Origin of the sequence: Treponema sp. OMZ 790 (assembly GCF_024181285.1) — a bacterium.
Taxonomy (GTDB): Bacteria; Spirochaetota; Spirochaetia; order Treponematales; family Treponemataceae; genus Treponema_B.
The window spans coordinates 2,247,817-2,363,159 of the sequence record NZ_CP051201.1; the positions used below are offsets into that span (position 1 = coordinate 2,247,817).

The following is a 115,343-nucleotide window of genomic DNA, read 5'->3' on the forward strand; positions in this document are numbered from 1 at the left end:
ACGATCCTGTTAAACCGCTTAAGACTGTTTTTATTAAGTGTATTTCCTATAAAACCTACGGTTATCCCCGTAAAAACTATGATAAGTACGGAAAAAATTAAGATCATCTTAAACCTTATAGGAATCATTTTATCTGCTTTTTTATGCTGCGAACTGCTGCCTGCCATATGAGTCTCCTTCGAAATATAATGTATAATAATTTATCTATAATAATATACCCCTACCAAACAAAGAAGGGATAAAGTCGTTACAGAGAATGCGGATTATATATTATTTTTTAAAATTGTTCTACTTGACTTTATGGGCTTTTTTTGCTTTACTATAATACGCATGAAAAAAAATATAATTACTATTTTATTTGTTTTTATAGGTTCGCTTTGTTTTTCGCAAAATATAATTACTGCAGGCGACTTGTTCTCTTCCGTCTCCGATAGGTATGCTCAAATACAGGATTATATAGTAGATATGAGCATAAGCTCCGGAAATTCGACACAGCAGGCTACGGCTATGTTTAAACGCCCTGACAAGCTGCGTTTAGACTTTAGATACCCTGAAGAGCAGTGCATAGTATTTAACGGAAGCACCCTATCAATTTATCTTCCTCAATACAGAACAATTTTGACACAGGATGTCGAACAAAGCAATGCCGGGGGCTCGTCACTGGCGACGCCTCAAGGCTTGTCTCTTATAAAACGGGGCTACACAATTCAATATGATACAACATCGGCTCCTCAGCCGCTTGAAGAAGGCTCTTCTGAAAATGTCATCATATTGTTGATGAATCGAAAATCTGCAACAGAAGCGTTTAAAACCTTGCGTGTTATGATTTATCCTGACGGTAAACTAATACGCCGAATTGAAGCGATACCTGTTTCCGGCGGGAAGATCAGATTTGACTTTCATAACTACAGAATAAATGTCGGAATCGGAGGCAAGAACTTCGCATTTGATGCACCTTCTACTGCAAAATCCTTCAATGATTTTCTTTTTGTCGATTAATTTCAGCATAGGAGATAAATAATGAACGAAATCGGGAAATTGCTCACAGAAACAAGAACAAATCGTGAGCTCGAACTTGATCAGGTTGCAAGAGAAACCAATATAGCCAAACGATACTTGGAAGCCTTGGAAAATGACGATTACAGCGTTTTCCCCGCAGAACCCTATGTTTTAGGTTTTTTGAGAAATTATTGTGAATATTTGGATCTTAATCCCGAAGAAATAATAAATCTTTATAAACAGATTAAAATACAGGAAACCTCCCTGCCTCCGGATGCTTTATTGGAAAAAAGGAGCTTTTCAATCTCAAAGCCTCTCGTAATAGGCCTCGGCGCATTGGCTGCCATTGCCGTAATAATTACCCTCATATTTTTTGCCGTCAAAAGCTGGATACCGGCCATGCAACAAAGACGGGAACAGGAAAATTCCCAAGCCGAAATTCGCACAGTACGGGAAGCAAAGATACATGAAATAAATCAACAAAAGTATGAACAACGAATATTTGAAGGTGACAGCCTAAAACTCAATATAGACGGAAAAGAATTCAATATTGAAGTAGAAAAAATAAGTCCTAAATTAAACCTAAAAACCGGCACGGGAACTCAAATAATAAGTTTAGGTCAAACGGTAAAAATGGACCTTAATAACGACTTAACTGCCGATTTGGAAATCACGGTAGAAGATATTGACAAAAATAATTCCGAAGCAGGGGCTTTAGTCTCAATATTAACGGGAAGCAATGTTGCACAAGGAACTTCATCTGCCGGAACGGATTTGGTCGTTTCCGAAACAGGAACACCGGTCTCATCGGCATCTAAAGTGCTCTTTGAAAGCGGTTCGGCCTACCCCGTAACCCTAAATGCCACCTTCAGAGGATATTGTCTTTTTAGACATGAAGCCGACAGAACTAATAGAGAAGAAAAATACTATCAAAAGGCCGAACAACTTACAGTTCAAGCCAATAACGGTTTAAGAATTTGGGCATCAAACGGTAATGCGGTAAAACTTCAAGTTGTTGCCGGCGGAAAAACCGTCGATTTGGAAGTCAGCCGCCCCGGAGAAGTCATCGTAAAAGACCTTAAATGGATAAGAGATGACGAAACCAAACGTTTTAAATTCATAGTGGTAGATGTCGATTAAAATTTAAATGACCGGAAAAAACTTTTTTATAGACTTGCATGGCTGTGCAAAAAATCAAGTAGATGCCGAGCTTATAATCGGAATAATGGAAAATTTGTCATGGAACAACACCTCCGATCCGGATGAAGCTGACTTGATTATAGTCAATTCGTGCGGCTTCATTAATTCTGCAAAAGAAGAATCGATAAATGCCGTTTTGCAAGCCAAAGCTGCTCATCCCAAAGCTAAAATTTTACTGGCCGGATGTCTTGCAGAACGTTATGCCGAGGTGCTTAAAACGGATTTACCTGAAGCAGACGGAATATTCGGAAACGGAAACCTTTCTCTTTTGCCGGAAATAATCGATGCAATGTACCCTAAAAAAACTTCATCCAAAAAAATAGTTAAAAAGACGCTTATTCCTCCGCAAATAGGGGTCTGCGGAGGAGAAAGACCTAAAATCCTTAACTTTCCCCATTCTGCCTATATTAAAATAACCGAAGGTTGTGATAACTTTTGCAGTTTTTGCGCCATACCTATAATCCGGGGAAGATTAAGAAGCCGCCCCGTCAAAGATATCTGTAACGAAATAAAAGACTTTATAAAAAAAGATTTTTACGAATTTAACCTGATAGGACAAGACCTTGCCGCCTATCAAACAGGAAAGGATGATATAAAAGAACATAAAAAAGAAAGTAACCTTTCCGGCTTGGCCTTTCTTTTAAAAACTATCTCGCAAATAAAAGGCGATTTTAAAATTCGCCTGCTTTATATCCACCCGGATCATTTTCCGCAGGATATTCTCCCGATAATGACCGCAGATAACAGATTTTTACCCTACTTCGATATTCCTTTTCAATCGGGCGCACAAAACATCATACAAGCGATGAACCGTAAAGGCTCGGCGGAAAGCTATCTCGAAATTGTACAAAAAATACGAAATGCTTTTAAAGATGCAAAAAGCCCTTACGGAGAACCGCAAATACGCACAACCTTTTTGACGGGTTTCCCTGGAGAAACGGATGAAGACTTTAATGAAACCATCAACTTTTTAAAAGAACTAAAACCTCTTTGGTCAGGAGGCTTCACATATTCCCGTGAAGAAGACACAGCCTCTTATTCTTTTAAAAACAGAGTAAACAAAAAAACGGCTCAAAACCGCCTCGCCGAAATACAGGACATACAAACCGGAATAACCGAAAAAATACTGGATTCCTTTATCGGAAAAGAAATAGAAGTATTTGTCGAAGAGCTCATTCCTGAAGATGATACAGGCACTCTGGCACTCGGAAGAGCTTGGTTTCAAGCCCCTGAAGTTGACGGAGCCGTAGTTTTGAACTTCACCTCAAACAAAAAAGATATAGCCGGAAAAACCATATCTCCCGGCTCTATAGTAAAAGCTAAAATTACAGGCCGAAGCGGCTTTGACATAGAAGCCGTTGCAGTATAAAAAGCACCAAAATTTATAAAGTCTTAAAAAAATCTACCGATACTGTAATGAGCTATAATTGATTTTACCTGACATTGATATTTAGAGAGGGTTTACTAATTCTTTATAAATATGATAAAATAGGTATTGGAGATTTAAATTGCGTACGGGTTTAAAAGTTCTTATAAGTTTAGTTATCTCTTTGGCCGTGTTTTCCGGTCTGCTGTTCTTAACGGCCTCAGGTTATGAATCCTTCACAGAAACAAAAATATATAAACCTTCAATCGTGCGGTATATTAATGAAAATTTATCCGAAATTGAGAGAACTTTTAAGATATGGAATGAAACAAACACTGAAATGTTTAAAAACTTCCTCCATGAAGAAGCTTTAATGTCTACAGTAAAACAGGAGCAGAGTAAAACCGACATAGAAGAAAGAAACAATCTTATTTCAAAAATCATGTCTACAGTACCCGGATTTGCAGGACTTAGGATAATTGATTCTGAGTATCAAAAAATACATTTCAGTACTTTCCCGGAAGATATTCTTACCAAAACCGATTCAATGCTTTCATATAAAAAATATAATGATTCAGGGGCTTTAATTCCTTATCAACATATAGAGGTTCCGGATAACTTAAAAATCAAAATAACGGCTTCAACCGAACTGGATTTGCTTTTATATTGTTTACCATTCTATGATTCTTATGACGTATATAGAGGAACTGCAGTCTTTTATATTTCGGGGAACAGCTTTTTATACCATCTGGTTTCCGAAAATATACTTTCAATAAGTGACGAGTTAGCCTTACTTTCGGATCAAACCCATTCTATGCTGGGAATTTTGACCGGAACACATAACGTCGTTTCGCCTGATTTAAAAGAAATGGTTCTAAATGATTGGGAGCGGTTGCCTCAGAATCTGCGTGTCATAAGCCTTGAAGGCAAAGACAGCTGGGTTCTTATCACAAAAAAATCGGACTTCGGTTATATAGGCCGCATAACCGAAAAAAAAGTCTTTACATTCCCAATTACCGTCAAATACTTTTTAATATTTACGGTCTTTGTGACAATATTTTTAACGTTCTTTTTGCTGTTAAACATAAAAAGAAACAGATTATTCGTTGCACAAAATAAAATTCAACAGCTGCATTTATCCATTTTAAAAAACTATCTCAAAAGTTCGCAAAGAGAAAACTGGGCTGAATTGCAAAAAGAACTGGAATATCACCGTCACGAAGTTAATGCAGAAATAAAGAAGGGATTGGGTAAAAAACTTCTGCAGACTAAGGGAAAAGAAATAGACGACTTCCTGCAAAAAAGCTGGCAAGAAATATTCGATATTATCAACAAAACAGCCGCAGGAAAAAAATTGGAACAAGGGCTTAAAGATATCGAAGCGGAAGATCTTATCAATCTTTTGATGGAAGCCCTAAAAAATCAAAAAAATGCTTCCGAAAAGCCGGAAAGCATATCCGCCTCGCCGGAATCAGCCGAGCCCCTCTCCGAAGTTGAAGAATTAGATACAGATGTCGAAGAACTTGACGAAATAGAAGAAATTGCCGAAGCCGAAGAGCTTGATGAAGTTGAAGAAGCCGAAACTGTTGAAGCTCTCGAAGAAACAGAAGAAATTGCCGAAGCCGAAGAACTTGATGAAGTTGAAGAAGCAGAAACTGTTGAAGCTCTCGAAGAAACAGAAGAAATTGCCGAAGCCGAAGAGCTTGATGAAGTTGAAGAAGCCGAAACTGTTGAAGCTCTCGAAGAAACAGAAGAAATTGCCGAAGCCGAAGAACTTGATGAAGTTGAAGAAGCCGAAACTGTTGAAGCCCTCGGCAAAATAGAAGAGCCCGGTTCCATCGATTATTTGGATGACCTTGAAGAAATTTCCGAAGATGAAGATAATGATGATCCCATGCTCCGCTTAAATGATTTCGGCTACACTATCTCGGGCTTGGATTTTTCCGAACTCGATGTTCCCATTTCGGAACTGGAAGGAATCGAAGCTAAAAAGGTTGAATACATTGATGACAATTACAGCCCCATACGATCAATGTGGGGAAAATATGACATAGGCCCCACTTTAGGCGATTTGGATGTAGTAGGCGACTGTGAACCTATTCCTCTATTGGAACTAAGTGAAGAACAAACAATAGTAAACGAAGATGGGGTTTTTATTATCCGCAAAACAGAGCCGGTCAAACCTGAAAACGAGGATTTTAAGGCGCTTGTAGATTCCGTACTTAGATAGTATCTAAAATGCAAATAATTTTAAAAAATGAAAAAAAGCTGCTCATTGTCTTATTCTTTTTTTGTTTTATAAATTTAAATATTACCATAGGCCAAAATAAAGACAAGCTTGATGACTTTAATTTTAACCTCGATAACCCATGGTTAAGCCTCAGAGCCATTCAAATGTCATATCCCGATCTTGTAAAAAATATTTCCTTTGATTCGGAAGTAAACGATTGGTTTATCACCATAAGAAATCAAAATTTATATTGGGCTCATGGAAGACTTTTACCGAAAAAGGATATTGAAAAATGGCGGAATTGGTCTCCGGTAATTTCTTATTTCTACTCCGATGAAGTCCAAAACCCCAAAGAATTTTCCAAAGACCTCATAGCCTCATTAAGACCGGAAAGCCTAATAAAGCACAGAAAGAAATCCCCTCCTCCAAATTACATTTTTGCAAAACTTATATTTAACGGAAAAAACAGAAAAGAAATTATCAAACAGCTGCGCCGTTTAAAGTTTCTAGGCTATGATGTGTGGGTACACCACCGCGTAGTCGAACCTCTAAAAAGAGTTCAAAAAAAGATATATGCGGCTCAAAAAAAAGATTTAGAAGTAAAGAAATTTTTAAAGGAACTGAATCAGTGCTGGAGTTTTAACTGGAGAGTTATAGCAGATTCGGGAAAGTTAAGCAATCATAGTTGGGGATCGGCTATTGATCTTTTGCCCAAAGACTATAGAAACAAAAAAATGTATTGGTTTTGGGAAGCAGTGCGTGATGATCATTGGATGAAAATTATGCCTTATAGAAGATGGTTCCCCCCAAAAGCAGTAATAGAAGCCTTTGAAAGTGAGGGCTTTATCTGGGGCGGCAAATGGACACTCTGGGATAATATGCACTTTGAATACCGGCCTGAACTCTTGTACATCAGAAATTTTGTTCTACACTCGGAATTTAACGAATTTATAGCAAAAGATTCCAAAAACACTTATAGTCAATCAGAACCTACGATTGAACAAACCGGTAAAAAACTTCCCAAAAACCTTGAAGATATTTTCCGAATTGCGGATTTGGTAAAATTTGCCCTATCTTTCTCTGAAAAGCTCGATCCTTTTTACGGGTTCAAAGATGAAAATGATCCGGATAACGGTGAAATTATCGAAGATGAGACAAATATCGAAGAACCCAAATATTTGGAGGAAATGATTGAGTAAAACGATTTTAGGAATATTGATCGCAATAATATTCTTTTTGGCCGGATTGATTATCGGAAAATACAAAGAAAGAAGTTTAAATCAAAAAAACGTAAAGGAAGCACGAAAAGATGCCGTAAAACGCTCCAGAGCAGTATTAAACGGGCAGCTCTCTGAACAGTTGGCGCCTTTTTTCCCAGATTTTCCTGCAAACCCCACAGAAATACAGTTTATAGGAAAACCCATAGACTACATTGCCTTTAACGGCTCATCTCAAGGCCGTATAGAGGACATAAGTTTTATAGAAATAAAAACGGGGTCTTCCTCTTTAAGTCCCGTTGAACGCTCATTAAAAGATGCAGTCAAAAAAAATAAGATAAAATACATAGAATATCATGTAGATTTCAAGAATGAATAGAGATTTTTGATTAAACCGTAAAGAACAGTAAAAAAATGAAAAAAAATACATTTTTTTCTTAAAAACACTTGACAGTTTTTGCTTAATTTGGTAGATTACATATACACACAGAAAAGATACACATACTACTTCAAAAAGAACCCCCGTCTCCTCCTTTCGGGGGTTCTTTTCTTTTAAGCACGGTATTTAATTGTTGGATTAAATAAATTAATTATTTGATAAAAAAATCAGGATCTATAATTTCGATATTTTTATTTCCTAAGATGGAAATGGAATTATCTTTGTAAAATAAAAAACAGGCCGGTATTTCGCTGCTTCCTGTCAGCTGAAGTAATTCGGGCTCTAATCTTTGCAAAAGCAATTTTGTCTTTTCTTCTCCCAGAGCATAGCTCGATGTAGAAAGGACATCGGCAACTGCAGAACTTTTACTCATAATCGAAGAAGCATTCAAGTTGTTTTGTACCGGATAACCCGTTTTTGAATCAAAAATATGATGATAAATTATTCCGTCTTTTTTTATAAATCTTTCGTAGTTTCCCGATGTTACAATCGAAGCATCTTGAAGGTCCATACTTACAACGGAATTATTTTTTCCGATTAGGGGATTCCTTAAGGCAATCTTCCAAGTTTTGTCTGAAGGATTTTTTCCTGAGGCCAGAATATTTCCGCCCAAGTCTATCAAAAAATCTTTGATACCGTGGTTTAAAATTATTTTTGCAATTTTGTCGGCAGCATAACCTTTTGCAATTCCTCCAAGGTCAAGTCTCATACCTTTTTTCTTTAAAAAAACCAGATTTCCGGTTTTTAATTCTATATTTTTATAGTCTAAAAGCGGTAATACCCTGTTTATTTCTTCTTGCGATGGAACGGATTGATTTTCAAAGCCTATATTCCACAGTTTTACCAATGGCCCGACAGCAGGATTAAAGGCTCCATCTGTAAGCTCTGCAAATAAAAGAGAAGTTTTTAAAAGTTCATATAATTCGGGTGAAACTTCTAAGGAAAAAATACCTGCGGCTTTGTTCAGTCTCTCAAGTTCCGATTCCTGTATACCGGTCAAACCTTTAAGATTATTATTTTCTGCAGAAAGACTGTCGGTGTTGGCATTAAAGATGTTGTCGAGCTTTGTCAGTTCGGCATAAACTTTTTCCAAAACCTTGTCGGCATGTTTTTTAGACTCGAAAGTCAAAATTCTTACCCTGCAAACAGTTCCCAATGAAACCCATGTTTTAGAGTATTCGGTTCTTACAGGTTTACATGAAAATAAAAAAAGAACCAAAAAAAAAGATAAAAATATAAAATATTTACGCATAGTCCGGTTTTAGCTATCTTGTATTTTCTTTTGTTTTATGCCCTGCATAATCAAGTTGATACCCAGGCCTATTCCGCAGCATACAATAAAAGAATCGGCAGCATTAAAGGTAGGCCAGCGGCCCATACCCAAAATACCGAAAAATTTTATATCTATAAAATCTACAACGCCCTCGGGTCTAAAAAAGCGGTCTATGAGGTTCCCAAAACCTCCGCCTACTATGCCGCAAATAAACCATCTTTGAGCCTTTGTTAATTCTACAGATTTAAAATAGGCTGCAATAAGGGCTAAAAGAAGCAAAAATGGTAAAATAACCAGCACGACTTTTCTGGTCATTTCTCCAAAACCGGCTCCAAGGCTGAAAGCCGCTCCCGTATTGTATACAAACCTTAAATTTATAAGGTCGCCAACTATGGGAATAACCTCATAAACCGACATATACTTTACAACCAATATCTTGGTAAATTGATCGACAATAATTACTATTGCAGTAAGCAAAAAGGGAAGATAATAATCTTTATTCTTCACAAGGAACCTGCCTTATAATACGTATAGATTTTGCTCTTTTGAGCGGCGTGTATTAACATAACGCGTTAAATCGGTCATGTTTTGTACTATGATTCTATCATCATAGACGGAAATTCTGCCTTGATCTATGAATTTGCGCATATTGTCTTCGGTTTCTTCTTTTGAAAGACCTGCCCAACGGGCAACTTCTTCAATTGTCGTATCGAATGAGCGCATTTCGGTGGTACGGTCAAGGCTTGGCTGGGTTTCATCCAGCATTAAAAAGACGTCTGCAATTCTTGCAGGCCTGTCTTCAATGGTCAAAATCATAAACCGGCGTCTTTGGGCATAGATACGTCTTACAAAGGTCTTTAAAAGACGCATAGCAATGGCCGGATTTCCCTTCATTAATATTTCAAAGTTTTCTTTATTGAATTCGAGGGCCATTACATCATCATAAGCAATGGCGGAAGCCGAACGCGGGGAATTATCCAAAATAGCCATCTCCCCGAAAATTTCTCCCGGCTGCAAGATGTCAAGGTTTTTTTCAAAACCGTTTATAATCTTTATAAGCTGAACACGGCCTGACTGTATCAAATAAAATGACGAGCCGGGTTCGAATTCTGCAAATATAACAGACCCCTTAGGGAATTTTTTTGCAAATCTTGAAAAAGAAGAAAAAAGATCCGACATAGTTTATGCTCCTTGCAGCATGGTACTGCATTCTTTTTGTAATTCCCGAATCTTACCGATTATGCCGGGGCCCGACAAGATGGCAGCCTTATCAAAAAAGGCAATTGCCTTATCGGGTCTTTCCATATCCATATAACACATTCCGAGATACATAAGGGCATCTCCTATTTTTAAAGATTTGGGATGTTGTGAAATAAAACCCGTTAAAAGCTGTAAACAGCGTACATATTCTTTTTGGGCATGGAGAGTTTTTCCGGCTCCTATATATGCGTTATCGGTAATTTCGTCACCTGCTCCGGCTTCAATTACGGCATGATATTGATCATAGGCAGCTTCAAATTCTCCTTTTTCAAAAAGGTCTTCTGCCTTGTTATACGTAAGATGAATGGTACCGTCTGCAGCTTGAGCCGGTTTTTCAGGTTGAACAAAAGCGGCCTCATTATGCCCTTCAGCATTTCCAAAAGAACGGCCGGCAACTTCTGCAGTACTTCTAACAATCTGGTCTACCTGCGAAATATATTTTCCGTTGGGATAAATGGCCTTGTACCTTGCCCCGACATGTCCGGCAGCCCCGTAATGTTGAGAAGAATAAAAGGCATTCATAACATTGAAAAGGCCCTCTTCAGGATTGGTTTCCTCTTCGCTGTCTAAAAGAGAGGCTAGTTGTTTATGAATGGATCTAAGTTGACGGGAAAAAACCTTTATCATCTGTAAAATAATACGGGTATTGGTCTGCGCAAAAGCTTCAAATTCCCTGCTTGTAAAAGAGTAAACTATGGAATCGGTTAAAACCATTGCGCTTTCTTCTCTCGGATAATTGCCCAATGCCGATTTTACTCCGAAAAATTCCCCGGTTTTTATGTAATCCGTAACCTGCTCTCCCGTTTCAATATCTATAGATGTAAGAGCTATGCTGCCTGTGTTTAAAAGGAAAACACGTTCATCAAAGTCTCCGGAGAAATAAACTACCGAATTTGCCTTGTAATTAATAGCCTTAGGCATTACAGCCTCCCAATATTAAACTTGCGTTCTTATATTTTAACATATTTTTTAAGAAAAACCTAGTCCTTCTTTGTTTTTTTTGATATAATCTTTTTTTATGGTGGACTTACACACTCACTCAACAGCATCGGATGGAACATTTACCCCTGCAGAACTTGCGGCTGCCGTAAAAAAAGCCGGAATTTCGGCCTTTGCCTTAACCGACCACGATATTTTAAGCGGACTTGAAGAAGCCGCTGCAGAAGCAGCAAAACAGGGCATAATTTTTATACGCGGTGTAGAAATAAGCGTTAAGTGGAGCCCCGGAGAGCTTCACTTGTTGGGGCTTGATTTACGCAAAAATTCTCATGAGCTTAATATGCTCTTACAGGATCTGCAGGATGAAAGGATAAACAGAAATCAGAGGATGGCTGAAAAATTAAAAAAAGCCGGCTTCGATATTTCATATGAAAAGGTCAGAGACTTTGCAGGCGGGGACAAGGGTTTGGGAAGACCTCATTTTGCAGCCTACATGGCAGCCCATAAAATGGTCAAAAAAAATCAAGAAGCCTTTGATAAGTATTTTGCCAAAGGGCGGCCCTTTTTTGAAGAAAAAGAAAATGCCGGCCTTGATGAGGCAATTTCTGCCGTAAAATCGGCAGGAGGAATTCCTGTTTTAGCCCATCCCATGTCCCTATATTTATCTTGGTCTTCCCTCCCCGACGTTATAGCCGATTTTAAAAGGCAGGGTCTTGTAGGGCTTGAAGCGTGGAATTCTTCGACAAAGTACAATGATTGCAAGCGGTTAGAAAAACTGGCGGCCTCCCTCGATATGCCTGTAACTGCAGGAAGCGATTTTCACGGCTCAATCCGAAAGGACAGAAAACTCGGAGAAACTTCAAAGAACAGTATAAAGATTGAAGACCGCTTTTATGAAAATTTAAGAGCCCTTCATCCTGACCTTCCTCCTCTGCCTACAACGGAATAAGCCGCTTATGAAATAAGAGGCTTACTTGAAAGATTAAAATTATGCAAAAAGAAATCGTAAAAACAAAAAAGATGGTTTTCGGAGCCTCATGTATAGCGGACTTAAAGGACGGCAAGACCGTTTTTGTTCCTTATTCACTCCCCGATGAGGTTTTGGAAATCTCAATAGTAAAAGAACATAAAAATTATACTGAGGGAAAAATCGAAAAAATTTTAGAAAGCTCTCCGCACAGGGTAGAACCGAAATGCCCTCACTTTTATGCTTGCGGGGGCTGCAATCTTCAAACAGCCGATGACGGGTATCAGCACCTTTTACGCAAGTCAATGGCGCTTGAAGCCCTTGATAGGGCCTTGAGTTCTAATTTTAATTCTACTATCGGAAAATCTAAAACGGAAAACCCCTTTTTTGAAAAATCTATCCTTGAAAATAGCATTTTTGTAAGCGGCCCGGATTGGGAATATCGATCCCGCTTTCAGTTTTATGTTGACAAGGACGGCTCTCTTTCTTTAAAAGAAAATAAAAACTCCGATTCGGTAAAGATAAAGGATTGTCCTGTTGCAGTACCTGCAATAAGAAACCTTTTAAAATCCGATTTAAAAGAATATGCGCCGAATTCGAGAATTCACATTTTTTCGGACGGGGAAAAAATTTTTACCGAGAAAAATGCAAAAGACTGCGAGGTAGGACTTGCAGGGAAGAGAATAAAATTTAATCCCTTGGGCTTTTTTCAATCGAATTTAAAGATGACCGAAAAACTGATAAACACGATTTTTGAACACTCAAGAATCTCAGGCCGAGTTTTGGATTTTTATTCGGGTGTAGGAACCTTTTCGCTCTTTGCTTACGATAAGGCAAAAGAGATTCATCTTGTCGAGCATAATAAACACGCCCTTTCCTATGCTAAGGAAAATTTTAAGATAAATAAAGAATCTAAAATCTTTTATCATAACTTGGATGGAAAAAACTGGGCAAAAACTAAGGAATCAAAACTGAAATTCGATACGGTTTTTATAGATCCCCCGAGAAGCGGCATAGATAAGGAAGCCCTGTCTTGGCTTTGCTCAAGCGGAACCTGCCAAATTTTTTACATCTCCTGCGACCCCGTAACCTTCGCCCGCGATACTGCGAAACTTCTTTTATCCGGCTACAAGTTGGAACAACATTTTCTATTCGATTTTTACCCTCAAACCCACCATATTGAAACTCTGGGGATTTTTAGGAAGCTGGGGATGATTTAAAGAAAAGATGGAGAAGTGATTTGCAAAGATCTTTCTATAAAATATACAGTCTGCAATAATATTATGTACAACCGATTCAAAAAGGGCAATACTCTTACAATTTATACCTATAAGGATAATTCCATAGTAACAGCAGCTTCCCACCTATTGGCCTTTCGTTCAAAAATCGTGATGTTATCAACCGGAAAGTCTTCAACAATATTCAGTTCATTCATAACCTGAAGAGCCTTTGCCGTTATCCCCGGTGGAATATCTCGATTTGAAACGGTGGCATGAGGCTGGAAAGATCTCCGGTCTTTTTTGGTACAGCCCGGACAGGCGTTCAAAATTGCTTTTACGGTCTCATCACGAAGCTTTGTCCAATTTTCATCTGCAACTACTTTTGCAAAAAGAGTTCTATCGCCAAACGCATCAAAATTATCTATATGAGCCATAAAACCTAAGCCCTTAGGCAAAACTTCGTTTTCAATTACTCTTATTAAATCATCCGTTGAATAATCTTTCTGCAATCTGAACGGAGGTACAAGAGTAACATGGATTGGAGTACCATGCCCTGACTTACACCCGTAAGCCCTGTTCATATATTGCCGGCAATCTTCAAGCCTAAGACTTATATCCTCCGGTAACAAGACACCGATAAAATGCGTCTGCTGCGGAATATTGTTTTGTTTCATGCTTGCAATTATAACATAGAATTGCAAATCGTTCTATCTATTTCTTCTATAGTTTCAGTATTCATTGAATTCCTCCCCTATGACCGACTATAGACAAATCTCATAAAACAAGTTACAATCAACATGGTCATTAAAATATATATTTTAGTAGCCTAAGAATCAAATTAGGAGGTCGCTCTGATGATAGCTTTATATGTTGCTCTGGTTGTGGCGGTTATTATTTTATTTTCGATAGCCGTTGTCGTTCCGGAACAGGAAAGTTATGTTATTGAAAGGCTTGGAAAATATTCGCGGACTCTTACTGCGGGTTTCCATATCTTAACCCCATTTATAGATAGGATTGCTTATAAACAAAACCTAAAGGAAGAGGCCTTGGACGTAGATCCGCAAGTTTGTATCACAGCCGACAACGTTCAGGTACAGGTAGACGGAATTCTCTACCTCAAGATTTTTGATCCGGTTAAGGCCAGCTACGGAATAGACAATTACCGCTATGCCGTTGCTCAGCTTGCAAAGACAACTATGCGAAGCGAAATAGGAAAGCTGGAACTTGATAGAACCTTTTGCGGAAGAGAAGGCCTAAACGACAATATTGTAAAGGCTTTAGACGAGGCTTCCGACAACTGGGGCATAAAGGTTACCCGTTACGAAATACGGGATATCACTCCTACCCGTACAATCCTCGAAGCCATGGAAAGGCAAATGAGGGCCGAACGCGAAAAGCGGGCTAATATTCTTTCGAGTGAAGGGAAACAGCAATCCCGAATAAATATTTCTTTGGGTAAAAAGCAGGAAGCTATTAACAAGGCTATGGGCGAAAAACAACGAAGGATCAATCTCGCTGAAGGACGCTCAAAGGCTATCGAGATAACGAGTAATGCAACAGCCGAAGGTTTGCGTTTAATTGCAGATGCCCTTTCTCAGCCGGGAGGAAGAACGGCTATGGGTATCCGCCTTGCCGAAAACTATATTCAAAGATTTGAACACATTATCAAAAAATCCAATGTTTCGGTTTACCCCGAAAACATTGCAGGTCTTGCAGCCTTTACCGACATTATTAAAAATGCCGGTAAAGAAATGAAGACGGTAGAGGGAGGTAGAAATGCTTAATTTTATAATCCCGATTGTTATTGCAGCAATCATAGCCATAGTTTTTATTGTTGCCCTTTTTAGAAGCATCCGCATTGTTCCTCATAAGGTAGCTTTAATTGTAGAGCGCTTAGGAAAATACCACACAACCTTGGATGCCGGTTTCCACATCCTGTTTCCGTTTTTGGATAGGGTAAAATATAAGCAGAATTTAAAGGAGCAAGCGATAGATGTTCCGGCTCAAGACTGCTTTACAAAGGATAACGTTCAAGTACGCATTGACGGTATCCTCTACCTTCAAGTATTCGATCCGATTAAGGCAAGCTACGGTATACGGGATTACCGCTATGCAACCATCTTGCTTGCACAGACAACCATGCGTTCGGTGGTAGGACAGCTTGATTTGGATGACACCTTCGAGGCCAGAGAACAGATAAACGCTCAGGTCGTAAAGGCTGTAGATGAGGCCTCGGATCCTTGGGGCGTAAAGGTTACACGCTACGAAATTCAAAACATAAGAGTTTCCGATTCTATCATGGATGCAATGGAAAACCAGATGAAGGCCGAACGCGAAAAGCGAGCCGAAATAGCCCATTCAGTCGGAGAAATGGAAACGGTAATTAACCTTTCAAGAGCCGCTTATGAAGAAGCTGTAAACATAAGCGAGGGTGAAAAAGAAAGAATGATAAACGAAGCGGAAGGTCAGGCACGCGAAATTGTTGCGGTTGCCGAAGCAACTGCCGAGGGTATTAAGAAGATTGCCGCTTCTACCCAAATCCAAGGCGGTATGGAAGCTGCAAAGCTCACCGTTTCTCAGGAATGGATAAGCGCTCTAAGCTCTATAGATGAAAAAACAAAGATTATTATGTCTGCAGATCTCACCGATATAAAGAAGATGACCATAGACATGGCTGAAGAAATAATCCAATAATTTTTATGCACTGCAGGACTTCTGCAGTGCATTTTCTTTTTACCTGCAAAAAATTTTATAATAGTTTTATGGGAGGAAATATGTTTAAAATAAAAAAAATCAGTTTTGTTTTTTTTACTTTAATTTTTATACTATCATGTTCAAAGAAACAGCCTGAATTTAGCGGAAAATATTTAACATACACAAATACACAAGAAGGATATGAGATTGACTATCCTTCAGAAATTTTAAAACCGTTAGAAAGTTCTCCTTCAGAACAAGTATTTGCAAGCAATGACGGAGATGTGAGTTTATCGGTTTCCGTTTCGGATATAGAAGAAACCGGTCCTGACTTTATTTTTAAAACCGCCGACCTTTACGAAAAAAAGGAATCTGAAAAGTTTACTGTAAGCGATAAAAACATGGGGCGCGACGGCTTTATTTTAAAAGGTTATTCGAAGGATAAAATGTTTTTTTGTCAGGCCCTTGCTATAAATGAAAAGTTTTATAAAATCAGATTTGAATATAATAAAAAAGATTACGATACATATAGGGATATTTTAACTCATATAATTGATTCATTTGAGTTGACTTCTGCAGTAGCCTCTCATAATAATTCTTATGATGAGGGAAAACTCATTTCTTTTGCTTTTTCATTTTTATCGAATGTGTATTGGGAAAACAATTTTAATCTTCTTTTAAAAAATTCAAGCTCCAAATTAGCCGATTTTGTACATCCGGAATACGGAGTCAGACGTTTTTATAATCCCGGAACGACGGTCCGGCTTTTTTCGGCAGAGGAAAACTTCGGCTTTGATGAAAGCACCGATTTTTCTACAATACCCTCAGCCAATAAGTTCGGAGGTTCAATTCCTTTTTATGACAAAATGCCTGACGGAGGCCTTTGTGAAGAGTCAAATGATAAAGACGGTGTATATTGTGTCATTGTACAAGAGCTCCCTACAGCAGTTGATCCTGCAAGTTTTGAAAGCGATGAAATAAAGAACTTAAAAATAGAACTCCCCAATGACTATAAGGCAATTTTAAAAATCCTTATTTTAAATGAAGGCTTTATCAAAAAGACCTTTTACTTTTTCGATATTGAAGATAAGTGGTTCTTGTTCTTTGTAGATGATTGTGACTGCTCGGCGTAGTTTAAGCCAAAAATATTTCAAAATTTTCTTGACTTTTACGATAAAAATTCTTATTTTAAGCCTGTAAGAGCCTGAACAATTCACACCGTATTGATAAGGCGGATTGCAATTATTTTTTGGAGGCCCAACATGAATATTAGAGTTGAAGATTCTGCAAGAGATAAGATCAAAGCAAAAAATACAGACTCGGTTTATTGTGCACTTCAAATGTGCGCATCTTGAGGGGGCACAAGGTTAGAACCGACCGTGTATGTCGGAGTGCCCAATAATCTCGGTAATTTCGATAAATTAGAGGACAACGGAATTATCGTTTACGTTAAAAAGGGAACACCCTCTGTTAACGGAACCTTAACGATTACAGTCGGATCATTTTTATGGTTTGAAAAGTTAATGGTTGAAGGAATGATTTAAACAAAAAAACCGATAAGATAAAAATCTTATCGGTTTTTTTTATTGCTGGGTAAATTCTATTCTGCTTTGAGACCTTCCTAATTTTGAAAAGTAAGTTCCTATCGTAAAATAAAGAAGAAGAAACAAAAACAGCATTCCGATGCTTTTCCAGTCAATCGATAAATTAACTTGAGTAAATTCGTTTGCGCTTATGTAATAATATGTCGGGAAAAGCCGGGAGATATTTACAATAAAATCGGGAAGCAATTCCTGCTCCACAAAGACTCCGGAAATAAAAGCCAGGGAGAGAGGAAGAACTGAACCAACTATCCCCATAACCGAACCCTTCTTTAAAAAAGAATTAAACATAAAGGTGAGGCTCAAAATAACAGCCGTATAAATTAAAGCATTAAATATATAGAATAGAAGAGGAATGTTATCAAGTCTTGTTATATTTGTAATAACGGCAAAGCCTATTAAAATTGAAAGAATTGCAATCACTACAGTTAATTGAGCTAAAAAGTTTTCACAAACAAAGCGCAATGTAGAAAGGGGCGAGATATTATTCCTCATCTTTAAGCGCTCATTATTAAGCTCGAACATTGCCCAGCCTACCGAATTAAGAATAACCGAAAAAACTATCCAGCCCAAAAAGTTAAAAAAGACTTTAAACCAAATATTTGCTGAAGCGTTTTTTTGAAAATTAACCTTATTCACCTTTGTGTGTACTTTCAAAGCATCTTCTATTTTTTGAAAATCAAAATTTCCTTGAGCTTTTTTTACGCTTGCGGCAAAAGCCAAATACATGTTCACCTGAAGATCTATATAAAAGCCGGATTTTTTTCTGTCATCTTTAAAACTTATTACGGACTGTTTACCTTTCATCACATTTTCTTCCATGTTTTCATTTATTATGAGCCCCGCATGTATTCTCTGCAAGGAAATGCCTTTTTTAAGTTCCCGCAAAATTTCTTCATTAGTCTTGTTTTTTTCGCCTATGATAGAAACATTATGTTTTGACTGTAAATAAGAGATTAAATGCTTTGATAGTTCAGAGCCGTCCCGGTCAATTATGTTTACGGTTAGAGGAGTTTCTGCAAATTCGCTTACCTGAGAGTTTTGAGATTTTAACGTCATAAAACTTATAAACAAAAAAATAATAACATAAATAATAGCACTTATTACCTTTGTCCCAATTAATCTTAAAAAGTTTTTATAAACTGTCATATTGCACCTTCCTTGAATTAATAAATGAAAGCAATAAAAGAATAACAATACCTATTGTGTAGACGATAAAAAATTCGGATATTGCATTATATTCTCCCAAAATATTTATATTGTAAAGATTGGTTGTAAAAATCGCTATAGGATTTACCGTTCCTAAAATAGGTATTGCATTTTCAAGCGATATTTTTATTTCGGGGTTCATCATTCCTGATAGAAAGGCTAAAAATAGACTTGCAAAAACACAGATCATAGTTTTCGATCGGATATCTCCTATAGGAGTAGAACCTATAAATAAGCCGGCTGCTGATCCAAAAATATTTGCATAAACCAAGAGTAAAAGCGTAAGTCTAAAATCGGTAATAAAAGGTATTTTTAAAACAAAGAGCACAAAGGAAATATATATGAGATTAGCCGTAAGATTAAAAATAAGATAAAATACAATTCCTGCAAGATAAGAATAAAAGCGCTTAATAGGCGTTGTACAGATTCTTGACCCAAGCTTTGAAATATTACCTTGGATTTTTACGGCAATATCCAGTGAGCCGAACATTGTATAAAGCGAAACCATTGCTAAAAGAGAATAGAACAAGATAATCATCAAACTCATTTTTTCATTTTTGCTTTCTATATAATTGTTACCGTGTTCAAAAGAATTGATTGGGATCTCTAAAGCTTCAATTTGTTTTATTTGATCTATAACCGTTTTTGTTATTGTCTGAGATAATCCGTCTTCGCTTAGCCTTAAAGATTGATCGGCTTCAACAAAGGCCCTTATTTTTTTTGTACGGAGCATCTCGTTTGCATCACTTTCGTCTATTATGCTTGTATTGAACATTCCTGTAAATTGAAGAGTATGGTAAATGGGATTATTTTTTTCGATACCTATTGCTATCTTATCCGTATCATAATTACCCACGGCGGAAAATACTGCAAAAAAAAGTGAGGACAGGAGAATAGGATATATAAGAGTCCAAAACATTCCGTCTAAAGAATGAAGCATATCTATGCCATAATATTTTATTTCGCGTAAAAAGAATTTCATCAGTCTCTTAACTCCTTTCCCGTAAGCTCCAAGAAAATGTCGTTTAAACTGGGTAACTCCGAATATAATTTGGTATAAGCCAAGTTGTTATTGTTTATAAATAAGATAAGTTCATTTAAGTTGTTAATCGAATTTTCAAAACTGATTAAAAATTCGTTTCCGTTTTTGCTAACTTCCAAAACGTGAGGGATTTTTTTTAGATCTTCCTGGAGGTTATCCTTAGTTTCGACAAATTCGACAACCATTTTTTCGCTTGTGCGGATCAGCTTGTGCAATTCTTCCAAAGTTCCGTTCGCAATATCTCGTCCTTCATCCATTATGATGATTCTATCGCAAAGCTCTTCTACCTCTTCAAGATAATGGGTAGTGTACACAATGGTACTTCCTTTTTTTGCCAGTTCCTTTATTCCTGAAAGAATGAAGTTGCGGCTTTGAGCATCGACGGCAACTGTGGGTTCATCCAAAAAAATCAGCTCAGGCCTATGAGCTATGCCGCAGGCAATGTTAAGGCGGCGCAAAAGCCCCCCTGAAAGTTTTTTTGCACGGAAAGAAGCATAATTATTTAAGCCTACAAAATCGATCGCCTCATCGACCAGCTTTTTTCTCTCCGCAGCATTGCTTACATAAAGGCCGCAAAAATAATCTATATTTTGTCTTACGGTAAAATTATAGAAAACCGAAACTTCTTGAGGAACAAGGCCTATCCTTTTTTTGATATGGAGAGCATTGGGCTTCATCTCTTCGCCGAAAATATTGATTTCGCCCTTCCCGTGTTTTAAAAGAGAAAGCATACAGTTTATGGCTGTAGTTTTTCCGCATCCGTTCGGCCCCAAAAGACCGAGAATTTCACCTTCTTTAACTTCCATGTTAAAATGATCAAGTGCCGTTTTTTCGTTGTACCTTTTTACAAGATTTTTTACCGTTAAAATCATAATTACCCCCTATAAATATAGATTATACCTTATTTTTAGAATTTTAAAAGTAAAAATTGTCATTTTTTTTGAGGTTTAAATATGACATTTGTCATATTAAATTGATGATTGATGTCTTTATTGAAGATAAATTTAAAAAGCCGTTTTCTAAGTTATCTTAAAAAACGGCTCATTATAGTTCTTAATAATTAATTAAAGCTCTTTCGCCATGCGGCAGGGTTACCGGGACCGACCCATTTATTAAGTTGGAATCCGTTTTGGAGACTTAAAGTTATAAACTTCTTTGCTCTTCTTACGGCTTCATACGGTTCAAGGCCGATACCTAAACCGGCTGCGATGGCCGCGGCTGTTGTACAGCCTGCTCCATGTGTCCATTTTGTGTCGATAAGGCCGCCTTCCACTTTTAGGAATTGTTCTCCGTCATAAAAAATATCTACAGCCGACTGCTCGCCTTCCAGCTTAGACCCGCCCTTTATGAAAACATAGGGAACTCCCATTCCGTGAATAATTTTACAGGCTTCTTTTATTTCTTCGATTGTAGAAGGAGTCGGCATTTTGGCAATCTGTCCGGCTTCAAAAAGGTTAGGAGTAATCAGTTTTGCTAAAGGCAAAAGTTTTTCGATGATAAGGTTGTTAAGCTCAGGATTTAAGGCAAGATCTCCGCCCTTACAAACCATTACGGGGTCGAGAACATAGTTTTTTACATCATATTTTTTGAGGTACTCGGCAGAAAGTTCAACTGCGTAGTTTGTTGCAAGCATTCCCGTTTTAGCGGCATTAACTCCTATGCCCTTAAAAATAGTTTCAAGCTGGGCTCTTATTGTATTCTCATCAAGGGGGAAAACCTCATGCCCCCATTCCTTGTCGGGATTCATTGTTGCAATTACCGTAACGGCAGCCATTCCGTATACACCGTATTCCTGAAAAGTTTTTAAATCGGCCTCTAAACCGGCTCCTCCGGAAGCATCCGATCCGGCAATCGTTGCAAGTTTTATCATAAGTAAATCTCCTAATAGTTTATCTTCTATATGTTGGGATTATATCATTTTTTTTAAACTTTGTCTTGTAGTAAAATTAAAGAGCAAGTCTCTCAACCGATTCTATTACGCCGCCGCCGATAATATAATCCTCGTCATAAAAAACTGCGGCTTGTCCTTCTGCGACGGCTTTTTCAGGTTCTATAAATTCTACCTTAAATTTTCCTGTAGGTTTAAGCTCCTCAGTTTTTAGCGGAATTAATTTTGCTTTTTTCTTTTGTTGGCGGTAGCGTGTTTTTACCTCAATGTCTATTTCTTTATCTATTATTCTTTTTGAGATTATATTTACATTTGAAGCGATGAGGCTTTCGGCAAAGAGTTCTTCATCCTTGCCTACAGTAACGGTGTTTGTCTTTGCCTCTTTTTTAACGACGTAGACGGGATAGCCCATCGCGATTGCAAGCCCGCGCCTTTGGCCTATCGTGTAATATTGAAGACCCTTGTGTCTGCCTATTTCTTTTCCCTGCGTGTCTATAAATTTGCCTTCTTTAAAAGAATCCTTTGCGAGGGCATTTATCACCCTTGTGTAATCGTCATCGGGAACAAAGCAGATGTCTTGGCTGTCGGGACGGTGAGCATTTATGAGCCCCGCCTCTTCGGCTATACATCTCACTTTTTCTTTTGTAAAATCTCCTAATGGAAAAATAGAATGGGAAAGCTTCTTTTGATTAAGAAGAGCTAAAAAGTAGCTTTGATCTTTTTGGCTGTCTTTAGCCTGTCTTAGTAAAAATCTTTCCTCTCCGCCAATTTCGGTTTTTTCTATTTTTGCATAATGGCCTGTTGCGATTTTATCAAAGCCGTCCTTTAAGGCTTGTTCCAAAAAAAGACCGAATTTAATTTTACTGTTGCATATAAAGCAGGGATTCGGCGTTCTTCCCAGTTTGTACTCTTCAACAAAGTAGTCGATGATTGCAGTTTTAAAAGTTTCCCGCATATCGTACACAAGGTGTTTTATACCGAGTTTTGCTGCAACTTTTTTTGCGTCTTCAATATCATCAGTCTGCTCTTTATAAATGCCGGATAATTTCGGCAGAAGCTGCATTGTAACACCTGTAACCTCATACCCCTGATCGATTAATAGTTTTGCCGCAATGGCGGAATCAACGCCTCCGCTTAAACCAACAAGCACCTTCATCAAGCTTAAAGACCTCGTAAAATTTCTTCGGGGTTTAAAATCATGGCACATCCCAGTTCGGCTAATTCTCTTTCGAGGAGAACTCTGTTTTCGATTTTTTTTATGCTTGTAATTTCAGGCGTTTTTGCAGAACCGATTATCCGCCTGTTTAATTCGGTACCGCAAAAAGAAACAGCATCTATCTTTATCTTCTCGATATAATTATCAATAAAAATTTCGTTTTTATAAATCGGATCTTTGATATTCTTAATAAGAAATTCTTTTGCAAAGGCCGAGAAAGATTTAAACAAGTTGTCTTTTGCATTTTCAATCCAAATTAAAAAATCCGGTTTTTGCTCATCCGCAAAGAAAGTCGAATACTTTGCATAACCTTGCGCAAAAAGAAGATGAGCCAGAACGTTTCCAAGGTCATAAGCTATCGGACCGTAAAATGCAAATTCGGGATCGATTATTTTTATTCTTGTTTCTTTATTTTCATTTTTTACAAAGATAGAACCTGAATGTAAATCCCCGTGAATAAGCCCTTGCGGATAATTATTGAATTTCTCTTTTAAAGCAGCAACTCTTGAAATGAGATTCGTATCTTCATAAAAAGTTTTTTTAAGCCACTCGGCATTTTCGGGCAGTAAAATATTTCTTCCTCTGACATCCTTATAAGGGTGAGTAAAAACTAACTCTTCCGTAATTTTACAAAGTTCAGGATTATAAAATTTAAAGGCTGCTTGAGATTTTTTTTGATAACCCAAACATAAATCGGTTGAAGCTAAGGAAGTATCTACGATAAAATGGGCAATCAGTTTTTCAATACCGTAAAAAAATTTTCCGTTCATTAATTCAGTTCTTAAATTGGAATAAGAACCTATGTCTTCCATTATGATTGCAGCCATCACCGGATCGGTATAAATTATTTTTGGAGAAAAATCCGGCGCACATTCATTATACAGTTTTAAAACTTCGGCTTCACGCGCACTTCTATTGGGATTTAAATATCCGTCAGGGCGAACCCTTGTTTGAATGTCGGCTTGTTTTAAAATAAGAGATTTTTTTGTCTCCTCATCGAAAATACGGTAGACGTAATTGATGTTACCGTCTCCTATTTCTTCGCAAACCAAATTTTCATTTGAATCAAAAAAATTACTGTGCTCAAAAACATAGTCGATTATATCGTCGCCTTCCATTTTATAATGAGAACTAAACCGCATTCTGACTCCATATTTAATAGTGAAGCCCTATCCCGATAAAAATTTCGGAAACAGGCCTACCGTCACGCTTTGCGCGGCCTGTTTTATTTTTTATTTCACGCAAATCATGACCATAACTTATACGTGCATAAATACTTCGCATTTTGATCGGATACAGTATTATTTCAAACCCGCCGGAATACCAACCGTATTTTGGATTGTAATAGGTATTTGTTGCTTTGTCATGAACCAAAGCTATATCCACAAACGGAGATATGTGCATCTCAAACCCGAAAAAACGAGTCCATGAAACGCCCGTAATTTCTTCCCATTTAAAAACTCCGATTTTTATCGGTAAATCAAAATTAAAATTTATGGCAGTATCGGTTGGAATTCTATTGTTTAAAATACCGCGCAAAACTTTACCGCTTTTTTCTGAAGTCTTATTGAATAAGTTATAATAAAAATCAAACCTTCCATATAGTCCTATCCTATCCAAAAAGGAATAAAATCCGGCAGATTCCAATTCAAAAGAAACTTCCACATTACCTTTACGGTACGTGTTATATTTATAATCATTGTTAAATTTTAAATTAAAGCCCTGTCTAAAATTGTTTACCCAGTTTACTTTTCCCATTCCAAAACTATGCGACCAAAGAATATTAAGTCCCTTGTGTTCATCATCAGTCATTTTTTTGAATTTCCAGTCACCCTTTATACCGAAATATGGCGACCATGTAATTGTTCCTATCACGGGATTTTTATATATGTCAAAAACAAGAGATGTATAAAATCCGTTTGTAAGATAATAATCTTTTTTGTACGGTGAGGCTGAAACATTTACACCTTGCATAGTACCGGCATTTAAGGTAAGCCAATCAAATCCGAATTTATAAGAAGTACTCAATCCTGTTTCAAAATCAAATCCGAAATTTTTATCTTGATCTATTTTGAATTCTACATTTGTACTCCAAAAAAGTTTAACAGGATTAATATGGAACGGAAGTGTAAAACGGGATCCTAATGCAAAAGAAGACTTTTCATTGTTGTTTCTATTATATATTAAATCCATTGTGAGCGGTTCAAGAGAACCTAAAAAATTAAAATCTTTTAATTTAAGTTTAAACTCAAGACCGCTGTTTGAATCAAAACTGGGATAAGGGAGAGCTATAATATTCCATGTATCTTGGATAGATATTTTAAGTTTTACGGGAACAATATTATTTTGAGCTTGTAAAAAATCAAAAGTAATTTCATGGCTTTCGATTGTCCTTATATTATTGAATTCGGAATTAAGGCCTGCAATATATGCATCGAATTCTTCCCGTGAAGTAAACATTCTGTTTTTATCTATAGGCACTTTAGCCGACAAAGGCCCAACTTTAGTAAAACCTTTTATGCTGTATTCGACACTTTCAATCTTATAAGCCGTACCGTCCGGCAACAAAGAAACATCGGATTTTTCTTCCGTGTTTTGTGAGTAAAGACCAATTACAAAAAGACAGCATAATACAGCCGTTAAAAAAAATCGTTTGTGCATTTTATTCCACCATGATTGCTATTTTATTTATTTTTTTAATTTGGAATCGTCGTCAATTATTTTTTGCACATTTGATTCCATGTAAGATTTTACTGAATCAGCTATTTCCTTATCATAAAGCGAAAAAATTCTTGCTGCAAGGAGAGCGGCATTTTTAGGCTCCAAAACAAGAGCAGGAGAAATACCCGACGGCATTCTGAGTGAAGAGTAAATATCAGCTCCTGCGAAACTATCTGAGGGAGGAGGACAAGCAATTGTCGGCCCCTTTACAAAACCGTCTACAAAACCCGAAAGAGCATTACTCCTTCCTGCAATTGTGATATAGAGTTTCGGCCTATCGAGAGCCTCGTATTCTTTTAACATAGAAACAACATGCTCCGCCGTTTTATGAGCCGAACCTATTCTGATGGCATATTCAATTCCAAAGGTCTTTAACTCTGAAGCTATCTTTTCCGCATGCCCCATATCCGAGGATGAGCCCATAAGAATTATTACAAGAGGTTTCACATCAGACCTGCCTTTTTTAAGTTTTTTGCTATGCGCTCTTCGGCAGGATATTCTCCCGGAACAAATTTTGATTTTGTCAATTTTTCGTAGGCCGTAATATAAAGCTGAATAGCAGCATTCCAGACGTCTTCATCGAGTTCGGGGATTTCTCCGTCACCGCGATAGCCTTTTTCGGCATAAGCCATTCTTACAAATTCTTTGTCAAAGTTTTCAGGCTCTTTTCCTTCTTTTAATCTTTGCTCATAAGTGTCGAGCTTCCAGTAACGTGAAGAATCCGGGGTATGAACCTCATCTATCAAAAGAATGTTATTATCCTTATCTACGCCGAATTCGTATTTTGTATCAACCAAAATTAAGCCTGCTTCTTTTGCGCTTTTTTGACCTCGCTCAAAAAGGGCAAGAGCCGCTTTTTGCACAAAGTCCCACTGTTCTTTTGATAGATAGCCTTGCGAAACTACCTCATCGCAGGTAAGCCTCTCATCGTGGCCTGTGGGGCCGCCTTTTGTCGTAGGAGTTATGATAGGTTTGGGCAGGGCCTGATTTTTTGTCAAGCCTTCAGGAAAATCATACCCGTAAATATTTCTTTCACCTAAAGAGTATCTGTACCATAGAGCTGTTGAAGTTACACCCGTAATATACCCTCGAACTATTACCTCTATCGGAAGAGGTTTTACTTCCGTTACGAGAATGCAGTTAGGATCGGGACAAGAAATTATATGATTTTTGATTATATCCTTGGTGTTCTCAAACCACCAAAGAGAAAGTTGGTTCAAAACCTGCCCCTTATAAGGAAGAGCTGTCAATACTCTGTCAAAGGCAGAAATCCTATCTGTAGTTACAATCAAGCGTTTTCCTGCTTCCGGCGAATACCAATCCCTGACCTTTCCGGTTTGTTTTGAAGGGAGCGGTAAATTAGATTCTCTAAAAGCTGCATTTCGTGAAATCATTTTAAACTCCTTTAGTTTAAAGTCGGTTTTTCAAGTATATATGAAGCCCCATAAACTTTCAAGTATCCGCATATATTTACAACCCCGCCGATAGAAGAAAAGAAGAATTTTATCTATAATAAAACAATGAGAAAGATAGCAATAGTCGCTGGAGGCTCAAGCGGTATAGGTCTTGAAATTACAAAAGCACTGATTGTAAAAGATTATTTTGTGTATACCATGAGCCGCAGAGAATTTGCGGGTTTACCGCAAGATAAAACTAATCATATTTCAGTTGATGTTACGGACGAAGCAAAACTGACAGCGGCTTTTGCCGATATTTGGGAAAAGGAAGGACGGATTGATTTAGCCGTATGCGCATCGGGATTCGGCATTTCGGGAGCTGTAGAGTTTACAAGACTCGAAGAGGCAAAAAAGCAAATGGATGTAAATTTTTTCGGAGCTTTTTTGTTTATAAAAACTTCAGCTTCGTATATGCGCCCCCAGTCTTTCGGAAAGATATTTGTAATCAGCTCCATAGCAGGAGAAATTGCAATTCCTTTTCAAGCCTTTTATTCGGCATCAAAGGCTGCCTTGGGAAAACTCTTAGAAGCCTTTCATGCAGAACTTCAGCCCTTCGGAGTAAATTGCGCCCTCATAATGCCCGGAGATGTTGCTACTCCTTTTACGGCAGCAAGAAATAAGTCAAATCTTGGAGATGATGTTTATAAGGGCAGAATTTCAAAAAGCGTTTCTAAAATGGAAAAAGACGAGCAAAAGGGAATGGATCCTAAAAGGCTGGGAAACTTCGTTGCCTCCCTTGCTGAAAAACGAAAGATAAAATTTTTCTATCCATATGACGGAACTTATGCCTTTCTCCTTCTACTTTATAGGATTTTACCCCGGAGGCTCGCCTTCTTTATCGTAAAAAAACTATATGCCGAATAAGGGCGCTATCAAGGCTTTAAGCCTTGACAGCAAAATAAAGATTGTTATGCCTTAAAATGTCATAACTTTTTCTTCAATAAGCACCTCCTCCTTAGCCTCGGCCTTATTGCCCGCATTTTTAAAAACGGGTTTGAATTCCACATGCTCTGCGACGACTTTTACCTTACTATAGTTTTTGCCGTCAGTACCTACCCATCTGTCCTGCTTAATTCTGCCCACAACGCGGACTCCCCTGCCCTTAGCCCCGTTTTGCTCACATAATTTTGCAAGGCTGGCCCATGTTTCCACATCAAAATAGGAAGTCTCCTGCACAAACTCATCATCTTTTTTATAATTCCTGTTTGAAGCAATAGAAAAAGTACATAAAGCTGTTCCGTTTGCAGTAGTTTTTAAAACAGGTTCCCTCACCATGTTTCCCTCAATAATAAGCGAATTTAATGATTTCATTTCATACCTCCAAAAATCAAAAAAAATCTCAATTTGAACTCTTGTTCAATAATGTTGGTAAAAGCTCAAGCGCGGCGCCGTTCCTTCGCTTTCACTTAATTATATGCTTATAAATGCAATTTTTAGTAAAATTTTAAAAATATTTTTTTAAAATTAAACATAAAAAAACTCTTTTTTAAAAGCTTACCTCTTATTGACTGAATATGTAAAAATATGGTATTGTATTTTCCTATATTTATATTCTAAATCATTAAAAAAGGATGGGTTATATGAATTTTATGCCTTTATTGCAAGGAGCTCCTCAAGGCGGTTTCGGCTCCTTCGGTTTTTTAATACCAATGCTCTTGGTTTTCGTTATTTTTTATTTTTTGCTTATCCGCCCACAGAAAAAGGAACAGCAAAAAACTGAAAGAATGATCGCTCAACTTCAAAAGGGTGACAAAATCATCACCATCGGCGGCATTCACGGTGTTGTAAGCTCAACAAAAGAAAAGACTCTTATCATAAAAGTTGATGACAACTGCAAAATCGAAATAAACCGTTCTGCAGTAGGTGCCGTTTTAAAAGACGAGCCGCCCAAACCCGATTTTGCCGGCGAAAGTGAAAAGAAAAAACCTTTATTCGGAAAAAAAACAAACGATTCCGAAAACACCGATAACGCCTCACAAAACGAATCAAAATAAAACGATTTGCGGTTTTAAATTAAAACCGCAAAGGGAGATAAATAATGAGTAAAAGAGTTAGATTTATCATTGTTCTTCTTGTTATTGCTTTGTGCTTTGCTTTTCTGTATCCTACCCTTAAATGGTATTTTTGGACAAATCAGGAAGATAAAGCCTTGGCACTGGCATCCAGAGAAAAGATTAAAGACTATTCCGAAAACATGGCCAGAGCTGATGTTGACAAGCTAATCGATATGGCCGTATCAAATTCACAAGAACCCCTTTCGGAAAACTACGCACCTCTTATTAAAGAGGCAAAAGCCCGAAGAAAGGCTCTCGGTATGGAAATTCCGGCCCAATGGACGGCCCAAGATGTTGCAGCCAGCTTTAAACTTTCTTCCAAAGAAAAGTTTATTCCTACAGCTCAACCCCTCTTGGAAACCGCATATAGGGATTCAATTTTGGGTATAAAAAACTACCAGACAAATGCCGTAAAGTTAGGACTTGACCTTTCAGGTGGTATGTTGGTAATTATCAAAGCCGACTTAGATGCAGCTATTTCTGCAGACGGGGCAAGTACCGAAACTATAGCCGATTCCAAAAAAGCTGCTATGGATTTGGCAATGGACACCCTCAGAAGCCGAATCGACAAATTCGGTCTTACGGATCCCGTTATCCGCCGTCAAGGTGAAGACAGAATCTACATCGAGATGCCCGGAGCTGCCGATGCAGATAAGATAAACTCAATTATCATGGGACGCGGTATTTTGGCTTTTCATATAGTGGATGATGAAGCCACTCAGACCTTTAGAGAATACTACCGAAACAACCCCGGAAAAACATTCGATGCAGAATACAACCTCTTAAATCCCTCAATTATCCCTCAGGATTGTATGGTTTTAGGCGTATATCACAAAGACGCATACGGAATCGATGAAAGAGACGATAGAGAACCCTTCTTGGTCGTAAAAAAACAAGCAGGCCTTGAAGGTAAGCATTTGGTAAGCGTAAATACTTCAGCAGATCAGAGATCAAACAATCCTCTTGTTAACTTTTCTCTTGATGACGAAGGAGCAAAAATCTTTGCAGAATTGACAACAAACAATGTAGGTAAACGCCTTGCTATCGTTTCAGACAACAAGATAAAATCGGCTCCAAACCTTAAAGAAGCTATCACGGGAGGAGCAGGAAGCATAAGCGGAATGTCCGCAACAGAGGCAAATAACCTCAAAACCGTTTTAAGGACTGCGTGGCTAAATGTTCCGCTCCAGCTTGAAACACAGCAAGTTGTAGGAGCCAGCTTAGGTGATGAGAAAATTAACGAAGGTATTATGGCTTTACAGTGGGGTTTAATTGCCGTTTTGGTCTTCATGCTTGTATTTTACAAAGAAGCCGGAATCAACGCATGTATTGCTCAAATTTTGAACCTTTATATAATGTTCAGTATCCTTTCGGCTTTCAACTTAACCCTTACATTACCAAGTATTGCCGGTATGATTTTAACTATCGGTATGGCCGTAGACGCCAATGTTGTAGTTTTTGAAAGAATAAAAGAAGAACTAAAATTAGGTAAAACAAGAGAAGCAGCCATAAACGCCGGTTTTGAACACGCTTTTTCTGCTATTATGGACTCAAATATCACTACCTTTATAGCAGCTTTCTTCCTATCCATCCTCGGAACAGGCCCAATTAAAGGTTTTGCATACAGTTTGGCCATAGGTGTTGTATCCTCAGTCTTTACCGCCTTATTTGTTTCACGCTTAATATTCGACTTCGGAACACAAACCCTAAAATTAAATAAGATTCATATCAGCTGGAGGAAGTTAGAAAATGAAAAAAATAATTAGTTTTTCGAAATTTTTCATTCCGGGCATTATTCTCAGTATAGGTCTCATGGTTTTTGGAATTGTAGGCTATTTTACCAAAGGTATAAATTTCGGTATAGACTTTCAAGCAGGTTTTATCGAAAAGGTAAAAATAGCACCTACGGCAGTAGAACTATCATATGAAGGCCCTTTAACGGTTTCATTTTCGCAAAACATATCGGATATTTCTATCACAACCACTTCTTTGGATGGTGAAAATAAGTCCTATGTTTTCAATTTTGCCGATAATCCGACTATTCAGGAGTTTGCCGACAGCATCTCACAAATCGAAGGTTTAAAGGTAAAAACCATCGCTTCGGGAAATGTGCTTCTTAAAGATTTATTTTCAGATTCGGAGTCCTCTCCCCGGCTTTCGGCTGATGTGTTCAGACTTCACAATTTGGATAAGGGTTTAAAACCGATAAGCACCGACGAAGTTCGCCACGCTCTTTCTTCAATACCCTCAGTTTCTGTTCAGCAATTGGGAGTACCTGAAGACAGGTATTTTCAGATAAGACTTGCCGATGACGGAAAATATGAAAATGCAAACAAAGAATTGCGTGCGATTATAAGCTCTGCCTTGGATGCAGCCTATGGGCCTGAAAACATTGCAGTTATGGGAACAGACTTTGTAGGTTCGCGCTTTTCTTCTTCATTGGCTAAGCAAGCAATCTTATTGGTCGGAGGAGCCTTGGTCTTAATATTTGTTTACGCCATGTTCCGTTTCCAGTGGAATTTTTCGCTTGCCGCGATATTAGCCCTTCTCCACGATACTATAATCATGATTATGTTTATCTCGTGGACTCAGATGGAGTTTAACTCGACAACCATAGCGGCAATTCTTACGATTATCGGTTATTCTATAAACGATACAATCGTTATCTTTGACCGTATCCGCGAAAAGATTAACCTTGAACCCAAGCTTGAATGTAATGAAGTTTTGGATAAGGCTTTGAGTGAGGTGTTTACAAGAACAATTATTACAACCCTCACAACGATGGCGGCGGTTGTAGCCCTTTATGTATTCACTACCGATTCAATGAAAGACTTTGCTCTGGCATTAATCGTAGGTCTTATAAGCGGCACTTATTCGTCTATTTATATTGCTTCCTACTTTATAGCCCTTACCTCAAAGGGTAAAAAAGCCGGAGAGATGATTACCAGAGGCAAAAAAGCCCCCGGAGAACTTTCGGGAGCTGTTGTATAAGCTTTTAAAGTAAAAACTCTTTAGAACAAATTTAAGATTTGCGGCCGGTTTTTTTTAAAAGATCGGCCGCGTTTTTTATGCCTTGCCGGCTATTTCTTTTAAAGCCTCGGCAGTTTGCTTGATTTCTTCAAAGGTGTTAAAAGAAGAAAAGCTGAATCGGACTATGCCCTGATCTTCGGTGCCGAGCGACTTGTGGACCAAGGGAGCGCAGTGGGCACCCGGGCGGCTTGCAATGCCGTAATCCTCATCGAGGAGACGGCTTATTTCGCCGGACGGGATCGTGCCTATGTTTAGGCCCACAACAGCTCCCGTTTTTTCACTCCAAGGATTTCCGTATATTTTGATATTGGGAATGTTTTTTATTTCTTCGATAAAGCTTAATTTTAAATCGGCCAATTTTTTTTGAATAGAATCAATGCCCGTTTTTAGAGCATAGGAGGCGCCGGCATTTAAGCCCATAAAAGAGGGAACATTCATGGTTCCCGCTTCAAAGATGTCGGGCATTTCGGAAGGGTGAGCCTTATCAAAAGAATGAACCCCGCTTCCCCCCGAAAACACGGGAGCAAAATCGAAGGCTCCGTTTACGATAATTCCGCCCGTACCCTGAGGCCCGTAAAGCCCCTTGTGCCCAGTAAAGCAAAAAATACTTTGCCCGTATTTTGAAATATCTATAGGAATTGTTCCCGCACTTTGAGAAGCATCTACAATTAAAATCCGCCCGTGTTTTTTGCATATAGAATGAACCCGATCCAGATCGCAGATTGAGCCTATGACGTTTGAACAGTGGTTTACGACAACCGCCTTGGTACGCTCTTCGATTTCTTTTTCGATTAGATCGTAACGCAAAAAGCCTTCTTCTATAGGAATAACCGAAAGGCTTGCCCCTTCTTTTTCAAGCTGGTAGAGAGGGCGCAAAACAGAGTTATGCTCAAGGGCTGTGGTTATTATGTGGGTATCGTTTTCTTTGCCCCAAAAAAGACTTTTTATTACAAGATTTAAAGCAGCAGTAGCATTTTGGCAGAGTGCAACATTTAAGGGATTTTTTACGTTAAAAAGCCTTGCAAGGGTCTGCCTTGTTTTAAAAAGCTCCGTAAGAGCTGCATTGGCCGAAGAATGAGCCCCGCGACCCGGATTTCCAAACTTGTTTGAAGCAAGGCCCCTAAACACCTCTTGCGCTACGCTTTCGGGTTTTTGAAGGGTGGTAGCGCTATTGTCAAGATAGATCATATTTTTCCACAATCCTCTCACTTTTTTCTGTTTTTAAAAGATAGGTTCCTGTATAAGGAATTTCGGCCTCGGCTAAGAGGCGTGCGGCTTCTTTTATTCCGCCTCCATTTACCCTTAGAACAAGTCCGCAGCCCGCAGAAATCTCAGGCGGCAGCGGAATAAGCCTCGCCTCAGTCAGCCCCTCGTCGGCTGAGGCACATCCGCCTGAAGTTACGGCTTCAGCCGCTATCGCATGATGAGAAGACGAAAACGAAAAAAGTGCGTAGGTTTTCAAATCTTTTAACCTCGATATTTTCTTCAATTATAATTTGATGAGCTTAAGGGCGTACTACAAAATGGGTACGCATAATTTCGGTAATGCGGTACATATTTGTGGGAGAACCGACTTGAAGTTCTTCTTTAAGCCCGTAAAAGTCAAGGCAGAGCCCGCAAGACAAAACTTCGCAGCCTTGAGAGGCGAGGGCCTTTAGGTCGTTTACGGTTTTTTCGTTTTCGGTTGTAAGCCTTACTCCGGAATTATAACAGATAACGAATTTGGGAAGCACATCCTGTTCTGTGAGAGCATAGATAAAGCCTTCTAAAAGTTTTTTTCCGAAGCCTTCATCTCCCGATCCCATCTGATCCGAATTTATAACAACGGCATATTCAGTATTAGAAGTTTGAGGCACCTCGACAGGATTTAAACTTACTCCCTCCGCAGCCTTTAAAAGAACAGTAAACTCTTTTTCGCTTATCTTGTTTACCTCAACCCCTATACCGAGCTGAGCCGCCATCTTCGAAAGGTTTTGAGTTGCAACCTCATTATCAACCTTGACCAAAATATTTTCTTTACCCGTATTTTCTCTTACAGCCTTTTTTGCCATAATAACGGGAATAGGACAAGCCTGACCCATAGCATTTACTTCTATCATAATGACCTCACAATATATTAAATTTTTAGATATATTATCATAAATGATTATAATTAGTCAATGAATGAGGATTAGGGAAAAGTTGAATTAGAAACTTATCTTTTACTTTCATAATAGCGGGATAATTTTGAAATGATGATATCCTCAAAATTTCTTCTACCGTCAATAATTGTATGTATTATTACAGCATCACTTAAAATTTCATATACAATTCTATAATATCCTTGAATAAGTTCCCTGTATTGCAAAATACTCTGTTTTTCAAGTTCAGGAACAATTCTGCCTCTCTTAGGATATTTTTTCAAGGACATGATATTTTTTTCAAATTCGGAAATTACTTTCTCAATATAGTTTTTACTCAATGAATAATGGTAGGCGATAATTTCATTTAAATCGTCCTCTGCGAATCGGGAAACAATAACTTCTTTAATTTTCAAGATTATATTTCCTTCTCAAATTTGTAAAAACTTCTGAAGCAGGTTTCACATTTCCTGCCTTTACATCTTTTTCCGAAAATTGAATTATCTTTAATAAAGTAAAAGCATCCTTCATTTCCTGATAAGATTCAACATCAATCAAGACTGCTCTGGATTCTCCGTTTTGTGTTATAATGAGAGGTTCTTTTCTTTCATTTACAAAATTCATCATATCGGCAGCATTTGTTTTTACATAAGAAATAGGCTTTATACATTCTTGCACATTAGTAAGCATATCATCCTCCAGTCCTTTTATAATACCATATTTAGACTGAATATTCAATAAGCTATATATAAAAAAAAGTTGATTTTTATCTGCCTTTTAGAGGAGTGTCAACTTGAAGTTGGTATTAGTTTTTTTGTATTCTCATTTGCATTGCGTAAAGTCAATGTCAGATTGAAGCGGGTGTTATGGCATTTTTTACGCATACGCATAAGTCTTTATTTCTTCCAGCTGGGGAGCAAGTTCCAATTTGGCATTCCGAATATCTATGTCATTCTGCAATGACATAAAATATCCGTCGGACACTCCGAAAAATTTTGCAAGACGCAAAGATGTATCTACGGTAATTCTCCTGCGGTTATGGAGAATATCCTGAATTCGGGAAGTTGGAACATTTATTTCTTTTGCAACTTTATAGGCAGAAAGACCAAGAGGAATGAAAAATTCTTCATTAAGGATTTCTCCCATTGTAGGTGTTTCAATATAATCAGACATAGTTTGCTCCTAGTGGTAATCCACAATTTCTACATCATAATAATGCCCGTCTTTTTCGGTAAAACAGACACGCCACTGATTATTTATACGGATTGAATGCTGACCTTTTCTGTTTCCAACAAGAAGTTCCAGATGATTGCTAGGCGGCACTCGTAAATCTTCCAGACATTTTGCGTTATCCAGCATCATCAGTTTACGCAAGGCAACTTTCTGTATTGTAGTAGGAAGCCGTCTAGAAAACTTTTGATTGTAGATAAGTTCCGTATCTTTATCCGCAAAACTCTTTATCATAGTCATATTATATACGTTTTGCGTGTATATGTCAAGCAGATAATATTTTAGTAAGCGGTGAAAAGCCGCATACTACCGCTGCCTGTCGCTATAACATTATTTCTTCTAATATTATAAGCGCATATATCGCTTCAATTTCACCATTATGAATTTTTCTACTTAAATAGCACAAAAAATTATAGTTAATATTTTCATTTATTTTGAAGCTTAGCAGCGGAATAATTTTCTTTGGCAATATTTTCTATTTCTTTCAATTCCAATTTTAATACCTTCCTCTCATACTAAGACTATGGTTTGTGAGCATAACACTCGCTTAAGCTAACATTTGCGGCTTGACCATGTTGTCAGTGTAAAAGCGGGTGTTAAACACTGTTTTCTTTATTCAATTCTTCTACCGGTGGAGATAGTTTAAGTTCTTCCATTTTATTTTTCACAAAATCATAAACTGTCTTCATATCTGAAATAGCTTTTGCAACATGTGATTCTTCTATATTTAATTCTTGGGGGTAACGGATTTTTACGCCATACGGTGTAAGAGCATCAACTGAATTTAAAATATTTTCGGAAAAAGTTACAAACTCTGAAAGTTCATCTGTAAGTAAACCTAAATCATGAGTTTTTTGCAACTCTCCGTCATAGGCAATAATTAGTGCCTTTAGCATTTTTTCTGCAGCCTGCTGGCAATGATAACAAATTATCTCAAGCGGCTTTGGATACTGAATTTCATTTAGATGATTTGCAGCAAGAAAATCCATATCAGCATAACGAACCCATTCTTTTACATCAATTTCATTTTTCATACAGTACTACACCCTCACGATCCACAATATTTTCAAGCGTCTTTCGGGTTTTTCTTTCTTCAAACCCCGAAACCGAGCCGACAACTATATCGACTGAACGGCGCTTCAAACCACGCAAAGAACGATAAGCCTCCTGAGAAACTGAGAGTCTGTCTGTAACAGAATCTGACATTACAAGATAAAAATCATAGTCGCTATCATCCTTTTCTTCATCCCGTGCAAAAGAACCAAAAAGGTATATTTTTTGTGGGTTTACGATTTTTTGAATCCGTTCAGCAATAGTACGGATTTCATCTGTTATCATCTTTTACTCCTAACAACTTTATTATATCACAACATCCTATTTTTGTATATAAACGGAATAAATTCATCAAGTCTAATATTGTCATATTTATTTATTTTATTATCAGCAATTATTTTTATTTCATACTTACTATAAATACCTATTCCTTTTGAATCTGATAAACTTTCCCCCCTACCTCTTCCTCTTCTTCGTCAGTGCCCCCTTAAAGGCTATTTCCAAAACTTCTTCGACATGGCTTACGGGGTGGAAGCTTATGCCCTTTTTAATGTGGTTGGGGATTTCGTCTAGATCCCTTGTGTTAGCTTGCGGAATGATAACTTCCTTTATTCCGTTGCGGCGGGCGGCTATGGTTTTTTCTTTTAGGCCGCCTATGGCAAGGACTTGGCCGGTGAGTGAAAGCTCTCCTGTCATTGCAAGTTTCGGTTTGATTGTTTTACCCGAAAAAAGAGATAAAAGGGCCGTAGCCATGGTGATACCTGCGGAAGGTCCGTCCTTGGGAGTTGCGCCTTCGGGTAAGTGAAGGTGAATTATATTTTTGTCGAACCAGTCGGCATTTTTTATCTTATGTTTTACGGCAAACATTCTTGTCCAAGAAAGAGCTATACCTGCGGATTCTTTCATAACGTTTCCGGCCTGGCCTGTAAGTTTAAAGCCTCCCTTTCCGGCCATCGATGCCGTTTCTATCAAAAGAGTATCTCCGCCCATCGAAGTCCAAGCAAGACCAATCGAGGTGCCGGGAACATCGGCCTTTTTAATATCGTCATCGCGAAAGATAACCTTGCCGAGCATCTTTTCAATATCGGCCTTTGTTACAGTCAGCTTTTCGTCTTCCTTTCTTTTTCCGTTTACAATTTCGGTTGTGACCTTGCGGTGAATCTTATCAAGCTTCTTTTCAAAGTTGCGTACTCCGGCTTCCCTTGCGTAGGAGTTGGCAATATAAAGGAGCATCTCCTGACTGTAGACCACCTGATTTTTTTTGAGGCCGTGCTTTTCAAGACTTTTCGGAATGAGGTGCTTTTTTGCTATCTGCACCTTCTCGGCATCGATGTAGCCCGAAAGCTTTATTACCTCGGCCCTGTCCAAAAGAGGACGTGGAATGGAATCGAGGGTGTTAGCCGTGAGGATAAAAACTATGTTGGAAAGGTCAAAGGGCAAATCCAAATAGTGATCTCTAAAGTTTATATTTTGCTCGGGGTCTAAAACTTCGAGGAGGGCACTTGAAGGGTCGCCCTGATAGCTTTGCCCCATCTTATCTACCTCGTCAATCATAAAGACCGGAGAATTGGTTTTTACTATCTTTAAGCCCTGAAGGATTTTACCGGGCATGGCACCGATGTAGGTTCTTCGGTGTCCCTTTATTTCGGCCTCATCCCTCATGCCTCCGACCGAAAACCTGAAGAAGGGCTTAGACATAGCACGGGCGATAGACATTCCGACACTCGTTTTACCTACACCGGGCGGGCCGAGTAAAAGGATGATAGAACCCTTGGTGTCTTTTTTTAGCTTACGCACTGAAAGGTATTCTATTATTCTGGTCTTTACGTCTTCAAGCCCGTAGTGATCCTTATTTAAAATCTTTTGAGCCTTTGCAATATCGTATTCCTCCGGCTCAGAATTCTTCCACGGAAGGGAAAGAATAGTTTCCAAGTAATTGCGGGTAACTATGTATTCGGAGGAATAGGGATCGAGCATCTTAAACTTTTCGAACTCGGAATCCACCACCTCTTTTACCTCGCCCGTAAACTGAAATTCTTCTATCCTCTTTGCAAAATTTTCTTCTTCATTGGTCTTAGGATCCGATGTGAGCCCAAGTTCCTCTTTGATTGACTTTAGCTCTTCCCTTAAAAAATAGTCGCGCTGATTTTTCTCGACCCGCATGTTGAGGTCTTCCTGAATCTTGCGCTGAACCTGTAAAAGTTCTTGTTCTTTTTTAATGTGAACAAAGACCTCTTCCATCCTCTTTTTTACATTCAGGGTTTCAAGAATTTTTTGCTGGTCTTCTTTTTGAATGTTTAAGATGCTCGCTATAAAGTCGGCTATTTTTCCGGGATGGTCAATGTTAATCATATTGAGCCGCATCTCTTCGGAGAACAAGGGATTGTTTTCGGAAAGCTGCTTCATCTCGCTTATAAGGGCGCGGGTAAGAGCTTCCACCTCGTGGCTTTTTTCTTCTTCATCATCCAGATACTGAACGGCTACGACTATCGGATTTGTATCGTTGACCGTTTTGCGTATCTTAAAGCGCTTTTGTGTTGCGATAAAAACATTGAGTCCGCCGTCGGGCAGATTTATCTTGCGCACAATTTTGGCGGCACAGCCTACCTTGTACAAGTCCTTAGCTTGAGGATTTTCTATATTGTTTTTAAGAAGGGTAAGCCCTATAAAGCCGTCGCCCGCATAAGCATCTTCAATCGACCTTATGTCTTCGGGCGCATTAATTAAAAGCGGCGTAAAAATGCCGGGAAAAATGGGCCTGCCGCTCAAGGGAATAATATTCAGCTTTTGAGGCAGTAAACTTTCAATCGGAACAATTTCTTTTTTATCACTCATTCTCTAAATATCTCAATATTTGAAAAAAAAGTCAATCGGAAAAGAAGTTATTACATGGTAAAGCTTATCATAAAATAAATATTTACAGCTTTAAAAATCCTATAATCTATGCTATAATGTATGAAACCACCGCCGTCATGGCGGAATATAAACTAGAGGGCAGAGTTATGAGTACGGCAAACAGAAAATATAAAGATTCGGTATTCGTTGATCTTTTCGCAGAAGACGAAAAGGCTAAAGAAAACTTTTTGTCGCTATATAATGCCTTGCACGGTACAAATCTACAATTATCTTGTCCTGTAGAAAACATAAGGCTTGATAATGTTATGTACATGAACATAATCAATGATGTATCCTGCCTTGTAGACGGTAAAATCATTGTATTGGCTGAACACCAATCCACAATCAATGAAAATATGCCGCTACGCTTTTTACAATATATAGCAAGACTGTATGAAAAACTACAAGCACCGACCGACAGGTATTTAAAAAAGTTGTCAAAAATACCCACGCCTGAATTCTATGTTTTCTACAACGGTATGGACGATTATCCTGAAACCGCAGCGCTAAAACTCTCCGATGCATTCATCACAAAGCCCGAACAAGTGCCTTTGGAATTGACGGTGCAGGTTTTAAACATCAATACCGATAAGGCAAACAAAGTTCTAACAGCATGCAAACCGCTTGAAGAATACAGCCTATTTGTAGAAGAGGTAAGAAAGCAAATGCAGCTTGATCATGAAAACGGCTTTACCAATGCAGTAAAAATATGTATAGAAAAAGGAATCTTAAAAGAATATTTAATGAGAAAATCAAGGGAGGTAATAAATATGTTGGTAGCAGAATATGATTATGATACGGACATTGCAGTACAAAGACAAGAAAGTCTGATGATTGGAATCAAACAAGGTATTAAACAAGGTATTGAACAAGGAATTGAACAAGGTATTACACAAGGTTCTTACCAAAAAGCTCTTGAAACAGCAAAACTGATGAAACAAGCAAATTGTGAACTTGACTTTATTATGCAAATGACAAGACTTTCCAAAAAAGAAATAGAAGTCTTATAAAGATGTTTGGTAATCAACATGTTGGTAGCAGAATATGATTATGATACGGACATTGCAGTACAAAGACAAGAAAGTCTGATGATTGGAATCAAACAAGGTATTGAACAAGGTATTACACGAAGTCTTGAACAGGGCTCTTACCAAAAGGCTATCGAAACGGCAAAAAATCTGGCTGAAATGGGCTTTGCTGTAGAAGCTATCGCAAAAGCTACAGGTTTAAGCAAAGAAGAAGTAGAAAAACTATAACAAAGTGCGAAGTACGAATGTCGAGGTGCAAAGTTCGAACTTCGGCACTCGTCATTCGTCATTCGACATTTCAGCCATTCGCACTTCCCCTCACTCGCCATTTCCCCCATTCGCACTTCGCCCGTTCGCCACTCGACACTCGCACTTTGTACTTTCTCAAAATAAATTACAAAAAACTTTCCACAAAAAGTTGTTATTCTCAAAAACTTGCACTATAATGTATAGTATGAACGGCAAAATAAACCGCTTAAACAGTATAATAAAGAGTTCTCAAAAAAGTTTGGAAAAGTCGGCAAAACTACTTGACAAAGCCGAACGCGCCCCCATAATTACTCAGCACTCAGCACTCAGCACTCAGCACTCAGCACTCAGCACTCAGCACTCAGCACTCAGCACTCAGCACTCAGCACTCAGCACTCAGCACTCAGCACTCAGCACTCAGCACTCAGCACTCAGCACTCTTTTAAATAAACCGCACACACAGCACAATCTTCTCACACCGGTTAAAGAACCGCAAAGACCGCCAAGCGTTGAGCTTCGCTCAACTTCGCAAAGGATAATTAAAAAATATCTTACAACATCTCCCTCAAATATCTTTGCGCCCTTAGCGGTTAAATTACACAATTATAAGGAGGTTTGATATGAAAAACTCAAACACAAACAAAATCGGAAGCGCACAGCGTTTCACACATTGGGCGGCAGTCCTCACACTTGCCGCATCGCTAGTGATTATGGGGCTCTTTACCGCCTGCCCCAACGCCGCAGGCGGCGGCGGAACAAGCTCCGACGGTAACACGGGCGGGGGCGGAGGTACCCCGCAATCCAAGTGCACCGTAAACTTTAGCGTAGAAGACGGGAACGGCTTCCTTATCGCAAAGGTCGGCGACACGATAATAGACAGCGGTGCCCAAGTAGAAAAAGATACAACAGTAACCTTTACCGCAATAGAGAAGACAGGCTACAGGGTATATGGCTGGACTCTTAACGGTACAGTAGTAAACGATACGGCAAAAACCTATTCGCTTACAATCGATAAGGATGTAACGGTAAAGGTAAGTTTTGAAGACGCCGGCTCCCCGCCTAAGCCCAGATACAATGTATACTTTCAGGAATTCGGCAAAGGCAGCATTAGCGCACAGGTAGACGGTAATACAATAACCCCGGACACCAAAGTACAAGAAGACAAAACCGTGCTCTTTACCGCAACAGCCGACCCCGGTTACAAAGTACAGAAGTGGACGCTTAACGGGACGCCGGTAAACGGGACGGCAGAAACCTATTCGCTTATCCTTACAAACTCTGTATCGGTATGTGTATACTTTGAGCGGAATGCACCCAAATACCCCGTAAATTTTAGTGTGGATGGCGGCAACGGCACCCTTAAGGCAAGCTTTGCCGGATTTGTACAGCTTGATACCGGTGACACAATATATGAGGGCGACGAAGTACGCTTTACCGCAGTGCCCGCAGAAGGCTATGAGGTCGGCATTTGGACAATCGAAGGCGGCAGCTTTGAATCCGGCTCAGGCATACCCGGATACTCTTATGCACGCGTAAAGGTAACCGCCCCCGTAACGGTAAAGGTGCGCTTTATTAAAGAATCCATACCGCTTTCAAAATTGGACATCGAAGGCACCGTGCTTAAAGGCTATACGGGCGAAAAACCCCGAGGCATATTGCGCGTACCCGCGGGCATTACCGAAATTGCCGAGAGAGCTTTTAAGAACTGTACAGACATAACGGAAGTATACCTTCCCGAAAGCCTTACCGAAATCGGCACATATGCTTTTTACAATTGCTATGGTATAACAAAGCTCATCTTAAGCAAAAACCTTGCCCATATCGAATATTGTGCTTTTTACTCCTGCAAAATGACAGGCACCGTCAAATTTCCCGCGAGCCTTAGCTTTGTGGGAGAAAGTGCGTTTAAATCCTGCAACAAGGTAGAATACTTTGATTTCAGTTTATGCAAAAACCCGCCCCTTACGGCAATCGGCACCGACGCCTTTAACTATACAGACGGCAGGTTTAAAGTTAAAACCGGCACAGGCATAAAAGCCCTGCTCACAGCCTCAGGCGTAGATGCAAGCAGAATAGACGAGGAGCCGTAAACGGCATAAAAACTCACGTCCTGTGAGTTTTTATGCTTCGAGTTTGCCTACGGCAAACGGTTTGCCTCAAGGCAAACTCGCGGTATCTATGGCTGTTCCGGCATCCGTGCCGGGAGGCATAAAATCGCACATCGTGTCCGATTTTATGCCGATATAAAGCTTTCCCGAACGTCCTGTTCGGGACTTGAAACAAGATGTTTTATGTGCGGCGTTCGCCCGTCAAAACATCGCGGATAACCGGCTTTAAGTTCGCACATTTGAAAATGTGCTCACACTTAAAGATAATATCGAACATACAGTTTGTCAGCTGTATAAACCGGGTTCTTAGGGGCGGTGAGCCCCTAAGCAGACGGAAAAGATAGGAGGGGTTATAGGGGAGGGAAGAAAACCTGTTCTGTCGGGGTGTCTTCCCTCCCCTAATAGATGACATCATCATCGAGGGGAACAAGCTTAAAATAGACGAAACCGACGCGGCACAAGGCGTCTTTTTCCGCCTTGCGGACGGCACGGAGCACAAGGTAACCCGCTGCGGTACCGGCAGGCAATGTTACGGTAATAATACGGACAAAGTTTGCAGGAAGCGGCAAACCCTTAAAAGAAATACGGGAAATCGTCTACGCTTATCCCTGCACCGCAAAATCCTAAAGCCCGCCCCGAGTGGAATCAGGGGCACACATCAGCACGGATCAGCCTGTACCATCCGCTTGGATCAGAGGTACACATCCGTTCGGATAAGGGACTCTCACCCGCTCGGATGCCCCCTGCCCATACGAAAGGGTCGGGGGTACTCATACGGGTATAAAATCATCTGCGGTTAAATTAAATAAAAGTTTCCAAGCTCACCCTAAACTCTTCCAAAAGCTTTTCTCTGATTGCTTCATCGTCAATTCGGTTAAAGACAGGTTTAAAGGCGGCTTCGATTATAAGTTTTTTGGCACTCAGCTCGTCAAAGCCGCGGGTCATAAGGTAGTAAAGCTTTGCCTTGTTTACGGCTTCAAAGCTAGCAGCGTGTTCTCCTATAACATCATCTTCATCGCAAAAGATTGTCGGGATTGTAGAGCCGACGGTAGTCTTATCCAGCATAATCGTGTTGTCCGAAAAGCGGGCAATGGACTTTGAGCAGCCCCTGTTTAAAAAGATATTGCCGCGGAACATCTTGTGAGCCTTGTTTTTTAAGGCTCCTTTTGCGGTAATTGCGCCGAGGGAGTTTTTTCCGTTGACGATAAAATTTTGCTCCAAGTCGATGCGCCTTGTCTTATCCGCAAAGTAAAGGGGGTATATTTGAACCTCGGCCCATTGGTCAGGCATATAGGTAGAAGTTGACGCTCCGTTTATCTTTGCTCCAAGCTGAATGTCGTAAAGAGTAACTTTAGCCTTCTCCATCGCATAGAGTTTTACGGTTTCAAAGTTGATGCCGCAATGCGATAGGTTTTGCACCTTTATAAATTCCGTTTGAGAATTTTTTTCGGCGACAATGCTTAATAAGCCGTTTCTAAAAATGTCGGCCTTTGAGCAGTCGTAGGCCTTCACATCATGGTAAAAAAAGATTTTAGCCCTTGCCCCTTCTTCAACTACAATGAGGTTTTGATCATAAAGAACATTGTTAGCCTCGTCCATCGTAAAATTGATGAGGACATTAGCAACATAATCCTTATCTTCCGATTTTTTTACCCTTACATAAATACCCGAATTCCTTTTATCCTTTACCTCTTGAACATAATTATCCCCAAGTCCGCAATTTTTTTCGCGCCTTGTTTTTGTAAAGTCAAAGAATTTTTCTATATCTTCCGATGGGGCGGTTTTTAAAAACTCGTCAATCGGCATTTGCTCTATATTTTTATCTTCGGCCCGGCAGTTTAAGTTGCAAAAAGGGCGGGCGGGAACATCAGTTTTTGTGTAGTCAAGCCGTTTAAAATAAGTTCTGTCACTCATATCTATCCTATTGTTCCTTCTAATTCGATTGTGATAAGGTTATTCAATTCAACGGCATATTCCAGAGGGAGTTCCTTCGAGATGGGTTCGACAAAGCCCTTGATGATTAGAGACTTTGCGGCGGCCTCATCCAAGCCTCTTTGCATAAGGTAGAATACCATCGATTCGCTTATCCTTCCTATTTTTGCCTCATGGCCTATGTCTACATCATCGGTGTGAGCTTCAATAATCGGAATCGTATCGGAGCGGGATTTATCGTCCAGCATCAGGGATTCGCATTCGGCGACAGCCTTGGCTCCCGCTGCATTTGCTCCTATATACAAAAGTCCGCGGTAGTTTGCTTCTCCTCCGTTTTTGGCTATGGAGCGGGAGCGCATTTCCGAAACGGTGTTTTTTCCGATATGGACGGTCTTTGTTCCCGTATCGAGGCACTGTCCTTCCGAAGCGAAGGTAACCCCTGTAAACTCGGAGCGGGAGCGGTCGCCTTTTAAAATACTCATGGGGTAGAGCATCGTAACCCTTGAACCGAAAGAACCTGAAACCCATTCGATGGCACCGTCTTCTTCTACTATAGCCCTCTTGGTGTTTAGGTTGTATAGGTTTCTCGACCAGTTTTCGATGGTAGAATAACGCAAGGTTGCTTTTTTGCCTACATAAAGCTCGACGGCTCCTGCATGGAGGGCATTTTTATAGTACTTTGGAGCGCTGCATCCTTCAATAAAGTGGAGGTAGGCTCCTTCTTCTACAACTATGAGGGTGTGCTCAAACTGACCCGACTGTTGGGCATTCAATCTAAAATAGGATTGAAGCGGAAGCTCGACCCTTACCCCCTTGGGAACATAGACAAAGGAACCTCCCGACCAAACAGCTCCGTGGAGGGCTGCAAACTTATGGTCATTCGGCTTTATAAGCTGCATAAAATGTTTTTTTACTATATCCTCGTACTTGTGCACGGCGGTTTCCATATCCAAGTAGACCACGCCCTGCTTTTCCAAGTCTTCTTTTAGGCTGTGATAAACGACCTCCGAGTCATACTGGGCACCAACTCCTGCGAGGGAGTTGCGTTCGGCCTCAGGTATACCCAACCTGTCAAAGGTCTTCTTGATTTCCTCGGGAACATCATCCCATGTTTCAGCCAAGGGCTTTGTATCGGAAACAATGTAGTGGATAATCTCCTGAATATCCAAGTCGGAAATATCCGCTCCCCAGTCCGGCATGGGACGGGCATTAAAATATGCAAGGGATTTAAGGCGTAAGTCCAGCATCCACTCAGGCTCTTTTTTGCGTTCGGAGATTTTTTTTACAACTTCTTCGTTTAAACCGAGTCCTGTCGAATACTCATAATCGATGCTGTCCTTTATGTCATAGATTCCGCGTTCTATGTCCGAAACAAAGGTACGCTTTCTTTCTTGAAAGAGAGTTGTCTCCTCTGTTTCTTTATCTGTGTTTTGGTTTATAGGCTTACTCATAGGCTTTCTTTTATGTTTTCGTAACCGTTCTTTTCAATATATTCTACCAGTTCAAGGCTGCCTGTTTTTACAATGCTGCCGTCAACAAGAATGTGTACAAAGTCAGGTCTTATATAATCTAAAACTTTATTATGATGGGTAATAATTAAGATTCCCATATCGGGGGTGCGTATTTTGGAAACGCCTTCAAAGACTATCTTTGTAGCATCGATATCCAACCCCGAATCCGTCTCATCAAGGATTGCGAGTTTCGGGTTTAAAATAGCAAGCTGTAAGATTTCGTTTTTCTTTTTTTCTCCGCCCGAAAAGCCGACATTTAGGCTTCGGTTTGCGTATGCAGGGTTTATTTTAAGCTGCTTCATTGTGTCCGACAACAGCTTATGAAATTTTATCATAGGGATTTTTTCACCCGTTACGGCTTCTTTTGAAGCCCTCAAAAACTCTTCAATTTTTAAGCCCGGCACCTCTTCAGGTATCTGAAAAGAAAGAAAAATGCCTTTACGGGCCCGCTCATATACGGGAACATCGTTTATAAGTTCATCTTCAAAAAAGATTTTGCCTTCATCAATTGTGTATCTTGGATTTCCTACTATGGCCGCCGCCAAGGTAGACTTCCCGGCTCCGTTGGGGCCCATGACTACATGAACCTCACCCTTGTTTATACTCAAATTAAGGTTTTTAAGAATCTGCTTCTCATCAACCGACATTTGAAGTCCTTGTATATCTAATAGTTTCATCAAAACTCCTATAATCGTCCATATAATATACCAATTTGAGGGGTAATATTCAATAAGAAAATATATAAAATATTGCAACCGAATAATCTTGTGGACAAATCATTTTAAACCTGTTAGAATATATTAAGGTATAATTTATATACCTAATCATAAAAATGTGAGGAGTTTTTTTATGGCAAAGGAAAAAAAGATTGGGCTTTTGCCCAAACTAGGTATCGGTATTGCGGCCGGTATTTTGCTGGGCCTTTTTGTCCCGGCATCTGTTATGGCCGTCATCAACACAATTAAGGCAATCTTAGGGTCGGTTATCTTCTTTATCGTACCTCTGGTTATCTTCGGCTTCATTGCTCCTGCAATCTGCGGCTTAAAGCACAATGCGGGAAAAATGCTTGGAACCTTTTTAGGTTTATCTTATATGTCTGCTGTAGGGGCATCAATCTTATCTGCTATTGTGGGATATATTTTGATTCCCTTTTTGCATGTACCCGGTTCTATGAGTTCATTGGCAGACATTCCGAAAACGGCTTTCGTTTTATCTATTCCCCCTCTGATGCCTGTTATGACAGCCTTGGTAATGGCCATCCTTGTAGGTATTTCCGTATTATGGACAAAGGCCGAAACCGTCGAAAAGGTTTTAGTAGAATTCCAAAAAATGATTTTGGAAATTGTAAACCGCATAGTTGTACCTATTCTGCCTTTCTTCATAGCAACTACCTTCGCAGAACTCGCATACAGCGGAAGTTTAACAAAGCAGCTGCCCGTATTTTTAAAGGTTATCATCATCGTTTTAATAGGGCACTTTATATGGCTTACTGTCCTTTACCTTATAGGAGGCGCCGTTTCAAAGAAAAACCCCTTCGACGTTATCAGACACTACGGCCCCGCTTATACCACCGCTGTAGGAACTATGTCCAGTGCAGCAACTCTTCCTGTAGCCTTGCGCTGTGCCCATAAATCCGATGCTCTTCCTTCCGAAGTTGTGGATTTTGCGATTCCGCTAGGTGCTACAACACATCTTTGCGGTTCGGTTTTAACCGAAACTTTCTTCTGTATGACTATAGCTCAAATGCTTTACGGCTCTCTTCCTTCTTTCGGAACAATGGTTTTATTCTCATTCTTGTTTGGTGTATTTGCAGTAGGAGCTCCCGGCGTACCCGGAGGAACGGTTATGGCCTCATTGGGTCTTGTTTTAAGCGTTTTAGGTTTTGACAGCACAGGAACGGGCTTACTCATAGCTATCTTTGCTCTCCAAGACAGTTTCGGTACTGCTTGTAACGTAACAGGCGACGGAGCCTTGGCATTGATTCTTAGAGGTATTTTCTACAAACCTGACGGAACCTTAAAAAAACAAGCCTAAATTAAACTTGTTCAGAAACTTCAGCTTTCTGAACAAGTACCTTGAAATGCGATGTTCTAAATCGTGCTATTTGTGCGATTTAGAACTCGTCGGCCTGTTCGGATAACACAGGTATCGAACAGGCCTATTATCGGCTGATTTTTAGCCACAAACCCTCTTCGGTTTAAAATCGGAGAGGGTTTTAATTTACGGAAAAACAAATTACTGTCATACCGCCATATTCGCCGATAATATGTTTACTTTATAAGGCTTCTATTTCTTCTTTGCTTAGGCCCGATATTGTGCAAATATCACTAATCGGGTAATTCATACCTTTCATCAGTTTTGCTGTTTCGATAGCTTTTTGGTAAGAACCTCTTTCTTCGCCTTCGGCAAAGGCTATTTCTCGCTCTTCTGCACGCTGTACGGCTATATCTGTTTCATAATCATATTCGACTAGTAACATATTGATTACCAAACATCTTTACAGCGCTTCTACTTCCAATTCAGAGAGTCCTGTAACTTGTGTAATTTTCTGAATTGAATCTCCAAACTGTTTTAATAACCTTGCCGTTTCGATAGCTTTTTGGTAAGAACCTTGTGTAATACCTTGTTCAATTCCTTGTTTGATTCCAATCATCAGACTTTCTTGTCTTTGTACTGCAATGTCCGTATCATAATCATATTCTGCTACTAACATGTTGATTACCTCCCTTGATTTTCTCATTAAATATTCTTTTAAGATTCCTTTTTCTATACACATCTTTACTGCATTGGTAAAGCCGTTTTCATGATCAAGCTGCATTTGCTTTCTTACCTCTTCTACAAATAGGCTGTATTCTTCAAGAGGTCTACAACGGCTTAATACTTCTGCTCCCTTATTTGTGTTTATGTTAAATACTTTTACTTCAAGTTCCAGCGGCATCTGTTCAGGTCTCGTAATGAAGGCATCGGAGAGTTTTAGCGTTGCAGTTTCAGGATAATCGTCCGTACCGTTGTAAAAAACATAAAACTCAGGTGTCGGTATTTTTGACAACTTTTTTAAATACCTGTCGGTCGGTGCTTGAAGTTTTTCATACAGTCTTGCTATATATTGTAAAAAGCGTAAGGGCATATTTTCGTTTATTGTGGATTGATGCTCAGCCAATACGATGATTTTACCGTCTACAAGGCAGGATACATCATTGATTATGTTCATGTACATAACATTATCAAGCCTTATGTTTTCTACAGGACAAGATAATTGTAGATTTGTACCGTGCAAGGCATTATATAGCGACAAAAAGTTTTCTTTTGCTTTTTCGTCTTCTGCGAAAAGATCAACGAATACCGAATCCTTATATTTTCTGTTTGCCGTACTCATAACTCTGCCCTCTAGTTTATATTCCGCCATGGACGGCGGTGGTTTCATACATTATAGCATAGATTAACAGGTTTTGTAAGGGTATAAATTTTTAGGCCTTAGGACAGACTCTCTTGACGTTGCGACACGGATAATCTATACTTAACACCTATGGAAAAATTGATATTTACTTTTAATATTGCACAACTTGTCTTATTTTTAGTCGGTTTAATTTGTTTTGTTGTATTGTTCTTTGTACCGGCAGGTTACGGCAAGATGATAAATAAAAAATGGGGATTTTCTTTTAACAATAAACTCGGCTGGTTTTTAATGGAAGTTCCTACACTCATTACTATGATCGTTTTAATGTGCGTGTGGGCCAAACCTGAAAATTTTGTGAGAATTATAATAGGGCTTTTTTTTGTACTGCACTATGCCCAGCGCGTTCTAATTTTTCCGTTTTTATTAAAAGGAAAGAGTAAAATGCCTCTTTTGATAGTTTCGATGGGCGTCTTGTTCAATACAATAAATACATTTTTAATAGGAGCATGGCTTTTTTACCTTTCACCTAAGACTATGTATCATGTTTCGTGGTTATGCGATCCGCGTTTTATAATCGGAGCCATTATCTTTTTATTCGGAATGGCTGTCAACATCGATTCGGACAGATACATCCGCTCTTTGCGAAAACCGGGAGATAATTCCCACTATTTTCCGCACAAAAGGATGTACCGCTATGTTTCGAGTGCCAATTATTTCGGAGAAATATTGGAATGGTTCGGCTTTGCTCTTCTTTCATGGAGCTTCGTAGGCCTCCTCTTTGCCTTTTGGACTTGCGCAAACCTTGTTCCGCGGGCTTATGCCATAAACAAAAAATACAGAGAAGATTTTCCGGAAGAATTCACAGCGCTAAAACCTAAATGCGTATTCCCATTTATTTTTTAAAATGTTCTAAATAGCTATCTTGAAAAAACATTAAAAATCATTTATGCTGTTTAGTAAGTTTATCTTTACCGGATAAAATTATGAAAAAATCGTTTCTTAGTATATTTTTTTGTCTTTTTGTTTTTTCTTTTAAGCTGCCGGCACAAACCCTTGATGCTCATTGGACTTTGGTTTTTGCAGGGAAGAATATAACTGTTCCTGTTTTTTGGAACGGAAATATCTATACAGCCGGAGACGATAAAGCCTTAAACTGCATTACCTCGCAAGGAACTTTCTTATGGCGTAGAAATACGGGAGAATTCCCGGGCAATTTTTTATCTGTTTCCCAATCCGGAATTGTATACATGGTTACCGCAAAGGGAAACATCGAAGTCTTCTCTTCACAAGGTATGCCGCTTTGGAGTTATCCTTTAAAAAAAAGACCTATTTTTCCGGTGCATACGGCAAGAGACGGTCGTATTTTTATAATTCAAGAGGATAATATAATTTGCCTTACCTCCGGCGGAAAACTAAAATGGTCTTTGCCCCTTGTTTCTTCTCCCATCTTTCAACCTTCAGAAACAGGTTCAAGAGATATCGTCTTGATTTTAAAGTCAGGCGATTTCTTGCGTATTTCTATCTTCGGCTCGATTGTAGAACAGCACAGACTTAAAAAGACCGTTTCGGCCATAGGAGAAGCCCCTGACGGATACATACTTGCCTGTACTGACGGCTCAATTTCATACTATAAAACGGGAGGAGGCTCCGAAGCCCTTTGGCAAATTATCGAGCCTGAAATATGCAAAAATATTTTTTATAAAAACGGAAAAGTTCTTTACATATTTGAAAGCGGCCGGCTCCTCTTTCGAGACCTAAAAAGCAACGAAACCGTGTGGGAAGAAAAAACTGCCGGAAATTTTTCCGGAGGAGTAAAATGCTACGCAATCGGCAACGAATTCAATATTACCGCTAAGGGATTCGGCTGCCTTATTACCGATAAGGGGCGAATCAAATGGGAAAAAAAGATACCCGAAATCAATTTTTTCCCCATTATAACCGAAAACGGACTTTTAGTCGGAATAACAAACGAAATTTTAAATGCCTACAGGGTCGAAACAAAGCTTTTAAGAAAGGGAACAAAACGGAGTGCCCCCGAGAATTTCTATTCCATCGTACAAAAAGACGATAAAGGAAAGGAAGACCTTCCTTTTTTTGTGGAATACGCTACTGCGGCAGAACTTTTGGATGTTATACAAAAAGAAATTGAAGACGGCAAGGTAGGAGAAAAAGAACCCCGCTATGCTTTCCAGCTAAAAACCATAATGGAAAACAAAAGAAAGGCCTCATATTTCTCGCAAGATTTTAACTCGCTTGACAGATCAAGAGCCGCAGAGCTTTTAGGCCGATTAGGTTCCTATGAGTATCGGGATATTTTGGTGGATGGAATTTACAGAGTAGACGATCCCGATGTTCTTGCCGGAATTTTAAGAGGTTTGGAATATCTTGCCTATGACCCCGATGACCGCACAATGGAAGGCGTAAAATTTATTATGAAAAGAGCTAAATATGATGATATAAATCTGATGATTGCCGTTTGCGATTGTTTGACGGCATTGATGAGATATGGTTCTAACGAAACTGCAAGTGCTGCAATTTCAAGTATTTTTTATATTATTAAAGGCCCTTATTCCAATATTATTCAAAATTATGCAAGACAAAAAATAAAAAATATAGTAAAATAGGAAGAACGGAGGATTTACTTATGAGAAGGCTATTAGTTTTTTCGTTTTTTTCAATCATGGTAGTTTTTTCAGGATTTGCAATTGAGGTTGACAAGCCTGAAATTGATTCTGTAAAAAATAAAACTATAGAATTTATTAACTACACCGGACCCCATGATGTTGTCGATAGTGCCGACACAATAAGGGGTATAGGTTCAAATCTCGCAGGAGCCGTAAAAAGCGGACGTGCAGGAGATATGAATAGATATGCAATTATCCATTGCGTTGACCCTGCAGTAAAGGAAGGGCTTGACGCCGATATCTTCATTATCGGGAAAAATGCCGGTGTTGATCATATTAACAACGTCAGGCTGATAATTGCAGGATATTTGAAAGCCGCTTACGGATATTCCGATAAGGATGCCGCAACCCTTGCACACTTTGTTACAATATATAATGCCGTCTACCGCGGAAATATGGATTTCTTTAATCAAAAATATAAGCCGATTGTTACAAAGAATTTAACGGCAGACAAGGCCGGTATCGCCTTGCGCTACGATGAATGGCCGGGCAGAACGCAAATCGTCATTCCTCTGACTGATCAAAAATATGCGGGAACAATAAGTACTGTAGATACGACTTCAATCTCGGATAAAAAAGGTTGTCGAAAAAATGCGTGAAGATAAGAACAGAGACATCGAAAAACGCAAAGATATGGTAGACCTAAAAGAAAGAGAAAGCGAAGAAGCCGCTAAACGAGCCGATGTTGCAAAAAAAGAAGCCGTAAAGCAGCAAAAAGAAGCCGACAAACAAAAAAAGGAAGCCGATACAAAACAAAAAGCAGCGGAAAAACAAAAAAAACAGACCGAACAAAAACAAAAAGAAGCTAAAAAAGCTGAAGAAAAAGCCGCTAAAACAGGAAAACCTGAAGACAAAAAGGCTGCTGAAGAAAAACAAAAAGAGGTAGTAAAAGCTCAAAAAGAGACCGAAAAGAAAACCGAAGAGGCTAAAAAAGCCAAAGAAGCTGCCGAAGAAAAGCAAAAGGAAGCCGACAAGGCCAAAGAAGAAGTAAAACAAGAAGAAAAAATGGCCGAAAAAAAGACCGAAGAGGCTCAAACCGATAGAAAAGACATTGCTTCGGATACACAAAAAATCATAGAAGAAAAAAAGGCTGAAAAAAAGGCTGAAGGTGATGCTGCCATCGCTTCGTCAATTCCCGGTTACGGATTAAAAGTTGTAGATGAAACCAAATTGCTTTCGGAACTTGTTCTATTAGATCTTAAAACGGAAGAAGAACTTAGAACTTCGGGTATAGATACAATCAGAGGCAGAAACCTTTATATCGTCGGCAAAAACCTGATGGCTATAGCAGGAACTCAATCGGGCAATGCAGTTATAGCCCTTGTACTCATAGATGCAAAATCTTTAGAGATTGTTAAGCAGAGTAACGAAAATATTGCAGCCGCAAGTGTCTTGGTTAAAAATGAAAATAACTATTATGCCGTAATTGACAATAAAGGAAAATACTTCATTGGCCGATATAACGATAAACTTGAACTTCAAGCCAAATCTGCTGTAGAAGTTCTGCCCTATACCCCTATAACCGTAGGAGATAAGGGCTTATTGGTTCAGGACAGTAAAAACGCCATTAGATTGTTAAGGCTGACCGATCTGACCAATATAGTTATCTCTGAAGAAGAGTCAAAATAAGGAGTTTATTTTATGGTAAATGAAAGAAAAAAGTATGAAATTCTAGGTATGCCCCTCATACTTTTTGGTATTGTTGCAGCTGTTGTAATTGCGGCAACATGGTGGAATAAACTTCCGGGCGGAATGATAGGAGCCCTTCTCTTGATGATGGTACTTGGTGAAGTACTAAACATTATCGGTGATAATACTCCTATAGTAAAAACATTTTTCGGCGGCGGACCGATTGTAATTATATTTGCATCAAGTGCCCTCGCTTATTACCATGTTTTGCCCGAAGGTATTTTAAAAAACACTTCGACATTTATGAAGGGCGGCGGTTTTCTGGATTTTTACATTGCAGCCCTAATTACAGGTTCTATCTTGGGAATGGATAGAAAACTCCTGATAAAAGCAGCAATACGATATTTTCCGTGTATTGTAGGTTCTGTTGCGGCAGCATTAATCCTTGTTTCTTTAGGAGCCCCTATTTTCGGAATGAAAGCACCCGAAGCTATTGCCCATATCGGTATTCCGATTATGGGAGGAGGAATGGGAGCCGGAGCAGTACCTATTTCGCAAGTTTTTGCTTCTGCATTAAAAATTCCTGCAGAGCAAATTCTTTCCAAACTTGTGCCGGCGGTAGCCCTCGGCAATGCGCTTGCCATAGTCGCAGGCGGAATGCTTAACAAGCTCGGAAAAATTAAACCGGCTTGGACAGGAAACGGACAACTTCTTGCAAGCGGAACATTTGAGGTGCCGAATGATGAAGCAATGCAAAAGAATTTTTCCTTGCAAGACTTCGGAATCGCCATAGTAATTGCAACTGCCTTCTTTACCTGGGGAACTATAGTTTCTAATCTCTTCAAACTTATCGGTGTAAATATTCACACCTATGCTTGGATGATTATCAGCGTTGCTGTCGTAAAAGCTGTGAACATCTTACCTAAGACATTTGAAAATGCTTGTGCCTTATGGTATAAATTTGTTGCAAAGAATTTTACTGCAGCTCTCTTGGTCGGTATAGGTATAGGCTATACGAACCTCGGCGACATCATCGGAGCTTTCAGCCTGTCATACATTGTACTGGTACTATTGGTTGTAATAGGAGCAATAATCGGTGCCGGAGTAATAGGCAAATTTGTAGGCTTTTATCCTATTGAAGCTGCAATCACTGCAGGCCTTTGTATGGCAAACATGGGAGGAACAGGAGATGTTGCTGTTCTTACAGCTTCAAAGCGAATGGAGCTGATGCCCTTTGCTCAAATTTCATCCCGCTTGGGAGGGGCCTTTATAATCTTATTGGCCTCATTCTTAGTTCCGCTCTTTTTCGGCGGCTAAGATAAGACTTTTATAGAATAAATAAAAACCTCCGAGTCTGTAACGGATTCGGAGGTTTTTATTTTTGTTTTTGTTATCTTTGATTTTTATTGTGACAGCTTTTATCAAGTTCTTCCGTAAGGCTCTCCAATCAAAAGCTCGCAAACCTGCTTGGTTTTTTCATCAGCATCTTCTTTTTTACCTCCGGCTTCCAATCTGCTTAACTCATCAAGAATTATTTTATGGTTTTCGGGGCTTACATTGAATTTAAGACCGAAGAAGATACCGAAAAGAATCATAAAGAGGGGCATTATTATAAAAGCAATTTTTACACCGCGCAAGGTAGAATCCTTTTGCTGCGGCTTTTGAACCTGTCCTATACCTGAATATTTAAAATCGATCTTATCTAAAAGTTCCTTCAAATCGTAAAGATCATCTTTTGTATAAAAATCTTGCGGCATGATTTTTTTATAGACATCTCCCGATTTTAAATAAGAAGATTCGAGTAAAAATTTATCGTTTGTTTCATTAAAATCTTTTGCATTAAAAGAAGAAAGTAAACTTTCAAAAACAGCTTCGGGTATCTCATCAAAGTTGTCATTTACTTTTTTATCGATAGAGCTGATAATCTTATCAGTGTTTCGGCTCATGTATTTTAAATGGAAATTTCCGTCTTCCCGCAAAGAGTAATACTTGTTTATATTTTCAAAGTTTTCATTATGTTTTACGGCCAGATCTTGAGCTTCTTTAAATTGCTTTTGAGTCAAAACCGAGGGAACGGGATTTTTATAACCTATACCGCTTAAAACAAAACCTATTGTGGTCATTATAACCAAACCCAAAAACAACTTTCGGGTAAGAGTCATAGCAGCCGAATAAGTTCCGGCACGGTTTTCTCCGCTCATAAGTTTATCTATATCTGCCAAAAAAGGAAGCAGCTGATGAGGAATCAGATTGTTTGCCGAAATTCCAACACCCATAAGCACCATGTTCAATATTAAAAAAACCGGATTTGTTTGAGGCGTATGAAAAGACATAAGAACTATAGAAACTGCAAAGATGATTAGGGCTGCAACATAGACAGGCTTGTGTCCCCTCTTGTTTATTATGCGGTTATGAATCGGCAGGGTTGCCATCATGGTTATCAAAAGAGAACCTTGGGCTATTACAAAAACGCTTCCTCGGTTTAAATAATCTACAATGTAGAAGAGAACCAAAGACATAACTATATCCAAAGCTCCGTAGGAACAGACATACATAGCAATATGGATTCTACAAGACCTGCTTTTAAAAAGGGATAAAAAGTTTTTTATAAATTTGACTTCGGATTTTTTTTGAGGTTTTTCTTCAGGCAGTTCCCATGTTTCAAAATAAAGAGGAATCCACGGAAGGGCAAAGATGAGGGCAAAAACTATACTCATCACAAAATAGCCCATCATACTGCCATGAAAGGCATCGATAATCGGCTGAGCCAAAAGTCCGCCTAAAAGGGTTGCTATAAAAGAAAACATAAGGCGGGAACCGTTAAGTTTATTTCTTTCGGAAAAGTCCTTAGTTATTTCGGCTGAAAGAGCCGCATAAGGTATGTACGAAACAGTCGAAACCGTAAAGAAGATAATGTAGGCCACCGTATAAAAGATAAATTTCCCGGCCTGACTTTCGATTCCGGTCGGAAACCAAATTATGATAAATGAAAGGGCAATCGGGACAATCGAAACCAAAAACCAAACCCTTCTTTTACCGAAACGGTTTTGCGGCGTATTATCGGCTATATAGCCCATCATAGGGTCCGATACAGCATCCCAAAACTTTCCGATTGCAGGTATAAGCCCGGCCAAAACAGGATGAAGCCCTATTACATTTACCAAATAGTACATTGCAAATGTAGTAACGATAAAAAAACAGCCTCCGCCGTATAAATCGGCAGCCCCATAGGCGAGGTAAGTCCGCCAAGTCATCTTTTTTTGCTTGTTTAACATAAGAGTTATTATACAATAGCTTTTAAGGGAATGCAAGCGTAAGTTATTACAAAATCATATGAAAAAAAGGTGAGAAAATTCCTATTTTATTAAAATTTTACTATCTATTACAAACAATTTCTATAATAATTATGAAAGGGGAAAAATTTTTCTTCTTTTCAAATAATTTTTATGGAGTTAAAAATGAAGCAACTATTCAAAATAACCCTCCGCAACGACTATGCTTTTAAAAGAGTATTCGGAGTTGAAGAAAACAAAGATGTCTTACAGGACTTGCTCGAGTGTATCTTAGACATTCCGCCTGAAACCATCGCAGACTTGGAACTTCTCGATAAGGAGTTTCAGAAAGAACTTTTGAGTGAAAAACTCGGTGTTTTGGACATCAAGTTAAAACTAAAAGATGGAACCTTTGTCGACATTGAAATTCAAAACAGTTGGCATTTTGATTTCCCTGAAAGAACTTTGTATTATTGGTCTAAGATGTATAATGAAAACATAAAACAAGGTCAAGACTATACAAAACTGCCAAAGTGTATTACAATAAACTTGATAGGAAAAGGCTTTAATAAAAATAAGCGTTTGCACAATAAGTATCTTGTTCTTGAACAATATACAAAAGAGCCTTTAGCTTCAAAACTTGAGATTCATATACTAAACCTTGCAAAAGCAAGACTCTTAAAGAAATCTCAATACAAGGATAATAAAACAAAACGCTTATTAAATTGGCTGAAATTTATCGAAACTGATAATGTGGAGGTACGTAATATGCTGGCACAAGAATCGCCGATGATGAGAAAGGCAAATACAACGATAGAAGTAATGGAAATGAGCCCTAAAGATAAATGGCTATATGAGTCCCGTATGAAATATGAACATGACAGGGCATCATGTATAAGCGAAGGTTATCGACAGGGAATAGTACAGGGCGAAATAAAAGGAAGACAAGAAGGCTTTGCCGACGGCTCTTACCAAAAAGCTCTTGAAACGGCTAAACTGATGAAAGGTATGAACTATCCGATTAGCGATATTTGCACAGTATCGGGACTTTCCAAAGAAGAAATCGATACCTTATAAAAATAAGATACAAAGATTCCCCAAAAATTCCTTAGCGGCCTCCGCGGTTAAATACCTCGAAAATTAACCGCAAGGAACGCCAAGAGCGCAAAGGCTAATCAGAAGCTATGTAAAAAGATTAAAAACCTCGGCATTTTCCGCGGTTTTCCGCATCACATAAAAAATCCCCCCCCGCCGGATAATCCGACGAGGGGAAGATTAATTGTTAAGCGAAATGCTTATTTTTGCAATACCGCCATCTCGTAATTCTTTGTTGTAAAGTATGCGGCGATAACCTTATTTGCATAATTACCGCTCGTAGGCGCCCCTTGGCAAATCGTGTACTGCTGAATACCGTTACTTGCCGGCACAGTCATAACCACCCAATTACCGGTAAACTTACCGTTCTCAACGCCGTTTTTAACGTCGGCGGCAGAAGCAATACCGTCTTTAAGCCAGGCGATACGCGCTGCATTTGCGGAACCGTAAAAGCCGTTATGATAGTAGCTGATGTATGGAACCTGCTTGCCGCTTTCTTTGCGCACACCAATTTTAAGAAGGGTACCGGGATTCATGTGGGTATCGACCTTAACAACTTTAAAGTCTGTAGAAGCAGGTTTCGTTGTCCCTGTTACTTTATTCGGCGGCAGGTAGGCGTATTTTACCCCGCCGTCACCGCTGGAATAATAGCCGATATGCAATCCGTCCGCATCGTCAATTGCCACATCAACATAGAGCGGTGCACCGGTATCAACAACTACGGCATTACCCTGCCATACCTCAGTTTTACGATCAGAGGCACCGGCAGCAGGTTCCGTATAACTGTTTACATCACGGTAACTGTATACCAATCGGCTGTTTACGGAATCATACCACACGGCAACGGCTCGTCCGGTAGAGGTAAGAGCAACGGCAGCATAGCCCCCGCTCTTATATACGGTTGCATTCGCATTATCCGCTATAACTTCATAGCCTTTGGCAGAGCCTGAATCGACAGGGTCGCTACCAGTTCCATACTGATCTACATTATGACCTAAACCGTTCGAAATGTTATTAGGAGCGGTAATGGAACCGTAACGGAATTTAATGGGAAGTGCGTTGTTATTTCTATCGTAATAGATAAGAGCAACCTTTGCATCGGAGGAGGGTCCTCTAACTGCCAACTTAGGTATCTGCACGCGGTTTACATCATAAACGCCTCTGCCTATATTATTATTATTTTCAAGACGGCGGCGGTTTGTCCCTCCATTATAATTTCCGCCTGTTCCTTGTGCATTGGTTCCCCGTTCACGAGAGAAGAACGTAAAACTGGTACTTCCCCCGGCTCTATCGGTATTGGTTGCACCTCCGTACATATTTTCGTTATCATCAAAGGCTATTACGGTATTATGATATTTACTATAACACTGTTCAATAATATTGGAAGAAGCCATTTGTGTTGATGTATGATTTACAGTGCCGTTTTTCATCATATTGAAACTCATATCGCTTCCAGCCAAAGATCCGTACGACATATAATAATTACTCTTACTATCCATCACAAACTGAGGACTTTCCATAAAGTTGTTATTGATAATAGGTTCCATCTTCCATACAAAAAGCTTACGTCTTGCATTGAGGATATCGTTATTAATTCCGTTGCCTTCGATATTGTACGGTTTTGTAATATCCACCTTGTTGTTGACGGATTCGATAGAACCGACCTTAACGGACAGATCGCCGCTCGTATGCGATGATACTATGGCTACACCGTTCAAATTCGTACCGAGCGAAGAGGTGCCGAGCATAACCGTTCCGCCTGCGAGGTTAAAGCCTTTTACTTTAATCGTTTCCCCAGCCCGTACCGGATATTCGCCGGTCGAAGCGCGAGAGAAGGCGCCTTTATGACTGCCGTCGGCACCTGCCAATCCGGTTACCACCTCCGTAATATACGGAACAACGTTTACCGTTGTTTTCGGCTCGTTTGCAGTATAAGCGTACATAGAAACCGTAGTTGCTTCAACGGGAACATCATCTTCAAGGGTTACCTTATTGCCTGTTACGCTTCTTATACGTGTGAGATACTGCGTTTCGCCTTTTGTAAACACAACGAACTGTCCCGGCTTCTTATTTTCGAAAACGGCGTTTTCTGCAGATCTTTTTTCGCTCCTGGTAACGCCTGTTGTTTTGGCAGTAGTTACTCCGGTGTCGGAAAATGTTGTTGTTCCATCGTTCGCCGTTACTTTAATGTCTCGTGCAAGGCCTACGCCTATCTTTTCGGTATCCCAATCAATTTGCCATGTAACGTAATAACCGAGATAGTCCGCTCCGAGTTTTTCAACGGTTAATACGATACCGTCTGTCGAAGCTATCGTTCCAACCGTCCACGGCCCATTGCCGGAAAGCGCAGCTGTTAACGTTTTACCGGATACCTCAGCCGTAATTGAATCGATTTTAACATTGTCATACGCAAAACCTCGTAGGGTAATTTTACCCGAAACGGAAGAGTAATTATTGCCTAAACTGTTGATCTTTGCAATTTCCACGTGACCATTTGCACGACTGTTTTGGTATAGAGAATTATCTGCTTCGCTGTTCCAATGGAACGGAAGAATGACCACCGTCGGCGGTTTATCGTCAAGCGCATCGAAGAGCGTAGTAATATTGATTTTTGCAAAAGCGGAATCCGTGCCTTGTGTATAACCCGCCGCTTCGCCCCACAACTCAAGGATAATTTTTGTCGGCGTACCGTTTGAATTGTTGATTTTATCTGTAGTCGTGCCAAAATGATTCTTTAAATCGATTTCACCGCCGCTTGTAATAGCGGTAAGTCCTCCTAATAGAGTACCGTTTTCTTTTTTAAGCTGATATTTTACCGTACCGTATCCGCCGGTAAAGTCAACCTTTATCTTTGAATTATTCTTATTTTTAAAGGCAAATTCAGTGCTCGCAAAATCTGCGGTAAAGTCAAGATTACTGTCAGTCTTTACGTTTTTAAGCGCTTTATTTGTAGTGTTGTTTTCAAAGCTCTCAGGGCTGCCGGCTATGTCGGTAGAGAGCGTAACTTTAGAAACAACAATCGGCTTGTTTTTTACGACTATATCGGCATCGGGAACGTTATATACGTTACCCTGCTCATCATAAATCTTGCAGCTCAGTTTTCCTTTACCGTCCTTTAGGGTGCTTAAATCGATCTCTCCTTCCCAGCTGACTTGCCCACCGAGATGTTGCGTTATTTTATCTCCTGTAATTTCACCGCTTTGTGCCGTCTGCCCGTCAACAGTAACAGTCGCTTCGATCTTTTTTATACCTGATCCGTCGTCGTTTGCAACACCGCGCACAATCCAGTTTCCGCTGTCGTTCCGTATAATATATGGTGCTTTATATAAAAGACAATTGTATGTGCCCGCTCTATCAAGATTGGGGGCAAAAGACACCGTACTTCCGCTTACGTTTGTTACCTTGCGGATCTTATCGTTAATTAAAAGATTCAGCTTGCTGTAATCGGGAGACGAGCCAGGTGCACAATTTTTTACTTCCTGTGCAAGCCTGGAGTCCGTTATGTAAGATATCCTAACGTTTCCGCTGTATCTGTAAATAAAGTCCCCTACATCACCTGCGGGAGGCATAATATCAAAGTTGAACTTTAATGTTTCTTCTCTCAACAAGTTTTGTCCCACATCAACTATTTTGATTTTTATCGTTATTTCACCTTTGCGTTTTGCTGCTTCGCTGAGAGTGTTCAAGTCCAGAGGGATTTGAAGCATATAATTTTTTGCTCCTGGAGAAGTAGGTGCATGAGCGGCATCTTCCGCAATCCAGCCCTGTGATAAAGCCTGCTGCAAATTATATTTTTGATTGCCCAGCAGTTCCAGAGATGAAATCTCGACGGTTTTTATTCCCGAATCGTCATATAAAGAACCGATAAGTTTTTTCCCGTCGGCGATCCACATACCCGATGTATAATTTATCGGGTCCAAACCATTCGATTTGTTTACCAGCTTTAACGGATCCGGGCTGCCGATGGTCGGATAGGCTTTATCAATGAAGATTTTTATCGGATTCGACCATGCGCCGTATTTATTGGTAGTTCCTTTCTTTATTGCGCGAAGTCTAAAATAAATTTCCCAGTTTTGCCCATTCGGATTGTTAAATTCTCCATTTTCATTTATTGAAATTTGCCAATTGGATCCGCCTGAAGCGGTATTTGGAACAGCTTGACCTTTACCAGCTTTATACCAATCGGCATCATAACTGCCGCCGGATGTTCCGAAAGTCATATTCCCGTTTGCAGTATTTTCGAAGTTACCGTCTTTTGAAAACTGAATATATACTTCACCTACGTCTGCAAAACCGCCTAAACGGGTCGAGGCAGTACCAAATATTTGAATCGTGCCGCCCAAGGTTTGATTTTGCTGTGGAGAAAGCACTGTAATAACCGGTTTATCTCCGTCTGAATCATAGTTTACAGTGAATCTTTTAACACCTTTATTCCCTATGGTGTCTTCGGTTAAAATATAAACAGGAATCTTATATACAGAGGTACTACCAACTTGATCGCCATAAGTCGACGGAGAAGAAGAAAAATCGTCCAAGTTATACGTAAACTCCCATGAAACTACTTTGGTGTCATCCATAACACGCCAACCGGTAGTAGAGGCAGTCGGTTCGGAAGGCTGTTTTCCTATGATATACCTGGTACCGTCCTTATTTACACCGGCATGGGCATCGGTAACGGTTCCCCTAATCTTTACCGTCCCAGCCACTACATCATTGGACTCAGGATATGTTATATCCGACTCAGGAGCTTTTGTATCTTTAATAAAGTCTATACTAGCCATAGCTGTCTGATTTGTGCTATTCTTAGCCCAAAAATGAACTTTGTGTTCTCCTTCCGATAATGAAGCAAGCGAAACAGGCGCAGCGGTTTTCCATTCGGTTCCGGAAGAGTGCAGAAGCTCTGTATCGCTTTCTCCCGCCGCTCCATCCAATTTATAACATACCTTGGTAACCGGCTGCCCGGAAGAAACATTTGCAATAACATGAAAAGCTTCTTTTACAAATCCGGAAGGAGCACCGGGAAGTATCATGAGGTGGGTGCCTGCCGCTTCAAACTTGATAACAAAAGAGCCTCCGGGTGAATTATTTCTGTCATAAGCAACAAAATCATTATTTTCGGTATCTTTTCCTTCTACTTCTATTACATAATATCCGGCGGAAAAAGTAGCAGGATTCGGTAGTTGCCATTGTACGGTCAATTCACTTGTACCGGTAACAACCTGATCGATCTCGTCCTGTGTCGATAAATCAGCAAATTTTAAAGAATAAGAAGGAACAGCGGACTGTGCCAAATTCAATATTTTTTTATCACCGGAAGTAACATACGAGACCGCAGTACACTTATACATATTGATGACAATACCGCTTGCTCTGTATCCATTGTAATTGAAACTTTCTACCAATGGGGCGTTGTTTTTATTCGGAATGAGTTTGAGAGAAACTTTAGGCCGCACCGAACCGCTGAAAAACTCTACACCAGGATGAGGTAAATCCGCATCGGGAGTCGTCGCGGGATAGGATTGAGGAAAATTGGTTCCATTTGTTACTTTAAAACCTGGTGATTTATTCGGATCCAGCGTAAAAAAGGAAAATTTTTGATCAGTAACGCCAGGGTCAACTTTGGTCATGATGCGGGCATTTTCCAATATCTGCTTTACAGACTGTCCTTCAGGATCCCCATCATCATATAATTTTGCCAAAAGCCGTTTGGTTTTATTTAACGAATAAGCAGAGCCTTTTTTACCTGCAAAATAATCGTTTATAACATCGGCGGTATACCCCTTTCCTAAAACCGATCGGATATCCCTATCCCGCAAATAATACCATTCTGAAGTATTCCCTTGACTCTCGTTTCCGTCGGCTTTAAAAAAACGCGCATTGTCTGTTAAAGATATATGTGCTTTAATTTTCGGACTCGCATTGTCGGCGTTATATTTATACAAGGGATCGGTAAACTCGGTAGCATTCTTTGTAGCAGTAGCTATTTCTTCGTTTATATTTTTTCCGACAAATTTTTTCGAAACGCTTATATTGGTACCGTCAACCGTTAAAGTAAGATCTTCTATTTTGCTTCGATCTTCCGCCTGTCCTACAACCATAAAAACCGAACCATAAGGGTCAGCCTGTGCAGTAATATCATCATTTACGATAATTGTCGACGGTCTTGAAACGATAAACACAGGAGGAGTATTATCTATATCATACTCACGGCTAAAACTTGTTGTTCTACCTGTAATATCTGTAACAGTAACAGTAGCAATATATTTACCATCAGGTATCGGATATTCTTTTACCAAGGGATGACCATCTCTTGTCCTTCCGGTAAATTCATTATTAACAGACAGAGTCCATGCTACAGAACCATTAGTCATATTTGATAAGACAGCAGGATATGATGGAGATACCCAGTCTGTTTCAGTATTTTTAAATACAACAGAAACGTCTTTAACCCCCTCATCATCACGAGCGTAACCTTTCATCACAAAACTACCCCTAATAGGAGTTTCTCCTGCATCCGGATAAGTAATTTCTCCGTTAGGGCGTTCAATATCGATGGTTCCGCCCAGACCTATGTTTTGTTTACAGGTTACGTTTAAAAATAGCGTAAACAAAATTAAAATCAAAAAAATTAAAAAATTTCTGTTCTTTTTCATAAAATTACCTCTAAAAAGTTTTGTTAAAATATATCAACTCTTATACCTGCAGATATGTGCGGAATAACCGATTTGATTTTAGATTTTTTACTCTTAGAATCTACATCGGTAGGTATAAACCATAACTGTCCTTCTGTAAAGAAAGAAAATGCACTAAAATATTTTTGCTTATGGAATTTCACTCTGGGAAATTCGATTTGCGTAAGCAAAGCCGATAATACTTGAGGACGTCCGCTTTGAGTATTCGTAAAAAGTGAAAACTGTGCGCCCAAAGCCACATCCAGATACAACCATTTCCAATCAGGACCAAAATAATATCCGAAAGGCAGGTCAAAAACGTTGGCTAAAAGTTTCAAAGAAACGATATGCCCTCCGTATCTAATTTGCTGATTACCGTATATTGCTTTAAACTGACTTTGTAAAAACTGTCCGTAATGTATCTGCAATTTTACGTTATCATCAAAAAAGCTTAATCCTACACCTATGTTCCAAAGAGAGGCGCCCCAAAAAGCCGTTTCAAAATGCAGCCCCTGTATAAACTTAGGCACGCCATAAGTTGCCTTATCTCCCTTCCTTAACGAAGATTCAACCTTGGCCACCTCTATATCGTCAGATGATAAGCCGTTGAAATCTATAGCTCCGTTATATCTTCCTCCTTCACCGGGAGATATCAATATTACATCCGGAGCGGTTTTATCAATCTTTATTATTGTCCTGCAAACCGCAACTTCTTTATTTTCCATAACGGCTCTTAACAATAAAAAGTGATTGCCTTCAGGCATATCCTCAGTTTCAAGCCTGTATTTCCAATTAGCAGTTGACTTAACCGGAACAAAGGTCTTTCCGTTATCAAAGCTGATTTCTACTCTTTTTAGTTTTTTTGCTTTAAAAGCCCTCTTGTCTTCTGATGTTGCTTCTTTAGAAGCAGCATGAGCTTTTTCTTCCTCAGATACGCTGTATCCTGCACGGCCTTTAATATAAGGCCTTTCTATTGCAAAATCCCCCATAGCAAAGTTGTCTATGGTAATCCAAGGGCCTGCTTCTTCATATTTTATTGTGTGGACTTCTGAAACAAGCGGTCCTCGCCCGGCCTGATTAGTCCTTAATTCAAGCTTATGTTCTCCGCTTGTAATTTTTTCCCTATCTAATTTAAAACAAACGTAGCCTGTTTTAGATACAGTTACCTTTTCTATTTCTTTTCCGTCTATATAAAGGCCGGCTTCTTCTGCCATCTTGTCCAATACAAGCCTTCCATAGACATTAAACTCTCCCCTTACGGTTTCTCCGTTTAAGGGATATAATAATTCTATCTTGTTTTTATCCTTTTTACGGTATACGTCAAAATTTATGGATGCCTCATTAGCATTATTTGCTTTATCGACTCCGCTTATTTCAAGATTGTATCTTCCCTCAGGCAGAGCACTTATGTCGATATCCTTTGAAAGAATTATTTCGTTTTCAAGTTTTATTTCGGATAACTTTTGAGGCACAGTTGTTCCGCTTAGGCTCTTTATTTTAAGCATTACACCTTCAAGTGAAATATTATCATAAACCTGTCCCGACACAAATAAATTTGCATCTAATTTAGATCCGGCCAAAGGATATTCGAGTTTTAAAACAGGAGGAGTGTTGTCTATGTTTACCAAGGTCGAGTATAAAAATACCTGGTCATATTTGTCCGTGGCCTTTATAAAAACTACATGAGTTCCGTCATTTATTATATGGGTATTTAATCGGTATTGCCAATTTTCGCTGCCTTCAGCAAGGTTATAAGTTTGGCCGTTATCAAGCGATACTTCTATCTGTTTGATTCCGTTTTTATCCGTTGCGGTTCCGCTTATTACACTTACGCCTTTTAACGTATCGTTTATAAGGGGATAAGCTACTCCAACCTGAGGTACTTGTAATGAAACCCTTATCTTCCTTTTTACAGGAGTACTCGCAACTCCGTAAATATCTTCTGCATATATTGTAAGTTCATGTTCATTATCCGTCAGCTCGCTTAGCAATATAGGGATTGAAAAGCTGTTTTTAATTTCTGCCGGCTTATAAGCTCCATTGTCTATTTTATAATATATTTTTGCAGCTTCATCATCATCATATACCATTCCGGAAATTTCAAAGTCGCCTGTCATTATTTCATTTTCATACGGAAGATGCAGTTCAACTACAGGAGCATCTTCTGAATTGTCTATCTCAAAACTGTAGCTGTTAAAAGTTCTGGAATTACCTGCAAGGTCGGTAAATCTAAACTGCATGTTCTTACTCAAAGGTTCTTTTGAAGACCCGATTATTAGGTTTGGAAGAGTGTTATAATCAAAACTTTGCCATTCTGCGCCTTTGCTTGCTCCCTTATATTCTGCCTTTACTCCCGGGAATCTATCCGTTACCTTAAAAGCAGAATAAACTGAACCGTTTACCTTAACTCCCGGTTCGGGTAAAACCATTATTGTTTCGGGAGCTTCGCTGTCCTTATAAAAAACTCTGTATGCAAAACTTTCTCTTCCGGCCATATCTTCTGCTCTTACCGTAACAAGTATGGGGCCGTCAGGCTGTCCGCCTACGTTTATACTCTCATTAAAGCTGCCAGAAAGTTTTATATACCGGTCTCCGTCTCCAAGGCTGTATTCAACGGTTTTTACTCCGGCTCCATCCGAGACCTTACCTTTTAAAACGATAGCTTTATTTACGAAGGATGCGCCTTCGGCCATGTCAAGGTTTATCTGAGGGGATGCAGTATCCGAAAGGATATCTACTTGCGGGCTTGTATATACATTGCCTTCGTTGTCGGTAATTTTTACTCCTACACCCTTGTATAAACCGTCAGCTTTTACACTTAGCCTTATTATGTCTCCTTCGAGTTCGGCTTCAATGTTTTTTCCGCCGATGACTTCTAAGGATTCTATTACCATGCCTTCTCTAGGCTGATAAACACCTGAAAGGGGATTTCCATCCGTCAATATAATCTGATTATTTTCATTAACATCGCCTTTAGCCCAGACAAAATTTTCTTCTGCACCTCCGCCCGACATATTTACAACACGAACAGCCAATGTCTGTTTACTGATCCTATCGTTCATATCGGCAGCCGTAACGGATACGGTGTATATCCCCGGTACCGACTTAGAGTTTATGTTTGTTTTTATTAAATATTCTGTCTGTCCGGCTTTTATGGGTAATGCAGACTCTTCTTCTCCGTTAAATCCGGCACTTATATATTTTAAGCCTGAAGGAGCTTTTACATGTACCGATGTAGAAGCCTTAGATTGAGCGTTATAGACAGGTATTACGGTTTCGCCGTTATCAAAGCTTATACTTGGAGCCCTGCCTTCCACAGTGAATTTTAAGCTTATCGGAGCTCCTTGTATTCCTTTTTTGTTTACCGCATATATTGTTAATGTATGGCTTCCGGCACTTATTTCTTTTTCTATAACTCCAAATCCTGCCTCATTGGCATCTATGATTTTTTCTTCGCCCTTATCTATTCTGTATCTTATTTCACCTGCGCCGTATAAATCGTGTACTACTCCGGATATATAAAGCTCCTCGGAAACCTTTGCATCTATCGCAGGGCTTAACATTTCTATTACGGGTTTGCCTTTACTCTGATCTATCTGGATGGTTTTTTTTACATTTACAATGTTTCCGGCTATATCTTTTGCCGTTATTTCGACAACTGCTGTCTTTCCGCCGCCCTTTCCTGCATCGAATTCTTTTATCCAATAAGGATTGCCGGGCGTAAGGGTAAATTCTCCTTTTTCATTATTGCACTTCCACGAAAGGCTTGCCAAACCGGCAGAGTCTGTTGCTTTTCCTGCGATCGAAAATACGGGCGGCATGGGTTGATCGGTATCAGGATAGATAAACTCGACTAAAGGAGCCGTATTATCCACAAAAAGTAAAAATGTATGTATACCTACACTGCCCTGCTTATCTACCGCCTTAAACCAAATGACCTTAGGTCCGTCAGGTATTTTTTTTGTATCAAGTTTTAAATAAAAATTAGACTGTTTTGTTTTTTTGTTATAGGAAAGTTTTACTTCTTCAAAATTTTCTCCATCATTTACGGAATATAGGAGTCTTTCTATTCCGTTTCCGTCTTCTACGGTACCTTCAATATTGATTTTTCCTGAAACAAGTTCTCCGACGGTTCTATTGACTATATTTGTTACAGGCGAAAGGCTGTTCAGATAAAAAACCCGTTTTATGGATTTTCCTTTTACTCCATTAACATCAACACCCCATGCTTCAATAGTGTGAGCACCTTCTTCCAAGTTTTTGGTGTTTATATAATATGACCAAAATTCTTTACCTTTAGCCCGATAGATGCTTTCTCCTCCGTCAATACGAATTTCAACATAGTCTACAGCATCATCATCTAAACATGTTCCTACGATGTTTAAGTTTCCCGATACAACCGCATCAATTTTAGGATTACTTATATTTACTATGGGTAAGTCGGAATTGGGATCTATATACATATTAAACGGGCCGACATATCCCTCATTACCAGCTATGTCTGTGGCCGTTATTATAATATTGTATTTTCCTTTTTTCTTACCTGAAATATCTATAGATTGATGCCAGCTTTCGTTTGACTGCATCTGCACTGTATCAATATCTTTCGATCCGCCTGCATACAATGTACCGAATACACTGCATATAATTACAATATATATTACAATTTTTCTCATAAAAAGACTCCTAAACAAATATCAAAAAATTAACCGATAGATTATCGGTAAAATATTCCTAAAACTTTAATATATCTAAAATAAAGGAAGAAAATGAAGGGGATATACCGGATACTAATATACACACAAAATATCAAAAATATCAACTATTTTTGATATTTTTATACAAATTTATCAAAAACACCTAAAAAGGAGCCTGATATATATCTTCCATATTTTTTGATAATAGAGTAAACTGTTTAGAATATGAAGCTAAAATTTATCGGACAGACTACGGCACAAAGGCGTGAACTTATTTTAACCGCTTCCCCTATAAAAACCTTGCTTATACTTTCTTTGCCGGCCCTTATGATGGCAATGCTCCAAGCTATGATGCCGTTTACAGACGGTCTTTTTATAAACAGACTTACCGACCACGTAACGGCAAGTGCAGTCAGCTTTTCCCAGCCGATTATCTTCATTGTTTTAGCCCTTGGGCAAGGTTTGAGTGTCGGTGCTACTGCAATCATAGGTCAGCTTAACGGGCGCGGAAATATAGATGAGAGTAAAAAGACCGCAACTCAAATTTTCGTATTCGGATTTTTGTTGGGGCTGGTCTCGATTCCCATTTTATTTGTATTGGGCTCAGTAATAAGCTACAGTCTGAAAAGTGAGATAGCTCCGCTGGTTTTCCGCTATATTTCGCTTTATTGTCTGGTAATGCCGCTCAGCTTTATGGAGTCGATATATAACGGAATTAAGAATGCAAACGGAAAACCGGAAGCGCCTTTTTTTAGAATGATTATAATGCTTATAATCAAAATAATCGGAAACTTTATATTTTTGTATTTTCTAAAAATGAAAATAGACGGCTGCGTTTTGGCTTCGCTTTTAGCCAACATAGTAGTCGCAGCATGGATGTTCTATGACCTTTTTTTAAAACAGACGCCCGATAAACTTACTTTAAAACAATTTAAATTTTCTCCTCCTGCAATATACGAACTATTACGGGTCGGCTTTCCTGCAATGATAAATTATGCCTTTATATATGTAGGTTTCTTTTTGATAAACAGAGAAATGGAGCCTTACGGTGCAATAGTTTTAAACGGGCAGAGCATTGCAAGCAATATTTCGACAATTTGTTTCAATATACCCGGCTGTTTTAGTGCTGCCGTTACGACTATGGTCAGCATGAATATAGGCTCAGAAAATCCTCAAAAGGCGAAACGGTCATGCCTTTTAGGCTGTATTACAAGTGCGATAAGCGGGGCAGTCCTTATAGCTATAATAGTACCCTCGTCAGCCTATTTGGTATCAATGTTTAAGCCGGAAATGCCCCAAATAGGGGAAATCGCAGTAAAGGCCCTGCACATTTATACCTACTCGGTAATAGGCTTCGGTATTTGTATGACAATTCAGGGAGCTTTTATCGGCCTAGGAAAAACCAAGGTTCCATTAATGTTGGGTATTTTACGCATCTGGCTTTTGCGCTACATATTTATAATTACAACCGAAAAATATCTTTCCTATTACTCGATATACTGGGGAAATCTTTTTTCGAACATAACGGCCGGTCTGATTGCCGTAATTTTAATCCTAAACACCAAATGGGTGTCGGGAATAAAAAAATAAAAGTTTTTTTAAAATTTTACTCTTAAATGAAATAAAATCCTACAATAATAATGATGATGAGGCATAAATCTTTTGTTTTATCCTAACCATTTATTTGGTATGAAAATTATTATTTTTGAGGAGAAAAATATGTCGGAAGAAAAAATTTTAAACCCCAAAACCGATTGGGTATTTAAGCTGATGTTTTCTAAAGGCGAGGAAGGAAACAAGGCTCTTATCAGTTTTCTAAATGCCTTTTTGGAAGATTCTTACGGTAAAATCAAAAAGGCCGAAATCCTAAACACCGAGCTCATCCGCGACAGACCGTCGGGTGAAACCTACCGCCTAGACTTTTTAATTAAAACCGACACAGGCCTTCTTGTAGACCTTGAAATGCAGCAGTTTTGGAAAACCAACTATCCGAGGCGGAGTCAAATGTACCTTATGCGCCTCGCTTCACGCTTTTTAAAGACGGAGCCCAAAGAAGACGACTTTTTGTACGCCATAAGCCTTTCGGTCTTCGGCTGCGATGTTCCCAAAAACGCAGAGCTTGTCAGGATGCCTGAGGGCTCTGTAATTCAATATCTTTATGTTGAATTAAACGAGCTAATAGTTTATACTATGAAAAAGAGACTTGAAGAGTATAACCTAAAAGATTTTTGGATAAGGTTTTTAGCCAACTATGAAGAAGATAAAAAAAGCGGGATGTTGGAAGAATTATGCAGATTAGAGGAGGGTATAAAAATGGCAGAAGCGACACTCTTTAGGGTAACGGATGAAGAGAGGCGAATGGCAATAGAGCTCTCTAACGAAAAATACGAGATGTATGTCGAATGTGAAAGGAATGAAGCTAGAAGACTGGGATTAGAGGAAGGCCGTGCCGCAGGTTTAGAAGAAGGTTTAGCCGAAGGCCGAGCGGAGGGAAGAAATCTAGGTTTAGCAGAGGGCTTGGCTGAGGGTCGTGCAGCCGGTTCTCATCAAAAAGCCCTTGAAACGGCAAAAATTATGAAAAACATGAATTATCCTCTAGAAGATATTTACACAATCACAGGACTTTCTGAAGAAGTAGTAGGAAAATTATAGACTATAATTTTTGTGACTGATTTTAACTACCACTCATTGAAAAAAAACGGCAATAGGTGTAAAATCCTCGTTGAGTAAAAAAACTTTTGGGAGGTTGTTTTATGAAAAATATAAAGATTGATTTTGATGTTTTAGAAATGATGGTTTTCTTTTGGGAAAGCGTAGCTTCAAAGGATAAGATGGGAGATGATTACTTTGTGAGTATTGCCGAAAAGCCGCAGATGGAAGTTGTTTACAACGAGGACTTTTCTAAGGATTCCGTCCGCAGGGTTATGTCTGCAATTTCCAATAGGGAAAGGCTTAACGACCGCACGATGAGCGAGAGCCGCTTTTGGAATAACAATATGTGGATTTTGGAAGACTTACAGACCATGCACAATATGATGGCTCCGATTAAGACCTTAAACCTTGCAGAGCTTACCGAAAAATACAAGGATTCGGCAAAATTCGATGAGATCGAACTCATATTCATTCCGGCCCATGCAGAAGAATTCTATATAAAGGAAAATAAAATATATATTAACTTTTTTAAACTTATTCCGAATTATGAAGACCCGAAAGATATTAAGATTTCAGGCCTTCCTTTAAAAGAATATGTAATTAAAAAGATCGAAGATTTATTGCACTAAGACTATGACAAAAAAGGGTTGCGGCTTGGGCGACGTTTAAGCTTTCTACATTGCCGCTTCCCTTTATTTTTACAAGATGGGAGCAAAGCTTTTTAGCTTCCTCGCTTATTCCCCTCTCTTCATTTCCTAGAACAATTACACAAGCCTCATCCTTTTCGATCAATCTTTCTATGTCGGCGATTTCGTGGTGGGCTTTTAAATCGGTGCCTATGCAGGTGAGCCTTCCGCGGCATTGGCGCAAAAACCAAGCCGTTGACGAAACCTTAAAAATGTTTACAAATTCCATTCCGCCTTGAGCTACCCTGTAAGCCGAGGTAGTAATCGAAGCCTGTTTATCTTCCTTTGTTAAAACTATATTTTCAATACCGAAAAAGGCAGCGCTCCTTATTATCGCACCGAGGTTGTTTGCGTTTCCTATTTCATCCAGCATCAAAACCTGAGCCCTATTTTGAGCCCAAAGGTTTATCGTTTCATGTTCCAGTACAGGGATTTCGGGCTCAAAGATCATCGCCGTTACCCCCTGATGATGCACCGATTCGGAGAGCCTTTCCAACTCATCATCGGCGACTATTCTATATAATCTCTTATTGGAAGCCAGATACTTACAAACCTCGCCGAACTGTTTTGCTCTTTTTTCCGAAAAAAACAGGCGTGAGATTTTTTCGGGATGATGTTTTGCCAAGGCAAGACAGCTTTCAAAGCCGCAAACCGGCAATTCTTTTTCAAATTTTTTACCCATGTGTTCATCATACACCAAAAACAAAACATATGGAAGCGGACTCCTTCAAGGCAACCGCACAAGAATGATTATGAAGCGGCTAACTTCTTTACTGTGCGAAATTTTGAACAAAATTTCGCACAGTTTTCAAAAAAGGGCAAACACATCATGAGGGTAAATAAAATAGCAAAAAAATAGGCTGTGAATACCCCTCTTGCAGCCGCATAGCGGCGAAAGGCGGGTTGAACAGCCTATGTTTTTTGCGAAGATAAAACTCTGATGCGTTTGCCCTGACTCTTTTTTGACCTTGCAGAAATTTTCTATTTTTGTTAGAATGAGGGCCTTATGAAAAAAGCATGTATTTTTGATTTGGACGGAACCTTAACCAATTCCCTTTACTCGATAGCTCATTTTTTAAATGCTGAAACGGCCAAGTACGGCATACCGGCTGTCGATCCTGAAGAATTTAAAATTTTAACAGGGAACGGAGCAAGAAAGCTGGTACAAAGAGTGCTTGAACGGTCAGGAAAAAACAGCAAAGAATTGGAAGAAAAAATACTTAAAGGTTATAATGCAGTCTATGATGCAGACCCTGTTTATCTTTGTGAAGCCTACCCGGGAATCAAAGAGCTTTTATCCGGCTTAATCAAAAACGGAATTTCGGTAAATGTGCTTTCAAATAAACCCCACTCGACAACCGAAAAAGTTGTTAAGACCATCTTCGGCGAGAACACCTTTTCGTGTATCCTGGGAGCCCGGGATTCGGTACCCCTGAAACCTGACCCCGCAGGCGTTTATGAAATTTTAAAAATGCTCAACCTCGAAAAAAAAGATTTTCTTTACATAGGAGACACAGCAACGGATGTTCAAACCGGGAAAAATGCAGGTCTTTTTACAATAGGCGTTTTATGGGGTTTTAGAAAGCGTCCCGAATTGGAAAACGCAGGAGCTGATGCGATAATCTCAAGCCCTGAAGAAATCCTAAAGATTGCCTTAGCGTAAACCTGTAATCTGCCGTCAATTTCTATAGGCTAGACTCTGCTTACACTCCAAATATGAGAGCAGCTCCGGCACAAACCAGAGGAATCAGTATATTATCAAAGTCTTTTAGAGGCAGGGCTTCCGTTCCTGCAGCGATGCCGGCAATAAACAAGCTTTTTACAAGACTCAGACTTATTACGAAGGTAGAAATAAAAACCGCCATAAAACAGGCTATGCTTCCTGCTATGGTTTTATCCTTGGAAATATTTAAGTGATGCCTTCCCCAAAATTTTCCGACAAGGCTTGCAAGTCCGTCGCCTAGGGCCAAAGCCATAATTCCTATACTTGCATCCCTAAACGGAAAGATAAGAAGAGTGGTGATAACCCCAACCGAAAGAGTTACGGGACCTAAGACAAATTTTCCCTTATCCCTTTCTCTTGCCGCGAAGCCCGTAATGCTTGAAATCATAAAAATCGTGTAGCCCTTTAATCTTAAAATTTCAAAAACTATATAAAGACATGTTATTACGGACAAGGCTAAAACCGTGGGATAAAAAAAGTATCTTGCAAAGAGGGGAACAAGGGCCGCACAAAGGTGTATAGCTTTGCGGAAGGTTTCCTTGACCAGATCTTCTACGCGCGCATTTTGAGAAAGCTTTTTATACCGTAGATCTCTTAAAAAACTCATAAGCTAAAACATTCCTGCACACAAAACTGCGGCTATCTTAAAATAGATAATCAAACTCACCGTATCCACAATGGTTGTAATTAAGGGGCCTGCCATAATTGCAGGGTCAAGCCTCAATTTTTTTGCCATAATAGGTAGAAGACCTCCCGTAATCTTTGCGATAGTTACGGTTGCAACAAGGGTTACACCTACAGTGAGGGCTATCATAGGGTTCTTTCCTCCGAGGAATACCGATTTCAAAAAACTAAAAAGACCTAAGATAAGACCTACCAAAACGGCAATACCCAGTTCTTTAAAAAACACCTTTTTCCAATCCTTTAAGTCGATTTCTCCCGTGGCTAAACCGCGGATAATGAGGGTGGAAGACTGATTGCCTGAGTTCCCTCCAGTATCCATCAGCATGGGAATAAAGGCTGTCAAAATAGTCATAGAAGCAAGCAAGTGGGTATACCGCTCGATTATGGTTCCCGTAAAGGTTTCGGATACCATGAGCAAAAGAAGCCAGCCAATTCTGTGCTTTGCAAGTTTAAAGATTCCGGTCTCGAGGTAGGTTTCTTCGTTGGGCTGCATACCGGCCATCCTCTGAAAGTCCTCGGTAGCCTCCTGTTCCATAACGTCCATTATGTCGTCGACGGTAATAATACCTATGAGGCGGTTTTCGTTATCGACAACGGGGAGGGCCAAAAAGCCGTACTTCTTAAAAGTGAAGGCAACCTTTTCCTGATCGTCATGGGTGTTCACGCAGATGTACTCTTTATTAAAAATCTGCTCAATCTTTTTATCCCCATCGGCAAGCACCAATTCTTTTAAAGAAATAAAACCTTCAAGAATGCGGTTTTTATCGGTAACATAGCAGGTGTAAATAGTCTCACTTTCCAAGCCTATCTTGCGGATATAGGCAAGGGCCTGTTCAACGGTCATTCCTTTTTTTAAGCCAACGTACTCGATGGTCATAAGGCTTCCCGCCGAATCTTTGGGATATTTTAAAAACTGATTTATGAGCATCCGCTCTTCACTGCCGGTATTTTTTAGGATTTTTTTTACGACATTTGCAGGCATCTCTTCAACAATATCGACCATATCGTCCAAGAAGATTTCATCCAAGATAGAAACCAACTCCTTGTCGGTGGCAGCAGCTATAAAACGGCTTTGCTGTTCTGTAGGGAGGAGCGTAAAAACTTCGGCAGCCATGCTCTTAGGCAGCATTCTGAACATAAGAATAGCATTTTGGGCAGGTTCCGTTTCAAGGAATTCGGCTATGTCTACCTCGTTTAAATCTGCCAAAGTGCGCTGCACTTCAATATACCGTTTTTCGGATAATAAATATTCAATTTGTTCAAACTTATTTTCTTCCAATTCCATAAGATACCCTCCGAACGATATAATTCTTGAGAGTATATCACATTTTTAAGAAAAAATATAGGGGCAGAAAAAAAGCTTATACAGCTATTCGAGTTTTTTATATTAAATTAATCAACAATTTTTTAAATTTTACTATTTATTACAAACTTTTTATACAATAATTATGAAAGGGGAAAATTTTTCCTCTTTTAAAAAACTATTAGAGAGATTAAACATGGAAAAACTATTTAAAATCACTCTCCGCAACGACTATGCCTTTAAACGAGTGTTCGGAGTGGAAGAAAACAAGGACGTACTACAGGATTTTCTGGAATGTATACTGGACATTCCGCCTGAGACCATAGCCGATTTAGAACTCTTGGATAAGGAGTTTCACAAAGAACTTTTAAATGAAAAGTTAGGTATCTTGGATATAAAACTAAGATTAAAAGACGAAACTTTTATTGATATTGAGATTCAAAACAGATGGCATTTTGATTTTCCTGAAAGAACCTTGTATTATTGGTCTAAGATGTACAATGAAGGTGTAAAACAAGGTCAAGACTATACAAAACTTCCAAAGTGTATTACAATAAACTTGATAGGAAAAGGCTTTAATAAAAATAAGCGTTTGCACAATCGATATTTTATCCTTGAACAAGAGACAAAGGAGCCTTTAGTTTCAAAACTTGAGATTCATATACTGAACCTTGAAAAAGCAAGGCTATTAAAAGAAAGTCAATGTAAGGATGATAAAACGAAGCGCTTATTAAACTGGTTAAAATTTATTGAAACTGATGATCCGGAGGTAAGAAAAATGTTGGCAGAAACTTCTAAAGTAATGGCAAAAGCAAATGATAAAATTATAATAATGGAAATGAGCCCTCGAGATAAATGGCTATACGACGCCCGCATGAAATACGAACACGACAGGGCATCATGTATAAGTGAAGGTTATCGGGAAGGAATATTAGATGGTGAAATAAAAGGCAGACAAGAAGGTTTTGCTGACGGCTCCTACCAAAAAGCTCTTGAAACGGCTGCAGCATTTAAAAAACTTGGAATTGATATTGATAAAATAGCCCAAGGAACAGGTTTAAGCATTAAGGAAATCCAAGCCCTATAAAAATCGGCGTTTTTAAAATGAACTTATATGGCGGGGTTAAGCCCAATGGCCCTATCCCCAAAAGCCGTTATTTGCAAGGAGAACGGCTAAGGCAGAGGTGATGGCCGTTTCGGTGCGTAAGATGCGCTTTCCCATAGAGTAAGAAACAAAGCCTTCAGCTAAAAAGGTTTCCCTCTCGTTTTGAGTCCAGCCCCTTTCGCTTCCGATTGCTATAGTTAAATCTTCACCTTCCTGCATCTTAAATGTAGAAAGTGAAGGAAAGTCTCCTATGTCGAGAAGAACCTTGCTTCCGCTGAATGAGGTATCGCTTAAATCTTTTAAGGCTTCTTTTACCGAATTGCAAAAAGAAAATTCAGGCATCAGAGTTTGGCCTGCTTGCGAGATTCCGTCGATAATGTATTTTTTTATTTCTTCGGGGCTTGAAAGGTTTGACCTTAAATAGGAACGCTCTCCCAATTCCGTTCCGCATAATATGATTTCTGCAAAGCCCAAACTCGCCGCATCCCGCAAGATGCGCCTCAACTGAATGGGACGGGGAAAACCCAAGATTATTTTTATCGGCGGAAGAGGCAGCGGTTTTCTTTCAATTCTGTCGGCATCTGTGCGATCCTCAATTTTATCGGCTCTATTCGGAGAAAAAGAAAAAACTATTTTTTCTTCGGAAAGGTGAGAGATAAGAGCCTCTCCTATGTTTCCGTTTATAAGACCTGCTTTAAAAGCATCACCTTCCTTTAGGTGCAAGACCTTTTTTATGTGCTGATAGCGTTCATCGTTTTTATAAAAAACGCAGCACCCATCTTCGGCATTTTGAAGAAATCTTTTTCCAATTAAATCGGATAAATCGGAGTTTACACAATAAGATTGTACGCAATCACCGTTTAAAAAATCATCAGCCGAAAACAAAACAATATTCATCTATCTCTTCCTAAATTAAGATGAGCTTCCGGCACAATCATCCAGTTCAGCTTCGGTAAGAATCGAATAGTCATAGCCCTGTTCGGCCAAAAACTTTTGACGCTTTTCGGCAAAGCCCTCTTCTATGGTTTGGCGGGTTACGATGCTGTAAAAATGAGAATCGCATTCCTTAGGCCGCAAGATTCTGCCCAAGCGCTGAGCCTCTTCTTGTCGGCTCCCGAACACACCGGACACCTGAATAGCAACCGAGGCATCGGGCAAGTCAATAGCAAAATTTGCAACCTTAGAGACCACCAAAACATTTATCTCCCCCTTTCTAAAGGCATCATACAAAACCTCCCTCTCGGCATTTGTATTTTTCCCGGTAATAAGGGGAGCCTTTATTTCTTTTGCAATTGTTTCAAGTTGGGAAAGGTACTGCCCGATTATAAGAGTCTGATTTTCCTTGTGCCTGGCCAAAAGTTTTTTGACTATTTCGAGCTTTGCAGGATTTTCACTTGCAATGCGGTGCTTTTCTCGCGTTGTACCCACAGCGTACTCTATCTCCTTTGAAGGAGCAATGTTTACACGGATTTCGGTACAATAGGCCCTTGCTATCCAGCCCTTTTGCTCCAGGTCCTTCCACGGCACATCGAAGCGTTTAGGTCCGACAAGGCTGAACACATCTCCCTCGCAGCCGTCTTCCCTCACAAGGGTTGCAGTAAGCCCGAGTCTTCTTATAACTTGAAGCTCAGCCGTAATTCTAAAAACGGGAGCAGGCAATAGGTGAACCTCATCATAGATTATAAGCCCCCAGGCCCTTTCCCTAAAAATCTTAAAATGAGGAAAGGCAGAGTCGGTGTTTGGCCTCCAAGTGAGCACCTGATAGGTCGCTATAGTAATAGGACTTATCTCCTTTACCTCGCCCGTGTATAAGCCTATATCTTCTTCGCTTATATTTGTCTTATCCAAAAGCTCCCGCCTCCACTGGTAAACGGCAGCCACATTGGGAGTAAGAATAAGAGTGCTTGTTTTAAGAAGGCTCATCGTGAGCATTCCGACTATAGTTTTTCCTGAACCGCAGGGAAGAACAATAGTGCCGAAGCCCGTCCCTGCCGACTTATCGCCCACAAAGGAAGAGGCCGCATCCCTTTGATAATCTCTGATTTCGAATTCGGCCCCGCTCGAAGTTTTTTCTTTTAGAGAAATATCTAAGGGCTCGCCGTCGCGGAGGGGAACCTCATCTTTCACGGGCCAGCCCTGTTTTAAAAGAGCCTGCTTTACCGTTCCTCTGTTTAAAAGAGAAATCAAAAAGGAGTTTTCTTCATCGGAGTCTTCTATTAAATATTTTGAAAGAAGCTTACTGCTTTTTAGTTCTTTAAAGATAAGAGAGTTTTCAGTCTTTAGCCGCAAGAATTCCGCCTCAACAGTTTCGAGATTTGCAGCGCCGGTTTCTTTTTCTTCGGTAACATCAGCATTGTCCTCTTGAGGCTTTTCGAGAGGGAGGAGCTTTATCTTCCCGTAACGCCCCATCGTTTCTTTCATCCAAACCAAGATCGATTCGGGAACCTTAAAGCGGGAAAAACTGGTGAGAGTTTTCATAATAGAATCGGCTGAAAGCCCGACCCCTGCCGCATTCCAAAGCGAGAGGGGAGTCAGCCTGTAAGTGTGAAGATGTTCAGGCGACTTTTCAAGCTCTGCAAAGGGTATAAGGGCAAAGCGGGCCTCATCTGCCTCCGGGTCGTGAATGTCCAAAAGAATGGAGCGGTCTCCTTGAATTATAAGCGGTTTCGATTCTTGCATAGCCTGACATTATACACGTTTAAAGAGGACAGTTCAAGTTAGGGGAAATGAAGAAGAGCGATCGACCCTATAATGCTTTTACTTCTTCAATGCTTAAGCCCGATATTGTACAAATATCGGTAATCGGATAATTCATCCCCTTCATCAACTTTGCCGTTTCAAGTTTGGTTTGATAAGAGCCTCGCTCAATTCCTTGTTGTATTCCAATCATCAGGCTTTCTTCTCGTTGTACTGCTATATCTGTTTCGTAATCATATTCGGCCAGCAACATATTTATTACCTCCTTGGTCTTGCGTTTTAGATAATCACGCAAAATATTATTTTGTATACATTCATCGATGGCTTTTTGAAAGCCGTTTTGAGGGTCTTCTTTTTTCCATCTGCGCACCGTTTCCACAAATACGGTGTATTCATACATCGTCTTGCAGTTTTCCAATAAAGGATGGCGGTTTTGTTGGTTGATATTTATTACTTTAACGGTTAATTCAAGACTAGGCAATGAAGATTTTTCGATAAAAGCATCCGATAGTTTCAGAGTTTTATCGGAAGGATAAGTTTCTTCTCCATTATAAAAAACATAAAACTCCGGTGTCGGAATATTTAGGAGTTTACGGCTGTATTTTTCCTTTGATTCAAAGAGAGTTTCATACAGGCGTCCGATATATTCAAGACACCGCAAAGGCATATTAGGATTGATAGTAGATTGATGTTCCGCGAGCACTATTATTTTGTTATCGACCAGATAAGACACATCGTTATAGAAGGCCATATAGAGAACCTGATCCAATCGGATATTTTTCAAATCTTCAGTAGCCGTAAGCGAAGTACCGTGCAAGGCATTATAGAGCGACAAAAAGTTTTCCTTGGCCTTTTCGTCTTCTGCAAAAAGGTCAACGAATACCGAATCTTTATAGCTGCGTTTATGCTTAGACATTTTCTTGCGCCTCCTCGCCCATTATTATAACATAAATTATTAAAATTGACAAAGGGCAAAGTACGAAGTTCGGCATTTCCCCTTTTCCAAAATAAATTAAAAAACTTTTCCAAAAACTTGTTATTCTCAAAAACTTGAACTATAATGTATAGTATGAAGGGGGAAATAAACCGCTTAAACAGTACAATAAAGGGTTCTCAAAAAAGTTTGGAAAAGTCGGCAAAACTACTTGACAAAGCCGAACGCGCCCCCATAATTACTCAGCACTCAGCACTCAGCACTCAGCACTCAGCACTCAGCACTCAGCACTCAGCACTCAGCACTCAGCACTCAGCACTCAGCACTCAGCACTCAGCACTCAGCACTCAGCACTCTTTTAAATAAACCGCACACACAGCACAATCTTCTCACACCGTTTAAAGAACCGCAAAGACCGCCAAGCGTTGAGCTTCGCTCAACTTCGCAAAGGATAATTAAAAAATACCTTACAACATCTCCCTCAAATATCTTTGCGCCCTTAGCGGTTAAATTACACAATTATAAGGAGGTTTGATATGAAAAACTCAAACACAAACAAAATCGGAAGCGCACAGCGTTTCACACATTGGGCGGCAGTCCTCACACTTGCCGCATCGTTAGTGATTATGGGGCTCTTTACCGCCTGCCCCAACTCCGCAGGAGGCGGCGGAACAAGTTCCGGCGGAACGGGCGGGGGCACAACGCTTACAACAGCCGTCTACCTTGCAGGCTCTATAACAACAGGCGGGAATGAAAAGCCCTGTTATTGGAAAAACGGCACCAAGTACGAGCTGTCTATGGATGAAGGATATCCAAATTCCCTTACCCTTAAAGACGGAAAAGCCTACAGTGCAGGGAATCAACAAGAATACGGGATACTAACCGCCCTTGTATGGGAGGGAAGCTCCCTGTATTGGAAAAGCCCCGAACAATGGACCGACGCACATGCAATTTTAAGCGAAGGCGCTTCCCTCTACATAGCGGGAGTGCTCGAAAAAGACGGAGCGTGGGAAGCCTCCGTTGCCGACATAACGGACAAAAACGCGGTGCGCATCGCTCATCTGCGTACAAGAGAGGGAACGGAGAATGATTCGGAGGTCTTCGGCTTGTGCGCCTCGCCTTTCACCTTGTATGCCGTAGGAAAAATAAACAACAGCAACTCCTCCCAAAAAAAAGGTGCCTTATGGACAATAAACAAAGCTCTTGACGAAGCCTCGCGCACCGAAACGGTACTGGCTACGGGAAGCTCTGTCTGGCCCAAGGCGGTATGCTTTTTGGACAGCGCAGTCTACGCTGCAGGATGGAATGCGGCACAGAAAGCTGCGGTATGGAAGGTTACGGGCTCAAGTGCAGCGGAAACGGAACTTGGAATCGGCAGCTCTGAAGCAAACGCCGCCTGCACAAAAGACAACCTTGTTTTTATAGGCGGGGAAAACAGCGGCAGCCCCTGTATTTGGAAGGGAACGGACGGCTCTTTTACAGCCATACCTTTAAGTATCGAGAACGGCATGGTGAATGCCCTCTACGCTTTCGGAAACGACATCTATGCGGCAGGTTATATTCAAGAAAGCGGTGTAAAAAAAGCCGCCTATTGGAAGTTCACTTCCGCCATTTCTTCTGCCTCCGATGCCGACATAACCGTCCTTACCGACAACAACGCTGAAGCATACGGCATTGTTGTAACGATGGAGTAGGTTTAAAAACCGCACGTCCTGTGCGGTTTTTAACTTGAGTTTTGGGCTTTGCCCAAAACTCATTACTAACGGCTTTGCCGAACGTCCTGTTCGGGACTTGAAACAAGATGTTTTATATGCGGCATTATGCCCGTCAAAACATCGCGGATAACCGGCTTTAAGTTCGCACATTTGAAAATGTGCTCACACTTAAAGATAATATCGAACGTACAGCTGTCAGCTGTATAGGCCGGGTTCTTAGGGCTGGCTAAGCCCTAAGCGGTTCTTTTGAAGATGGGAGGGGTTATAGGGGAGGGAAGAAAACCTGAACAAGTTTAGCAAAGCTCCCGTTATCCCTGCAAGCGTTAGGATTATGGATTCTTGTTTTAACAGCTGCACAAGTTTAACTCAAGGCCCGGACATTCCTGCTCTCGTTACGAATATGAAAAGCTGTTTTTCGGGTTGTTCAGCTTTAAAAGAGGTAAAACTTAACTGCCCTTACACCAGCACCGATTTTAGAAGTACCTTTTTCGGGTGTACCGGTTTAAAAGCAGGCGGCATACAGGTACCGAGTGCCGAGCTTGAAACCTACAAAACAAACGCCGCCGCTATGGGAACCACGGAGGAGAAATTCGCAGGGTTTTAGCTTCGAGTTAAAAAATGAACCGCAAGGAACGCAAAGGATAATTTAAGGATGGTCTTACAAAGACACCCTTAAAAACCTTTGCGTCCTTGGCGCTCTTTGCGGTTAAATAAAAAAATGCAAATCAAAAAGACGCTATTCCATCGGCGGCTTCGCTTATCGATGCATAGGTTTTAAGAGAAGTAAAAACTATTGCGGCGTTGCCCAAGAGCTCGGCGTCGGCTATTTGCAGCACCTTAAATTCTCTGCCCGTAATTTCGGCCTTTAGTTCCCGCCAAAGTTTGTTATTGGCCTGCCCGCCCGAGAGTGTATACACAGGGCGAAAGCCTGCGGCCTTTTCAAGCAAATCCATTCCCTCTTTTACCTTAAAAGCAAGAGCCTCGATGATAGCCCTTCCTTCCGCTTCATTTTCTTTATAGGACTCGATAGTATTTATACTGTGCACAAAGGCATCAAAGTCCATAAAACTCCCCCCGTGCTTTTTTATATATTCGTAAAAAAGGCTGCCCGAATCCTCTATTATGTACGAAAGATTCCAAAGGTCAGAAATGAGAGAAGGAAGAAGGCGTAAGCCTTTCAGTTTGGAGCTTTCAGGAGGAGCTTCGATACAGATATTTATTCCCTCGCTTGAACCGGCCCTGTCGCAGGCCCTTCCCGGCTTCAAGGTGTTTGTGCCGATGAGGGCTGCTATAAAATCGGGAGGCCCTGCAAAAACCGGGATATTACGGTAAAGGCCGCAATGCTCGCCTAGCGGAACAAAGGGTGGGATCTTTTTTTTGGGTATTGATAAGGCCTTTAGCTCTTCATCCGACCAATAAGCGGATACATATCTCTTTTCGGGTAAAACGGTCACCGCATTTTTTGTAAGCTTATAAATTAAATATTCGGGGCCCGATAAAATATATTTTGCATTATCGAATATTTCCGGGTAAGAGTTTCGGAATAAATCCAGGCGCGGCAAAAAAATGGACTTACCGTAAAGAAGATTTTTCTCCTTGGCGTTTCCGTCAGAGGCTTCGGGAGAAGCCTTGTTCCACAAAAGCAAAAAATCCCTGCTTCCGCTTTTGTCTGATACGGCAACCAAGCTCGGCCCATTCCCCGAAATGCAGATACCGCAAATCTTAATGCCTTTTATTTCCGCAAAGTCGGAAAACTGTTTAAAAAGGTTTTCAAAAGAAACAAGCCATGTTTCGGCTTCAAGGTTTTGAGGAAAAAATAAGCGGCCTTGAGTATGAACCTTGCCGTCTTCGGCTATGAGGGCTCCTTTGAGGGAGGAAGTTCCTATGTCAAAGACGGCAGCACAAAAATTATTTTTTAGGCATTGACGCATTTTTAAGCAATTTTTCGATAATATCCCTGTTATCGAGGAGGCTCGAAAGCGAGAGATTTTCGTGAAGCCGCGTGATAACTTGAGCAAAGAGACCCGACACATCGGTTTCGATATACCATTCTTTTTGTTTTAACTCGGTGTGGTAAACGGCGTTTGTACCTATAACCCTGTAAAAAAGCCCCTTGGAATAGGCCTCATCAAATTGCTGAATGGCATCTCCCGTAAAGAAGGGAAGACTTACTGCGGCTATAACCTTTTTTGCTCCCTTGCTCTTCAAGAATTCCATAGCCTTTAAAAGAGTTCCTCCCGTACCCAACATGTCGTCTGCGAGGAAGGCGTTTTTTCCTTCAACATCGCCCAAAAGTTTAATGCTTACAATATTCGACTGTTTGGCATTTTGGGTAACGACGGAATAATCCCTTTCCTTATATATCATGGCGAGGGGTTTTTGCAAGCCCGACGAATAGAATTTGTTTCGGTCAACAGCCCCGGAATCGGGAGAAACGACTACAAATTGTTCTTCCGAGTCGGCACTCAAATCGAGTATTCTCGTAAGCTCACGGATAATCTGATAGCTTGCATGAAGGTTTTGTAAGCGCGCGGAATGGAAGGAATTTTCAATTTCACGGGAGTGAATATCGAGGGTTATAATCTGCTCTACATCGAGGTCTTCATAAATATGGCCGAGTAAGCTGGCTGTTAAGCCTTCCCTTCCCTTCTTTTTATGCTGGCGGCTGTAAGGATAAACCGGAAGAACCAAGGATATTCTTCCTGCACCGGCATGGCGCACTGCATCTATGGTTACGATGAGGGACATAAGGTGATCATTTACCGAAAATACTACCTTGTTTTTCCCTTCATTGATGGTAATTTCCTGTTTGTTTTCAACATCCTGAAAAATATAAACGTCTTTTCCGCGGACTGTTTCAAGGAGTTCGGTTTTAAACTCCCCATTCATAAAATATGTAAAGCGGGCATCTACCTTAAATTTAGGTACATGGATTTTATTTGTATCTTTGTTTACCGACATTCTGCCTGCAAACAAATCGTTATAAAAGTTAAACTTTTGAATCATATCCTCAGCGGAGGTATTGTACCTCTTTGCAAGTTTTTCGCTTTGCTGGTACAACTTACGGGCATAGATATGCTTCAAATTCCTAATCGTTAAATTTGCAAACTCTTCTCCTCCCGGACAAGCGATAATTGCGAGGTTGTTCGATTCAAGATAATTCATTTTGCCTCCAAAAAGAACATAAAAAAATTTTACTCGGCTTACTTTATCACTTGTTGAGGAAAATTACAATAGGGGGAAGATGCGGCTATTTTTGATAAACGGAAACTCTGTTTCTTCCCGATTCTTTCGCCGCGTAAAGAGCTGTATCGGCAAATTTTAAAAGTTCAGATGCGGATATTTTTTCATCATAAGAAGCAAGACCTATTGAACATGAAACGCGCAGTTCCGGGTGTTCTTGAAAAGTCAGGGCATTAACCTCAGCACAAACTTTTTTGCATTGGAGCTCGGCTCTTTCCATAATTCCTCTTATGATAAATGAAAACTCATCGCCGCCGTACCGGATTAAAATATCATCGGTGTCAAAATTATGTTTAAAAACTTCGACAATGGCTAATAAAACCTTGTCGCAAAAAACAGCTCCGTAATCTTTATTAAGCTGCCCGAAATGATCAACATCGACCATGGCAAAATTTACTCCCAGATGCTGGCGGACACATCGCTTAAGAAGCCCTTCGAAAGATTCGTCCAGATACCTTCTGTTATAAAGCCCCGTAAACTCATCCGTAATGGCTCGTTTTTTTGCATCATCACCCCATCTGATTATCTGGGAAAGAAGACCGTCAGTTTTGCTTAAACGGCTTCCCGTAATTTTAAGCATATTATACAAAACCGTTGAAGCGATTTTCGGCTGGTCTATAATAAGAGAAGAAAAATCTTGGGACTTTAAAACAAGACAAGAGGTCGGTTCTACCGCCTTACAGGTCGCCGAGCGGTGCTCTTGTTCAAGCATAGCCATCTCACCGAAAAAGTCTCCTGCTCCAAGGCAGACAAGCTCGATCTCTTTTCCTTCAGATTTTACCGAAACCGAAATATAACCTTTTACAATGATAAAAAGTTCATTACCCGATTCTCCTTCATAAACCAAGGCCTGTCCTGCCTCAAATTCGGAATAAAACATGGCTTCGGCCAAAACCTGAATCTCCGGTATAGAAAGATGAGCGAAAAGCCGAGCTGTCTGTAATATTTCAAGCCATTTTTGTTTCGAGCTATTCATTTATGTCCTCCTCAAAAAGAATGAGAGAACCGCCTCGGGATCTTCCTATAAGCGGAATTTCGGAACACTGCTTTATAAAATCGGCTTGATCTATCTTAGTATCGGGATAGAGCAATACGCCCAGACTCATGCTTAGCTTAAAATGTTTTTGCAGCACTGGAGAAATATCCAAATTTTCAAGCTCTGCCTTTATCTTTTCGGCTAAACTTGCAGCTCCGTCACGCCCTAACTCGGGAGTTAAGACTGCAAATTCGTTTCCCTGATATCGGATTAAAACCGAATCGGTATCTAAAAACCGGCTCAGGTGATTACCGATAAAGGTAAGACACGCATCTCCTTTTTCGTGGCCGTAGGTGTCGTTAATAGCCTTAAAATTATCCGGCTTCATCATGATAAGAGAAAAAGAGCTTTTCATAAAATTTTTAATATTTTCTTCAAGATAAGCTTTATTTAAAAGTCCGGTCAATTTATCTCCGTAAACCTGTTTTTGTAATTCCTGCATGATTGGGGAGTTTTCTTTTATTAGCGAGTTCGCCTTTCGGGTTCTTCTTGAAACCATAACCAGATAGGACTTTAATAATTGGGCATAGGTTATAGGATTATTTTTAAAAACTTCTTCCATAGGAATTCCGTCTTTAGGAAAAGAAAGAATGACAGAATCTTCATTTGCAGAAGCGATAGCCTTTTGTTCTTCCGCGGTAAGCATAGCCGTTTCACCGAACATTTCTCCTTTTACAAATTCGGCAAGAACCGACTTATCTTCAGGAGATACAATGATAACATTTCCTTCTACAATAATATAAAAACGGTCGCCTTTTGTATCCTGCCTAAAAATAACATCACCTTTCTGATAGCTGTCTATACCGGCATTATCGGCTATGTCTTTTAAGTAAACTTCATCCCAGCCTGCAAAAAGAGGAGTATTACTTAAAGTCTCCATCTTCTGTCTATCACTAATCATGCATACCACCTGAAAGAATTATAGCACATTTTCGGCAAAAGAAAAACACATATTGAAAAAAAATCGGGAAAGAACTAAAAAAACTTATTCATAAAGCAGCTCATCCAAATCTTTTTTAAAGGTTTGTTTTATATTTTTCTTTTCTTTAAAGCGCCTTTTTGCCGACTTGGATTTTTCTTCCTTCCTTGTTAAGAATTTTTCCTGCCGTTTTTCCCGTCTTATTTTTCTTCTATCCTCTTTTAATAATTGCAGGTAGAGTTCATACCTGTTTTTATCCAGTAAGCCCGTTTTAAGAGCTTCTAAAACGGCACAGCCTTTTTCGCATGTATGCGTACAGTCGCTAAAAAGACACTTGGATTTTAGCTCGGTAATATCGGCAAAAGAATTTTCCCCGCTGTCCGAATCCCAGATACCCAGAACCTTCATGCCGGGAGTATCCATTATAACGCCCGAATCTTCTCCTAAAGAAATTATCTGACGGTTCGTTGTAGTATGAACGCCCTTATCTATCTTTTTATTTGTTTCGTTTGTGCGTAAAATTTCTTTCCCGGTTAAGCTGTTTACAAGGCTCGATTTTCCAACGCCGGAAGAACCGATCAGCACCGAAGTCTTTCCCTTTTTAAAATAATGCTTTATATTTTTTAAACTTTCAGGTTCAAAAATACTTATGCAATAAACTTTTAAATGGGGATAAATCTTTTTTATTAAATTTTCGGCATCTCCCCTTGTTTCGGATAAGTCCGCCTTAGTTAAAAGCAAAACGGTTTCGATATTTTGCAGGGCAAAAACATATCTAGCCAAACGGTTTAAATTAAAATCCTTATTTAAGGACATACATATAAAAGCTGTATCAATATTGGCAGCAATAATTTGTTCAAGCTCAATGCCTGACCTAGGGTCTGTCCTCGAAATCTTATTTTTGCGCTCATATAAAAAATCTATAAGTACAATAAAAGAATTTTCTTGAGATTCAAAACCGATCCAGTCTCCTACCGTAGGATAAGTACCGGATACCTCGCATTCTTTTTTAAAAGCACCTTTTAAGCGAGCTTCTTTTTCACCATCTTTACATATTATTTTATAGGAAGTCCCGCCAAAAAAAATAATACGCCCAACCTCTTTTTCAATTTTTTTATCCTTAAAAAAATCTTCAAACCCGAAATTTAAAATTGTTTCCATAATGTTTCCTTATACATAGAGAATTATTTTCTCCCGGAACATACATCACAAAAAATTCGGATTTAAAAATTTGCAAACTTGAGCAAAAATAAAAATTAAGCAAGTGAATTTAAGGTGAGAATCTTTATAAATAAAATTGATTTGATAAAATGCGGTTTATAAAGAGCTTCCGGGAGTAAGATCTTTGCCGCTTGTTAAAAGTAATACTATAGTCATAGAGCACCTCCCATAAATTTTAAAATTTGATATTCGGATACTAGCGTAAAATATAAATTTTGTCAAGAAGCTATTTTCATAAACATCTTGCCCCATTTTAGATTTTTGCGTATTTCCGCATTTTTCTAAAATAGAATTATGCCATATATTGTTATAAAGAGCAATACCAATTTATCTAAAAAACATCCTAATATCGGCTGTGCAAAAATTAAGCGGCACCGGATAAGAGTCTTAACCGCTGCCGCTTCTCAAGCTGAGAGTTTTAAACCCTTAGGCTCCTATAATTCCTATAGCACCGAATACGATTAAAAGTTGGGCAATAATATAGGTTTTCATAATAATAAAGCGGGTCGCGATTCTGCTTCCCAAAAAATATTGGGATGCAACAAAGGTATCAGATATTACAAAGAAAAGACTGCCTATCGCTGCCAGTATGAGTCCTACCACAGGATTTGCAAATGCAAATACTATAAAAACCCAGCTCATCGATGAAATTATAAGCCCGTAAAGAACCACAATGGGTTTAAGACCTTTTAATTGTTTTTTTGTTATCATTACGGCATAAATAATTGCAGTTAAAAAAATAACTGCTGAAACAATTCCGGGAATAAGGGGAATAGAATCAACCTTAGCACCGAGTATTGCAAAAACTATGTAACAGATTTGGGTAATCGCAAAAAATAAAATTCCAAGCGCAAAGTTTTGTTTTTCCCTATCAAAAAGAAGAGCAACATCCCCAAAAAAGCTGGATATCAGAGCAATAATTATTAAAATGTGTAAAATAGAGAAGTTTTGAACATTAACAAAAGTGAAAGCCAAAAAGAATAAAAGCAAAGACGGCATCAGCATAAACTTTGTAATATCTGCCCATTTTTGTTTTTGCTTAAAACACTTAATCAAATGGATTGTCGAAATAACAACAAACAAAACGATAGTTGCTATACACCAAGGATCTAAACATTGATTATACATAATATACCTCCAAAAATATACCTACATAATAATCATATACCGAAATCATCAAAAAAGCAAGATATTTTTATTATTAACATAAATTATTGACAATTTTTAGAATTTAAGTTGACGATTACGCTTTTCTATGCTATTCTGTAAAAGACGGTAGTGTTACCTTAGTTAATAGGTAAAAATTTATAACATCAGTTTACATGGAAGAATAATATGCAGATTTTTGATACTCATGCTCATCTCGGCTTGATATATTCTGATCCGATTGAGCAGTTGCGTGTTGTACAAGAAGCCAGACAAGGCTCTGTAACAAGGATAGTAAGTATATGTAACAGTCTCCACGATTTCTCAAAGGTATACGAAACCCTTAGGTTTTCACCTGCGGTATACCATGCCGTAGGCGTATCTCCCTCCGAAGTTACATCTCCGGGAAAGGACTGGCAAAAAATAATCGAAGAAAGCTTAAAATTACCAAATGTCATTGCCGTAGGAGAGATAGGTCTTGATTATTGCAAAAAATACGGCGATAAGCGCTCGCAGATTGAGCTTTTTATAGCTCAGCTTGATATTGCTTCAAAAGCGGGATTTCCTGTAATTATCCATAACAGAGAAGCCGGAAAGGACCTTCTTGATATATTAAAGGAAAGAATCCCTAAAGAGGGCGGTGTTTTACATTGCTACTCCGAAGACGATATTTATGCAAAAGAGGCTTTAAAGCTGCCTCTGTATTTCTCCTTTGCAGGAAATTTGACCTACCGCAATGCAAGAAACTTGCATGATACGGTCTTGGCCCTTCCTCTTGACCGCATCGTCGTCGAATCCGAAAGCCCCTTTATGCCTCCTTCGGTATACCGAGGCCAAAGGAACATGCCTGCCAATACCATAGAAACCGTAAAGTTTATGGCGGAAATGCTTTCTATGGATATTGAAGAACTTGCCGATCAGCTATGGAAAAACAGCTGTAAGCTATTCAGGCTGCCGGAATAAAATGCCGGAAATGTCGCTTTACAAGCCCGTCTCAATAGGCGGGCTTCTTTTATCTGGAAACATATTTTTGGCCCCTGTTGCAGGCTACTCTGACAAGGCCTTCCGCTCAATCTGCGTGGACTGCGGTGCCGATTTTACATACACCGAAATGGTCTCCTCAGAGGCCCTTGTGAGGGATTCCGATAAAACCGAAAGCCTAATCGGAAGGGCACCGAACGAAAAGGCCTATGCCGTGCAGATTTTCGGCTCAAACCCCGAATACATGGCAAAAACAGCCGTAATAATCGCCGAAAAATATTCTCCCGAATGTATCGATATAAATTCGGGCTGCCCTATGGCAAAGATTACCAAAAACGGAGCAGGTTCGGCTTTGATGACGGACATCCCGCTTTTATACAAAATTGTAAAGGCGGTAAATGATGCAATGGCTCCATATAAGATACCCGTAACTCTTAAAATAAGGTCGGGCTTTACCGCCGATAAACTCAACTGGAAAGAAGCTGCTTCAGCCGCAATTGATGCCGGGGTTAAAATGCTCACCCTCCATCCGCGCACCCGTGCACAGGTGTATTCGGGGAAGGCCGATTGGAACATCCTTGCAGAGCTGGTTCAATTTGCAAAGCCTTATCAAATTCCTATTTTTGGATCGGGAGATCTTTTTTCGCCTGAGGATGCCAAAAAAATGCTTGAAGAAACCGGCTGCACCGGCATAATGTTTGCCCGCGGGGCTATGGGAAACCCCTTTATCTTTACCCAAACAAGGGAGCTTTTGACCAAGGGTTCATACGGGGAAATAAGCACCGAACAAAAAATCCGCACAGGCTTTAAAGAGCTTGTCTTTTTATGCGATGAAAAGGGAGAAGAAAAAGGCTGCCGCGAAATGCGTAAACGCTTCGCCGCATACACCAAGGGCATACCTGACGGCTCAAAACTCCGCCAAGAATTGGTACAAGCCTCAACAATCGAGGAGTATAAAGCTATAATTCAAAGTGCTTTTAATATTTCTTGCTTTTAAATAAAAATGTCTGAAACATTGAAACAATTAAAAAATATTCTCTTACAAAATTGCAGTAATTGTGATATAATACAATCAATGAGGGGATGGCTATGAGTACTTCAAACAGAAAATACAAAGACTCCGTTTTTGTCGACCGTCAACGACTGTACATCCGTGTACAGTCGTTGACTTCGAGTTTTGAGCAAAGCTCAAAACATCGCATTTGCGTGGAACCACCGCCATCCGTGGCGGTTATATAGTATGAGCACTTTTGCAAATAGGCGGAGCAGATGCAAGGAGTTAGGCAAAAAAGTACCGCAGGCGTATCGGGTATACGTCGAGGACACTTTTTTGCCGTGCGACGCAGCAGATGCCCGCATATTTGCAAAAGAAAATTTCTTATCTCTTTACAACGCCTTGCACGGTACACACCTTCCGCTTTCGTCTCCGGTTGAAAATATAAGACTCGATAATGTTATGTACATGAATATAATCAATGACGTTTCCTGCCTTATAGACGGTAAAATCATCGTGCTGGCAGAACATCAATCCTCTATAAATGAAAATATGCCTCTACGATTTTTACAATATATAGCTAGGCTCTATGAAAAACTGCAAGCACCGACAGACAGGTATTTAAGAAAGCTGTCTAAAATACCTACGCCTGAGTTTTATGTCTTTTACAACGGCACGGAAGACTATCCCGAAACTACGGTTCTAAAACTATCCGATGCGTTTATCACAAAACCTGAACAAGTGCCGCTGGAGTTGACGGTGCGGGTTCTCAATATCAACACAGACAAAGCAAATAAAGTCTTAGCAGCCTGCAAACCACTTGAAGAATACAGCCTCTTTGTAGAAGAGGTAAGAAAACAAACACAACTCGACCCAGAAAGCGGCTTTACCAATGCGGTAAAGATATGTATAGAAAAAGGAATCTTAAAAGAATATTTACAGAGAAAATCACGGGAGGTAATCAATATGCTAGTAGCCGAATACGATTATGATACGGACATCGCAGTACAAAGAGAAGAAAGTCTAAGGATTGGCATACAACAGGGAATACAACAAGGTTTTTCTGACGGCTCATACAAAACAAAGCTTGAAACGGCAAAGCTGATGAAAGGTATGAATTATCCAATCAATGATATTTGTACAATATCAGGGCTTTCCGTTGAAGAAATAAAAGCTCTATAAGAGTCAGCCTTTTTGCAAATAGGCGGAGTAGATTCAAAAAAAACACGAAGCCCGCAAAGTAAAACCATGCTATACCGTACACTTAATAACAGAGAAGCTCACCCATAGCAGTTACAAACAATTCTCAAACTGAGCCGTTATCGTAAAAGTGAAGTAAAACATCGCATGACAAAATCACCGTACACCCTGTACGGCGCGTAAAACCAGCGGCGGACAGGACGTCCGCCCAAAACACATCGCACGAGTTTTTGCGTATGCAAAAACTCGAAGCTGAAAAATGTACACGGATGTACATTTTTCAGCAGGTAACCAAAGTTCTTTTTTGGTAACCTTGGTTCTTTTTACCCGTACAAGCTCTTTTTTATGGATAATATACTAAAATTGTACTATTATGATGGACAATTATTAATTGGGTAATTGGATAATTCGATTAAAATTGAAAAACAAACAACTTTTTATGGAGGTTTTCAAAATGAAAACAAACAACTCAAAAACTAAGACAAAAGCCTTTTTGGGAGCGGCTCTCATGCTGCTCATCGCACTTATCTTTACAGCCTGCCCGCAAAAGGTAAAACCTAAGGCAGAGGAACCGCCGGCACCGCCCAAACACGCCATTACATTCGGCGTGGAAGGCGGGAGCGGCACGCTCAAAGCAAAGGCATACGGAGTCGCCGAGACGACAACCAGCCCCATAAACGTGGAAGAAGGCAAGGCGGTAATATTCACGGCTAAAGCCAACGACGGCTACAGGGTGAAAGGCTGGACGCTAGACGGTAAGCCTATTACCGAAGCAGGCACAAACACGGAGTACAAGCTCAAGGTGAGCAAGCCTGCAACAGTCAAAGTGAGCTTTGAAGCCATACCGCCAACCAAATACACGGTAACGCTCACTCAAACGGAGCACGGCAAAGTAACAGCGTCGCCTGAAATCCCTGAAGATAAACAAGTGGCTAAAGACACTTTAATCACCTTCACGGCAAAGGCTGACGACGGCTACAAAGTTGACAAGTGGACGGTAACGCCTGCCGAAGCACTACAAGCTGGAGGAGCTGACGAAAGCCTGACCGCAAAAGTGAAAATCACTGCCGACACAACGGTAAGCGTGAGCTTTATTAAAAAAACCTACGCCATCACCTTTAGCGTGGAAGGCGGCACAGGCGGCACGCTTGAAGCAAAAGTTGACGGAAAAGAAATCAGCTCAGGCGACATGGTTGAACACGGCAAAAAGGTAGAATTCACACCTAAAGAGGAGAAAGGCTATAGGGTGAAAAAGTGGACGCTCGACGGCGAGAACATAGGTGGCATGGCGTATTTCACGCTCGGAGTAAGCCAAGCTGCAACAGTTACCGTGAGCTTTGAGCTAAGACCTGTCAAAGGCGGAGCTGTGTTTATCTTGAGCCCAAATAAGCTCACCATCGAAGTCAAGGCTAAGACGGAGGACGGCTCTGATATAACGGTGGAAGGTTGCAACGAGACAACACTCAAAAGTGATAAGTATACAGAGCTACAGGCAAAGGGGACTGTCGTCATTCTCAAAGGCAACATCACCGAGCTTTCCTGCGGAGGCAATCAGCTCACCGCCCTTAACGTGCAGGGCTTAACCGCTTTGCAAGAGCTGTGGTGCTCAGGTAATCAGCTCACTGAGCTCAACGTGCAAGGCTTAACCGCATTGCAAACGCTTTTCTGTGAAGGCAATAAGCTCACTGAGCTTAACGTGCAAGGCTGCGCCGCATTGCAAAAGCTTGGTTGCTACAGCAACAAGCTTAACGCCCAAGCAATGACAGAGATATTAAACGCATTGCCAGCTCGTGAGGCAGGCGATTATGCAAGGGCTTATCTTTACACTGAGGAAACAGACGAACCCGAAGGCAACCACAAAGACTTCACCCAGCCCGCCGAGTTGAAAGCAGCCCTTGACGGTGCAAAGAAGAGGAACTGGAAGCTAGGGAAAATAAATGAAAGCGGAAACTGGGAAGACATTTAGACACCCCAGCCCACACCCCAGCAACAACTGGGGTTTCCAAAGGGGTGTCCCCTTTGGCAGACGGAAAAGGAAGGAGGGGTTTGGGGAGGAAGGTTCTGCCAGCGGAGCTTCGAGGCAAACCTGTTCTGTCGGGGTGTCCTTCCTCCCCAAAAACAGTTGGGGGTCTAAGGGGATACCTCCCCTTAAAAAACATTTTTAGGAGGAAGCTATGCTGAAATACTCGCTTCGCGAAAACTTACTCACCCCTGCGCCGGACGATTACATGGCGCAGGTGGCGGATGTGCGCTCGTACACGCTTGACGAGATTATCGACCTTATGATGGACAAGGGCACCACGCTTACGAGAGCGGATGTGGCGGCAACGCTGCAAGTCTACGGAGAAGTCTGCTCGAGCCTTATCAAAGACGGCTCGGCTGTTAACACACCGCTTATGAACACTGCTTTGAGCATATCGGGTGTTTTCAATGGAGCAAACGATATCTTCGACAAAAAGCGGCATACGGTCAATTTGAACATAACCGCCGGCACCCTGCTTCGCGACGCGGCTTCAAAAGTTAAGTGCGAAAAGACCGAAGGAGCGAGTACCGACCCCTACATCACCGAAGTAACCGACATCGTAACGGGAACGGTAAACACAACACTGACCAAAGGCGGGGTGGTTCAACTGGTCGGAAGCCGCCTCAAATTCGATGCCAAAGATAAAGCACAAGGTATCTTCTTTGTGCCCGAAACCGGAGAGGCCGTCCGCGCAGCAGTCATCGCCGAAAACAAACCCGCACGGGTTATGGCAATCATCCCCGCCGACTTGCCGGCCGGTACGTATTATATCGAGGTGAGAACAAAGTATGCCAATGCGACAAAGCAGCTTAAAACGCTGAAAGTAGGCAGATTTGCCAAACCGCTTACTCTTAACGCATAAGGCGCGGCGGACTTACCGCATAAGGTAGCTCCGGCTTACTGCATAGGGTAAGTCTGAGTTACTACATAGGGTAAGCCGAACTTACTGCATAAGGTAAGCCTGACGTACCGAGATAAAACACGGTACTGATAAAGGATTTATTTAAGGTGATAAACGGTCAGTGGGCACGAATGGGGTTCCGACCCGTAAAAAATTCTGCACAAGGGTGTAAACACACGATACAAATGGTATCGCGCGTTTACACGCCGAGTTTGCCTGCGGCAAACATCGCATACATACAGCTTTAAGTTCGCAATTCTGAAGAATTGCTCACACTTGAAGATACTATTGAATATACAGCTGTCAGCTGTACAATCGGGATTCTTAAGGGCAGCGCCCTTAAGCGTTATTTGGAAAAAGGGATGGGTTTTAGGGAAGGTTTGAAAATCGGACATCCGTGTCCGATTTTCAACTCGAGTTTTAGGCTAACGCCTAAAACATCGCTTACCTGCAGCTTTTACCGGCCTCCGTGCCGGGATTATAAAACTGCTTTTCCTACGGAAGAGCGAAAGAGGGCGGAGTGACCCTATCCCCGCCCGCTATCGATATTCAAGGAGGTCTTATATGACACACTTACACAAAAGAGGAGCCGCGGCACTCATCATAGCCGCAATATTGGCACTGGTCTTTACAGGCTGCCCGAATAGCGCGGGCGGTTCGGGCGCGGGCGGCGGAACAACACCGCCCACACCGCCCGCACCCCCTGAAATTGTATACGAGTTTGTAGCAATTCCCGAGGCAACCATCACAGGCGTTGACCCTGACTACACCTTACCAGGAAATCAAGATTATTGGAAAGGCGTATTTATTAAAGACCGGAAGGTAAAATTAAGCCCCTATAAGCTCGGCAAGACAGAGGTAACGTACGAGTTATGGCACGAGGTACTGACATGGGCAGAAGGTAAAGGCTACACCTTTGCAAACAAGGGAAGAGAAGGCAGTGCCGGAACCGTAGGAGCAGCTCCCACAGATGAAGGAAAAGAAGAGCCTGTAACGACTATAAGCTGGCGGGACTGTATTGTGTGGTGTAATGCGTATACGGAAATGAAGCTGGGCTCCGATGAGCAATGCGTATACCGCAAAAAGGACGATCATAATGCTGTATTAAAAGACGCGACGGCAACAGCTGATTGTGATGCAGCGTATGCTGAGATGGGTAAAAAAGGCTTTAGACTTCCGACTGAAGCCGAGTGGGAATATGCTGCCCGTTGGCAGGGAAGCGATAAAACAAATGCGGAACAATACGGCGATGTATACCTTACCAAATTAAACAGTGCAAGCGGAGCGAAAGCTGACTGGAATACGGCGGAAACAGGAGAGGTTGCGTGGTATAGTGGTAATTCAGGAGGAAAAACTCATCCTGTAGGAAAAAAGAGAGCGAATGCACTTGGCTTACACGATATGAGCGGTAATGTCTGGGAATGGTGTTTTGATTGGCATAAGGATGACCCTGCATCAAACGATGCTGCTTATATGCAAGGCGGTATTGTTACCGATCCTCAGGGTGGTGCGTCGGGTCTTAGCCGTGTTAGACGCGGCGGCAGCTGTGGCAACTACGCGAGCAACTGCACTGTAGGCGGACGGTACGTCAGCAGTCCTGCCAGCAGGCGCGACGATCTTGGCTTCCGCCTGGCTTGTCTGCCTTAAGTTCACACATTTTGCCGGAGAGGTACTCAAAATCGGACATCCGTGTCCGATTTTCAACTCGAGTTTTAGGCTAACGCCTAAAACATCGCTTACCTGCAGCTTTTACCGGCCTCCGTGCCGGGATTATAAAACCGCTTTTCCTACGGAAGAGCGGAAGCGGGCGGAGTGACCCTATCCCCGCCCGCTATCGATATTCAAGGAGGTCTTATATGACACACTTACACAAAAGAGGAGCCGCGGCGCTCATCACAGCCGCAACTTTAACACTGGCACTGCTGTTTACCGCCTGCCCCAATAGCGCAGGCGGTTCGGGCGGCGGAACAACACCGCCCGCACCGTCTGCCGACAAAACCTACACGGTAGGCGGCGTACAATTTACAATGAAAGGCATCGCCGCCGTAACGAACGGAACCGTAGGGCACACCGATAACACCGACAACAATGCACCGCACACGGTAAGCCTGACTGCCTACCGGATAGGAGAGACCGAAGTAACGCAGGAACTGTGGCAGGCGGTAATGGGGAATAATCCGAGTGTTTTTGGCGGCAGCCCTGAAGGCGGCGAAGTGCAGGAGAAGCGGCCGGTAGAGAATGTAAACTGGTATCAGTGTATAGCATTTTGCAATAAGTTGAGTAAGTTGTGCAATCTTGATCCGTGTTACACGGTTACCGGCATAAACTTCGATGCACTGAACTTTGGCGATATACCGACATCGAATGATACAAACTGGAATAATGCCGTATGCGACCGGAGTAAAAAGGGCTTCCGCTTACCGACGGAGGCCGAATGGGAATGGGCTGCCAAGGGCGGCACAAACGACAAATGGGCAGGAACGAATGAGGAAGCACAGCTCGTAAACTATGCGTGGTATGATGCAAACAGCGGTAACAAAACACACCAAGTAAAGCTGAAATCGGCGAACGGCTACGGGTTATACGACATGAGCGGGAACGTATGGGAATGGTGCTGGGACTGGAGCGATAGCTTATCCTATCCGCTGCCGCCTGATTATGAGGGTGCTGCGTCCGGTGATGACCGTGTCCTTCGCGGCGGCGGCTGGGACATTGTTGCGGGTTACGCTGCTCGTGCGTTTCGGGTCAGCGGCAGCCCCGACAACCGCGGCAACAGTGTTGGCTTGCGGCTGGTCTCGCGTCCCTAGGGTTTACACAGCATTTTTTCGTAAGCAAGGCGGTGAAGCGGGCGCAGCGTAAGCCGCCCGCAAGCAGCCTTGTGTCGAAAAAATGCGCCGGCAGCGGGAAGGCTGTTGAGCAGTTGTACCTCCGTGTACACTTCGCATAATGCGGAAGGAGAAAAAATGACTAGATCATTTAGTTATGATGATAATTTGAAGGGTATGGTCGATATCAGTTCTGACGGACTTGAAACAGCATATCATTTTTTAGGAGAAAATATATGATAAAATTAAATTTGAACAAGAGCTCAGCCGCTTCAAGCGGCAGGCTCTGTGCACTGAAAAGAGCGGCGGCGCTCATCATAGCCGCATTACTGCTTGCCGCAGTGCTGCTGTTTACCGGCTGCCCGAATAATGCGGGCGGAAGCGGTTCGGGCAGTGCCACGCCGCCTGCACCGCCCGATGTAGGTTTTTTTGAAGATACAGGCGACGGCTTTATAAAAATAACCCCTCCTGCAAAAGGCATTGTAGGCGTTGACCCTGACTACACCTTACCCGGATCTCAAGATTATTGGAAAGGCGTATTTATTAAAGACCGAAAGGTAAAATTAAGCCCCTACAAGCTCGGCAAGACAGAGGTAGCATACGAGTTATGGCACGAGGTACTGACATGGGCAGAAGGTAAAGGCTACACCTTTGCAAACAAGGGAAAAGAAGGCAGTGCCGGAACCGTAGGAGCCGCTCCCACAGATGAAGGAAAAAAAGAGCCTGTAACTGAAATAAACTGGCGGGACTGCATTGTGTGGTGTAATGCGTATACGGAAAAAGAAAAAGGAATAGGCGAATGCGTCTACCGCAAAAAGGACAATCATACGGTTGTATTAAAAGATGCGACGGCAACAGCTGATTGTGATGCCGCCTATGCCGATATGAGTAAAAAAGGCTTTAGACTTCCGACTGAAGCTGAGTGGGAATATGCGGCCCGTTGGCAGGGAAGCGATAAAACAAATGCAGCACAATACGGCGATGTATGGCTGACCAAATTGAACAGTGCAAGCGGAGCGAAAGCTGACTGGAATGATGCTGCGGAAACAGGAGCGGTTGCGTGGTATAGTGGTAATTCAGGCTACAAAACTCATCCTGTAGGAAAAAAGCGGGCAAATGCACTTGGCTTACACGATATGAGCGGGAATGTCTGGGAATGGTGTTTTGATTGGTATGCTGATAATCCTGCATCAAACGATAGTACTTATGTGCAAGGCGGTATTGTTACCGATCCTCAAGGGGCCGCGTCGGGTACTAACCGCGTCAGGCGTGGCGGCAGTTGGCTCTACGACGCGAACCTCTGCCCTGTAGGCAAGCGGGACTACAGCAGTCCTGACCGCAGGAGCCACAATCTTGGCTTCCGCCTGGCTTGTCTGCCCTAAGTTCACACATTTTGCCGCAGAGGTACTCAAAATCGGACATCCGTGTCCGATTTTGAGTTTCGAGTTTTGCCTCACGGCAAAACATCGTAATGCTGGAACCACCGCCGTCCGTGGCGGTAAAGCGGTGAAACCGAACTATATAATTACAAATTGATAAAACTTTAATTAAGGAGATTTTCAAGATGAAAACAATCAACAACAAGAAAAAAGGTGCTGCGGCGCTCATCACAGCCGCAATATTGGCAGTAGGGCTGCTTTTTACAGGCTGTCCCAATAGTGCGGGCGGTTCGGGCGGCGGAACGACACCGCCCACACCGCCCGCTGTAGGTTCTTTTGAAGATACAGGCGACGGCTTTGTAAAAATAATACCTCCTGCAAAAGGCATTGTAGGCGTTGCTCCCGGATGCACCTTACCCGGAACTGACAATTATTGGAAAGGTGTATTTATTAAAGACCGGAAGGTAAAATTAAGCCCCTACAAGCTCGGCAAAACAGAGGTAACGTACAAACTTTGGAAAGAAGTTTACGATTGGGCGGTAAAACCTGAACATGGGTATGTATTTGCCAATGTAGGAGTAAAAGGCAGTTCCGGAAGCGGAACTGACGATGAGCCTGTAACAATGATAAGTTGGCGGGACTGTATTGTGTGGTGTAATGCGTATACGGAAATGAAGCTGGGCTCCGATGAGCAATGCGTCTACCGCAAAAAAGACAATCATACGGTTGTATTAAAAAACGCGACTGATACAGCTGCTTGCGATGCAGCCTATGCCGATATGGGTAAAAAAGGCTTTAGGCTGCCGACCGAAGCGGAATGGGAATACGCAGCCCGCTGGCAGGGAAGCGATACTGAAAATGCGGCACAATACGGCGATGTATGGCTGACCAAATTAAACAGTGCAAGCGGAGCGAAAGCTGACTGGAATACGGCGGAAACAGGAGAGGTTGCGTGGTATAATGGTAATTCAGTAGGAAAAACTCATCCTGTAGGAAAAAAGAGAGCGAATGCACTCGGTTTATATGACATGAGCGGTAATGTCTGGGAATGGTATTGGGATTTGTATAAGGATGACCCTGCATCAAACGATGCTGCTTATATGCAAGGCGGTATTGTTACCGATCCTCAGGGTGGTGCGTCGGGTGCTTACCGTGGTAGGCGCGGCGGCAGCTGGCGCGATATCGCGGACTTCTGCACTGTAGGCCTACGGATCCGCAACAGTCCTGACGGCAGGAACAACGATCTTGGTTTCCGCCTGGCTTGTCTGCCCTAAGTTCACACATTTTGCCGGAGAGGTACTCAAAATCGGACATCCGTGTCCGATTTTGAGTTTCGAGTTTTGCCTCACGGCAAAACATCGTAATGCTGGAACCACCGCCGTCCATGGCGGTAAAGCGGGCGCAGCGTAAGCCGCCCGCAAGCAGCCTTGTGTCGAAAAAATGCGCCGGCAGCGGGAAGGCTGTTGAGCAGTTGTACCTCCGTGTACACTTCGCATAATGCGGAAGGAGAAAAAATGACTAGATCATTTAGTTATGATGATAATTTGAAGGGTATGGTCGATATCAGTTCTGACGGACTTGAAACAGCATATCATTTTTTAGGAGAAAATATATGATAAAATTAAATTTGAACAAGAGCTCAGCCGCTTCAAGCGGCAGGCTCTGTGCACTGAAAAGAGCCGCGGCACTCATCACAGCCGCAATATTGGCACTGGTCTTTACAGGCTGCCCGAATAATGCGGGCGGAAGCGGTTCGGGCAGTGCCACACCGCCTGCCCCGCCCGATGTAGGTTCTTTTGAAGACGCAGGCGACGGCTTTGTAAAAATAATACCGCCTGCAAACGGCATCACAGGCGTTGCCCCTAACTACGACTTACCCGGAAGTGAAGCTTTGTGGAAAGGCGTATTCCGTGCAGGCCGAAAGGTAAAATTAAATCCCTACAAGCTCGGCAAGACGGAGGTAACGTACAAACTTTGGAAAGAAGTTTACGATTTGGCGACTGGTCATGGATATACATTTGCCAATCCGGGAGTAAAAGGTAAAGACGGAAGCGGAACTGACGATGAGCCTGTAACGACTATAAGCTGGCGGGACTGCATAGTATGGTGTAATGCGTATACTCAAATAAAGCTGGGCTCCGATGAGCAATGCGTATACCGCAAAAAAGACGATCATACGGTTGTATTAAAAAACGCGACTGATACAGCTGCTTGCGATGCAGCCTATGCCGATATGAGTAAAAAAGGCTTTAGACTTCCTACCGAAGCCGAGTGGGAATATGCTGCCCGCTGGCAGGGAAGCGATACAACAAATGCGGTGCAATACGACGATGTATGGCTGACCAAATTAAACAGTGCAAGCGGAGCAAAAGCTGACTGGAATGATGCTGCGGAAACAGGAGCGGTTACGTGGTATAGTGGTAATTCAGGTAGCAAAACTCATCCTGTTGGAAAAAAGCGGGCGAATGCACTCGGTTTATGTGATATGAGCGGAAATGTCTGGGAATGGTGTTTTGATTGGTACGGCGATATAGAGGCTAACACAGTTACCGATCCTCAAGGTGGTGCGTCGGGTACTTACCGTGTTTATCGCGGCGGCAGCTGGGACTCCGACGCGGACGGCTGCACTGTAGGCATTCGGGACTACAGCAGTCCTGCCGGCAGGAGCAACTTTCGTGGCTTCCGGCTGGCTTGTCGGCCTTGAGTTCACACATTTTGCCGGAGAGCTGCTCAAAAATGTACATCCGTGTACATTTTTGAGCTTCGAGTTTTGCCCACGGCAAAACATCGCAAGAATAGAACCACCGCCGTCCATGGCGGTAAAGCGGTGTAGCCGAACTATATAATTACAAATTGATAAAACTTTAATTAAGGAGATTTTCAAGATGAAAACAATCAACAACAAGAAAAAAGGTGCTGCGGTGCTCATCACAGCCGCAATATTGGCAGTAGGGCTGCTTTTTACCGGCTGTCCCAATAGCGCGGGCGGTTCGGGCAGTGCCACACCGCCCGCACCGCCCGCACCGCCCGATGTAGGTTCTTTTGAAGACACAGGCGACGGCTTTATAAAAATAACCCCTCCTGCAAAAGGCATTGTAGGCGTTGCTCCAGGATGTACCTTACCCGGAACTGACGCTAAGTGGAAAGGCGTATTTATTGACGGGCGTAAGGTAAAATTAAGCCCCTACAAGCTGGGCAAAACAGCGGTAACGTACAAACTTTGGAAAGAAGTTTACGATTGGGCGGTAAAAGCTGAAAACGGATACAAGTTTGCCAATGAAGGAGTAAAAGGCAGTGATGGAACCGGAAATGACGAAGAGCAGCCTGTAACGACTATAAGCTGGCGGGACTGCATTGTGTGGTGTAATGCGTATACGGAAAAAGAAAAAGGAATAGACGCATGTGTATACCGCAACAAAGACAATCACGATTTGGTATTAAAAGACGCAACGGCAGAAGCTGCTTGTGATGCAGCCTATGCCGATATGAGTAAAAAAGGCTTTAGACTTCCTACCGAAGCTGAGTGGGAATATGCTGCCCGCTGGCAGGGAAGCGATACAACAAATGCGGTGCAATACGGCGATGTATGGCTGACCAAATTAAACAGTGCAAGCGGAGCAAAAGCTGACTGGAATAATGCGGATGAGACAAAAGCCGTTGCGTGGTATAGTGTTAATTCAGGTAGCAAAACTCATCCTGTTGGAAAAAAGCGGGCGAATGCACTCGGTTTATGTGATATGAGCGGAAATGTCTGGGAATGGTGTTTTGATTGGTACGGCGATATAGAGGCTAACACAGTTACCGATCCTCAAGGTGGTGCGTCGGGTCCTGCCCGTGTTTTACGCGGCGGCTGCTGGCGCAACTTCGCGCGCGACTGCACTGTAGGCAAACGGTACTACTACAGTCCTGGCAGCAGGCACAGCAGTGTTGGCTTCCGGTTGGCTTGTCGGCCTTGAGTTCACACATTTTGCCGGAGAGGTACTCAAAATCGGACATCCGTGTCCGATTTTGAGTTTCGAGTTTTGCCTCACGGCAAAACATCGTAATGCTGGAACCACCGCCGTCCATGGCGGTAAAGCGGTGAAACCGAACAGGCAAAATGTGTTTTGTGGTGCAGTGTATTTTTGAAAATAAAACTGCACTGTGTCAGCCGCTTTAGCGGCTCGAAAATTTTTGAGTAAAAAACGGTATGGACTTTATAAGGTGGTGCGTCGGGTACTAACCGTGTTAAACGCGGCGGCAGCTGGTACGATGATGCGGATAGCGCTGCTCGTGCGATTCGGAACGACGGCGACCCCGACGCCCGCGTCAGCATTCTTGGCTTGCGGCTGGTCTCGCGTCCCTAGGGTTCACACATTTTGCCGCTTTAGCGGCTCGAAGTTTTTTGTAATTTAAGGAGTTTTAGACTATGAATTTATTTGATTCTATGAAAGACAAACACATCTTAATTCAAGATGTCGGTAATATTGAGGAATTGCAGCGGTTTATCGGGCATAACATCTACCGCAGAGATCAACCGCCGGCACCGTCTGAGTACACACCCGTTGCCTACGACAAACTTAAAGACTACCTGCAAAAACTGCCTGCAGGCGATACCGAACAAAAAATTCGCACAGGCTTTAAAGAGCTCGTCTTTTTATGCGATGAAAAGGGAGAAGAAAAAGGCTGCCGCGAAATGCGTAAACGCTTCGCCGCATACACCAAGGGCATACCTGACGGCTCTCGCCTCCGCCAAGAATTGGTACAAGCCTCAACAATCGAGGAGTATAAAGCTATAATTCAAAATTATTTTAATCCAAAAACTTTATAGAAAAACTTCCGTTTCCGCCTTTTATATGTAAGGTGTTTTTTGCATTTTGATTTCCGACAGTAAAAATGGACTCTCCATTAATTTTTATATTTGAGCGGGAGGCGTCTTCAAAAAAAACACCGTAGTTGTTTCTTGAATCTTTAATATGCAAATTAACGGAACCTATAGACCTTTCAATTGAACAGGCTCCTTTTAATATGCCGGAAAAATCGAATTTTCCTATACTAAGATTAATAGCAGCATCTTTTAAAATACAGTTATCTAAATATGTACTCCCATTGCTTGTCTCAATAAACGCCTTATCTGCTAGAACATTTTTTATTTTTGTTTTGCCGACGGAAAATTTCATTTTTAACATATTTGCAGTAAAGTTTTTAAGCTCAATATTCCCTACTGAACCGTTTATATCGAACTCGTCTATTTTGTTTGAATTTTGTAAATCCATATCTACATGGCCTATGCCGCTTTCAATTTTTACCTTACCTTCAAAAGTTCCTTTAAAATTAAAACCTCCGTTTATTGAAAGTCCGGGATTTTTAAAATTACCGTTTTCCACAGTAATTGAACCTACTGAAGTTTTTAAAGCCGTTTTATTTTCTACCGATATATTTTCTATTCGGGTGTCTCCTACACTCGTTTCTATTTTACAATCATCACACAAAATATTTTTCATTTCAAGAAAACCTATGCTTCCTTCCACATCAAGATTTTTACATTTAACATCGGAAACCTTGACTTGATTTATTCCTGCGTTTAGAGCAAATGAAGTACAAGACATCCCAGTAATCTCGGCTCTGCCAATGCTCGAGTTCACAATCAGACTATCGATGGAAGCTGAAGCAGGGATGACAAGATCAATATACGCAATAATCCTGTCTTTCTTTTTTCCTGATCTTCTATTTTTCGGTCTGATTTCTTCTTCGGTAATTACAAGTTCTGAAGAAGATCTTTTCACCTTTACGGCATGTTCCGGTAAGCCTTTTATACTGTAATGCAGGGAAGCCGCCGATACATGGGTATGGATAGTTAATTTTGCATTGCAATTTTCTACTTTAATTATTTTAGGAATTTTATCCGGCGGAAGCTCTGCACTTATTACGTTATCAAGCCATTTTTCATTATAACACACTCCCGGATCATCAAGATTATCTTCATCAAATGCCCCGCTGCAAAACAGCCTTAAACCTGAAATGCCGATTAAAGAAACAGCAATAAAAAAAATTATTCTCTTTTTTTTCATAGAATTCTCCTCAAGCATTAGTCTAAGCGATTTTTTACAGTTTGTCCAGTATAAAAATTAGTTTCCCGGCCTTCAATTGACATAAGATGATTTCTTCTATATACTTATGGGCATCTCTAAAAACTCGGTTAGATTTTTAGAGATGCCCGACGAGTTTTTAATAAGTCCTTATGTAATAATGACTTATTAAAAACATCGCAAATAAGATTAAGGGAAACCTCTAAAAAGCTGAAGTTTTTAGAGGTTCCCTTATTTTTGTAAAAAATTCGGAAACTTCTGTTTCCTCAATATCTTAGGAGTACTTATGTCAGACACATGCACAGTAAAAGCACTGCCTTTGGTTCCGTTTAAGGAAATGCCTTATACGCGGCCGGATATGAAGGCGATTGAAAAGGGCTTTGCCGATGCCCTATCTAAATTTAAGGCAGCAGCTTCGGTAAAAGAACAAATCGAAGCTATCGATATGGTGCAGACCATAAACCGCGAGTACAGCACTATGGCTTCACTGGCCTCTGTCAGGCACACCATCGATACAAGGGACGAATTCTACGATAAAGAAAACGATTTTTATGATGAAGCAGGGCCTCTTTTTAGTAAGCTTTCAAACGAATTCGGCGCAGAAATGGTCAAGTCCAAATTCAGAGCCGAGCTCGAAAAAGAATTCGGTCATCAGGTTTTTGATTTAACAGATCTATCCTTAAAGGTATTCAGCCCCGAAATTATGGACGACCTCATGGCCGAAAACAAGCTTACCAGTAAATACAGTAAACTCATCGCCTCTGCCCAGATCGAATTCCAAGGCGAAAAACGAACCCTTTCACAGTTAAGTCCCTTTATGCAGGACATGGACAGGGAGGTAAGAAAGGCAGCTGCAAAAGCCTATTACGGTTTTTTTGAAGAAAACGAAGCCGAATTCGATTCAATCTATGATGAGCTTGTAAAGATACGCACAAAGATAGCCAAAAAACTCGGCTACAAGAACTTTGTTCAGCTTGCCTATGACCGACTCGGAAGAACCGAGTACAATGCCGAAATGGTTGCAAAATACCGAAAGCAGATTTATGAGCTTGTTGTTCCGATTGCCCAAGACTTAAAAAAGCGCCAAAGCAAGAGATTAAAGCTCGATAAGGTCTATTATTACGATACGGGTCTCAAATACCTTACGGGAAATGCCGTTCCGCAAGGCGAGCCTGATTGGATTGTTGAGCAGGCAAAGAAAATGTACAACGAGCTTTCGCCGGAAACAAGCGAGTTCTTTACAATGATGACAGGCTACGGCCTTATGGACTTGCTTTCAACCAAGGGAAAAGCAGGCGGAGGCTATTGCACGGGTTTCCCCATGTACAAGGTTCCCTTTATCTTTGCAAACTTTAACAAGACCCAGCACGATGTCGAGGTTATGACCCACGAAGCAGGCCATGCCTTCCAAGCCTATCAAAGCAGGGATGCCCGTCTTCTCGAATACGGATGGCCCACCCTTGAAGCTTGCGAAATTCACTCGATGAGTATGGAATTTTTCACATGGCCCTGGATGGAGCTTTTCTTTAAGCACCAGACAGAAAAGTTTAAGTTTACCCATCTTTCAGGCGCCTTCGAATTCCTCCCCTACGGAGCCACAGTAGACGAATTCCAGCACTGGGTATATGAAAACCCCGAAACAACTCCTGCCGAAAGAAAGGCGGAATGGCATAAGATAGAATTAAAGTACAATCCCTCAATCGATTATGCCGATAACGACTACCTTAACCGCGGCGGTTTTTGGGTAAAACAGGGGCACATCTTTGCTTCTCCTTTCTATTATATAGATTACACCTTGGCCCAAGTTTGCGCCCTACAGTTTTGGGTAAAGGCCAATGCCGACCGCAAAACGGCATGGGAAGATTATTTACGCCTCTGCAAGGCAGGCGGAAGCCTCCCCTTCTTGGAGCTTTTAAAACTTGCAAACCTAAAAAATCCCTTTGAAGAAGACTGCATCGCTTCGGTAACCCCCGAATGCGAAAAATGGCTCAATTCGATAGACGATTCAAAACTGTAGCAGCACAAATGAAGCCCCAGCCTGTCGCCGCATTTGATGACAAGGCATTAAATGAGGCGACGCATCCAAAGCCGTTCCTATCGATAAATTATTGGTTTTGTAAGACGACCCCTGTACCGAAAAGAATATGACATAATTGTTATTATCAAAAATATACCGATGGCTGCGAGGAAAATATTTCTGATGAAATTCCGTTTACCGTACCGGAAGGATGGATGTGGTGTAGGTTGGGAGAGATTTATTATCATACTACAGGAAAAGCATTAAAAAAATCTAATGAAAAAGGTTCCCTAAAAAAATATATCACTACATCAAACTTATACTGGGATACTTTTGATCTTTCAGAAGTGAGAACCATGTATTTTACAGATGACGAACTTGATAAATATACAATAAAAAAAGGCGATTTAGTATTATGCAATGGTGGTGATGTTGGTAGAGCAGCTATTTGGAGTTATGACAAAGATATTTGTTATCAGAACCATATTTCTAGGATGCGTCCAAAGACCAACGGTATAGAAAATAGATTCTTCTTATACGTCTTAATGTTCTATAAAGAACAAAATATGCTTAACGGAAAAGGAATTGGCATTTCATCTCTTTCAGCAAGTGACTTATTATCAATAATCATTCCGCTCCCCCCACTCGCCGAACAAAAACGAATCGTTGCCAAAATTGAAGAACTGTTTGCTAAGCTTGATTTTATCACAACTGCGCTTTGACACATACACGTAATACGGTTATAATACCAATACGATAAAGAGTGTTGCGGATAAAGAAACAGAACTTGTTTATAATGATAATAGACAATGCAAAATAGAAATTTACACCGCAACTTGAAGAAATAAAGACTTATTCTTATGCATAAGAATAGAATATATAGGAGGACAAGCAAATGACTGATATCTTAGATTTCCCTGACTTTCCATTTGAATTTGAACAGAATAATGAAGAAAAAGCTCAAGATATAGTTTATGATGCATGGGACTGTAATTCATCCGCACAAAGAAAACGATTAGCACAAAAAGCACTTGAACTTGATCCAAACTGTGCAGATGCATACTGCATTCTGGCAGCAGAGTATACATCATATAAAAAGAAAAATGAGTATTACAAAAAAGGAATAGAAGTATTCAGAAAAAAATATGGGGAGCAGTTCTTTTCAGAAAATAGAGGAGATTTCTGGGAAATATTTGAAACAAGACCCTTTATGCGGCTTTCTGCAGGATACGGGCAATTATTATGGAATAATGAGAAAAAGGATGAAGCGATACAAATATATGAAGAGTTATTACAATTAAATCCGAATGATAATCAGGGATTACGATATATTTTGATAAACTGGTTGATAGACCAAAATCAGTTGGACAAAGGAACGGAATTACTAAAACAATATCAGGAAGAGACTGCATTCATGTTGTTTAGCGACCTATTATTTTCTATAAAAAAACAAGAAAGCGACACAAAAATCTTAAAAAAATACATAAAAGCCAAAAACGCAAATCCATATGTAGTGAAATATTTACTCAAGGAAAATGAATTGCCTGAATATTTACCGGACTATTATGGATTTGGTGATGAAGATGAGGCCGTAACATATTGTTTTGGTTCAATGGATGTATGGCGAAAAGATCAAGATACTATTAAAAAACTAAAAGAGATAAGCGATGAATAACATTCGCTTCAAGCTGACAACAGAGCCAAATTCAGTTGCAGTAAGGTGTTTGCTATAAGAATTATTACTTAGAATTGCCGATATGGTTTTTCAAAAGATGGGCCGTTTAAAGTAAGAAGACTGTCCAAAAACTGAAATTTCTGGACAGTTTCAATTTTTACCATGTTACAATGCTATCAACCAGTTCCCGCTGTTCGCTTGCGGTGCGGCGTAAATAAATGCGCGTTGTTTCGATACTTTCATGCCCCATCAAATCGGCAAGAAGAGAAATATCATTGAACTTTTCAAGAAAATTCTTTGCATAGCGGTGCCGGAATGAATGCGGATAGACAACTTTTTCATTTATTCCGTATTTTTTGGCATAATTCTTTAGCTGCTGCGCAATTCCTCGGGTAGTGATATGCTTTTCAAAACGATTTAGAAACAGATAGCCGGATTCACGCCTGATTGATTCCAACCATTGCATGGCTTCTTCTTTCAAAATTTTTGGAATATAGAGCCGCCTGAGTTTTCCGCCCTTTGAATATAGATCAAAATATCCCAACTTAACATGCTCAACTTTTATCTGAATAAGCTCGCTGACTCGCGCCCCTGTAGCTGCGAGGAACCACACGACAAAATACCATTCTCGATTTCCGTCTCTTTTAAGGCTCGATTTCAAAAATTGATAGTCGGCGTTACTGATAACATTTTCAAGGAAGTTCTTCTGCTGAACTTTTACAAATTTTAACTGCAGCTGATCTTTATGTATAAACTGCAAATACTTGTTAATTCCCTGAATCCTTAAATTCACCGTTTTCGGTTTAAAAAACTCAATCAGATAGCCTTTGTATGCAAGCAGATTTTCCTTACTGACAGAATCATAATGTTCTGTGTAGTATTTAACCGTCCATAAATACGATGTAAGAGTATTCTGAGAAAGATTGCTTTTCTTCAAATACTCTTCAAAACTTGTGCCGTTTTCCATAACGACCTCCCAATAAACAAGATTAGCGATCTCTCGCTTACCAGAGAGTATACTTGTAATGTGATTTCTTGTTATTATGAGAAGTTCTTTGGAAAAAATGATGTTTGTATTGATAATGAGATTCCTTTTGAACTGCCGGCAAAATGGCAATGGACAAAATTAGGACGAATTTGCGATAAGCTTGTAGATGGAGATCATAATCCGCCTAAAGGTATCGAAGAAAAAACAGAATATATAATGGTTTCTTCAAGAAATATTAATCATAACACAGTAGAAGATTTAGAAAATGTCAGATATTTAACGAAAGAGATGTTTGATGCAGAAAATTTGAGGACCAATGCTACAACGGGTGATATACTTTTCACATCCGTAGGTTCATTAGGAAGAAGTTGCATTTACGACGGCAGAATGAATATCTGCTTTCAACGGAGTGTTTCCATTCTTAACACCAAGGTTTACAACAAGTATGTAAAATTCTTTTTTGATAGTAATTTTTATCAAAATTATGTAGCTGAACATGCTACCGGTACTGCTCAAATGGGATTTTATTTACAAGAAATGGCAGAATCTTTTATTGCTATTCCTCCAATTTCAGAGCAAAAAAGAATTGTTACTAGAATTGAAGAAATATTTAATGCTTTAGACGACATTCAAAGAAATCTCATCTAATTTTTTCATTAGTTTATTGATAGTTCTACATATTTTGACCTGTTCATTTAACGGTGGAATTGGAATAAGAGTTTCTGCAATAAATTCTTTTCCAATCCTTTGTTGTCCTACAGCACCGGTGAAATTATTGATTCCTTCCTTTATGAAAGTATCTGTTTTTATAAACCAAAATACATATTCATTGAAAATATATTCATTGTTTGTTCGTAATATATGTAACTCTGTTGTTCCGGCCCCATATTTGTTCTTTAAGTTCTTAAAAATCACAGATTTTCTATTTTCAAAACAAGGTGTAATCTTTGCAATTCCAATATCATTATCCGCAAAATGACTAAATCCTGATTTTACAGTTTCCCATCTTTGCAATTCATAAGTAAAATTGTTATTAAACTCGGAATCAATTAAAGTCATTGGCACAAAAGAAATTTCCAAAGTATTATCCAATTTATTCTTAGGATTTATTTCACATATTGAAGGAATTTTTTGCCAGCACCAACCTTCCGGTAAATCAAATGGTATTTCGATCTGTTCTTCTACCCCCTCGAACTTCTCATAATAACAATTATCAGTAGAATTTTTATAAATATACGAATCATTCTTACCGCGTTTTATCTCTCCGGCAGCGATTTTAGCTTCTTTTTCAGCACGGAGTTTTTTCAACATCACGGATGCAGGCTCATCGGCAGGATCTTGAGGAACAAGTTTCCCGCGGATAGCTAAGTCGAGGATTTTTGACTTTGCCTGTTTGACAGCTGTTTGTAAGTCGGCTTTATTTTGTTCCAGTAGGTCTATATGTGCGAAAATTGTTTCAATTTTTGCGACGATGCGTTGCTGCTCCGAGAGGGGCGGGAGAGGAAGAACCATTCTTTGAAGGTGTTCCGCTTTTATATTATTAATATTTGTACCTTTTATGTTATTCTGAATATAATTAGTATAATATTCTGATTGAAAAATAAGATTGATATATTTGCTTATTGGTAAGAGTATCATACGTATAATTCGTAAAAATGCCCCTATTTGGGTATAGGTATAATCTTTATCGATGAATGCAGGCTTTCCTATGCTATTTGTACTTCCTGTAGATGCGACAATGATAATATCACCAAGTATAACATTTTTTCTAATATCAATATATTTGTTTTGAATAAATATATCATCATTTTTTAAAATCAGAGCATTATTTTGTATATTCCCACCGCGTAATATACGTAGAGTTCCTTTTGATATAATATCATTTTTCTGATACGAAGTACCGCTTATGATTTGGCCAATCTCCCCCAATCGGCACCACGTCCACCCCTCCGGTACGGCAAACGGAATTTCATCTTCAATATCCTTCACCCTGCCGTCTGAGAACTTCTCATAGTGCCTGTTATCATCACCGAAAAAAATATACGAATCATTTTTACCGCGTTTCAGTTCACCGGAAGCGATTTTTTTCTCTTTTTCTGCACGAATTTTTTCAAGGAGTATGGCTGCGCTCTCATCGGCCGGGTCTTGCTTTACCAGCTTTCCATGAATTGCGAGGTCTAATATTTTTTGACGTAATGCATTTGTGTTCACGTTATAATCTCCCTGTAACAGCCATTATCAGCTGCCGCTCATTTCAAGCGAGGTTTTATATTCTTCTATCTGCTCTCTCAAATTCCGTATATGGTGCGAAAACATAAAATGTAAGAACTCCGCAGGATCATCTTTGTCTTGTGAAAAAGCGAGGCTGTGAATATATTCCGCTCTGTTTTCTTTTTTGATTATTGCAGGAACTAGTCCCGCTTCATATTGGATAAAATTCATTAAGAGCCGGCTCATCCGTCCATTCCCGTCGGCCCAAGGATGAATGTAAACAAGTTTATAATGAGCGCGAAAGCTAAAAGCGTATTGGGCTTCTATATCTTTTTCTGCAATGCTTTTTCTTTCCGAATTGAGCCAACTGCAAAATTCTTCCAGTTTTTGTGGAAGCTTCTGCCACGCCATATAGCTTTTTCCGCCTCGCCCCGCACTGACATTTACCAATCTGAGCTCTCCTTTTGCAGAAGAAAATGTTCCGCCGATTGTATTGTACACAGTGCCGGTATTTTTCATTACGAGAGCTGAAAGTTCACAAAGGATTTCCGGTGTGATCTGCGTATGCTGTTTTGCAAGTTCAAAACTTCTTTCATACGCGGTTTTTAAGTCAAGGTTCATAAGCTGTTCATGAATCGGTTTATTTGCACTTATTCCTTCGTCAAAGAGAAGCTGATTTTCAATTTCCGTAACGGTAGAACCTTCTATTGCTGTTGAATGTGTGATAATCGAATATAAATAGAATTTATCATAATCAAGCTGCTGAGAAATTTGCAGCTTGTTGTATTCGTTTATAACTTCTGAAAGTTTATTAAAGTTTTGTTCTTTGTTCCGATTTATCATTCTTCAATTCCTTCAATCAGTTTGGAAAGTTCGGCAACCGCTGCGGCAATGTTTGCGCTTTTGGTTTGAATTGTCTGCATAAGTTCGGCAAGGGAACAATCTACTGTATCGGAACCGTCTTTTATCCAAGAAATATCCAGACCGGTTTTATCCCGTGCAAGCAGTTCATCGACATGATATTTACGCCATCTGCCGTTCGGATTTTCGGGCGACCATGTTTCTTTGCGGTCTTCAAAATGTCCTGCGCAGTAGCAGTTTACAAAGTCTTCAAGATCGGAACGTTTAAGCGGTTTCGTTGCAAGAGTGTGTTTAATCCCTGTACGGTAATCGTAATACCATGTCTCTTGTGTCGGGCTTCCTTTTTCAAAGAAAAGTACATTTGCTTTTACGCCGTTTGCGTAGAAAATACCGGTCGGCAAACGAAGAATCGTATGAAGATTAAAATCTTTTAGAAGTTTTTTGCGGAGAATTTCTCCGGCACCGTCTGCAAAAAGCACATTATCGGGGAGAACGATTCCGGCTCTTCCGCCGTCTTTCAACATGACCATCATGTGCTGTAAAAAATTTAACTGGTTGTTGCT

The 115,343-nt window shown here is 40.5% G+C and carries 95 protein-coding genes and 4 pseudogenes (2 of these 99 only partly in view); 48 read left to right on the forward strand and 51 right to left on the reverse strand.

The genetic code is table 11. From position 1 onward, the window contains the following. Positions 1-167 carry the 5' portion of a methyl-accepting chemotaxis protein gene (locus tag E4O01_RS10700; protein ID WP_253692175.1) on the reverse strand. The gene continues 1,996 nt to the left of window position 1, outside the view, so the window shows 167 of its 2,163 coding nt (coding positions 1-167); its start codon is at positions 165-167; its stop codon lies off the left edge, out of view. Between the two features lie 163 nt (positions 168-330). Here E4O01_RS10700 and E4O01_RS10705 point away from each other — a divergent pair, with 163 nt between their 5' ends. From E4O01_RS10705 to E4O01_RS10730, 6 genes are all read left to right on the forward strand, one after another. Then, positions 331-999 carry a LolA family protein gene (locus E4O01_RS10705; protein WP_253692176.1) on the forward strand — a complete coding sequence of 223 codons (669 nt, stop codon included), beginning with the start codon at positions 331-333 and terminating at the stop codon, positions 997-999. Positions 1,000-1,020: 21 nt separating this feature from the next. After that, entirely contained in the window at positions 1,021-2,139 is a 1,119-nt protein-coding gene (locus tag E4O01_RS10710) for a helix-turn-helix domain-containing protein (protein WP_253692177.1), read from the forward strand. Between the two features lie 28 nt (positions 2,140-2,167). Further along, positions 2,168-3,568: a 30S ribosomal protein S12 methylthiotransferase RimO gene (gene rimO, locus E4O01_RS10715; RefSeq protein WP_371819654.1), complete on the forward strand. Its 1,401-nt coding sequence runs from the start codon at positions 2,168-2,170 to the stop codon at positions 3,566-3,568. Positions 3,569-3,707: 139 nt separating this feature from the next. Further along, positions 3,708-5,795 carry a hypothetical protein gene (locus E4O01_RS10720; RefSeq protein ID WP_253692179.1) on the forward strand — a complete coding sequence of 696 codons (2,088 nt, stop codon included), beginning with the start codon at positions 3,708-3,710 and terminating at the stop codon, positions 5,793-5,795. Between the two features lie 8 nt (positions 5,796-5,803). Continuing rightward, on the forward strand, positions 5,804-6,994 hold the full coding sequence (locus E4O01_RS10725) for a M15 family metallopeptidase (RefSeq protein ID WP_253692180.1): 1,191 nt from the start codon (positions 5,804-5,806) through the stop codon (positions 6,992-6,994). After that, the gene (locus E4O01_RS10730) at positions 6,987-7,391 is read left to right on the forward strand and encodes a Holliday junction resolvase-like protein (protein ID WP_253692181.1); all 405 of its coding nucleotides are present in this window, start codon (positions 6,987-6,989) and stop codon (positions 7,389-7,391) included. The genes E4O01_RS10725 and E4O01_RS10730 overlap by 8 nt, the downstream gene beginning before the upstream one ends. 211 nt (positions 7,392-7,602) lie before the next feature. Here E4O01_RS10730 and E4O01_RS10735 read toward each other — a convergent pair whose 3' ends face one another. Genes E4O01_RS10735 through E4O01_RS10750 form a run of 4 tightly spaced genes read right to left on the reverse strand, consistent with a single transcriptional unit; the run spans position 7,603 to position 10,905 of the window. Then, positions 7,603-8,703 carry an FAD:protein FMN transferase gene (locus tag E4O01_RS10735; protein WP_253692182.1) on the reverse strand — a complete coding sequence of 367 codons (1,101 nt, stop codon included), beginning with the start codon at positions 8,701-8,703 and terminating at the stop codon, positions 7,603-7,605. A gap of 9 nt (positions 8,704-8,712) precedes the next feature. Then, positions 8,713-9,231, reverse strand: coding sequence for a signal peptidase II (gene lspA / locus E4O01_RS10740; protein ID WP_253692183.1), 519 nt, complete (start codon positions 9,229-9,231; stop codon positions 8,713-8,715). A 12-nt stretch (positions 9,232-9,243) separates the two neighbouring features. Next, positions 9,244-9,903: a Crp/Fnr family transcriptional regulator gene (locus E4O01_RS10745; RefSeq protein WP_253692184.1), complete on the reverse strand. Its 660-nt coding sequence runs from the start codon at positions 9,901-9,903 to the stop codon at positions 9,244-9,246. Positions 9,904-9,906: 3 nt separating this feature from the next. Beyond that, a complete protein-coding gene (locus tag E4O01_RS10750) occupies positions 9,907-10,905 on the reverse strand; it encodes a cyclic nucleotide-binding domain-containing protein (RefSeq protein ID WP_253692185.1) in 999 nt (332 codons plus the stop codon). 97 nt (positions 10,906-11,002) lie between these two features. Between E4O01_RS10750 and E4O01_RS10755 the strand changes: the two genes are divergently transcribed. After that, complete coding sequence (locus E4O01_RS10755; protein ID WP_253692186.1) at positions 11,003-11,872, forward strand: PHP domain-containing protein; 870 nt, start codon at positions 11,003-11,005, stop codon at positions 11,870-11,872. A 41-nt stretch (positions 11,873-11,913) separates the two neighbouring features. Beyond that, positions 11,914-13,110, forward strand: a complete 1,197-nt coding sequence (locus E4O01_RS10760; protein ID WP_253692187.1) for a class I SAM-dependent RNA methyltransferase — start codon at positions 11,914-11,916, stop codon at positions 13,108-13,110. Positions 13,111-13,217: 107 nt separating this feature from the next. On the opposite strand, the gene E4O01_RS10765 is transcribed toward E4O01_RS10760, so the two are convergent. Continuing rightward, on the reverse strand, positions 13,218-13,784 hold the full coding sequence (locus tag E4O01_RS10765; protein ID WP_253692188.1) for a 2'-5' RNA ligase family protein: 567 nt from the start codon (positions 13,782-13,784) through the stop codon (positions 13,218-13,220). A gap of 180 nt (positions 13,785-13,964) precedes the next feature. Between E4O01_RS10765 and E4O01_RS10770 the strand changes: the two genes are divergently transcribed. The 4 genes from E4O01_RS10770 (at position 13,965) to E4O01_RS14720 (ending at position 17,348) form a co-directional block, all read left to right on the forward strand. After that, positions 13,965-14,894: an SPFH domain-containing protein gene (locus E4O01_RS10770; RefSeq protein WP_253692189.1), complete on the forward strand. Its 930-nt coding sequence runs from the start codon at positions 13,965-13,967 to the stop codon at positions 14,892-14,894. Next, complete coding sequence (locus E4O01_RS10775; protein ID WP_253686753.1) at positions 14,887-15,804, forward strand: SPFH domain-containing protein; 918 nt, start codon at positions 14,887-14,889, stop codon at positions 15,802-15,804. The genes E4O01_RS10770 and E4O01_RS10775 overlap by 8 nt, the downstream gene beginning before the upstream one ends. 80 nt (positions 15,805-15,884) lie before the next feature. Beyond that, on the forward strand, positions 15,885-16,937 hold the full coding sequence (locus tag E4O01_RS10780) for a hypothetical protein (protein ID WP_253692190.1): 1,053 nt from the start codon (positions 15,885-15,887) through the stop codon (positions 16,935-16,937). Between the two features lie 129 nt (positions 16,938-17,066). Continuing rightward, positions 17,067-17,348, forward strand: coding sequence for a CC/Se motif family (seleno)protein (locus tag E4O01_RS14720; RefSeq protein WP_305879939.1), 282 nt, complete (start codon positions 17,067-17,069; stop codon positions 17,346-17,348). Positions 17,349-17,387: 39 nt separating this feature from the next. Here the strand turns inward: E4O01_RS14720 and E4O01_RS10785 are convergent, their stop codons facing one another. The 9 genes from E4O01_RS10785 to E4O01_RS10825 all read right to left on the reverse strand — a co-directional run bounded on the left by E4O01_RS10785 (position 17,388) and on the right by E4O01_RS10825 (position 26,875). Next, entirely contained in the window at positions 17,388-18,554 is a 1,167-nt protein-coding gene (locus tag E4O01_RS10785; protein WP_253692191.1) for an ABC transporter permease, read from the reverse strand. Then, a complete protein-coding gene (locus E4O01_RS10790; RefSeq protein ID WP_253692192.1) occupies positions 18,541-19,596 on the reverse strand; it encodes an ABC transporter permease in 1,056 nt (351 codons plus the stop codon). The genes E4O01_RS10785 and E4O01_RS10790 overlap by 14 nt, the downstream gene beginning before the upstream one ends. Continuing rightward, complete coding sequence (locus E4O01_RS10795; RefSeq protein WP_253692193.1) at positions 19,596-20,528, reverse strand: ABC transporter ATP-binding protein; 933 nt, start codon at positions 20,526-20,528, stop codon at positions 19,596-19,598. Before E4O01_RS10795 ends, E4O01_RS10790 begins: the two co-directional genes overlap by 1 nt. 188 nt (positions 20,529-20,716) lie before the next feature. Further along, complete coding sequence (thiD, locus tag E4O01_RS10800) at positions 20,717-21,526, reverse strand: bifunctional hydroxymethylpyrimidine kinase/phosphomethylpyrimidine kinase (RefSeq protein ID WP_253692194.1); 810 nt, start codon at positions 21,524-21,526, stop codon at positions 20,717-20,719. Positions 21,527-21,602: 76 nt separating this feature from the next. Beyond that, complete coding sequence (mnmA, locus tag E4O01_RS10805) at positions 21,603-22,700, reverse strand: tRNA 2-thiouridine(34) synthase MnmA (RefSeq protein WP_253692195.1); 1,098 nt, start codon at positions 22,698-22,700, stop codon at positions 21,603-21,605. 5 nt (positions 22,701-22,705) lie between these two features. Further along, positions 22,706-23,902 carry an S-methyl-5-thioribose kinase gene (mtnK, locus tag E4O01_RS10810; RefSeq protein ID WP_253692196.1) on the reverse strand — a complete coding sequence of 399 codons (1,197 nt, stop codon included), beginning with the start codon at positions 23,900-23,902 and terminating at the stop codon, positions 22,706-22,708. Positions 23,903-23,915: 13 nt separating this feature from the next. After that, positions 23,916-25,421: a hypothetical protein gene (locus tag E4O01_RS10815; protein WP_253692197.1), complete on the reverse strand. Its 1,506-nt coding sequence runs from the start codon at positions 25,419-25,421 to the stop codon at positions 23,916-23,918. Positions 25,422-25,448: 27 nt separating this feature from the next. Then, complete coding sequence (purE, locus tag E4O01_RS10820; RefSeq protein WP_253692198.1) at positions 25,449-25,928, reverse strand: phosphoribosylaminoimidazole carboxylase; 480 nt, start codon at positions 25,926-25,928, stop codon at positions 25,449-25,451. Then, positions 25,925-26,875: a phosphoribosylaminoimidazolesuccinocarboxamide synthase gene (locus tag E4O01_RS10825; RefSeq protein ID WP_253692199.1), complete on the reverse strand. Its 951-nt coding sequence runs from the start codon at positions 26,873-26,875 to the stop codon at positions 25,925-25,927. Before E4O01_RS10825 ends, purE begins: the two co-directional genes overlap by 4 nt. A gap of 126 nt (positions 26,876-27,001) precedes the next feature. Between E4O01_RS10825 and E4O01_RS10830 the strand changes: the two genes are divergently transcribed. Continuing rightward, positions 27,002-27,802: an SDR family NAD(P)-dependent oxidoreductase gene (locus E4O01_RS10830; RefSeq protein ID WP_253692200.1), complete on the forward strand. Its 801-nt coding sequence runs from the start codon at positions 27,002-27,004 to the stop codon at positions 27,800-27,802. 51 nt (positions 27,803-27,853) lie between these two features. Here E4O01_RS10830 and E4O01_RS10835 read toward each other — a convergent pair whose 3' ends face one another. Further along, positions 27,854-28,249 (reverse strand): single-stranded DNA-binding protein, encoded by a 396-nt coding sequence (locus tag E4O01_RS10835; RefSeq protein WP_253692201.1) that lies wholly within the window; start codon positions 28,247-28,249, stop codon positions 27,854-27,856. Between the two features lie 269 nt (positions 28,250-28,518). On the opposite strand from E4O01_RS10835, the gene yajC reads away from it, so the two are divergent. Genes yajC through secF form a run of 3 tightly spaced genes read left to right on the forward strand, consistent with a single transcriptional unit; the run spans position 28,519 to position 31,983 of the window. Then, the gene (yajC, locus tag E4O01_RS10840; protein ID WP_253692202.1) at positions 28,519-28,932 is read left to right on the forward strand and encodes a preprotein translocase subunit YajC; all 414 of its coding nucleotides are present in this window, start codon (positions 28,519-28,521) and stop codon (positions 28,930-28,932) included. Positions 28,933-28,976: 44 nt separating this feature from the next. Further along, positions 28,977-30,758 (forward strand): protein translocase subunit SecD, encoded by a 1,782-nt coding sequence (gene secD / locus E4O01_RS10845; protein ID WP_253692203.1) that lies wholly within the window; start codon positions 28,977-28,979, stop codon positions 30,756-30,758. Beyond that, positions 30,742-31,983, forward strand: a complete 1,242-nt coding sequence (secF, locus tag E4O01_RS10850; RefSeq protein ID WP_253692204.1) for a protein translocase subunit SecF — start codon at positions 30,742-30,744, stop codon at positions 31,981-31,983. Before secD ends, secF begins: the two co-directional genes overlap by 17 nt. 75 nt (positions 31,984-32,058) lie before the next feature. Here the strand turns inward: secF and E4O01_RS10855 are convergent, their stop codons facing one another. The 10 genes from E4O01_RS10855 to lon all read right to left on the reverse strand — a co-directional run bounded on the left by E4O01_RS10855 (position 32,059) and on the right by lon (position 39,260). Further along, positions 32,059-33,210 (reverse strand): aminotransferase class V-fold PLP-dependent enzyme, encoded by a 1,152-nt coding sequence (locus tag E4O01_RS10855; RefSeq protein ID WP_253692205.1) that lies wholly within the window; start codon positions 33,208-33,210, stop codon positions 32,059-32,061. Then, positions 33,197-33,484, reverse strand: coding sequence for a putative Se/S carrier protein (locus tag E4O01_RS10860; RefSeq protein ID WP_253692206.1), 288 nt, complete (start codon positions 33,482-33,484; stop codon positions 33,197-33,199). The genes E4O01_RS10855 and E4O01_RS10860 overlap by 14 nt, the downstream gene beginning before the upstream one ends. A gap of 43 nt (positions 33,485-33,527) precedes the next feature. Then, positions 33,528-34,121, reverse strand: a complete 594-nt coding sequence (gene yedF / locus E4O01_RS10865; RefSeq protein WP_253692207.1) for a sulfurtransferase-like selenium metabolism protein YedF — start codon at positions 34,119-34,121, stop codon at positions 33,528-33,530. Between the two features lie 95 nt (positions 34,122-34,216). Next, positions 34,217-34,558 (reverse strand): type II toxin-antitoxin system RelE/ParE family toxin, encoded by a 342-nt coding sequence (locus E4O01_RS10870; RefSeq protein ID WP_253692208.1) that lies wholly within the window; start codon positions 34,556-34,558, stop codon positions 34,217-34,219. Beyond that, positions 34,548-34,832 (reverse strand): type II toxin-antitoxin system Phd/YefM family antitoxin, encoded by a 285-nt coding sequence (locus tag E4O01_RS10875; protein ID WP_253692209.1) that lies wholly within the window; start codon positions 34,830-34,832, stop codon positions 34,548-34,550. The genes E4O01_RS10870 and E4O01_RS10875 overlap by 11 nt, the downstream gene beginning before the upstream one ends. A gap of 186 nt (positions 34,833-35,018) precedes the next feature. After that, positions 35,019-35,315: a HigA family addiction module antitoxin gene (locus E4O01_RS10880; protein ID WP_253692210.1), complete on the reverse strand. Its 297-nt coding sequence runs from the start codon at positions 35,313-35,315 to the stop codon at positions 35,019-35,021. A 9-nt stretch (positions 35,316-35,324) separates the two neighbouring features. After that, positions 35,325-35,606: a type II toxin-antitoxin system RelE/ParE family toxin gene (locus E4O01_RS10885; protein WP_253692211.1), complete on the reverse strand. Its 282-nt coding sequence runs from the start codon at positions 35,604-35,606 to the stop codon at positions 35,325-35,327. A 362-nt stretch (positions 35,607-35,968) separates the two neighbouring features. Further along, positions 35,969-36,406 (reverse strand): HEPN domain-containing protein, encoded by a 438-nt coding sequence (locus E4O01_RS10890; protein WP_253692212.1) that lies wholly within the window; start codon positions 36,404-36,406, stop codon positions 35,969-35,971. Beyond that, on the reverse strand, positions 36,396-36,710 hold the full coding sequence (locus E4O01_RS10895) for a nucleotidyltransferase family protein (protein WP_253692213.1): 315 nt from the start codon (positions 36,708-36,710) through the stop codon (positions 36,396-36,398). Before E4O01_RS10895 ends, E4O01_RS10890 begins: the two co-directional genes overlap by 11 nt. A 171-nt stretch (positions 36,711-36,881) precedes the next feature. Further along, a complete protein-coding gene (gene lon / locus E4O01_RS10900; RefSeq protein WP_253692214.1) occupies positions 36,882-39,260 on the reverse strand; it encodes an endopeptidase La in 2,379 nt (792 codons plus the stop codon). A 167-nt stretch (positions 39,261-39,427) separates the two neighbouring features. Here lon and E4O01_RS10905 point away from each other — a divergent pair, with 167 nt between their 5' ends. From E4O01_RS10905 to E4O01_RS10915, 3 genes and pseudogenes are all read left to right on the forward strand, one after another. Continuing rightward, positions 39,428-40,330 carry an Rpn family recombination-promoting nuclease/putative transposase gene (locus tag E4O01_RS10905; RefSeq protein WP_253692215.1) on the forward strand — a complete coding sequence of 301 codons (903 nt, stop codon included), beginning with the start codon at positions 39,428-39,430 and terminating at the stop codon, positions 40,328-40,330. Between the two features lie 9 nt (positions 40,331-40,339). Continuing rightward, a pseudogene (locus E4O01_RS10910) lies at positions 40,340-40,576 on the forward strand (hypothetical protein); the annotation flags it as partial. A gap of 641 nt (positions 40,577-41,217) precedes the next feature. Further along, positions 41,218-42,687 carry a leucine-rich repeat protein gene (locus E4O01_RS10915; RefSeq protein ID WP_253692216.1) on the forward strand — a complete coding sequence of 490 codons (1,470 nt, stop codon included), beginning with the start codon at positions 41,218-41,220 and terminating at the stop codon, positions 42,685-42,687. A gap of 819 nt (positions 42,688-43,506) precedes the next feature. On the opposite strand, the gene sufD is transcribed toward E4O01_RS10915, so the two are convergent. From sufD to sufC, 3 genes are read right to left on the reverse strand one after another with little or no spacing between them, the layout of a single operon-like run. Then, positions 43,507-44,619 (reverse strand): Fe-S cluster assembly protein SufD, encoded by a 1,113-nt coding sequence (sufD, locus tag E4O01_RS10920; protein ID WP_253692217.1) that lies wholly within the window; start codon positions 44,617-44,619, stop codon positions 43,507-43,509. 2 nt (positions 44,620-44,621) lie between these two features. Beyond that, positions 44,622-46,088, reverse strand: coding sequence for a Fe-S cluster assembly protein SufB (gene sufB, locus E4O01_RS10925; RefSeq protein ID WP_253692218.1), 1,467 nt, complete (start codon positions 46,086-46,088; stop codon positions 44,622-44,624). After that, on the reverse strand, positions 46,085-46,825 hold the full coding sequence (gene sufC / locus E4O01_RS10930; protein ID WP_253692219.1) for a Fe-S cluster assembly ATPase SufC: 741 nt from the start codon (positions 46,823-46,825) through the stop codon (positions 46,085-46,087). The genes sufB and sufC overlap by 4 nt, the downstream gene beginning before the upstream one ends. Before the next feature lie 172 nt (positions 46,826-46,997). Between sufC and E4O01_RS10935 the strand changes: the two genes are divergently transcribed. Next, positions 46,998-48,182 (forward strand): dicarboxylate/amino acid:cation symporter, encoded by a 1,185-nt coding sequence (locus tag E4O01_RS10935; RefSeq protein ID WP_253692220.1) that lies wholly within the window; start codon positions 46,998-47,000, stop codon positions 48,180-48,182. A gap of 241 nt (positions 48,183-48,423) precedes the next feature. Here E4O01_RS10935 and E4O01_RS10940 read toward each other — a convergent pair whose 3' ends face one another. Together E4O01_RS10940 and E4O01_RS10945 are read right to left on the reverse strand one after the other, a co-directional pair. After that, complete coding sequence (locus E4O01_RS10940; protein ID WP_371819567.1) at positions 48,424-48,627, reverse strand: hypothetical protein; 204 nt, start codon at positions 48,625-48,627, stop codon at positions 48,424-48,426. 18 nt (positions 48,628-48,645) lie between these two features. Then, the gene (locus E4O01_RS10945; RefSeq protein WP_253692221.1) at positions 48,646-49,524 is read right to left on the reverse strand and encodes an Rpn family recombination-promoting nuclease/putative transposase; all 879 of its coding nucleotides are present in this window, start codon (positions 49,522-49,524) and stop codon (positions 48,646-48,648) included. 150 nt (positions 49,525-49,674) lie between these two features. Here E4O01_RS10945 and E4O01_RS10950 point away from each other — a divergent pair, with 150 nt between their 5' ends. The 4 genes and pseudogenes from E4O01_RS10950 to E4O01_RS10970 all read left to right on the forward strand — a co-directional run bounded on the left by E4O01_RS10950 (position 49,675) and on the right by E4O01_RS10970 (position 55,175). Further along, positions 49,675-50,448, forward strand: coding sequence for a DUF1295 domain-containing protein (locus E4O01_RS10950; RefSeq protein WP_253692222.1), 774 nt, complete (start codon positions 49,675-49,677; stop codon positions 50,446-50,448). Between the two features lie 80 nt (positions 50,449-50,528). Then, positions 50,529-52,169, forward strand: a complete 1,641-nt coding sequence (locus E4O01_RS10955; RefSeq protein WP_253692223.1) for a hypothetical protein — start codon at positions 50,529-50,531, stop codon at positions 52,167-52,169. A 20-nt stretch (positions 52,170-52,189) separates the two neighbouring features. After that, positions 52,190-53,858: pseudogene (locus E4O01_RS14890) on the forward strand (P83/100 family protein). A gap of 12 nt (positions 53,859-53,870) precedes the next feature. After that, on the forward strand, positions 53,871-55,175 hold the full coding sequence (locus E4O01_RS10970) for a 2-hydroxycarboxylate transporter family protein (RefSeq protein ID WP_253692225.1): 1,305 nt from the start codon (positions 53,871-53,873) through the stop codon (positions 55,173-55,175). Between the two features lie 104 nt (positions 55,176-55,279). On the opposite strand, the gene E4O01_RS10975 is transcribed toward E4O01_RS10970, so the two are convergent. Beyond that, entirely contained in the window at positions 55,280-57,133 is a 1,854-nt protein-coding gene (locus E4O01_RS10975; protein WP_253692226.1) for an MFS transporter, read from the reverse strand. 183 nt (positions 57,134-57,316) lie between these two features. Between E4O01_RS10975 and E4O01_RS10980 the strand changes: the two genes are divergently transcribed. Further along, on the forward strand, positions 57,317-58,207 hold the full coding sequence (locus E4O01_RS10980; RefSeq protein ID WP_253692227.1) for an Rpn family recombination-promoting nuclease/putative transposase: 891 nt from the start codon (positions 57,317-57,319) through the stop codon (positions 58,205-58,207). Between the two features lie 218 nt (positions 58,208-58,425). On the opposite strand, the gene E4O01_RS10985 is transcribed toward E4O01_RS10980, so the two are convergent. Next, positions 58,426-64,878, reverse strand: coding sequence for a hypothetical protein (locus E4O01_RS10985; protein WP_253692228.1), 6,453 nt, complete (start codon positions 64,876-64,878; stop codon positions 58,426-58,428). 23 nt (positions 64,879-64,901) lie between these two features. Next, positions 64,902-69,572 (reverse strand): Ig-like domain-containing protein, encoded by a 4,671-nt coding sequence (locus E4O01_RS10990; protein WP_253692229.1) that lies wholly within the window; start codon positions 69,570-69,572, stop codon positions 64,902-64,904. Positions 69,573-69,818: 246 nt separating this feature from the next. Between E4O01_RS10990 and E4O01_RS10995 the strand changes: the two genes are divergently transcribed. The 3 genes from E4O01_RS10995 to E4O01_RS11005 all read left to right on the forward strand — a co-directional run bounded on the left by E4O01_RS10995 (position 69,819) and on the right by E4O01_RS11005 (position 72,874). Further along, the gene (locus tag E4O01_RS10995) at positions 69,819-71,183 is read left to right on the forward strand and encodes an MATE family efflux transporter (protein WP_253692230.1); all 1,365 of its coding nucleotides are present in this window, start codon (positions 69,819-69,821) and stop codon (positions 71,181-71,183) included. Positions 71,184-71,312: 129 nt separating this feature from the next. Beyond that, a complete protein-coding gene (locus E4O01_RS11000) occupies positions 71,313-72,245 on the forward strand; it encodes a PD-(D/E)XK nuclease family transposase (protein WP_253692231.1) in 933 nt (310 codons plus the stop codon). 101 nt (positions 72,246-72,346) lie between these two features. After that, a complete protein-coding gene (locus E4O01_RS11005; RefSeq protein WP_253692232.1) occupies positions 72,347-72,874 on the forward strand; it encodes a TDE2712 family protein in 528 nt (175 codons plus the stop codon). Here the strand turns inward: E4O01_RS11005 and E4O01_RS11010 are convergent. Further along, positions 72,846-73,613 carry a TrmH family RNA methyltransferase gene (locus E4O01_RS11010; protein ID WP_253692233.1) on the reverse strand — a complete coding sequence of 256 codons (768 nt, stop codon included), beginning with the start codon at positions 73,611-73,613 and terminating at the stop codon, positions 72,846-72,848. The genes E4O01_RS11005 and E4O01_RS11010 overlap by 29 nt on opposite strands. A 324-nt stretch (positions 73,614-73,937) precedes the next feature. Between E4O01_RS11010 and E4O01_RS11015 the strand changes: the two genes are divergently transcribed. Beyond that, entirely contained in the window at positions 73,938-74,594 is a 657-nt protein-coding gene (locus E4O01_RS11015; protein ID WP_253692234.1) for an HAD family hydrolase, read from the forward strand. Between the two features lie 40 nt (positions 74,595-74,634). On the opposite strand, the gene E4O01_RS11020 is transcribed toward E4O01_RS11015, so the two are convergent. After that, the gene (locus E4O01_RS11020; RefSeq protein ID WP_253692235.1) at positions 74,635-75,261 is read right to left on the reverse strand and encodes a diacylglycerol/polyprenol kinase family protein; all 627 of its coding nucleotides are present in this window, start codon (positions 75,259-75,261) and stop codon (positions 74,635-74,637) included. A gap of 3 nt (positions 75,262-75,264) precedes the next feature. Further along, positions 75,265-76,623 carry a magnesium transporter gene (gene mgtE / locus E4O01_RS11025; RefSeq protein ID WP_253692236.1) on the reverse strand — a complete coding sequence of 453 codons (1,359 nt, stop codon included), beginning with the start codon at positions 76,621-76,623 and terminating at the stop codon, positions 75,265-75,267. A 214-nt stretch (positions 76,624-76,837) separates the two neighbouring features. Between mgtE and E4O01_RS11030 the strand changes: the two genes are divergently transcribed. Then, positions 76,838-77,728: an Rpn family recombination-promoting nuclease/putative transposase gene (locus E4O01_RS11030; protein ID WP_253692237.1), complete on the forward strand. Its 891-nt coding sequence runs from the start codon at positions 76,838-76,840 to the stop codon at positions 77,726-77,728. A 51-nt stretch (positions 77,729-77,779) separates the two neighbouring features. Here the strand turns inward: E4O01_RS11030 and E4O01_RS11035 are convergent, their stop codons facing one another. The 3 genes from E4O01_RS11035 to E4O01_RS11045 all read right to left on the reverse strand — a co-directional run bounded on the left by E4O01_RS11035 (position 77,780) and on the right by E4O01_RS11045 (position 81,359). Continuing rightward, positions 77,780-78,643, reverse strand: coding sequence for a 16S rRNA (uracil(1498)-N(3))-methyltransferase (locus tag E4O01_RS11035; protein ID WP_253692238.1), 864 nt, complete (start codon positions 78,641-78,643; stop codon positions 77,780-77,782). Between the two features lie 15 nt (positions 78,644-78,658). After that, the gene (locus tag E4O01_RS11040; RefSeq protein WP_253692239.1) at positions 78,659-80,425 is read right to left on the reverse strand and encodes a DNA repair helicase XPB; all 1,767 of its coding nucleotides are present in this window, start codon (positions 80,423-80,425) and stop codon (positions 78,659-78,661) included. A 67-nt stretch (positions 80,426-80,492) separates the two neighbouring features. Then, complete coding sequence (locus E4O01_RS11045) at positions 80,493-81,359, reverse strand: Rpn family recombination-promoting nuclease/putative transposase (RefSeq protein WP_253692240.1); 867 nt, start codon at positions 81,357-81,359, stop codon at positions 80,493-80,495. A gap of 554 nt (positions 81,360-81,913) precedes the next feature. Here E4O01_RS11045 and E4O01_RS11050 point away from each other — a divergent pair. Together E4O01_RS11050 and E4O01_RS11055 are read left to right on the forward strand one after the other, a co-directional pair. Further along, positions 81,914-83,071: a hypothetical protein gene (locus E4O01_RS11050; RefSeq protein WP_253692241.1), complete on the forward strand. Its 1,158-nt coding sequence runs from the start codon at positions 81,914-81,916 to the stop codon at positions 83,069-83,071. Positions 83,072-83,423: 352 nt separating this feature from the next. Further along, positions 83,424-83,696, forward strand: coding sequence for a hypothetical protein (locus tag E4O01_RS11055; RefSeq protein ID WP_253692242.1), 273 nt, complete (start codon positions 83,424-83,426; stop codon positions 83,694-83,696). A gap of 121 nt (positions 83,697-83,817) precedes the next feature. On the opposite strand, the gene E4O01_RS11060 is transcribed toward E4O01_RS11055, so the two are convergent. The 6 genes from E4O01_RS11060 to E4O01_RS11085 all read right to left on the reverse strand — a co-directional run bounded on the left by E4O01_RS11060 (position 83,818) and on the right by E4O01_RS11085 (position 90,639). Then, on the reverse strand, positions 83,818-85,023 hold the full coding sequence (locus tag E4O01_RS11060; protein ID WP_253692243.1) for an FGGY-family carbohydrate kinase: 1,206 nt from the start codon (positions 85,021-85,023) through the stop codon (positions 83,818-83,820). Continuing rightward, positions 85,001-86,257 (reverse strand): ribose-phosphate pyrophosphokinase, encoded by a 1,257-nt coding sequence (locus E4O01_RS11065; protein WP_253692244.1) that lies wholly within the window; start codon positions 86,255-86,257, stop codon positions 85,001-85,003. The genes E4O01_RS11060 and E4O01_RS11065 overlap by 23 nt, the downstream gene beginning before the upstream one ends. 85 nt (positions 86,258-86,342) lie before the next feature. After that, positions 86,343-87,311, reverse strand: a complete 969-nt coding sequence (locus E4O01_RS11070) for a GGDEF domain-containing protein (RefSeq protein WP_253692245.1) — start codon at positions 87,309-87,311, stop codon at positions 86,343-86,345. Continuing rightward, positions 87,304-88,272, reverse strand: coding sequence for a GGDEF domain-containing protein (locus tag E4O01_RS11075; RefSeq protein WP_253692246.1), 969 nt, complete (start codon positions 88,270-88,272; stop codon positions 87,304-87,306). Before E4O01_RS11075 ends, E4O01_RS11070 begins: the two co-directional genes overlap by 8 nt. An 84-nt stretch (positions 88,273-88,356) precedes the next feature. Further along, on the reverse strand, positions 88,357-89,451 hold the full coding sequence (rsgA, locus tag E4O01_RS11080) for a ribosome small subunit-dependent GTPase A (RefSeq protein ID WP_253692247.1): 1,095 nt from the start codon (positions 89,449-89,451) through the stop codon (positions 88,357-88,359). Positions 89,452-89,937: 486 nt separating this feature from the next. Next, entirely contained in the window at positions 89,938-90,639 is a 702-nt protein-coding gene (locus E4O01_RS11085; RefSeq protein ID WP_253692248.1) for a lysoplasmalogenase, read from the reverse strand. A gap of 207 nt (positions 90,640-90,846) precedes the next feature. Between E4O01_RS11085 and E4O01_RS11090 the strand changes: the two genes are divergently transcribed. The 12 genes and pseudogenes from E4O01_RS11090 to E4O01_RS11145 all read left to right on the forward strand — a co-directional run. Then, positions 90,847-91,620, forward strand: coding sequence for a TatD family hydrolase (locus E4O01_RS11090; protein ID WP_253692249.1), 774 nt, complete (start codon positions 90,847-90,849; stop codon positions 91,618-91,620). 1 nt (position 91,621) lies between these two features. Further along, positions 91,622-92,635 (forward strand): tRNA dihydrouridine synthase DusB, encoded by a 1,014-nt coding sequence (gene dusB, locus E4O01_RS11095; protein WP_253692250.1) that lies wholly within the window; start codon positions 91,622-91,624, stop codon positions 92,633-92,635. A gap of 333 nt (positions 92,636-92,968) precedes the next feature. Further along, positions 92,969-93,814 carry an Rpn family recombination-promoting nuclease/putative transposase gene (locus tag E4O01_RS11100; RefSeq protein ID WP_253695215.1) on the forward strand — a complete coding sequence of 282 codons (846 nt, stop codon included), beginning with the start codon at positions 92,969-92,971 and terminating at the stop codon, positions 93,812-93,814. A gap of 472 nt (positions 93,815-94,286) precedes the next feature. After that, on the forward strand, positions 94,287-95,798 hold the full coding sequence (locus E4O01_RS11105) for an InlB B-repeat-containing protein (RefSeq protein WP_253692251.1): 1,512 nt from the start codon (positions 94,287-94,289) through the stop codon (positions 95,796-95,798). Positions 95,799-96,006: 208 nt separating this feature from the next. Next, positions 96,007-96,717 (forward strand): DNA-binding domain-containing protein, encoded by a 711-nt coding sequence (locus E4O01_RS11110; protein WP_253692252.1) that lies wholly within the window; start codon positions 96,007-96,009, stop codon positions 96,715-96,717. 603 nt (positions 96,718-97,320) lie between these two features. Beyond that, entirely contained in the window at positions 97,321-98,403 is a 1,083-nt protein-coding gene (locus E4O01_RS11115; protein ID WP_253692253.1) for a formylglycine-generating enzyme family protein, read from the forward strand. A 209-nt stretch (positions 98,404-98,612) separates the two neighbouring features. Beyond that, positions 98,613-99,563 carry a formylglycine-generating enzyme family protein gene (locus E4O01_RS11120; protein ID WP_253692254.1) on the forward strand — a complete coding sequence of 317 codons (951 nt, stop codon included), beginning with the start codon at positions 98,613-98,615 and terminating at the stop codon, positions 99,561-99,563. A gap of 254 nt (positions 99,564-99,817) precedes the next feature. Further along, on the forward strand, positions 99,818-100,963 hold the full coding sequence (locus E4O01_RS11125) for a formylglycine-generating enzyme family protein (protein ID WP_253692255.1): 1,146 nt from the start codon (positions 99,818-99,820) through the stop codon (positions 100,961-100,963). Between the two features lie 182 nt (positions 100,964-101,145). After that, a complete protein-coding gene (locus tag E4O01_RS11130) occupies positions 101,146-102,234 on the forward strand; it encodes a formylglycine-generating enzyme family protein (RefSeq protein ID WP_253692256.1) in 1,089 nt (362 codons plus the stop codon). Between the two features lie 338 nt (positions 102,235-102,572). Further along, positions 102,573-103,664: a formylglycine-generating enzyme family protein gene (locus E4O01_RS11135; RefSeq protein ID WP_253692257.1), complete on the forward strand. Its 1,092-nt coding sequence runs from the start codon at positions 102,573-102,575 to the stop codon at positions 103,662-103,664. Between the two features lie 181 nt (positions 103,665-103,845). Continuing rightward, positions 103,846-104,916 (forward strand): formylglycine-generating enzyme family protein, encoded by a 1,071-nt coding sequence (locus tag E4O01_RS11140; RefSeq protein ID WP_253692258.1) that lies wholly within the window; start codon positions 103,846-103,848, stop codon positions 104,914-104,916. Between the two features lie 638 nt (positions 104,917-105,554). Further along, positions 105,555-105,770, forward strand: a pseudogene (locus E4O01_RS11145) (tRNA-dihydrouridine synthase); the annotation flags it as partial. Here E4O01_RS11145 and E4O01_RS11150 read toward each other — a convergent pair. Continuing rightward, entirely contained in the window at positions 105,751-107,010 is a 1,260-nt protein-coding gene (locus tag E4O01_RS11150) for a DUF4097 family beta strand repeat-containing protein (protein WP_253692259.1), read from the reverse strand. The pseudogene E4O01_RS11145 and the gene E4O01_RS11150 overlap by 20 nt on opposite strands. 304 nt (positions 107,011-107,314) lie before the next feature. Here E4O01_RS11150 and E4O01_RS11155 point away from each other — a divergent pair, with 304 nt between their 5' ends. From E4O01_RS11155 to E4O01_RS11165, 3 genes and pseudogenes are all read left to right on the forward strand, one after another. Beyond that, positions 107,315-109,045, forward strand: coding sequence for a M3 family oligoendopeptidase (locus E4O01_RS11155; protein WP_253692260.1), 1,731 nt, complete (start codon positions 107,315-107,317; stop codon positions 109,043-109,045). Positions 109,046-109,179: 134 nt separating this feature from the next. Further along, positions 109,180-109,767 (forward strand): annotated as a pseudogene (locus E4O01_RS11160) (restriction endonuclease subunit S); the annotation flags it as partial. A 173-nt stretch (positions 109,768-109,940) separates the two neighbouring features. Then, positions 109,941-110,720 (forward strand): tetratricopeptide repeat protein, encoded by a 780-nt coding sequence (locus E4O01_RS11165; RefSeq protein ID WP_253692262.1) that lies wholly within the window; start codon positions 109,941-109,943, stop codon positions 110,718-110,720. A 157-nt stretch (positions 110,721-110,877) separates the two neighbouring features. Here E4O01_RS11165 and E4O01_RS11170 read toward each other — a convergent pair whose 3' ends face one another. Further along, the gene (locus E4O01_RS11170) at positions 110,878-111,687 is read right to left on the reverse strand and encodes a tyrosine-type recombinase/integrase (protein WP_253692263.1); all 810 of its coding nucleotides are present in this window, start codon (positions 111,685-111,687) and stop codon (positions 110,878-110,880) included. A 60-nt stretch (positions 111,688-111,747) separates the two neighbouring features. Here E4O01_RS11170 and E4O01_RS11175 point away from each other — a divergent pair, with 60 nt between their 5' ends. After that, complete coding sequence (locus tag E4O01_RS11175) at positions 111,748-112,356, forward strand: restriction endonuclease subunit S (protein ID WP_253692264.1); 609 nt, start codon at positions 111,748-111,750, stop codon at positions 112,354-112,356. Here E4O01_RS11175 and E4O01_RS11180 read toward each other — a convergent pair. The 3 genes in view from E4O01_RS11180 to E4O01_RS11190 are tightly spaced (at most 27 nt apart) and all read right to left on the reverse strand, a layout consistent with a single transcriptional unit that may run on beyond the window. After that, a complete protein-coding gene (locus tag E4O01_RS11180) occupies positions 112,327-113,919 on the reverse strand; it encodes a restriction endonuclease subunit S (protein WP_253692265.1) in 1,593 nt (530 codons plus the stop codon). The two genes, E4O01_RS11175 and E4O01_RS11180, sit on opposite strands and share 30 nt — an antisense overlap. 27 nt (positions 113,920-113,946) lie before the next feature. Beyond that, the gene (locus E4O01_RS11185) at positions 113,947-114,762 is read right to left on the reverse strand and encodes a Fic family protein (protein ID WP_253692266.1); all 816 of its coding nucleotides are present in this window, start codon (positions 114,760-114,762) and stop codon (positions 113,947-113,949) included. Then, on the reverse strand, positions 114,759-115,343 hold the final stretch of the coding sequence (locus tag E4O01_RS11190; RefSeq protein WP_253692267.1) for a type I restriction-modification system subunit M. The gene runs 858 nt beyond the window's last position; 585 of the gene's 1,443 nt are visible here — the last part of the coding sequence; its start codon lies beyond the right edge, outside the window; the stop codon is at positions 114,759-114,761. The genes E4O01_RS11185 and E4O01_RS11190 overlap by 4 nt, the downstream gene beginning before the upstream one ends.

What these genes read in the sequence shown, in the direction of transcription:
- E4O01_RS10855 (WP_253692205.1), bottom strand. Translation starts at nt 33,210, where the DNA reads ATGATCTATCTTGACAATAGCGCTACCACCCTTCAAAAACCCGAAAGC.
- E4O01_RS11000 (WP_253692231.1), top strand. Translation starts at nt 71,313, where the DNA reads ATGTCGGAAGAAAAAATTTTAAACCCCAAAACCGATTGGGTATTTAAG.
- E4O01_RS11125 (WP_253692255.1), top strand. Translation starts at nt 99,818, where the DNA reads ATGATAAAATTAAATTTGAACAAGAGCTCAGCCGCTTCAAGCGGCAGG.
- rsgA (WP_253692247.1), bottom strand. Translation starts at nt 89,451, where the DNA reads ATGGAAACAATTTTAAATTTCGGGTTTGAAGATTTTTTTAAGGATAAA.
- E4O01_RS11060 (WP_253692243.1), bottom strand. Translation starts at nt 85,023, where the DNA reads ATGCGTCAATGCCTAAAAAATAATTTTTGTGCTGCCGTCTTTGACATA.
- E4O01_RS11120 (WP_253692254.1), top strand. Translation starts at nt 98,613, where the DNA reads ATGACACACTTACACAAAAGAGGAGCCGCGGCGCTCATCACAGCCGCA.
- E4O01_RS11085 (WP_253692248.1), bottom strand. Translation starts at nt 90,639, where the DNA reads ATGTATAATCAATGTTTAGATCCTTGGTGTATAGCAACTATCGTTTTG.
- E4O01_RS10815 (WP_253692197.1), bottom strand. Translation starts at nt 25,421, where the DNA reads ATGCACAAACGATTTTTTTTAACGGCTGTATTATGCTGTCTTTTTGTA.
- E4O01_RS10990 (WP_253692229.1), bottom strand. Translation starts at nt 69,572, where the DNA reads ATGAGAAAAATTGTAATATATATTGTAATTATATGCAGTGTATTCGGT.
- E4O01_RS11010 (WP_253692233.1), bottom strand. Translation starts at nt 73,613, where the DNA reads ATGGGTAAAAAATTTGAAAAAGAATTGCCGGTTTGCGGCTTTGAAAGC.
- E4O01_RS10940 (WP_371819567.1), bottom strand. Translation starts at nt 48,627, where the DNA reads ATGTTACTAGTCGAATATGATTATGAAACAGATATAGCCGTACAGCGT.
- E4O01_RS11075 (WP_253692246.1), bottom strand. Translation starts at nt 88,272, where the DNA reads ATGATTAGTGATAGACAGAAGATGGAGACTTTAAGTAATACTCCTCTT.
- mtnK (WP_253692196.1), bottom strand. Translation starts at nt 23,902, where the DNA reads ATGCGGTTTAGTTCTCATTATAAAATGGAAGGCGACGATATAATCGAC.
- E4O01_RS10980 (WP_253692227.1), top strand. Translation starts at nt 57,317, where the DNA reads ATGAAGCAACTATTCAAAATAACCCTCCGCAACGACTATGCTTTTAAA.
- E4O01_RS10755 (WP_253692186.1), top strand. Translation starts at nt 11,003, where the DNA reads ATGGTGGACTTACACACTCACTCAACAGCATCGGATGGAACATTTACC.
- E4O01_RS11065 (WP_253692244.1), bottom strand. Translation starts at nt 86,257, where the DNA reads ATGAATTATCTTGAATCGAACAACCTCGCAATTATCGCTTGTCCGGGA.
- E4O01_RS11135 (WP_253692257.1), top strand. Translation starts at nt 102,573, where the DNA reads ATGATAAAATTAAATTTGAACAAGAGCTCAGCCGCTTCAAGCGGCAGG.
- E4O01_RS10995 (WP_253692230.1), top strand. Translation starts at nt 69,819, where the DNA reads ATGAAGCTAAAATTTATCGGACAGACTACGGCACAAAGGCGTGAACTT.
- E4O01_RS11110 (WP_253692252.1), top strand. Translation starts at nt 96,007, where the DNA reads ATGCTGAAATACTCGCTTCGCGAAAACTTACTCACCCCTGCGCCGGAC.
- E4O01_RS11170 (WP_253692263.1), bottom strand. Translation starts at nt 111,687, where the DNA reads ATGGAAAACGGCACAAGTTTTGAAGAGTATTTGAAGAAAAGCAATCTT.
- E4O01_RS10880 (WP_253692210.1), bottom strand. Translation starts at nt 35,315, where the DNA reads ATGTCTGATTATATTGAAACACCTACAATGGGAGAAATCCTTAATGAA.
- sufC (WP_253692219.1), bottom strand. Translation starts at nt 46,825, where the DNA reads ATGAAACTATTAGATATACAAGGACTTCAAATGTCGGTTGATGAGAAG.
- E4O01_RS10875 (WP_253692209.1), bottom strand. Translation starts at nt 34,832, where the DNA reads ATGCTTACTAATGTGCAAGAATGTATAAAGCCTATTTCTTATGTAAAA.
- dusB (WP_253692250.1), top strand. Translation starts at nt 91,622, where the DNA reads ATGCCGGAAATGTCGCTTTACAAGCCCGTCTCAATAGGCGGGCTTCTT.
- mnmA (WP_253692195.1), bottom strand. Translation starts at nt 22,700, where the DNA reads ATGAAGGTGCTTGTTGGTTTAAGCGGAGGCGTTGATTCCGCCATTGCG.
- yedF (WP_253692207.1), bottom strand. Translation starts at nt 34,121, where the DNA reads ATGATAGAAGTAAATGCTATGGGTCAGGCTTGTCCTATTCCCGTTATT.
- E4O01_RS10835 (WP_253692201.1), bottom strand. Translation starts at nt 28,249, where the DNA reads ATGAAATCATTAAATTCGCTTATTATTGAGGGAAACATGGTGAGGGAA.
- E4O01_RS10935 (WP_253692220.1), top strand. Translation starts at nt 46,998, where the DNA reads ATGGCAAAGGAAAAAAAGATTGGGCTTTTGCCCAAACTAGGTATCGGT.
- E4O01_RS11070 (WP_253692245.1), bottom strand. Translation starts at nt 87,311, where the DNA reads ATGAATAGCTCGAAACAAAAATGGCTTGAAATATTACAGACAGCTCGG.
- E4O01_RS10950 (WP_253692222.1), top strand. Translation starts at nt 49,675, where the DNA reads ATGGAAAAATTGATATTTACTTTTAATATTGCACAACTTGTCTTATTT.
- E4O01_RS11140 (WP_253692258.1), top strand. Translation starts at nt 103,846, where the DNA reads ATGAAAACAATCAACAACAAGAAAAAAGGTGCTGCGGTGCTCATCACA.
- E4O01_RS10915 (WP_253692216.1), top strand. Translation starts at nt 41,218, where the DNA reads ATGAAAAACTCAAACACAAACAAAATCGGAAGCGCACAGCGTTTCACA.
- yajC (WP_253692202.1), top strand. Translation starts at nt 28,519, where the DNA reads ATGAATTTTATGCCTTTATTGCAAGGAGCTCCTCAAGGCGGTTTCGGC.
- E4O01_RS10785 (WP_253692191.1), bottom strand. Translation starts at nt 18,554, where the DNA reads ATGACAGTTTATAAAAACTTTTTAAGATTAATTGGGACAAAGGTAATA.
- E4O01_RS10760 (WP_253692187.1), top strand. Translation starts at nt 11,914, where the DNA reads ATGCAAAAAGAAATCGTAAAAACAAAAAAGATGGTTTTCGGAGCCTCA.
- E4O01_RS10765 (WP_253692188.1), bottom strand. Translation starts at nt 13,784, where the DNA reads ATGAAACAAAACAATATTCCGCAGCAGACGCATTTTATCGGTGTCTTG.
- E4O01_RS11015 (WP_253692234.1), top strand. Translation starts at nt 73,938, where the DNA reads ATGAAAAAAGCATGTATTTTTGATTTGGACGGAACCTTAACCAATTCC.
- E4O01_RS10710 (WP_253692177.1), top strand. Translation starts at nt 1,021, where the DNA reads ATGAACGAAATCGGGAAATTGCTCACAGAAACAAGAACAAATCGTGAG.
- E4O01_RS11130 (WP_253692256.1), top strand. Translation starts at nt 101,146, where the DNA reads ATGAAAACAATCAACAACAAGAAAAAAGGTGCTGCGGCGCTCATCACA.
- E4O01_RS11165 (WP_253692262.1), top strand. Translation starts at nt 109,941, where the DNA reads ATGACTGATATCTTAGATTTCCCTGACTTTCCATTTGAATTTGAACAG.
- E4O01_RS10795 (WP_253692193.1), bottom strand. Translation starts at nt 20,528, where the DNA reads ATGATTTTAACGGTAAAAAATCTTGTAAAAAGGTACAACGAAAAAACG.
- E4O01_RS11115 (WP_253692253.1), top strand. Translation starts at nt 97,321, where the DNA reads ATGACACACTTACACAAAAGAGGAGCCGCGGCACTCATCATAGCCGCA.
- E4O01_RS11050 (WP_253692241.1), top strand. Translation starts at nt 81,914, where the DNA reads ATGAAAAACTCAAACACAAACAAAATCGGAAGCGCACAGCGTTTCACA.
- E4O01_RS10970 (WP_253692225.1), top strand. Translation starts at nt 53,871, where the DNA reads ATGGTAAATGAAAGAAAAAAGTATGAAATTCTAGGTATGCCCCTCATA.
- sufD (WP_253692217.1), bottom strand. Translation starts at nt 44,619, where the DNA reads ATGAGTGACAGAACTTATTTTAAACGGCTTGACTACACAAAAACTGAT.
- E4O01_RS10830 (WP_253692200.1), top strand. Translation starts at nt 27,002, where the DNA reads ATGAGAAAGATAGCAATAGTCGCTGGAGGCTCAAGCGGTATAGGTCTT.
- E4O01_RS11030 (WP_253692237.1), top strand. Translation starts at nt 76,838, where the DNA reads ATGGAAAAACTATTTAAAATCACTCTCCGCAACGACTATGCCTTTAAA.
- E4O01_RS10750 (WP_253692185.1), bottom strand. Translation starts at nt 10,905, where the DNA reads ATGCCTAAGGCTATTAATTACAAGGCAAATTCGGTAGTTTATTTCTCC.
- E4O01_RS10985 (WP_253692228.1), bottom strand. Translation starts at nt 64,878, where the DNA reads ATGAAAAAGAACAGAAATTTTTTAATTTTTTTGATTTTAATTTTGTTT.
- E4O01_RS11185 (WP_253692266.1), bottom strand. Translation starts at nt 114,762, where the DNA reads ATGATAAATCGGAACAAAGAACAAAACTTTAATAAACTTTCAGAAGTT.
- thiD (WP_253692194.1), bottom strand. Translation starts at nt 21,526, where the DNA reads ATGATAAAACTTGCAACGATTGCCGGATCGGATGCTTCCGGAGGAGCC.
- E4O01_RS11040 (WP_253692239.1), bottom strand. Translation starts at nt 80,425, where the DNA reads ATGCAAGAATCGAAACCGCTTATAATTCAAGGAGACCGCTCCATTCTT.
- E4O01_RS10825 (WP_253692199.1), bottom strand. Translation starts at nt 26,875, where the DNA reads ATGATTTCACGAAATGCAGCTTTTAGAGAATCTAATTTACCGCTCCCT.
- E4O01_RS11035 (WP_253692238.1), bottom strand. Translation starts at nt 78,643, where the DNA reads ATGAATATTGTTTTGTTTTCGGCTGATGATTTTTTAAACGGTGATTGC.
- E4O01_RS11005 (WP_253692232.1), top strand. Translation starts at nt 72,347, where the DNA reads ATGAAAAATATAAAGATTGATTTTGATGTTTTAGAAATGATGGTTTTC.
- sufB (WP_253692218.1), bottom strand. Translation starts at nt 46,088, where the DNA reads ATGAGTAAGCCTATAAACCAAAACACAGATAAAGAAACAGAGGAGACA.
- E4O01_RS11155 (WP_253692260.1), top strand. Translation starts at nt 107,315, where the DNA reads ATGTCAGACACATGCACAGTAAAAGCACTGCCTTTGGTTCCGTTTAAG.
- mgtE (WP_253692236.1), bottom strand. Translation starts at nt 76,623, where the DNA reads ATGGAATTGGAAGAAAATAAGTTTGAACAAATTGAATATTTATTATCC.
- secD (WP_253692203.1), top strand. Translation starts at nt 28,977, where the DNA reads ATGAGTAAAAGAGTTAGATTTATCATTGTTCTTCTTGTTATTGCTTTG.
- lon (WP_253692214.1), bottom strand. Translation starts at nt 39,260, where the DNA reads ATGAGTGATAAAAAAGAAATTGTTCCGATTGAAAGTTTACTGCCTCAA.
- E4O01_RS10905 (WP_253692215.1), top strand. Translation starts at nt 39,428, where the DNA reads ATGAGTACGGCAAACAGAAAATATAAAGATTCGGTATTCGTTGATCTT.
- E4O01_RS10885 (WP_253692211.1), bottom strand. Translation starts at nt 35,606, where the DNA reads ATGATAAAGAGTTTTGCGGATAAAGATACGGAACTTATCTACAATCAA.
- E4O01_RS10975 (WP_253692226.1), bottom strand. Translation starts at nt 57,133, where the DNA reads ATGTTAAACAAGCAAAAAAAGATGACTTGGCGGACTTACCTCGCCTAT.
- E4O01_RS10745 (WP_253692184.1), bottom strand. Translation starts at nt 9,903, where the DNA reads ATGTCGGATCTTTTTTCTTCTTTTTCAAGATTTGCAAAAAAATTCCCT.
- E4O01_RS11020 (WP_253692235.1), bottom strand. Translation starts at nt 75,261, where the DNA reads ATGAGTTTTTTAAGAGATCTACGGTATAAAAAGCTTTCTCAAAATGCG.
- E4O01_RS10790 (WP_253692192.1), bottom strand. Translation starts at nt 19,596, where the DNA reads ATGAAATTCTTTTTACGCGAAATAAAATATTATGGCATAGATATGCTT.
- secF (WP_253692204.1), top strand. Translation starts at nt 30,742, where the DNA reads ATGAAAAAAATAATTAGTTTTTCGAAATTTTTCATTCCGGGCATTATT.
- E4O01_RS10945 (WP_253692221.1), bottom strand. Translation starts at nt 49,524, where the DNA reads ATGAGTACGGCAAACAGAAAATATAAGGATTCGGTATTCGTTGATCTT.
- E4O01_RS10735 (WP_253692182.1), bottom strand. Translation starts at nt 8,703, where the DNA reads ATGCGTAAATATTTTATATTTTTATCTTTTTTTTTGGTTCTTTTTTTA.
- E4O01_RS11090 (WP_253692249.1), top strand. Translation starts at nt 90,847, where the DNA reads ATGCAGATTTTTGATACTCATGCTCATCTCGGCTTGATATATTCTGAT.
- E4O01_RS11045 (WP_253692240.1), bottom strand. Translation starts at nt 81,359, where the DNA reads ATGTCTAAGCATAAACGCAGCTATAAAGATTCGGTATTCGTTGACCTT.
- E4O01_RS10725 (WP_253692180.1), top strand. Translation starts at nt 5,804, where the DNA reads ATGCAAATAATTTTAAAAAATGAAAAAAAGCTGCTCATTGTCTTATTC.
- E4O01_RS10770 (WP_253692189.1), top strand. Translation starts at nt 13,965, where the DNA reads ATGATAGCTTTATATGTTGCTCTGGTTGTGGCGGTTATTATTTTATTT.
- E4O01_RS11055 (WP_253692242.1), top strand. Translation starts at nt 83,424, where the DNA reads ATGGATTCTTGTTTTAACAGCTGCACAAGTTTAACTCAAGGCCCGGAC.
- E4O01_RS10895 (WP_253692213.1), bottom strand. Translation starts at nt 36,710, where the DNA reads ATGATAACAGATGAAATCCGTACTATTGCTGAACGGATTCAAAAAATC.
- E4O01_RS11150 (WP_253692259.1), bottom strand. Translation starts at nt 107,010, where the DNA reads ATGAAAAAAAAGAGAATAATTTTTTTTATTGCTGTTTCTTTAATCGGC.
- E4O01_RS10955 (WP_253692223.1), top strand. Translation starts at nt 50,529, where the DNA reads ATGAAAAAATCGTTTCTTAGTATATTTTTTTGTCTTTTTGTTTTTTCT.
- E4O01_RS10775 (WP_253686753.1), top strand. Translation starts at nt 14,887, where the DNA reads ATGCTTAATTTTATAATCCCGATTGTTATTGCAGCAATCATAGCCATA.
- E4O01_RS10890 (WP_253692212.1), bottom strand. Translation starts at nt 36,406, where the DNA reads ATGAAAAATGAAATTGATGTAAAAGAATGGGTTCGTTATGCTGATATG.
- E4O01_RS11105 (WP_253692251.1), top strand. Translation starts at nt 94,287, where the DNA reads ATGAAAACAAACAACTCAAAAACTAAGACAAAAGCCTTTTTGGGAGCG.
- E4O01_RS10780 (WP_253692190.1), top strand. Translation starts at nt 15,885, where the DNA reads ATGTTTAAAATAAAAAAAATCAGTTTTGTTTTTTTTACTTTAATTTTT.
- E4O01_RS10705 (WP_253692176.1), top strand. Translation starts at nt 331, where the DNA reads ATGAAAAAAAATATAATTACTATTTTATTTGTTTTTATAGGTTCGCTT.